The organism is Kitasatospora sp. NPDC086791 (genome assembly GCF_040685975.1).
Lineage (GTDB): Bacteria > Actinomycetota > Actinomycetes > Streptomycetales > Streptomycetaceae > Kitasatospora.
Window position 1 is genome coordinate 1 of record NZ_JBFBOC010000020.1, and the last position, 111,658, is coordinate 111,658.

At 74.1% G+C, this 111,658-nt stretch carries 105 protein-coding genes and 3 pseudogenes (1 of these 108 cut by a window edge); 60 read left to right on the plus strand and 48 right to left on the minus strand.

What is annotated here, in order from left to right; translation table 11 throughout:
• The 5 genes and pseudogenes from AB0Q99_RS23830 to AB0Q99_RS23850 form a co-directional block, all read right to left on the minus strand.
• Positions 1-113: pseudogene (locus AB0Q99_RS23830) on the minus strand (electron transfer flavoprotein subunit beta); the annotation flags it as partial.
• Between the two features lie 204 nt (positions 114-317).
• Entirely contained in the window at positions 318-1,163 is an 846-nt protein-coding gene (locus tag AB0Q99_RS23835) for a family 1 encapsulin nanocompartment shell protein (protein WP_363574936.1), read from the minus strand.
• Positions 1,164-1,189: 26 nt separating this feature from the next.
• Positions 1,190-2,227, minus strand: coding sequence for a Dyp-type peroxidase (locus AB0Q99_RS23840; RefSeq protein WP_363574938.1), 1,038 nt, complete (start codon positions 2,225-2,227; stop codon positions 1,190-1,192).
• Between the two features lie 205 nt (positions 2,228-2,432).
• Positions 2,433-3,056 (minus strand): FMN reductase, encoded by a 624-nt coding sequence (locus AB0Q99_RS23845; RefSeq protein WP_363574940.1) that lies wholly within the window; start codon positions 3,054-3,056, stop codon positions 2,433-2,435.
• Positions 3,053-4,174: an LLM class flavin-dependent oxidoreductase gene (locus tag AB0Q99_RS23850; RefSeq protein ID WP_363574941.1), complete on the minus strand. Its 1,122-nt coding sequence runs from the start codon at positions 4,172-4,174 to the stop codon at positions 3,053-3,055. Before AB0Q99_RS23850 ends, AB0Q99_RS23845 begins: the two co-directional genes overlap by 4 nt.
• Before the next feature lie 133 nt (positions 4,175-4,307).
• Between AB0Q99_RS23850 and AB0Q99_RS23855 the strand changes: the two genes are divergently transcribed.
• Positions 4,308-5,069: a protein phosphatase 2C domain-containing protein gene (locus AB0Q99_RS23855; RefSeq protein WP_363574942.1), complete on the plus strand. Its 762-nt coding sequence runs from the start codon at positions 4,308-4,310 to the stop codon at positions 5,067-5,069.
• A gap of 151 nt (positions 5,070-5,220) precedes the next feature.
• On the opposite strand, the gene AB0Q99_RS23860 is transcribed toward AB0Q99_RS23855, so the two are convergent.
• Positions 5,221-7,530: a M9 family metallopeptidase gene (locus tag AB0Q99_RS23860; protein WP_363574944.1), complete on the minus strand. Its 2,310-nt coding sequence runs from the start codon at positions 7,528-7,530 to the stop codon at positions 5,221-5,223.
• A 251-nt stretch (positions 7,531-7,781) separates the two neighbouring features.
• Positions 7,782-8,363: a DoxX family protein gene (locus tag AB0Q99_RS23865; protein WP_363574946.1), complete on the minus strand. Its 582-nt coding sequence runs from the start codon at positions 8,361-8,363 to the stop codon at positions 7,782-7,784.
• A gap of 229 nt (positions 8,364-8,592) precedes the next feature.
• Here AB0Q99_RS23865 and AB0Q99_RS23870 point away from each other — a divergent pair, with 229 nt between their 5' ends.
• Both AB0Q99_RS23870 and AB0Q99_RS23875 read left to right on the plus strand, forming a co-directional pair.
• Positions 8,593-9,189, plus strand: a complete 597-nt coding sequence (locus AB0Q99_RS23870; protein ID WP_363574948.1) for a TIGR03086 family metal-binding protein — start codon at positions 8,593-8,595, stop codon at positions 9,187-9,189.
• A gap of 175 nt (positions 9,190-9,364) precedes the next feature.
• Positions 9,365-9,823, plus strand: a complete 459-nt coding sequence (locus AB0Q99_RS23875; RefSeq protein WP_363574950.1) for a hemerythrin domain-containing protein — start codon at positions 9,365-9,367, stop codon at positions 9,821-9,823.
• A 104-nt stretch (positions 9,824-9,927) separates the two neighbouring features.
• Here the strand turns inward: AB0Q99_RS23875 and AB0Q99_RS23880 are convergent, their stop codons facing one another.
• Positions 9,928-10,713 (minus strand): VOC family protein, encoded by a 786-nt coding sequence (locus tag AB0Q99_RS23880; protein ID WP_363574952.1) that lies wholly within the window; start codon positions 10,711-10,713, stop codon positions 9,928-9,930.
• A gap of 121 nt (positions 10,714-10,834) precedes the next feature.
• Positions 10,835-11,416, minus strand: a complete 582-nt coding sequence (locus AB0Q99_RS23885) for a Uma2 family endonuclease (protein WP_363574954.1) — start codon at positions 11,414-11,416, stop codon at positions 10,835-10,837.
• A gap of 218 nt (positions 11,417-11,634) precedes the next feature.
• On the opposite strand from AB0Q99_RS23885, the gene AB0Q99_RS23890 reads away from it, so the two are divergent.
• The 3 genes from AB0Q99_RS23890 to AB0Q99_RS23900 all read left to right on the plus strand — a co-directional run bounded on the left by AB0Q99_RS23890 (position 11,635) and on the right by AB0Q99_RS23900 (position 14,763).
• Positions 11,635-12,315 (plus strand): TetR/AcrR family transcriptional regulator, encoded by a 681-nt coding sequence (locus AB0Q99_RS23890; protein ID WP_363574955.1) that lies wholly within the window; start codon positions 11,635-11,637, stop codon positions 12,313-12,315.
• Between the two features lie 213 nt (positions 12,316-12,528).
• Positions 12,529-14,064, plus strand: a complete 1,536-nt coding sequence (locus AB0Q99_RS23895; RefSeq protein ID WP_363574957.1) for an MFS transporter — start codon at positions 12,529-12,531, stop codon at positions 14,062-14,064.
• Positions 14,065-14,322: 258 nt separating this feature from the next.
• On the plus strand, positions 14,323-14,763 hold the full coding sequence (locus AB0Q99_RS23900) for a PPOX class F420-dependent oxidoreductase (protein WP_363574959.1): 441 nt from the start codon (positions 14,323-14,325) through the stop codon (positions 14,761-14,763).
• A 103-nt stretch (positions 14,764-14,866) separates the two neighbouring features.
• Here the strand turns inward: AB0Q99_RS23900 and AB0Q99_RS23905 are convergent, their stop codons facing one another.
• Positions 14,867-15,073 (minus strand): hypothetical protein, encoded by a 207-nt coding sequence (locus AB0Q99_RS23905; RefSeq protein ID WP_363574961.1) that lies wholly within the window; start codon positions 15,071-15,073, stop codon positions 14,867-14,869.
• The gene (locus tag AB0Q99_RS23910) at positions 15,070-15,345 is read right to left on the minus strand and encodes a DUF1876 domain-containing protein (RefSeq protein ID WP_363574962.1); all 276 of its coding nucleotides are present in this window, start codon (positions 15,343-15,345) and stop codon (positions 15,070-15,072) included. Before AB0Q99_RS23910 ends, AB0Q99_RS23905 begins: the two co-directional genes overlap by 4 nt.
• A 225-nt stretch (positions 15,346-15,570) precedes the next feature.
• On the opposite strand from AB0Q99_RS23910, the gene AB0Q99_RS23915 reads away from it, so the two are divergent.
• Positions 15,571-16,116 carry a hypothetical protein gene (locus tag AB0Q99_RS23915; RefSeq protein WP_363574964.1) on the plus strand — a complete coding sequence of 182 codons (546 nt, stop codon included), beginning with the start codon at positions 15,571-15,573 and terminating at the stop codon, positions 16,114-16,116.
• A gap of 73 nt (positions 16,117-16,189) precedes the next feature.
• On the opposite strand, the gene AB0Q99_RS23920 is transcribed toward AB0Q99_RS23915, so the two are convergent.
• Genes AB0Q99_RS23920 through AB0Q99_RS23930 form a run of 3 tightly spaced genes read right to left on the minus strand, consistent with a single transcriptional unit; the run spans position 16,190 to position 18,219 of the window.
• Complete coding sequence (locus AB0Q99_RS23920) at positions 16,190-16,993, minus strand: zf-HC2 domain-containing protein (protein ID WP_363574966.1); 804 nt, start codon at positions 16,991-16,993, stop codon at positions 16,190-16,192.
• Positions 16,990-17,544, minus strand: coding sequence for a sigma-70 family RNA polymerase sigma factor (locus AB0Q99_RS23925; protein ID WP_363575132.1), 555 nt, complete (start codon positions 17,542-17,544; stop codon positions 16,990-16,992). The genes AB0Q99_RS23920 and AB0Q99_RS23925 overlap by 4 nt, the downstream gene beginning before the upstream one ends.
• A gap of 51 nt (positions 17,545-17,595) precedes the next feature.
• Positions 17,596-18,219 carry a hypothetical protein gene (locus tag AB0Q99_RS23930; RefSeq protein ID WP_363574968.1) on the minus strand — a complete coding sequence of 208 codons (624 nt, stop codon included), beginning with the start codon at positions 18,217-18,219 and terminating at the stop codon, positions 17,596-17,598.
• A 160-nt stretch (positions 18,220-18,379) separates the two neighbouring features.
• On the opposite strand from AB0Q99_RS23930, the gene AB0Q99_RS23935 reads away from it, so the two are divergent.
• From AB0Q99_RS23935 to AB0Q99_RS23960, 6 genes are all read left to right on the plus strand, one after another.
• The gene (locus tag AB0Q99_RS23935) at positions 18,380-18,769 is read left to right on the plus strand and encodes a thioredoxin domain-containing protein (protein WP_363574970.1); all 390 of its coding nucleotides are present in this window, start codon (positions 18,380-18,382) and stop codon (positions 18,767-18,769) included.
• A 149-nt stretch (positions 18,770-18,918) separates the two neighbouring features.
• The gene (locus AB0Q99_RS23940) at positions 18,919-19,653 is read left to right on the plus strand and encodes an alpha/beta fold hydrolase (protein ID WP_363574972.1); all 735 of its coding nucleotides are present in this window, start codon (positions 18,919-18,921) and stop codon (positions 19,651-19,653) included.
• 156 nt (positions 19,654-19,809) lie between these two features.
• Positions 19,810-20,265, plus strand: coding sequence for an OsmC family protein (locus tag AB0Q99_RS23945; protein WP_363574974.1), 456 nt, complete (start codon positions 19,810-19,812; stop codon positions 20,263-20,265).
• Positions 20,262-21,704 (plus strand): NAD(P)/FAD-dependent oxidoreductase, encoded by a 1,443-nt coding sequence (locus AB0Q99_RS23950; RefSeq protein WP_363574976.1) that lies wholly within the window; start codon positions 20,262-20,264, stop codon positions 21,702-21,704. The genes AB0Q99_RS23945 and AB0Q99_RS23950 overlap by 4 nt, the downstream gene beginning before the upstream one ends.
• 167 nt (positions 21,705-21,871) lie before the next feature.
• On the plus strand, positions 21,872-22,966 hold the full coding sequence (locus AB0Q99_RS23955) for an exo-alpha-sialidase (RefSeq protein WP_363574978.1): 1,095 nt from the start codon (positions 21,872-21,874) through the stop codon (positions 22,964-22,966).
• Positions 22,967-23,079: 113 nt separating this feature from the next.
• A complete protein-coding gene (locus AB0Q99_RS23960) occupies positions 23,080-23,847 on the plus strand; it encodes a GNAT family N-acetyltransferase (protein ID WP_363574980.1) in 768 nt (255 codons plus the stop codon).
• Between the two features lie 67 nt (positions 23,848-23,914).
• Here the strand turns inward: AB0Q99_RS23960 and AB0Q99_RS23965 are convergent, their stop codons facing one another.
• A complete protein-coding gene (locus tag AB0Q99_RS23965) occupies positions 23,915-24,910 on the minus strand; it encodes a DUF4436 family protein (RefSeq protein WP_363574982.1) in 996 nt (331 codons plus the stop codon).
• A gap of 155 nt (positions 24,911-25,065) precedes the next feature.
• Here AB0Q99_RS23965 and AB0Q99_RS23970 point away from each other — a divergent pair, with 155 nt between their 5' ends.
• Entirely contained in the window at positions 25,066-26,100 is a 1,035-nt protein-coding gene (locus AB0Q99_RS23970; RefSeq protein ID WP_363574984.1) for a LacI family DNA-binding transcriptional regulator, read from the plus strand.
• Between the two features lie 88 nt (positions 26,101-26,188).
• On the opposite strand, the gene AB0Q99_RS23975 is transcribed toward AB0Q99_RS23970, so the two are convergent.
• Complete coding sequence (locus AB0Q99_RS23975; protein WP_363574986.1) at positions 26,189-27,226, minus strand: sphingomyelin phosphodiesterase; 1,038 nt, start codon at positions 27,224-27,226, stop codon at positions 26,189-26,191.
• A 246-nt stretch (positions 27,227-27,472) separates the two neighbouring features.
• On the minus strand, positions 27,473-27,991 hold the full coding sequence (locus AB0Q99_RS23980) for a GNAT family protein (protein WP_363574988.1): 519 nt from the start codon (positions 27,989-27,991) through the stop codon (positions 27,473-27,475).
• A 198-nt stretch (positions 27,992-28,189) separates the two neighbouring features.
• Between AB0Q99_RS23980 and AB0Q99_RS23985 the strand changes: the two genes are divergently transcribed.
• Both AB0Q99_RS23985 and AB0Q99_RS23990 read left to right on the plus strand, forming a co-directional pair.
• Positions 28,190-28,561: a YciI family protein gene (locus AB0Q99_RS23985; RefSeq protein WP_363574990.1), complete on the plus strand. Its 372-nt coding sequence runs from the start codon at positions 28,190-28,192 to the stop codon at positions 28,559-28,561.
• A 121-nt stretch (positions 28,562-28,682) separates the two neighbouring features.
• On the plus strand, positions 28,683-29,957 hold the full coding sequence (locus AB0Q99_RS23990) for a sigma-70 family RNA polymerase sigma factor (RefSeq protein ID WP_363574992.1): 1,275 nt from the start codon (positions 28,683-28,685) through the stop codon (positions 29,955-29,957).
• Between the two features lie 53 nt (positions 29,958-30,010).
• Here the strand turns inward: AB0Q99_RS23990 and AB0Q99_RS23995 are convergent, their stop codons facing one another.
• Complete coding sequence (locus tag AB0Q99_RS23995; RefSeq protein WP_363575134.1) at positions 30,011-30,478, minus strand: MarR family transcriptional regulator; 468 nt, start codon at positions 30,476-30,478, stop codon at positions 30,011-30,013.
• Between the two features lie 149 nt (positions 30,479-30,627).
• On the opposite strand from AB0Q99_RS23995, the gene AB0Q99_RS24000 reads away from it, so the two are divergent.
• The gene (locus tag AB0Q99_RS24000; RefSeq protein ID WP_363574994.1) at positions 30,628-31,410 is read left to right on the plus strand and encodes a class III extradiol ring-cleavage dioxygenase; all 783 of its coding nucleotides are present in this window, start codon (positions 30,628-30,630) and stop codon (positions 31,408-31,410) included.
• A 94-nt stretch (positions 31,411-31,504) separates the two neighbouring features.
• On the opposite strand, the gene AB0Q99_RS24005 is transcribed toward AB0Q99_RS24000, so the two are convergent.
• The 4 genes from AB0Q99_RS24005 to AB0Q99_RS24020 all read right to left on the minus strand — a co-directional run bounded on the left by AB0Q99_RS24005 (position 31,505) and on the right by AB0Q99_RS24020 (position 33,742).
• On the minus strand, positions 31,505-32,152 hold the full coding sequence (locus AB0Q99_RS24005) for an NAD(P)H-binding protein (protein ID WP_363574996.1): 648 nt from the start codon (positions 32,150-32,152) through the stop codon (positions 31,505-31,507).
• Positions 32,153-32,341: 189 nt separating this feature from the next.
• Positions 32,342-32,728, minus strand: a complete 387-nt coding sequence (locus AB0Q99_RS24010; RefSeq protein WP_363574998.1) for a VOC family protein — start codon at positions 32,726-32,728, stop codon at positions 32,342-32,344.
• A 19-nt stretch (positions 32,729-32,747) separates the two neighbouring features.
• A complete protein-coding gene (locus AB0Q99_RS24015; RefSeq protein WP_363575000.1) occupies positions 32,748-33,284 on the minus strand; it encodes a GNAT family N-acetyltransferase in 537 nt (178 codons plus the stop codon).
• Positions 33,281-33,742: a group II truncated hemoglobin gene (locus AB0Q99_RS24020; protein ID WP_363575002.1), complete on the minus strand. Its 462-nt coding sequence runs from the start codon at positions 33,740-33,742 to the stop codon at positions 33,281-33,283. Before AB0Q99_RS24020 ends, AB0Q99_RS24015 begins: the two co-directional genes overlap by 4 nt.
• Positions 33,743-34,046: 304 nt before the next feature.
• On the opposite strand from AB0Q99_RS24020, the gene AB0Q99_RS24025 reads away from it, so the two are divergent.
• Positions 34,047-35,582, plus strand: a complete 1,536-nt coding sequence (locus AB0Q99_RS24025) for an AMP-binding protein (RefSeq protein ID WP_363575004.1) — start codon at positions 34,047-34,049, stop codon at positions 35,580-35,582.
• 66 nt (positions 35,583-35,648) lie between these two features.
• On the opposite strand, the gene AB0Q99_RS24030 is transcribed toward AB0Q99_RS24025, so the two are convergent.
• Positions 35,649-36,446 carry a LuxR C-terminal-related transcriptional regulator gene (locus tag AB0Q99_RS24030; RefSeq protein WP_363575006.1) on the minus strand — a complete coding sequence of 266 codons (798 nt, stop codon included), beginning with the start codon at positions 36,444-36,446 and terminating at the stop codon, positions 35,649-35,651.
• 168 nt (positions 36,447-36,614) lie between these two features.
• Between AB0Q99_RS24030 and AB0Q99_RS24035 the strand changes: the two genes are divergently transcribed.
• Positions 36,615-37,445, plus strand: coding sequence for a TIGR03084 family metal-binding protein (locus AB0Q99_RS24035; protein WP_363575008.1), 831 nt, complete (start codon positions 36,615-36,617; stop codon positions 37,443-37,445).
• Between the two features lie 99 nt (positions 37,446-37,544).
• Here the strand turns inward: AB0Q99_RS24035 and AB0Q99_RS24040 are convergent, their stop codons facing one another.
• The 3 genes from AB0Q99_RS24040 to AB0Q99_RS24050 all read right to left on the minus strand — a co-directional run bounded on the left by AB0Q99_RS24040 (position 37,545) and on the right by AB0Q99_RS24050 (position 43,546).
• A complete protein-coding gene (locus tag AB0Q99_RS24040) occupies positions 37,545-40,847 on the minus strand; it encodes an error-prone DNA polymerase (RefSeq protein ID WP_363575010.1) in 3,303 nt (1,100 codons plus the stop codon).
• Between the two features lie 82 nt (positions 40,848-40,929).
• Positions 40,930-42,642, minus strand: a complete 1,713-nt coding sequence (locus AB0Q99_RS24045; RefSeq protein WP_363575012.1) for a DNA polymerase Y family protein — start codon at positions 42,640-42,642, stop codon at positions 40,930-40,932.
• Position 42,643: 1 nt separating this feature from the next.
• Complete coding sequence (locus AB0Q99_RS24050) at positions 42,644-43,546, minus strand: hypothetical protein (RefSeq protein ID WP_363575014.1); 903 nt, start codon at positions 43,544-43,546, stop codon at positions 42,644-42,646.
• A 713-nt stretch (positions 43,547-44,259) separates the two neighbouring features.
• On the opposite strand from AB0Q99_RS24050, the gene AB0Q99_RS24055 reads away from it, so the two are divergent.
• The 4 genes from AB0Q99_RS24055 to AB0Q99_RS24070 all read left to right on the plus strand — a co-directional run bounded on the left by AB0Q99_RS24055 (position 44,260) and on the right by AB0Q99_RS24070 (position 46,934).
• Positions 44,260-44,685, plus strand: coding sequence for a YjdF family protein (locus AB0Q99_RS24055; protein ID WP_363575016.1), 426 nt, complete (start codon positions 44,260-44,262; stop codon positions 44,683-44,685).
• Between the two features lie 141 nt (positions 44,686-44,826).
• Positions 44,827-45,531 (plus strand): helix-turn-helix domain-containing protein, encoded by a 705-nt coding sequence (locus AB0Q99_RS24060; RefSeq protein WP_363575018.1) that lies wholly within the window; start codon positions 44,827-44,829, stop codon positions 45,529-45,531.
• Positions 45,528-46,265 carry an SRPBCC domain-containing protein gene (locus tag AB0Q99_RS24065; RefSeq protein WP_363575020.1) on the plus strand — a complete coding sequence of 246 codons (738 nt, stop codon included), beginning with the start codon at positions 45,528-45,530 and terminating at the stop codon, positions 46,263-46,265. The genes AB0Q99_RS24060 and AB0Q99_RS24065 overlap by 4 nt, the downstream gene beginning before the upstream one ends.
• Before the next feature lie 96 nt (positions 46,266-46,361).
• Positions 46,362-46,934, plus strand: coding sequence for a dihydrofolate reductase family protein (locus AB0Q99_RS24070; RefSeq protein ID WP_363575022.1), 573 nt, complete (start codon positions 46,362-46,364; stop codon positions 46,932-46,934).
• Positions 46,935-46,976: 42 nt separating this feature from the next.
• Here the strand turns inward: AB0Q99_RS24070 and AB0Q99_RS24075 are convergent, their stop codons facing one another.
• On the minus strand, positions 46,977-47,828 hold the full coding sequence (locus AB0Q99_RS24075) for a methyltransferase domain-containing protein (RefSeq protein WP_363575024.1): 852 nt from the start codon (positions 47,826-47,828) through the stop codon (positions 46,977-46,979).
• 115 nt (positions 47,829-47,943) lie between these two features.
• On the opposite strand from AB0Q99_RS24075, the gene AB0Q99_RS24080 reads away from it, so the two are divergent.
• The 7 genes from AB0Q99_RS24080 to AB0Q99_RS24110 all read left to right on the plus strand — a co-directional run bounded on the left by AB0Q99_RS24080 (position 47,944) and on the right by AB0Q99_RS24110 (position 54,637).
• Positions 47,944-48,534 (plus strand): DinB family protein, encoded by a 591-nt coding sequence (locus AB0Q99_RS24080; RefSeq protein ID WP_363575026.1) that lies wholly within the window; start codon positions 47,944-47,946, stop codon positions 48,532-48,534.
• Between the two features lie 150 nt (positions 48,535-48,684).
• On the plus strand, positions 48,685-49,704 hold the full coding sequence (locus AB0Q99_RS24085; RefSeq protein ID WP_363575028.1) for a hypothetical protein: 1,020 nt from the start codon (positions 48,685-48,687) through the stop codon (positions 49,702-49,704).
• Between the two features lie 131 nt (positions 49,705-49,835).
• Entirely contained in the window at positions 49,836-50,972 is a 1,137-nt protein-coding gene (locus AB0Q99_RS24090; protein ID WP_363575029.1) for an SUKH-4 family immunity protein, read from the plus strand.
• Positions 50,973-51,019: 47 nt separating this feature from the next.
• A complete protein-coding gene (locus AB0Q99_RS24095) occupies positions 51,020-51,394 on the plus strand; it encodes a hypothetical protein (protein WP_363575031.1) in 375 nt (124 codons plus the stop codon).
• Positions 51,395-51,548: 154 nt separating this feature from the next.
• A complete protein-coding gene (locus tag AB0Q99_RS24100) occupies positions 51,549-52,307 on the plus strand; it encodes a MerR family transcriptional regulator (protein ID WP_363575033.1) in 759 nt (252 codons plus the stop codon).
• Positions 52,308-52,651: 344 nt separating this feature from the next.
• On the plus strand, positions 52,652-53,701 hold the full coding sequence (locus tag AB0Q99_RS24105) for a 2-oxoglutarate and iron-dependent oxygenase domain-containing protein (RefSeq protein ID WP_363575035.1): 1,050 nt from the start codon (positions 52,652-52,654) through the stop codon (positions 53,699-53,701).
• 132 nt (positions 53,702-53,833) lie between these two features.
• Positions 53,834-54,637 (plus strand): MerR family transcriptional regulator, encoded by an 804-nt coding sequence (locus AB0Q99_RS24110; protein WP_363575037.1) that lies wholly within the window; start codon positions 53,834-53,836, stop codon positions 54,635-54,637.
• Between the two features lie 83 nt (positions 54,638-54,720).
• Here the strand turns inward: AB0Q99_RS24110 and AB0Q99_RS24115 are convergent, their stop codons facing one another.
• The 4 genes from AB0Q99_RS24115 to AB0Q99_RS24130 all read right to left on the minus strand — a co-directional run bounded on the left by AB0Q99_RS24115 (position 54,721) and on the right by AB0Q99_RS24130 (position 60,680).
• Positions 54,721-56,901, minus strand: a complete 2,181-nt coding sequence (locus tag AB0Q99_RS24115; protein ID WP_363575039.1) for a 3-hydroxyacyl-CoA dehydrogenase NAD-binding domain-containing protein — start codon at positions 56,899-56,901, stop codon at positions 54,721-54,723.
• Between the two features lie 110 nt (positions 56,902-57,011).
• Entirely contained in the window at positions 57,012-58,226 is a 1,215-nt protein-coding gene (locus AB0Q99_RS24120; RefSeq protein ID WP_363575041.1) for an acetyl-CoA C-acetyltransferase, read from the minus strand.
• 112 nt (positions 58,227-58,338) lie between these two features.
• Positions 58,339-59,481: an acyl-CoA dehydrogenase family protein gene (locus tag AB0Q99_RS24125; RefSeq protein WP_363575042.1), complete on the minus strand. Its 1,143-nt coding sequence runs from the start codon at positions 59,479-59,481 to the stop codon at positions 58,339-58,341.
• 2 nt (positions 59,482-59,483) lie between these two features.
• Entirely contained in the window at positions 59,484-60,680 is a 1,197-nt protein-coding gene (locus AB0Q99_RS24130; protein ID WP_363575044.1) for a CaiB/BaiF CoA-transferase family protein, read from the minus strand.
• Between the two features lie 284 nt (positions 60,681-60,964).
• Between AB0Q99_RS24130 and AB0Q99_RS24135 the strand changes: the two genes are divergently transcribed.
• The 4 genes from AB0Q99_RS24135 (at position 60,965) to AB0Q99_RS24150 (ending at position 65,619) form a co-directional block, all read left to right on the plus strand.
• On the plus strand, positions 60,965-61,498 hold the full coding sequence (locus AB0Q99_RS24135; RefSeq protein ID WP_363575046.1) for a GNAT family N-acetyltransferase: 534 nt from the start codon (positions 60,965-60,967) through the stop codon (positions 61,496-61,498).
• A gap of 236 nt (positions 61,499-61,734) precedes the next feature.
• Positions 61,735-63,006: a histidine kinase gene (locus AB0Q99_RS24140; protein ID WP_363575048.1), complete on the plus strand. Its 1,272-nt coding sequence runs from the start codon at positions 61,735-61,737 to the stop codon at positions 63,004-63,006.
• A 50-nt stretch (positions 63,007-63,056) separates the two neighbouring features.
• Positions 63,057-63,770 (plus strand): response regulator transcription factor, encoded by a 714-nt coding sequence (locus AB0Q99_RS24145; RefSeq protein WP_363575136.1) that lies wholly within the window; start codon positions 63,057-63,059, stop codon positions 63,768-63,770.
• Positions 63,771-64,197: 427 nt separating this feature from the next.
• Complete coding sequence (locus AB0Q99_RS24150) at positions 64,198-65,619, plus strand: S41 family peptidase (protein ID WP_363575050.1); 1,422 nt, start codon at positions 64,198-64,200, stop codon at positions 65,617-65,619.
• A gap of 43 nt (positions 65,620-65,662) precedes the next feature.
• Here AB0Q99_RS24150 and AB0Q99_RS24155 read toward each other — a convergent pair whose 3' ends face one another.
• Positions 65,663-67,270: an ABC-F family ATP-binding cassette domain-containing protein gene (locus AB0Q99_RS24155; protein WP_363575052.1), complete on the minus strand. Its 1,608-nt coding sequence runs from the start codon at positions 67,268-67,270 to the stop codon at positions 65,663-65,665.
• A gap of 527 nt (positions 67,271-67,797) precedes the next feature.
• On the opposite strand from AB0Q99_RS24155, the gene AB0Q99_RS24160 reads away from it, so the two are divergent.
• The 4 genes from AB0Q99_RS24160 to AB0Q99_RS24175 all read left to right on the plus strand — a co-directional run bounded on the left by AB0Q99_RS24160 (position 67,798) and on the right by AB0Q99_RS24175 (position 72,471).
• Positions 67,798-69,015 (plus strand): hypothetical protein, encoded by a 1,218-nt coding sequence (locus AB0Q99_RS24160; protein WP_363575054.1) that lies wholly within the window; start codon positions 67,798-67,800, stop codon positions 69,013-69,015.
• Positions 69,016-69,211: 196 nt separating this feature from the next.
• Positions 69,212-70,849 carry an ABC-F family ATP-binding cassette domain-containing protein gene (locus tag AB0Q99_RS24165; RefSeq protein ID WP_363575056.1) on the plus strand — a complete coding sequence of 546 codons (1,638 nt, stop codon included), beginning with the start codon at positions 69,212-69,214 and terminating at the stop codon, positions 70,847-70,849.
• Between the two features lie 78 nt (positions 70,850-70,927).
• Positions 70,928-71,611 (plus strand): nitroreductase family protein, encoded by a 684-nt coding sequence (locus AB0Q99_RS24170; RefSeq protein WP_363575058.1) that lies wholly within the window; start codon positions 70,928-70,930, stop codon positions 71,609-71,611.
• Positions 71,612-71,703: 92 nt separating this feature from the next.
• Positions 71,704-72,471 carry a GNAT family N-acetyltransferase gene (locus AB0Q99_RS24175; protein ID WP_363575059.1) on the plus strand — a complete coding sequence of 256 codons (768 nt, stop codon included), beginning with the start codon at positions 71,704-71,706 and terminating at the stop codon, positions 72,469-72,471.
• Here the strand turns inward: AB0Q99_RS24175 and AB0Q99_RS24180 are convergent.
• A complete protein-coding gene (locus AB0Q99_RS24180) occupies positions 72,465-73,418 on the minus strand; it encodes an aldo/keto reductase (RefSeq protein WP_363575061.1) in 954 nt (317 codons plus the stop codon). The two genes, AB0Q99_RS24175 and AB0Q99_RS24180, sit on opposite strands and share 7 nt — an antisense overlap.
• Positions 73,419-73,708: 290 nt before the next feature.
• On the opposite strand from AB0Q99_RS24180, the gene AB0Q99_RS24185 reads away from it, so the two are divergent.
• The 3 genes from AB0Q99_RS24185 (at position 73,709) to AB0Q99_RS24195 (ending at position 77,282) form a co-directional block, all read left to right on the plus strand.
• The gene (locus tag AB0Q99_RS24185; RefSeq protein WP_363575063.1) at positions 73,709-74,032 is read left to right on the plus strand and encodes a hypothetical protein; all 324 of its coding nucleotides are present in this window, start codon (positions 73,709-73,711) and stop codon (positions 74,030-74,032) included.
• A 176-nt stretch (positions 74,033-74,208) separates the two neighbouring features.
• The gene (locus AB0Q99_RS24190) at positions 74,209-75,729 is read left to right on the plus strand and encodes a carbohydrate binding domain-containing protein (RefSeq protein WP_363575064.1); all 1,521 of its coding nucleotides are present in this window, start codon (positions 74,209-74,211) and stop codon (positions 75,727-75,729) included.
• Between the two features lie 122 nt (positions 75,730-75,851).
• Positions 75,852-77,282 (plus strand): SDR family NAD(P)-dependent oxidoreductase, encoded by a 1,431-nt coding sequence (locus AB0Q99_RS24195; protein ID WP_363575066.1) that lies wholly within the window; start codon positions 75,852-75,854, stop codon positions 77,280-77,282.
• 336 nt (positions 77,283-77,618) lie between these two features.
• Here AB0Q99_RS24195 and AB0Q99_RS24200 read toward each other — a convergent pair whose 3' ends face one another.
• From AB0Q99_RS24200 to AB0Q99_RS24215, 4 genes are all read right to left on the minus strand, one after another.
• The gene (locus AB0Q99_RS24200; RefSeq protein ID WP_363575068.1) at positions 77,619-78,155 is read right to left on the minus strand and encodes a hypothetical protein; all 537 of its coding nucleotides are present in this window, start codon (positions 78,153-78,155) and stop codon (positions 77,619-77,621) included.
• A gap of 171 nt (positions 78,156-78,326) precedes the next feature.
• On the minus strand, positions 78,327-79,262 hold the full coding sequence (hemC, locus tag AB0Q99_RS24205) for a hydroxymethylbilane synthase (RefSeq protein WP_363575069.1): 936 nt from the start codon (positions 79,260-79,262) through the stop codon (positions 78,327-78,329).
• A 127-nt stretch (positions 79,263-79,389) separates the two neighbouring features.
• Positions 79,390-81,699, minus strand: coding sequence for an ABC transporter permease (locus AB0Q99_RS24210; protein ID WP_363575071.1), 2,310 nt, complete (start codon positions 81,697-81,699; stop codon positions 79,390-79,392).
• Positions 81,696-82,421, minus strand: coding sequence for an ABC transporter ATP-binding protein (locus AB0Q99_RS24215; RefSeq protein ID WP_363575073.1), 726 nt, complete (start codon positions 82,419-82,421; stop codon positions 81,696-81,698). Before AB0Q99_RS24215 ends, AB0Q99_RS24210 begins: the two co-directional genes overlap by 4 nt.
• A 118-nt stretch (positions 82,422-82,539) precedes the next feature.
• Between AB0Q99_RS24215 and AB0Q99_RS24220 the strand changes: the two genes are divergently transcribed.
• The 6 genes from AB0Q99_RS24220 to AB0Q99_RS24245 all read left to right on the plus strand — a co-directional run bounded on the left by AB0Q99_RS24220 (position 82,540) and on the right by AB0Q99_RS24245 (position 87,943).
• Positions 82,540-83,409, plus strand: coding sequence for a histidine kinase (locus AB0Q99_RS24220; RefSeq protein WP_363575075.1), 870 nt, complete (start codon positions 82,540-82,542; stop codon positions 83,407-83,409).
• 26 nt (positions 83,410-83,435) lie between these two features.
• Positions 83,436-84,140, plus strand: coding sequence for a response regulator transcription factor (locus tag AB0Q99_RS24225; protein ID WP_363575138.1), 705 nt, complete (start codon positions 83,436-83,438; stop codon positions 84,138-84,140).
• A 185-nt stretch (positions 84,141-84,325) separates the two neighbouring features.
• On the plus strand, positions 84,326-85,531 hold the full coding sequence (locus AB0Q99_RS24230) for a cytochrome P450 (RefSeq protein WP_363575077.1): 1,206 nt from the start codon (positions 84,326-84,328) through the stop codon (positions 85,529-85,531).
• A gap of 121 nt (positions 85,532-85,652) precedes the next feature.
• Complete coding sequence (locus AB0Q99_RS24235; RefSeq protein WP_363575079.1) at positions 85,653-86,813, plus strand: type III polyketide synthase; 1,161 nt, start codon at positions 85,653-85,655, stop codon at positions 86,811-86,813.
• On the plus strand, positions 86,810-87,394 hold the full coding sequence (locus AB0Q99_RS24240) for an NUDIX domain-containing protein (protein ID WP_363575081.1): 585 nt from the start codon (positions 86,810-86,812) through the stop codon (positions 87,392-87,394). The genes AB0Q99_RS24235 and AB0Q99_RS24240 overlap by 4 nt, the downstream gene beginning before the upstream one ends.
• A gap of 108 nt (positions 87,395-87,502) precedes the next feature.
• A complete protein-coding gene (locus AB0Q99_RS24245) occupies positions 87,503-87,943 on the plus strand; it encodes an SHOCT domain-containing protein (RefSeq protein ID WP_363575083.1) in 441 nt (146 codons plus the stop codon).
• Positions 87,944-88,033: 90 nt separating this feature from the next.
• Here AB0Q99_RS24245 and AB0Q99_RS24250 read toward each other — a convergent pair whose 3' ends face one another.
• A complete protein-coding gene (locus AB0Q99_RS24250; protein WP_363575085.1) occupies positions 88,034-90,517 on the minus strand; it encodes a Tex family protein in 2,484 nt (827 codons plus the stop codon).
• 167 nt (positions 90,518-90,684) lie between these two features.
• Between AB0Q99_RS24250 and AB0Q99_RS24255 the strand changes: the two genes are divergently transcribed.
• On the plus strand, positions 90,685-91,077 hold the full coding sequence (locus AB0Q99_RS24255; protein WP_363575086.1) for a PPOX class F420-dependent oxidoreductase: 393 nt from the start codon (positions 90,685-90,687) through the stop codon (positions 91,075-91,077).
• Here AB0Q99_RS24255 and AB0Q99_RS24260 read toward each other — a convergent pair.
• The gene (locus tag AB0Q99_RS24260) at positions 91,064-91,642 is read right to left on the minus strand and encodes a hypothetical protein (RefSeq protein WP_363575088.1); all 579 of its coding nucleotides are present in this window, start codon (positions 91,640-91,642) and stop codon (positions 91,064-91,066) included. The two genes, AB0Q99_RS24255 and AB0Q99_RS24260, sit on opposite strands and share 14 nt — an antisense overlap.
• Positions 91,643-91,716: 74 nt before the next feature.
• Here AB0Q99_RS24260 and AB0Q99_RS24265 point away from each other — a divergent pair, with 74 nt between their 5' ends.
• From AB0Q99_RS24265 to AB0Q99_RS24280, 4 genes are all read left to right on the plus strand, one after another.
• Positions 91,717-92,634, plus strand: a complete 918-nt coding sequence (locus AB0Q99_RS24265; protein WP_363575090.1) for an aminoglycoside phosphotransferase family protein — start codon at positions 91,717-91,719, stop codon at positions 92,632-92,634.
• Positions 92,635-92,723: 89 nt separating this feature from the next.
• Positions 92,724-93,365: a TetR family transcriptional regulator gene (locus tag AB0Q99_RS24270; protein WP_363575092.1), complete on the plus strand. Its 642-nt coding sequence runs from the start codon at positions 92,724-92,726 to the stop codon at positions 93,363-93,365.
• Between the two features lie 10 nt (positions 93,366-93,375).
• Positions 93,376-94,110, plus strand: a complete 735-nt coding sequence (locus AB0Q99_RS24275) for a tyrosine-protein phosphatase (RefSeq protein WP_363575094.1) — start codon at positions 93,376-93,378, stop codon at positions 94,108-94,110.
• A gap of 156 nt (positions 94,111-94,266) precedes the next feature.
• Complete coding sequence (locus AB0Q99_RS24280) at positions 94,267-94,827, plus strand: DUF664 domain-containing protein (protein ID WP_363575096.1); 561 nt, start codon at positions 94,267-94,269, stop codon at positions 94,825-94,827.
• A 43-nt stretch (positions 94,828-94,870) separates the two neighbouring features.
• Here the strand turns inward: AB0Q99_RS24280 and AB0Q99_RS24285 are convergent, their stop codons facing one another.
• A complete protein-coding gene (locus tag AB0Q99_RS24285) occupies positions 94,871-95,803 on the minus strand; it encodes a pentapeptide repeat-containing protein (RefSeq protein WP_363575098.1) in 933 nt (310 codons plus the stop codon).
• A gap of 128 nt (positions 95,804-95,931) precedes the next feature.
• Between AB0Q99_RS24285 and AB0Q99_RS24290 the strand changes: the two genes are divergently transcribed.
• Positions 95,932-96,585 carry a GNAT family N-acetyltransferase gene (locus AB0Q99_RS24290; protein WP_363575100.1) on the plus strand — a complete coding sequence of 218 codons (654 nt, stop codon included), beginning with the start codon at positions 95,932-95,934 and terminating at the stop codon, positions 96,583-96,585.
• 39 nt (positions 96,586-96,624) lie between these two features.
• Here AB0Q99_RS24290 and AB0Q99_RS24295 read toward each other — a convergent pair whose 3' ends face one another.
• Together AB0Q99_RS24295 and AB0Q99_RS24300 are read right to left on the minus strand one after the other, a co-directional pair.
• The gene (locus AB0Q99_RS24295; protein WP_363575102.1) at positions 96,625-97,410 is read right to left on the minus strand and encodes an SGNH/GDSL hydrolase family protein; all 786 of its coding nucleotides are present in this window, start codon (positions 97,408-97,410) and stop codon (positions 96,625-96,627) included.
• 218 nt (positions 97,411-97,628) lie between these two features.
• A pseudogene (locus AB0Q99_RS24300) lies at positions 97,629-97,982 on the minus strand (helix-turn-helix domain-containing protein); the annotation flags it as partial.
• Positions 97,983-98,079: 97 nt separating this feature from the next.
• Here AB0Q99_RS24300 and AB0Q99_RS24305 point away from each other — a divergent pair.
• Both AB0Q99_RS24305 and AB0Q99_RS24310 read left to right on the plus strand, forming a co-directional pair.
• A complete protein-coding gene (locus tag AB0Q99_RS24305; protein WP_363575104.1) occupies positions 98,080-99,294 on the plus strand; it encodes a pyridoxal phosphate-dependent aminotransferase in 1,215 nt (404 codons plus the stop codon).
• Positions 99,295-99,311: 17 nt separating this feature from the next.
• Positions 99,312-99,644, plus strand: coding sequence for a YnfA family protein (locus tag AB0Q99_RS24310; protein ID WP_363575106.1), 333 nt, complete (start codon positions 99,312-99,314; stop codon positions 99,642-99,644).
• Between the two features lie 64 nt (positions 99,645-99,708).
• On the opposite strand, the gene AB0Q99_RS24315 is transcribed toward AB0Q99_RS24310, so the two are convergent.
• From AB0Q99_RS24315 to AB0Q99_RS24325, 3 genes are all read right to left on the minus strand, one after another.
• Complete coding sequence (locus AB0Q99_RS24315) at positions 99,709-101,376, minus strand: metallophosphoesterase family protein (protein WP_363575108.1); 1,668 nt, start codon at positions 101,374-101,376, stop codon at positions 99,709-99,711.
• Positions 101,377-101,586: 210 nt separating this feature from the next.
• On the minus strand, positions 101,587-101,838 hold the full coding sequence (locus tag AB0Q99_RS24320) for a hypothetical protein (protein ID WP_363575110.1): 252 nt from the start codon (positions 101,836-101,838) through the stop codon (positions 101,587-101,589).
• 148 nt (positions 101,839-101,986) lie between these two features.
• Positions 101,987-102,415 (minus strand): (2Fe-2S) ferredoxin domain-containing protein, encoded by a 429-nt coding sequence (locus tag AB0Q99_RS24325; RefSeq protein WP_363575112.1) that lies wholly within the window; start codon positions 102,413-102,415, stop codon positions 101,987-101,989.
• Between the two features lie 115 nt (positions 102,416-102,530).
• On the opposite strand from AB0Q99_RS24325, the gene lepB reads away from it, so the two are divergent.
• Positions 102,531-103,175 (plus strand): signal peptidase I, encoded by a 645-nt coding sequence (gene lepB / locus AB0Q99_RS24330; protein ID WP_363575114.1) that lies wholly within the window; start codon positions 102,531-102,533, stop codon positions 103,173-103,175.
• A gap of 61 nt (positions 103,176-103,236) precedes the next feature.
• On the opposite strand, the gene AB0Q99_RS24335 is transcribed toward lepB, so the two are convergent.
• A complete protein-coding gene (locus tag AB0Q99_RS24335) occupies positions 103,237-104,892 on the minus strand; it encodes an FAD-binding dehydrogenase (RefSeq protein ID WP_363575116.1) in 1,656 nt (551 codons plus the stop codon).
• Positions 104,893-105,228: 336 nt separating this feature from the next.
• On the opposite strand from AB0Q99_RS24335, the gene AB0Q99_RS24340 reads away from it, so the two are divergent.
• Positions 105,229-106,164 carry an SGNH/GDSL hydrolase family protein gene (locus AB0Q99_RS24340; RefSeq protein WP_363575118.1) on the plus strand — a complete coding sequence of 312 codons (936 nt, stop codon included), beginning with the start codon at positions 105,229-105,231 and terminating at the stop codon, positions 106,162-106,164.
• A 124-nt stretch (positions 106,165-106,288) separates the two neighbouring features.
• Here AB0Q99_RS24340 and AB0Q99_RS24345 read toward each other — a convergent pair whose 3' ends face one another.
• Entirely contained in the window at positions 106,289-107,479 is a 1,191-nt protein-coding gene (locus AB0Q99_RS24345; protein ID WP_363575120.1) for a HoxN/HupN/NixA family nickel/cobalt transporter, read from the minus strand.
• Positions 107,480-107,715: 236 nt separating this feature from the next.
• Between AB0Q99_RS24345 and AB0Q99_RS24350 the strand changes: the two are divergent.
• From AB0Q99_RS24350 to AB0Q99_RS24360, 3 genes and pseudogenes are all read left to right on the plus strand, one after another.
• Positions 107,716-108,702 (plus strand): annotated as a pseudogene (locus AB0Q99_RS24350) (hydrolase); the annotation flags it as partial.
• A gap of 166 nt (positions 108,703-108,868) precedes the next feature.
• Entirely contained in the window at positions 108,869-110,722 is a 1,854-nt protein-coding gene (locus AB0Q99_RS24355; protein WP_363575122.1) for a CocE/NonD family hydrolase, read from the plus strand.
• Between the two features lie 54 nt (positions 110,723-110,776).
• Positions 110,777-111,472 carry an aspartate/glutamate racemase family protein gene (locus tag AB0Q99_RS24360; protein WP_363575124.1) on the plus strand — a complete coding sequence of 232 codons (696 nt, stop codon included), beginning with the start codon at positions 110,777-110,779 and terminating at the stop codon, positions 111,470-111,472.
• A 63-nt stretch (positions 111,473-111,535) separates the two neighbouring features.
• Here the strand turns inward: AB0Q99_RS24360 and AB0Q99_RS24365 are convergent, their stop codons facing one another.
• Positions 111,536-111,658: the 3' end of a cupin domain-containing protein gene (locus AB0Q99_RS24365; RefSeq protein WP_363575126.1), read on the minus strand. It continues 186 nt past the right edge of the window; the window shows 123 of its 309 coding nt (coding positions 187-309); the start codon falls outside the window, past its right edge — the gene reads right to left on this strand; the stop codon is at positions 111,536-111,538.

Genomic DNA, 111,658 nt, shown 5'->3' on the forward strand with positions numbered 1-111,658 from the left:
TCCGACAGGAGGCCGTCCACACCCTCCCGGTCGGTGGTGTGGTCGTCCGCGAAACGACGGTCACCCGTCGCGTCCGGCACGTACTTCACACAGACGACGATCCTCAAGCTCATGAGCGGTTCTCCTGTCACGGGTGCACGGATGCACTGGATCCATGGCCTCAGGTCAGGCCGAGGGTACTGAGTGCCAAGCCTGGCTCGGTCGCGACCCGCGCGCCGCGAGCACCACCTGGACCGGCGTACCGTGTCGGCTCTCTTCGACTGGTGTCAGAGGCTCCATCGAAAGAATACGGCACTCAGTACCCCTGGTAAAGGCACTCAGTACCCTTCCCGGTGTCCCGGGGCGCGCGGGCCGTCCTCCTGCGCCGCGCCGCCCAGGGCGACGGCGGCCTCCCCGGTGTGGACGCGGAAGGTGAGGGACTCCTGCAGGTACAACCGGATCGTTTCGGCGTCGTGCGAGAGGTAGCCGACCGAGACGTCCTGGCCGAGGAGCAGTTCGAAGTCGCCGCCCCGGGTGGAGAGCAGGAAGGCGCCCTCGATGGCGGGGGCCCAGATGATGTCGCCGTCGAGGAGGCGGGCCAGGTGGTTGTGCACGGGGTAGCCGTGGTCGCTGGTCTCGTTGACGGCGGTGAAGGCGGCGGCTCCGAGCAGCAGGGAGTACGGCCCGCCGACGCCGGCCAGCCGCAGGGCGGTGAGGGCGCGGCTGACCGCCTCGGGGTACTCCCGGACGTCCTCGGGGAGCGGGACCGGCGGGTTGCCGGAGGCGGCCCGGATGCCCTCGATGGAGGCGGCGCCGTAGCCCTCGAACACGGCCCGGTCCTCGGCGAGGGCGAGGGTGCGGGCGGCGTCCTTGACCGGCTGCCAGTCGGAGTCCCGGGAGCCGCGTTCGACGTCGTCCACCGCCGCGCGGGCGACGGTGAAGGGGACCCGCAGTTCGACCACCGGGAGGCTGGCCCGGGCGTGCGCCCGGACGCCGGCGAGCGGCGGTTCGATGCCGGCCAGGTGGCCGGTGCCGACGGCGGCGAGGCCGGCACCCGCGGGGCCGGTCAGGTCGACCACCCGGCGGCCGGCGATGTGCAGCGTGAAGGTCTGGCGGGCCTCCTCCTCGATCTCCGCCCAGGCCGGGGCGGAGACCGGGGCGAGGTCCCGGTGGAGGTTGTTCATGCGCGGGGTCCTGTTCCGGGCGGCTGTCAGGGGGTCTGCTTGAGGCTGCCGATGCCCAGCGAGCCGTCTGCGGCGGGTGCGGGCGCGACGGCAACGGCGGGTGCGGCGGTGCCCGGCGCCGGCGGCGGGGAGTCGAGGAAGTCGGCGGTCGGGACGAAGAACAGCGAGCCGGTGACGGCCGTCGAGAAGTCGAGCAGCCGGTCGGTGGTGCCGGGCGGGTCGCCGACGAACATGTTGCGCAGCATCTGCTCGGTCACCCCGGGGTCGCGCGCGTAGCCGATGAAGTAGGTGCCGGACTCGCCGCCGTCCGTGAAGGAGCCGAAGGGCATGTTGCGGCGGACGATCTTCCGCTCCTCGCCGTCCGGTCCGGTGATCACGGTGAGCGCGACGTGCGAGTCGGCGGGTTTGACGGCGTCGGCCAGCTCGATGTCGGTGAGCTTGGTGCGGCCGACCGCGCCCTCCTGCTCCTCGACGCTGAGCGCGTTCCAGCGGTCCAGCCGGTGCAGGTACTTCTGCACGATGACGTAGCTGCCGCCGGCGAAGCCCGGGTCCTCCGCGCCGACCAGCGCGGCGCTCGCGGCGGCCGGGCCCTCGGGGTTCTCGGTGCCGTCCACGAAGCCGAGCAGGTCCCGGTCGTCGAAGTAGCGGAAGCCGTGGACGGAGTCGACCACGGCGGCCGCCCCGGCGAGCCGGTCGGTGAGCTGCCCGGCCAGCTCGAAGCAGAGGTCCGCCCGCTCGGCCCGCAGGTGCAGCAGCAGGTCACCGGGGGTGGCCGGGGCCCGGTGGCGGGGGCCGGCCACCTCCCGGAAGGGGTGCAGGGCGGCCGGCCGGGGGCCGGCGAAGAGGCGGTCCCACAGTGCCGAGCCGATGCCGGTGACGCAGGTGAGGCCGCCCTCGGGGGCCCGGAAACCGACCGCGCGGCGCAGTCCGGCGAGGTCGGGCAGCAGCGCGCGGACGGCGCCCTCGCCGCCGGGCCCGACGGTGAGCACCAGGAAGATCGCCGCGCCGGTCAGCGGCGAGAGCACGGCCTGCGGTTCGGGCCGGGACTGCGGTTCGGGCTGCATGTCGTGGTCCTCCTCGGGGCACCGGGTTCAGAACGCCGTGCCGACGATCGGATGGACCAACAGCAATCTGATCACGGGGATGATTACATCGCAGAGCGGACGATTCGGCGCGGCCTGTCACGCATCCGAACGACCCCGCCGGGCGCGCCCCGGAACACGCCGAAGGGGCGGATGCGCCGCACCCGCCCCTTCCGGTCGTGGTGGTTCAGACCCGCAGGGCCGCCAGCTGCTGTGCGAACGGCACCACCCGCTCGGGCACCGCCGGCGCCGCCGGGCCCCGGCCGGACAGCAGCGCCGCCAGCTCGCCCGCCGCGCGGTCGATCCGGCGCGGCAGCCCGTCGGTGAGCCCGTCCCCGGCCGCGCCCCAGTCGTCGGTGGCCGCGTAGACGGCCGTCGGCAGCACCACCGCGCGCAGGTAGCCGAACAGCGGGCGGACGGCGTGCTCCAGGGCGAGCGAGTGCCGGGGCGTGCCGCCGGTGGCGGCGATCAGCACCGGCTTGCCGGTCAGCGCGTCGTTGTCGACCACGTCGAAGAAGGACTTGAACAGGCCGCTGTAGGAGGCCGTGAAGATCGGCGTCACCGCGATCAGCCCGTCCGCCGCCGTGACCGCCTCGATCGCCTCGCGCAGCGCGGCGCCGGGGAAGCCGGTCACGAAGTTGTTCGCGATCTCCACGGCCAGGTCGCGCAGTTCGACCACGGTGACGTCCACCTCCCGCCCCTCCAGGGCGAGTCGGCGCACGGTCGCGTCGGCGAGCCGGTCCGCCAGCAGCCGCGTCGAGGACGGCTTGCTCAGCCCGGCGCTCACCACCACCAGCTTGTACGCGGTCACTTGGAGGCCTCCACCTTCTGCTCGTCGGCCGTCTCGCCGGCCTTCGCGTCGCGGGCCGCGACCAGCGCGGCGTGGGTCGGCCCGTCCGGTACCTGCGCCGGGCGGCCCTTGGCGAACTCCTCGCGCAGCACCGGCACGACCTCCTCGCCGAGCAGGTCCAGCTGCTCCAGCACGGTCTTCAGCGGCAGGCCGGCGTGGTCCATCAGGAACAGCTGGCGCTGGTAGTCGCCGAAGGTCTCGCGGAAGGTCAGCGTCTTCTCGATGACCTCCTGCGGGCTGCCGACGGTCAGCGGGGTCTGCTCGGTGAACTCCTCCAGCGAGGGCCCGTGCCCGTACACCGGCGCGTTGTCGAAGTACGGACGGAACTCGCGCACCGCGTCCTGGGAGTTCTTCCGCATGAACACCTGCCCGCCGAGGCCGACGACCGCCTGCTCGGGCGTGCCGTGGCCGTAGTGGGCGTAGCGCTCGCGGTAGAGGTTCACCAGCTTCCGGAAGTGCTCCTTGGGCCAGAAGATGTTGTTGGCGAAGAAGCCGTCCCCGTAGTAGGCGGCCTGCTCGGCGATCTCGGGGCTGCGGATCGAGCCGTGCCAGACGAACGGCGGGACGTCGTCCAGCGGGCGCGGGGTGGCGGTGAAGCCCTGCAGCGGGGTGCGGAAGCGGCCCTGCCAGTCGACGACCTCCTCGCGCCACAGCTGGTGCAGCAGCGCGTAGTTCTCGACCGCGAGCGGGATGCCCTGGCGGATGTCCTGGCCGAACCACGGGTAGACCGGGCCGGTGTTGCCCCGGCCCATCATGACGTCCACCCGGCCCTCGGCCAGGTGTTGCAGCATCGCGAAGTCCTCCGCGATCTTCACCGGGTCGTTGGTGGTGATCAGGGTCGTCGAGGTGGAGAGGATGATGCGGTCGGTCTGCGCGGCGATGTAGCCGAGCATGGTCGTCGGGGAGGACGGGACGAACGGCGGGTTGTGGTGCTCGCCGGTCGCGAAGACGTCCAGGCCGACCTCCTCGGCCTTGCGGGCGATCGCCACCATGGCCTTGATCCGCTCGTGCTCGCTCGGGGTGCGGCCGGTGGTGGGGTCGGTCGTCACGTCGCCGACGGAGAAGATTCCGAACTGCATGCTGATCACCACGTCCCAGGTAGTCCAACTTTCAACCACCTTAGCAGCCGAGTGGGGATGGTTATTCCCGCCCACAATGGAAGGGAGGCGGGGCGTCGGCGATCGGCGGGGACTCCGGAAAGGGCGGCGGACGATGGCGCCGTACATCGCGGTGAGCGCGCTGAGCCACCAGGGCCTGGTGCGGGAGCACAACGAGGACAGCCTCACGGCCGGCCCGTGGACGCTCTGCGCCACGGTGACCAGCAACCCGCAGACCCTGCTGTTCCCACTCGGCCCGCCCTGCGTGGTCGCGGTGGCCGACGGCCTGGGCGGCCACCCCGGCGGCGAGGTGGCCAGCGCCCTGGTCGCCCGTCGGCTCGCCGCCGCCGGGGACGCCCTGGACGACGAGGAGGCCGTCCGGGAGGAGCTGCAGGAGTGCAACCGGGCCGTCTACGCGGCCGCCGGCGGAGAGCCGGAGCTCGCCGCGATGGGCACCACCGTCGCCGGGCTGGTGCTGCTGCCCGAGCAGGTGGTGGTCTTCAACGTCGGCGACAGCCGGGTCTACCGGATCACCGGGGACGGGCTGCGCCGGGTGAGCGTGGACGACAGTCCGCCGCTGCCGCCCGGACGGCGCACCACCTCGATGGTCACCCAGACCCTGGGCGGCTCGCTCGGGCTCACCTTCGTCGAACCGCACGTCCGGGTCGCCCCGCTGGCGCCCGGCGACCGCTACCTGGTCTGCAGCGACGGCCTGACCGACCCGGTGCCCGAGGAGGAGCTGTCCGAGCTGCTGGCCCGCTCCTACGACGGGGCCGAACGGTCCGACGGCAAGGCCGCGTTCGAGCTGTGGAAGGCGGCGATCGAGGCCGGCGGGCCGGACAACATCACCCTGGCCCTGGTGCGCCTCGGCGCGTAACGGGTGCGCGCGGAAGCGGCGCGCAGCGGGTGCGCGCGGAACGGGGACTCGGGACGCGAGCCCGGGACGCGAGCGGGAACGGACCCGCCCCGGCGGGGCGCCGAAGCGCTCCGCCGGGGCGGTCACCTGTCGTCCGTTCGCCGTGTCCGGCTCACATGTCGCTCGTGACGGTCACCCCGCTGAAGCCCTGCTGGGCGTAGAGGCTGAAGTAGACGTAGCCGGCCGGCGGATCGGTCACGGTCAGCGTCTCGGAGTTGTCCGGGCCCGCCGAGCGCGTGGCGTAGCTGTCGGTGTACGCCCAGCTCGCCGGGTTGTAGTAGAGGTCGCCGTTGCCGGTGCCGCCGCTGGTGGTGATCTTCACCTGCTTGGTGCCGGCCGGCACCAGCAGGTAGAAGTGCGCGTAGTTGCCCGTGGTGGCGGCGACGTTGCTGCGGGCGCAGCCGGCGCCCAGCTGCCGGGTGTCGGCCGCGGTGCACTCCGGCGCCTGCGGGACGGTCGGGACGGTGGCGCAGGCGCCGTTCGCGCACGCGGTCAGCCAGCTGTCGAAGCCGGCGTCGTAGCGGGTGCCGATGGTGGTCTTCAGCAGGGTCCGGGCGCCGGCCCAGTCCCCCACCCGGTACTTGGCGAGGAGCGCGTCCATGTCGGGGCGGTGCTGCTCCAGCATGTAGCGCACGGCGAGGTATCCCCAGCGGTAGACCCGGTCCTGGTCGCCGTAGGCGGTGTCGAAGAGGTCGCTCAGCTTGTAGGTGTGCCGGGCGGCGGCCGCGATGGCGGCGTCGTTGCTCACCTTCCGGTACGAGTAGGAGACGTACTCGGCGAAGCCCTCGACCCACCAGACGGTCGGGGTGGTCATGCCGGCGTTGAAGTCGCCGTACATGTCGAACCGGCCGTCGAGGTAGTGGGTGTACTCGTGGTTGAGGTTCCAGATCTCGAAGGACGGGCGGGCCCACTCGGCCTCGTAGCAGAGGAAGCGCGGCTGGTTGCCGGCCTTCGCCGGGTCGCCCTCCAGGTACATCCCGCCGTTGTTGGTGTCGATGCCGTAGATGGCGGCGGCCAGCACCTGGTAGTCGAGCGAGGAGTGGAAGACCACGACCTCGATCGTGCTGTTGCCGTCGTCCTTGACCGGGCCGTTGTCCCTGACCACCGCGTGGAAGTACGCGTCCTGGCCGGTCAGGCTCGTGCAGGCGGTGCCCAGTTGGGTGGTGTCCAGCGCCTGCGCGATCAGCTTGATGCTCGGGCTGCAGGTGTAGTTCACCGTCAGCACACCGGACTTGAGCCGGTCGGCGGCGTTGCAGGTGCCGTAGTACGCGCAGTTGCCGGCGTCGTAGTAGCCGACCCCCTCGGCGACCGCGGCCCACTGGAAGACGGTGCGGCCGCCCGGCGCGGACCGCGCGACGAGGTCCCTGGCGAGCGGACGGACCTTGGCCTGGAGGGCGGTGTCCTTCAGGAAGCGGGTCAGCTCCTTGGTCGCGTTGTAGACCAGCACGCCGTAGTCGCCGCCGAGCAGGCCGTTGTTGCGGGTCGCGAACGCGGAGAGGGTGTCCAGGACGCTCGGGTCGGCCTCGACGGCCGCGTCGAAGCCGGGTACCTGGTGGCCGCGGAACAGCACGGTGAACACCGGGTTCACCGACCAGGCCAGGCCGGCCGGGTTCCAGGTGGCGCTGTCGTAGTCGGTCAACAGCCGCTTGACCACCGGGAGGTAGCGGATGTTCTCCTGCGCGCTGTCGATCAGGGTGACGGCCTCGCCGAGGATCGGGGCGTTGCCCGCGGCGACGTCGCGCGAGTGCGCGCTGCCGAAGAACGCGTCCAGACCGGAGCGGATCGCCGTCTGCAGGGCGGTGCCGTACGTGCCGACGTCGGCCGGGTGGTACCACTGCGCGAAGTAGCCGGCGCGCAGGAAGAGCACCAACTGCTCGACGGAGGTGGAGTTGTCGCCCGGGTAGCCGCCCGCCGCGTCGCGCAGCGCGTACGCCACCGTGGTCATCTGCTCCTCGCGGAAAGCGCCGCGCGCGTCGCCGCCGGTGAGCTGGAAGAGGCTGTTGATGCACTGGATGTCGGCGGCCTTGACGTGCTGGACCAGGTCGCTGCCGGTCCGGCCGGTGAAGTCGGCGGTGTTGCAGGCCTGTTCGGCCGCCGCGGACAGACTGCGGGCCTGCGCGGTCGGCCGGGCCGCGGCCGGCCGGGTGTCCAGCGGCAGCGGGGCGCGCTGGTCGGCGGAGGCCGACTGCCGTTCGCCGACGCCGCGTTCGGGGGCACCGCGCTCGGGGGTGCCGGTGCCGGTGGCGGGCTGCGGGGCCGCTCCGGCGGAGGTGGCGGCGGGCGCGCCACCGGGGGTGGCGGGGGCGGCGGCGGGCGCGGCCTGGCTCTGCGGCGCGAACAGGCCGACCGCCAGGAAGAGGGACAGGAACAGCGTCAACAATCGTGCCGGCTGCGCGAATCGCAGCAGACGTGAAGGACTCACGTGGGGGCCTCCGGGCCGTCGTCGGCCGCGGTTGGGGCGCGGCCGGTGGGGGGGGGCGAGGACCGTTGGTGGCGGCGCCGCGTGGGGCGGTTCCGCCAGGAACACGGTGGGGAGTGTGACATGTACCATGGCACACATCACATGGCCTTGGGAAGCCTGCGTACTGTGCGCAGTTCGCGGGGAAAACGCGTGGAGGCCGTGGTGACGGTTCGTCACCACGGCCTCCAGGAGGGCCGGTTGTCGTCTCGGCGCTACTTGCGCAGCAGCAGGATCACGCCCGCCGTCACGAGGCCGACCACGACGGCGGCCACGCCGTACGCCAGGCGGTGCGCCCGCACCACCGGCAGGAAACGGTCCACCGCGTAGCGGCCCGGACCGGTCAGCGCGAGCGCGGCGGCGCCGGCCGTCAGCAGCAGCTCGTACTCGCTGCCCTTCGGGGCGAAGAAGCCGCCGCCCCAGGTGACGGCGATCGCGTTGACCATGGTGCCGACGATCGCGGCGCCCGCCAGCGGGGTCAACAGGCCGACGGCGAGGGCGAGTCCGCCCAGCGTCTCGGTGAGACCGGCCACCACGGCCATGGTGTTGCCGGCCGGATAGCCGCTCATGGTGAAGAACTGACCGGTGCCGTCGATCCCGCCGCCGCCGAACCAGCCGAACAGCTTCTGGCTGCCGTGCGCGGCCATGGTCAGACCGAGGACGAGGCGCAGGAGCAGGAGTCCGGCGTCGTAGGCGTGCGGGGAGGCCGCTGCGGGGCCGGAGGTCTCCCGGGCCGGGCGGACGGTGGGGCTGGTGGGACTGGTGGCGGCGGTCGTGCTCGGGCTGCTGCTCGGCATGCGCGTCTCCATCGATCGGGGTCGGTCGGTCGCCGCCGGCCGGGGCCGGCGCGCGTGGGGTGTACTGAGGCGGCGGGCGGGGATCGCCCCGGACAGGGGTCGTCACCCCGGGCGCATTGTTCAAATTTGAACCTGCCGCTCTTCGACCGTACCTCGAAGTTCGAATTTGAACAACTGACGGTCCGTGAACGACTCGCGGCCCCTGCCCCGGCCGGGGCAGGGTGGAGGCATGTCCCCACGCAGGCAACACCAGCGGGCCGCCCGCACCGGCACCCCGTACCCCGAGGCCCTGACCGCCTTCGACGAACGCGTCCGACTGATCGCCCCCGGCCAGTGGGACTCCCCCACCCCGTGCACCGACTGGTCGGTCCGGGACCTGGTCAACCACCTCACCGGCGAGCAGCTCTGGGTGCCCGACCTGCTGATGGGGGCCACCATCGGCGAGGTCGGCAGCCGCTTCGACGGCGACGTGCTCGGCGCGGACCCGGTCGCCGCCTGGACGGACGCCGCCGAGGCCGCCCGACGGGCCTGGGCCGTCCCCGGTGCCGCCGACCTGACCGTCCACCTCTCCTTCGGCGACGTCTCCGGCCAGTACTACCTGGACCAGCTCACCACCGACCTGGTCATCCACACCTGGGACCTCGCCGAGGGCATCGGGCGGCGCACCCGGCTCCCGGCGGAACTCGTCGACTTCGCGCTCGGCGAGATCTCCGGCTACGGCGACCTCTCCGGCAGCGGGCTCTTCGACCCGCCGCTGCCGACGCCCGAGGACGCCGACCCGCAGACCCGGCTGCTCGCGCTCACCGGTCGGCGGGACGGAGGGTGAACCGGCCGCCCGCCCAGGAGGGTGACCGGGCGCCCACCGGACACCGGCGACCACGGCGGGGGTTCGCCGGGCCGGTCACGGCGGGGGTTCGCCGGGCCGGGCCCCCGGCCGAACGGGCGCGGCGCCGGATACTGGAAGGTACGGGGGCCATTTCCGTGCGAGAGGCGGGCGCGCCATGAGCCGCAGGCCGGACATCCTCGGCGAGTTCACCGCCGACCACCGGGCGGTCACCGAGCTGCTCGACGCGATCGAGGCCGCCTCGGCCGACGGCGCCGACCGCGGCGAGCTGGTCACCAGGCTCACCGACCTGCTGTTCGCCCACTGCGCCGCCGAGGAGGAGCACCTCTTCCCGGTCGTGCAGCACGACGTGCCCGACGGCGGGACGCTGGTGTTCAACTGCATCCACGACCACCTGGCGATCGGGCAGTACCTCGCCGACCTGCAGGCGCTCCGCCCGAGTGACCCGGCCTTCGACACCCTGCTGCGCGGCCTCGGCGACACCCTGCGGCGCCACCTGCGCGGCGAGGAGAAACAGCTCTTCCCCGCCGCCCGCAAGGCCCTGCCCGCCGCCGCCCGCGCCGCGCTCGGCGAGCGGCTGCGCGCGGAGCGCGCGGCGCTGGGGACGGCCGACTGATCAGGGGCCGGAGGCGGTCAGGCCCCGCGGCGATCAAGGGCTGCGCGGCGATCAAGGCTGCGCGGTGATCCGGGCCAGGCGGTGACCGGGGGCTCCGCGCTCGGTCAGGGCTTCGCGCCGATCACCGCGAACCGGGCCCCCTCGCGGTCCCGCAGCCGGGCCACCCGCCCGTACGGGGAGTCGAAGGCCGGGCCCAGCGTGGCGCCGCCCAGCTCGACCGCCCGGGCCAGCGCCCGGTCGGTGTCCGGGACGGCGAAGGACACCTCCCAGTGCGGCGGCATCCCGGCCGGGCCGCTCGCCTGCTCCCTGGCCAGCGCCGCGACGCTGTTCCCCTCGGCCCGCAGCACCACCCGGTCGTGCTCCCAGCGGACCTCGAAGCGCTCCGGGTCGCGGCCGTCCCAGCGGAACACCTCGCCATAGAACAGCGCCGCCGCGAACGGGTCGGGCGTCCGCAGCTCGATCCAGACCGGGGCCCCGGGCAGCTCCAGCTTCCGCGCCCGCCCGAGCGGGGCCTCCCAGATGCCGAACACCGCGCCCGCCGGGTCCGCCGCGAAGGCCACCCGCCCGGCGTCGAAGGCCAGCGGGCCGATCGCGAGCGTCGCGCCGCGCTCCCGCACCGCGTCGGCGGCCGCGTCGGCGCTCTCCGTCCCGAAGTAGCTGGTCCAGGCGAGCGGGATCGCCCCCTCGCCCGCGACACCGAGTCCGGCCACCGCCTCCCCGTCGACCACCGCGTGCGCGTACGGCCCGAAGCGGTCCGGGACGGCCTCGAACTCCCAGCCGAGCAGCGGCCCGTAGAACTCCTTGGCCCCCTCCAGATCCCGGGCCATCAGGCTCACCCAGCACGGAACGGCCGCCACACAACGCACCCTGGCGGTCTCACCGCTGCTCATCGCGGACCTCCTCGCCCACCCGGCCGCCGGGCCCCTCCCGACTCCCGCGGCCCACCGGCCGCCCGGGACGCCCACAGCCTAGGCCGCCACCCCTGACACCCCGGGGACGCCATGCCCGGGATCAGCGCACCCAGTTCTTCAGCGGCTCGGTGTCCAGGGAGATGCCGACCGGCTCGGGGAGCCGGACGGCCTTGCCGAACGGAACGATCCGGACGCTCTCGTAGCGGACGCCGTCGGGCTGGCTGTGGACGACGACCTCGGCGGAGTCCCGGTCGATGAGCAGATAGATGGGGATGCCGGTTTCCGCGTACGCACGAGGCTTCTCGACGCGGTCGCGACGGTCGGTGTCGGAGTCGTAGGACGTGACTTCCACGACCATCAACGCCCCATCGGCGTTCGCCCACTCACCTTGACTGCCGAAGGTTCCGCTGGGCGCGAGCGTGCCGTCGGGGCGTGCATGGCCGCCGCGGTAGGTCTGGATCTTCAGCCCCTGGTCGTACAGCCACAGCTCCGGACGGGACTGGATGCAGATCCGCATCAGCCACTCGATGATCAGGCCGTGGTCGCCGTCCGGCACGGGCTTGACCCCCAGCTTCCCGTTGATGAACTCCGGCCGGATGCCGTCGGCGGTCCGGGCCAGGAGATGAGCGAGATCCTCGAACTCCTCGGGCAGCATCTGCGGGCGGTCGGAGAGCGCGGTCATGGGCTTTGCTCCTTCGCCTGGACACCCCCGCTGTCAACGATCACAACGGCGGGTGGTTACGGGGCCATCTCGTTCGACCATAGCGAACCCGACCCCTACGATCGGAGATGTGACGCAGGTCACACCAGGGGAGGAAATTCCGGGGACAGATTCCCCGTTTTCGAGTACGTTGGCAGAAGCGGGGAGATTTTCCCCGGTATCCTGGAGGAGCAGTCGTCGTGACCACCGCCGCCGTTGAGTCGGTCCGTCCCGCGGGGAGCGCCCGTACGCCCAAGTTGCGTGCGGATGCGAGCCGGAACCGGGAGCGGATCGTGCTGGCGGCCCGGGACGCGTTCGTCGAGCACGGTGCGGATGCGCCGCTGGACGAGATCGCGAAGCGGGCGGGGGTCGGCAATGCCACTCTCTACCGGAACTTCCCGGACCGGATGGCGCTGATCCACGAGGTGGCGGTCTTCGTCAAGAACCGCGTCCTGGCTCTCGCGGAGACGGCGACCGTGGAGGTGGAAGCCGCTGACGGCGGCGGCCCGTTCGACGCTCTGCAGCGGTTCGTGCACGCGACCGTGGCGGAGAAGATCGGCGGCCTCTGCACGCTGTTCAGCAGCCATGTCGACCCGCACGAACCGGAGTTGGCCGAGATCCGGGAGCGCCTGCAGTCCGCCGTCGGCGGGTTGATGGCACGCGCCCGGGCCGCGGGCGAGCTCCGGCCGGACGTCGACCACGGTGACCTGTTCATCGCGATGAGCCAGCTGACCCGGCCGCTGCCGAACACCTCCTGCCGGCTGCTCGACGAGTTCGTGCACCGGCACCTGCAGATCTTCCTGGACGGCCTGCGCACGCCGGTCCGTTCGACCCTGCCCGGCCGGGCCGCGACCTTCGAGGACTTCCAGCCCCGGAACTGACCGACGCACCACACCTGATCCGAACCTGATCCACGCCTGATCCGACCCGCACACCCGATCCGACCGGCGGCACCGGGCGGCCCGCGCTCCTGAGCGGGACCGCCGCGGCCTGCCCCCGCGCGCTCCGAGCACCTCTCCCCGTACGGCGACCTGCCGTTCCCGTACGGCAGTCGACCGTTCACGCACACCACGCACCGTGAAGTGAGTACCCCCATGTCCCGAACCGACGCCCGCCCGGCGACACTGCCCGATCCCCGGCGCTGGAAGGCGCTGATATTCATCGGCCTCGCCCAGCTGATGGTCGTGCTGGACGCGACCATCGTGAACATCGCCCTCCCGTCCGCACAGCGGGACCTGGGCATCTCCGACGGCAACCGCCAGTGGGTGATCACCGCCTACGCGCTGGCCTTCGGCGGCCTGCTGCTGTTCGGCGGCCGGATCGCGGACCTGTGGGGCCGCAAGCGGACCTTCATCGTCGGCCTGACCGGCTTCGCCCTCGCCTCCGCGCTCGGCGGCGCCGCGGCCAACACCGCGATGCTGCTCGGCGCCCGCGCCCTGCAGGGCGTGTTCGGCGCGCTGCTCGCTCCGGCCGCACTGTCGCTGCTCGCGGTGACCTTCACCGAGGCCAAGGAACGCGCCAAGGCGTTCGGCATCTACGGTGCGATCGCCGGTGGCGGTGGCGCCATCGGTCTGATCCTCGGCGGTCTGCTGACCGAGTACATGAACTGGCGCTGGACCTTCTTCGTCAACATCCCGTTCGCCATCGTGGCCGCCGCGGGCGCCGTCATGGTGATCAGCGAGCCCGCCGAGGGCCGCAACCGCAACAAGCTGGACGTCCCCGGCGTGCTGCTGGTGACCACCGGCCTGGTCTCCCTGGTCTACGGCTTCACCCGGGCCGAGTCCGACGGCTGGGCGTCCGGCAGCACCCTGGGCCTGTTCGCCGCGGCCGCCGTGCTGCTGTTCGCCTTCGTGCTGGTGGAGCTCAAGGTCAAGGCCCCGCTGCTGCCGCTGCGCGTGGTGCTGGACCGCAACCGCGGCGGGGTGTACCTGTCGCTGGGCATGGCCGTGATCGGCATGTTCGGTCTGTTCCTCTTCCTGACCTACTACCTGCAGATCGTGCTCGGCTACAGCCCGGTGCTGACCGGTGTGGCCTTCCTGCCGATGGTGGCCGGCATGATCACCGGCTCGACCCAGATCGGCGCCCGGCTGATGACCCGGGTCCCGGCGCGCTACCTGATGGCGCCCGGCTTCCTGGTCGCCTCGGTCGGCATGTTCCTGCTGACCCACATCGGCCTGGACACCTCCTACCCGGCGCTGATCCTGCCCGGCCTGGTCCTGATGGGCCTCGGCATGGGTACCGCGTTCATGCCGGCCATGAGCCTCGCCACGTACGGCGTCCAGCCGCGCGACGCGGGCGTGGCCTCCGCGATGGTCAACACCTCGCAGCAGGTCGGCGGCGCCATCGGCACCGCGCTGCTGAACACCATCGCGGCCAGCGCCACCACCACGTGGCTGGCCTCGCACATGACCGCCGCGGCCGCCGCCTCCCCGGAGGCCGCCAAGGCGCTGCAGTTCCAGGGCATGGTGCACGGCTTCTCGACCGCGATCTGGGTGTCCTTCGGGATCCTGGTGGCCGCCGCCGCGGTCGCCTTCACCTTCATCAACGCCGGCCGTCCCGGCGCGGCCTCGGGTGCGGGCTCCGGCGCGGACGCCGCGGAGAACGACGCGGTGCCGGTGCTGGTGCACTGACGCCCAGGGGTTGCTCGGGTGCGTACGCGGCCCGTCCGGTGTCTCACGGCACCGGGCGGGCCGCTCGCCGTTCCCGGGCCCGGACCGCGTCGCCCGCCGGACCGCGCCGCCCGCCCGCCCGCCGGACTCGGCCGGCTCGCCGCACCCGGGCAGCCCCCGCCCCCTCGAACTGCCCGTCGCGGTGGACCAGAATGGAAGGGCCCGCTCGGTGGGGGCCACGGGCACCCGTTCCGCTCCCGACGCCAGCGGGAGGACATCGTGCACGACCGAACCGACCGGCTCGCCGACAGCAGGTACCTCCTGCTCACCACCTTCGACGAGGACGGCAGCCGGATCGAGTCCCAGCTCTGGGTGGTACCGGACGGCACGGCGCTCGGCGTCTGGACCCCCGCGCACTCGGGCGAGGCCGAGCGGATCCGCCGCCACCCCCGGGTGCTGATCGGCCCCTGCGACGCCCACGGGCGCCGGACCGGCCGCAGCGTCCCGGCCCGCGCGCGGTTGTGCGACGCCGACGCGACCGCGCGCTACCGCGCCTCGCTCATCGACAAGTACGGCCTGACGGCGCTGATCGCGCTCGCCCGCAGCCGGTTCCGGGTCGGGCTGGCCGGGACGGTCGGGATCCGGATCACCCCGAACGAGCTGGAGCAGCGGCTGGTCGGGCCGGAGTGGCGGCCGCCGGGTTCGTACTGCGTGAACTGAGGGCGGCGCGGGCAGCGGGGCGGGGCCGGCGGGCCGGTCGCCCGGCCGGTCCCCGCCCTCAGGCCACGTCGCCCTCACGTCACGCCGTGAGGCCACGTCGCCCTCAGGTCCCGTCGTCCGGCGCCTGCGCCAAGTCCCCGGGCTCGCAGGCCTCCCGGCCGGTCCCGACGTGAACGACCTTGACGGCCCGTTCCGGGCCGCCGGGCACGACCTGCTGCTCGTGCCCGCAGCGCGGGCAGATCAGCGGGATCCGCAGGCGGGCCGACGACTCGTGTCCGGTGCCGCTGCCGGCCGGGCGCGGGGCGGTCACGACAGCGGGTGGGTCGGGAGCGGGTTGGCCTCCTGGATCTCGCGGTGGGCCTTGGTGAGCAGCTGCGAGGCGAGGTCGTTGAGCGCCCGGGCCCCCGCGACCTCCTCGCCGACCCGCAGCTGCTCCGGGTCGGAGGGGTGACGGCTGCTGTGGCCGTGGGCGCGCAGTTCGGTCCCGTCACCGAGCCGGAGCATGGCGGCGGCGCTGGTGCGCGGGCCGTCCTCACGGAACTCCATCTCGATGTGCCAACCGACCAGAGTCTGCGTCTGCATGGCGGATCACCTCCATCGGTTACCCCTCCAGAGTGCGCCGCACCCAGCGTGAACACCAGGCCAGCCGGGCCGGGCCCACGACGGAGGCCCGGGGAGGCCGCCGGGGAGACTGCGGCGGAGGCCACGACGAAGGCCGCGACGGGGCAAGTTGAACGTGTTCAAGTCGGCGGCGTAGAGTCGGCGGCGAAGCTCATTTGAACGCGTTCAAAGGGGAGTGTGTCCGCCATGGGGAAGGGCACCACCGAACTGGTGGACCTCCTGGTCCTGCTCGGCATGGGAGCCGTCGTCCCGCTCGGCCTCGCCCTGATCGGCGAGCCCGGGCTGAAGCGGGCCGGTCGGCGCGAGCCGGCGGTGACGCCGTGGTGGGACACGCACCGGTACCGGTGGGGTTCGCCGGACACCGCCTGGCTCCACGACCCCTTCCTGCACCCGCCGTTGAGCCTGCCCGACTACGTGCGGCGGCAGAACGCGCTGCTGGACGGCGCCGAGCTGCCCGGCTGCCCGGCCTGCGGGGAGGAGGGCCCCGCGGTGCCGGTCCCGACCGGCCACGGCCACGCCGAGCTGTGCCGCTCCTGCGCACGGGTGCTGACGCCCTGCCCGTGCGGACAGTGGCACAGCTTCGAGCCGACGATCCGGATCGGCTGGAGGCGCACCTGGCGGCGGGAACACATGTCCGGCACCGGCGAGCCGGATCCGCACTGGCCCGGCGTCCGGGGAACGGCCCGGATCGAGCGGCTGGCCGCGTACCACTCCGCGCACGGGCCGTCCTGAGCCGAGGCCTCGGCAGGCCAGGACGCGCGCCCCGGGGTTCGGACGCTGATCGGCCACCGCCTCCAGGGGCCGATCAGGCCCGGTGGGCCGGGACGGCGACCAGGAGGGCGCCGGTGTCCTGCACGCGCACCTCGAAGTGGTCGATGTCGCCCGGCTGGAGGGCCGCGCCGCCGGTGGTGCGCAGCACGCCGTCGTTGCCGTAGCTGCCCGCCGGGACGGTCCAGGTGTTCACCGTCTGCTGGCCGCCGCTGTGCGAGACGGCGACCAGGCTGCAGGTCAACGGGCCCCGGACACCGGAGAGTTGCATGCTGACCCGGCTGCCCCAGGTGGTGCCGTCCACGCCGACGGCGGCGTGCGCGCCGGTGGCCGGGTCGGTGGCGCTGAACTGCTCGGCCACGGCGATCACGGCGGGGGCGTTGTCGGCGGTGAGCACCGCGGCCGTGATGGCGGGGCCCGCCGCCACCATCGCGGTCGCGGCCAGGGCCAGGACCAGCCGCCGCACCCGGCCGCGCCGCCGGACGCTGCCGACCTCGGCGACCAGCCGGTCCAACAGCTGCGGGTCCGGGTGCGGGGCGGGGCCGGCCGGATCCCGTCCGGCGGCCTTCGCGGAGCTCGCGTACTCGGCCAACAGCGGCTCCACGAAACCGAGTTCGGCCACCTGCTCGGCGCACTGCGGGCAGGTGGCGAGGTGCTGCTCGAAGGCGGCGTGCTCGGCGGGCTCCAGCAGGCCGAGGACGTAGGCGCCGGCGTCGACGTGCTCCGGGCCGTCGAAGACGCGGTCCGGGTCGCCGGGCGCACCGCCGGGACCGCCAGGCTTGCCGGGCACGCCGTGCGGCCCGTCGGACATGCCGGGCACCGGGTCGGGGCGCTTGGTCACGATGTCACTCCCCGTTCCTCCAGCGCGAGCCTGAGCGAGCGCAGTGCGTAGAACACCCGGGACCGCACGGTCCCGGCCGGGATGCCGAGTTCGGCGGCCGCCTCGTTGGCCGTACGGCCCTTCAGATAGGTCTCGACGATGATCTCGCGGTGCGCGGGCGAGAGGTCGCCGAGCGCGTCCGCGACGGTCATCATCCGCAGTGCCCGGTCGAGTTCGTCCTCGGCGGGCAGCACCTCCATGGCCGACGCGTCCACCTCGCGCGGCCTGGCCCGGGCGCTGCGGTGCTCGTCGATCACGATCCGCCGGGCGACGGTGACCAGCCAGGGGCGCAGCGAGCCCGCCGCCGGGTCCAGGCGGTGGATGTTGCGCCAGGCCCGGACCAGGGTCTCCTGGACGACGTCCTCGGCCCGCTGCCGGTCACCGGCGACCAGGTGGAGCACGAAGCCGAAGAGCGGACCGGCGTGCTCGTGGTACAGGGCGCGCATCAACTCCTCGTCCGACGCCCCCGTGCCGTGGCCGGCCGTGCCGCCGACGGGGTGCTCCTGGGTCACCGCTTCATCGTTGCGCACCCGGGCCTCCTGGTCGAGGGCGGTCGGCATCGGTCAGTAGCCCGGGCTGCTGGGCTTCGGGCTGGGGGTGGCGGGGCTCGGGCCGGAGTGGGTCGTGGCGCCCGCCTTGCCGCCGCTCGGGGTCACCGCGAACCAGGTCCCGCCGACGCCCTGGCCCTTGGTGTCGCCGGGCTTGGTGTCCGGCGAGTAGCGGTAGACCGGCCAGCCGTTGACGGTGATCTGCTTGGTGCCGTCGGAGCGGGTGACGGTGCCGACCAGCTTGCTGTCGATGCCCTTGACCGTGACGTCGCCGTTGGCGTGCTCGGGCGGCCAGATCACGGCGCAGCCACCGTTGCAGGAGGACTCCGGCGGGCTGCTCCGGTCCTGGTCGAACCGGTAGAGCGTGAAGCCGGAACTGTCGGTGACGATCTTGCCCAAGGTGGGGTCGTCGGCGGTCTGCAGGGTCGCGCCCGCCGGGGCGCTCGCGCCGCCCGACGTGCCCGGCGCACCGGGTGCGGTCGAGGCGTTCGGCGGGCTCGACGTGCTCGGCGCGCCCGACGTGCTCGGCGCGCTCGACGTGCCGCCTCCGGAGGACCCGCAGCCGGCGATCAGGGCGGCCGCCGCGATGCCGGAGGCGGCCAGCACGGCTGCCCGGCGGGTACGGGGTTCGCTGTGCATGAGGTGCCTCCCGAGGTCTGAACGGACTGGACACCCTTCTGTACGGGCGGTAACAGCCGACTGCTCAATGCGCGGGCTCGCCGGAATAGCGGGCCGGGCGGCGCCGTTGTCGCGGGCACATGGCCTGTACCGCCCCCTCCGGAAGGGAAGGAATCGCGAGATGAGCAGCACGGTCGAGCTGACCAAGGAGAACTTCGACGACATCGTCCCCGGCCCGGCGGGCAAGGACTTCGTCTTCATCGACTTCTGGGCCGGATGGTGCGGTCCCTGCCGCCAGTTCGCCCCGGTGTACGAGAAGGCGGCCGCGCGCCATTCGGACCTGGTCTTCGCCAAGGTGGACACCGAGGCGCAGCAGGAGTTGGCCGCCGCGTTCGGCATCCAGTCGATCCCGACGCTGGCGATCATCCGTGAGGGCGTGCTCGTCTTCTCCCAGGCCGGCGCGTTGCCGGAGGCGGTGTTCGAGGACCTGATCGGCCAGGCCCGTGGCCTGGACATGACCGAGGTGAAGCGGAAGGTCGCCGAGGAGCAGGCGGCCGACGGCCAGGTCTGACCCTTCCTCGCCGCACCCGCGCCGCGCCCTGCGGGACCGGGCGGCGGATATTCCGCTGCCCCCTTCCGCTTCCACTCCTAGAGTCGTCGGTGACAGCGGCCCCACCGGGGGCCTCCCCGGAGGCCCCACCGCCGAAGGAGTGATCCGCCATGGGCACGTTCGTACTGGTCCCCGGGTTCTGGCTCGGCGCCTGGGCCTGGGACGAGGTGGCCGCGCCGCTGCGCGGGGCCGGGCACCGGGTCTTCCCGGTGAGCCTGCCCGGGCTGGCCGAACGGGCAGGCGAGGCGGGCGAGTTCGGCCTGGAGGAGCACATCGCCGACCTGGCCGGCCTGCTGGTCCGCGAGGACCTGTGGGAGGTCGTGCTGGTCGCCCACAGCGGCGCCAGTGCCCCGGTGGGCGGGCTCGCGGACCGGATGCCGGAGCGGATCCGCCGGGTGGTGTACCTGGACAGCGGCCCGCTGGTCGACGGCGCCAGGATCTACGACCTCTGGTCGCCCGACTACCAGCGGACGGCCGACGCCTCGGTGGTCGACGGTCGGCTCCCGATGCCGTCCTGGGAGTTCCTGGGCGCCCACGGCGCCGGTACGGAGGGGCTGGACGAAGCCACCCTGGCCCGGGTCCGGTCCCTCGCCACCCCGCACCCCGTCGGGGCGTACCGCGACGAACTGCGGCTGACCGGCGCCGGGGCCGCGCTGCCGCACGCGCTGGTGTCCTGCTCCTTCCCGCTCTCCCAGGTCCGCGAGCTGATCGCGGTCGGCCACCCGTACTTCGCCGGGATGGCCGGGGCGAACTGGGAGCTGCGCGAGCTGCCCACCGGGCACTGGCCGATGTTCTCCCGCCCGGCCGACACGGCGGCGGTGCTCGCGGAGCTCGGCGCGCTCTGATCCGAGCCCGCCCGGGCCCGCCGGGCCGTCCCCGGTCTGTTCCCCGCGCGCACCGGTCCGTCCTCCGCGCGTCCTGCGCGTGTCCGTCCGTCGCGCCGGCGCGCCCGGCCCGGCAGGATGGGGCCCACGCCGTACCCGAGCGGAGAGCGAGACCCGATGAGCGAGCAGACCGGCCGCAGCGAACCACCGGCCGCCGGGCCCGAGTTCAGGCGGGTCACCACCGCCGTGGTCACCGGGAGCGCCGCCGACGCGCCGTTCCACGTGGACGTCAAGGCCGGCACCCACCCGCTGACCTCCGACGAACCGGTGCGGCGCGGCGGCTCGGACAGCGGACCGGAACCGTTCGCGCTGCTGCTCGCCTCGCTCGGCTCCTGCACCGCGATCACCCTGCGGATGTACGCCGACCGCAAGGCGTGGCCGCTGGAGGCGGTCCGGGTCAGGCTCGGGTACGAGACGGACGGCAGCCGGGGCCGGATCTCCCGCCGGGTCGCCCTCACCGGCGGCCTGGACGGGGACCAGCGCGCCCGGCTGCTCGACATCTGCCAACGCACGCCCGTCACCCTCGCCCTGCGGGCCGGGGTGGCCATCGACACGACGGAGGACCGGGCATGACCAGCACCGCCGAGGAGTACGACGTCATCGTCCTGGGGGCCGGCCCGACCGGCGAGAACGTGGCGGACCGGGCGGTCGCCGCCGGGCTGCGCACGGTGATCGTGGAGGCCGAGCTGGTCGGCGGCGAGTGCTCGTACTGGGCCTGCATGCCGAGCAAGGCGCTGCTGCGCCCGGTGGCCGCGCTGGCCGACGCCCGCGCGGTGGCCGGCTCCCGGGAGGCGGTCGGCGACGGGCGGCTGGACCCGGCCGCGGTGCTGGCCCGCCGGGACTCCTTCACCTCGCACTGGAGCGACGACGGCCAGGTGCGGTGGCTGCGGGAGACCGGCATCGAGCTGGTCCGCGGCCACGGCCGGCTGGCCGGGGAGCGGACGGTGACGGTGGAGGCCGAGGACGGCGCCGAGCGGGTGCTCACCGCCCGGCACGCCGTGGCGGTGTGCACCGGCAGCCGTCCGGTGCTGCCCGGGCACGTGCCGGGGCTGGCCGAGGCCCACCCGTGGACCAACCGGGAGGCCACCGGCGCACCGGCCGTCCCCGGGCGGCTGGCGGTGGTCGGCGGCGGCGTGGTCGGGGTGGAGATGGCCACCGCCTGGCGGGCGCTCGGCTCCCAGGTGGTGCTGCTGGTGCGCGGCGACCGGCTGCTGCCGCGGATGGAGCCGTTCGCGGGCGAGCTGGTCGCCGAGGGCCTGCGGAAGGCCGGGGTGGACGTCCGCTTCGACACCCGGGTCACCGCGGTGGGGCGGACGGACGGCTCCGGGCCGGTGACCCTGACGCTCGGGGACGGCGCCGACCTGACCGCCGACGAGGTGTTGTACGCGACCGGCCGGGCTCCGCGCACCGCGGACATCGGGCTGGAGCAGGTCGGGCTGAAGCCGGGCGACTGGCTGGAGGTGGACGACAGCTGCACGGTGCTCGGGGTGGACGGCGAGTGGCTGTACGCCGCCGGGGACGTCAACCACCGGGCGCTGCTCACCCACCAGGGCAAGTACCAGGCCCGGATCGCGGGAGCGGCGATCGCCGCCCGCGCCCAGGGGCGCCCGCTGGACACCGCGCGCTGGGGCGCGCACGCCGCGTCCGCCGACCTCGCGGGCGCGCCGCAGGTGGTGTTCACGCAACCGGAGGTCGCCGCCGTCGGCCTGACCCTCGCCGCCGCCGAGGAGGCCGGGCTGCGGGTCAAAGCCGTCGACCACGACCTCGGCGCCGTCGCCGGGGCCTCGCTGTACGGCGACGACTACCGCGGCCGGGCCCGGGTGGTCTTCGACCTGGACCGCGAGGTGCTGGTCGGCGCCTGCCTGGTCGGGCCCGGGGTGGCCGAACTGCTCCACTCGGCGACCGTCGCGGTGGTCGGCGAGGTGCCGATCGACCGGCTCTGGCACGCGGTGCCCGCGTACCCGACGATCAGCGAGGTCTGGCTGCGGCTGCTGGAGGGCTGCCGGGGGTAGCCCTCCCGGCCGGACGGCCTCCCGGGTGGACGGGACGGCCTCCCCGGGTGCACCGGACGGCCTCCCGGGTGAACGGCGCGGCGAGATGTGACCACCGGTGGACGGCGGGACACTGGCAGTCGGGGGCCGTCCCGGGGGGCCGTGCTCGTGATCAGGTGGTGTGAGGCATGACCGAGGTGCTGTTGGCCGTCGGAACCGAGAAGGGCCTCTTTCTCGGCCGCAGCCGCGACCGGCTGACCTGGGCGTTCAGCGGGCCGCACTTCCCGATGAACGCGATCTACTCCGTCTCCGTCGACCGCCGCGAGGACCGGACCAGGATCCTGGTCGGCGCCGACAGCAGCCACTGGGGCCCCTCGGTCTGGCGCTCCGACGACCTCGGCGCCAGCTGGCACGAACCGGCCCGGCCGGCCATCCGGTTCCCCGAGTCCACCGGCGCCTCGCTCACCCGGGTCTGGCAGCTGCAGCCCGCCGGGGCCGAGGCGCCCGGCGTCGTCTACGCGGGCACCGAGCCAGCCGCGCTGTTCCGCTCCACCGACGGCGGCGAGACCTTCGCGCTGGTCGAGTCGCTCTGGGAGCACCCGCAGCGGCCGCAGTGGGGTGCCGGCTACGGCGGCCAGGGCCTGCACACCATCCTCACCGACCCGCGCGACCCGCAGCGGCTGCTGGTCGCCGTCTCCAGCGGCGGCGTCTACCGCAGCAAGGACGGCGGCGACAGCTGGGAGCCCTCCAACACCGGGCTGCGCGCCGAGTTCTTCCCGGAGCAGAGCCAGTACCCCGAGTTCGGCCAGTGCGTGCACAAGATCGCCCCCGACCCCGTCCACCACGACCGGCTCTACCTGCAGAACCACGGCGGCGTCTACCGCAGCGACGACTGGGGCGGCAACTGGCGCTCGATCGCCGACGGGCTGCCCGCCGAGTTCGGCTTCGCCGTCGCCGCCCACCCGCGCCGGGGCGACACCGCCTACCTCTTCCCGCTCGGCGGCGCCGACGACCGCATCCCGCCCGGCCGCCGCTGCCGGGTCTTCCGCACCGGCGACGGCGGCACCAGCTGGCAGGAGCTGGCCGACGGCCTGCCCGGCGAGGACCACTACGGCATCGTGCTGCGCGACGCCCTGCGCACCGACGACGCGGACCCGGCCGGGATCTACTTCGGCAACCGGACCGGCGACGTGTACGGCAGCCGGGACGAGGGCGAGAGCTGGTCGCTGCTGCTCTCCCACCTGCCGGACGTGCTCTGCGTCCGCGCGGCGGTGGTGGCCTGAGCCCGGCCGACCGCCGACCGCCGACCCGAAAACCGGTTGCCCCGGCGCCCGGTTCTGGTGAGCATGAGCCGCCGACGAACGATCTCGTGCGGACTCGTGGAACGGGGTGGGCCATGGCGGAAGCAGACTGGGTGGTCAGGCACGACGGCGACGGCACTCCGGTGCTGCGCTACCAGCTGGGCGAGCGGGAGGGCCGGCCCTGGGCCGACCTGCTGGAGGTGCTGGACGCATCGGCGGACGCCGCCGGGTTCATCCGGGCCGAGCTGCCCGGCTGGGTGGTCTCCGGCAGCCCGGAGCTCGGGCGGCGGCTGCTGGCGGACGGCGCGACGGTGCTGCGGCACGCGCACACCTTCCGGCGGGACCTGCGCGCCGGTCCCCCGCCCGCCGACTGGGCCGGGGCACCGCTGCGCGAGGGCCTGCGACCGGTGCCCTGCGACCGCGCGCCCGAGGAACTGTTCGAGGCCTGGCGGGCCGCCTTCGGGCCCGGGCACGTCGACCACTTCCCGGGCGACGACGCCCAGGCCCTGGCGGACCGGCTCGGACTGCTGCTCGCCGGGAGGGCGATCGGCCCGGTCCTGCCCTCCAGCGTGCTCGCGGTGGACGCCGAGGACCGGGTGGTCGCGGGCGTGGTCCTGACCGACCGCGGCGGCCTGCCGTGGATCGCCGACGTCTTCCGCCACCCGCAGCGCGGCTACCGCGGCCTCGGCGCCGATCTGCTGCGCCGGACGGTCGCGGACGCCGCCGCGCGCGGCCTCGCCGACGTGCACCTGGTGGTGTCCGAGGGCAACCCGGCCCGCCGGCTGTACGAGTCGCTGGGCTTCCTGCTGCAGGAGACCTCGCTGACGGTGACCGTGCCCGGGAGCGTCCGGGGACACTCCTAGCCGATCCGGCTGCCCGGCGCCGGTGCGCACCGGCGCCGGGCAGCCGGCCGGTGCGGGCCGGCGCTAGCTAGGCGGTCGGCCGGTGCGCGCCCTCGACCCGGGCGCCGCGCACGACGACCGTGGTCAGGCCGACCGCCACCAGCAGCTCCGCCCAGAAGAACGCCGCGTAGTCCAGCAGCGAGCCGATCGGCGGGTTGCCGGGCGCGGCGTTGCGCATGCCGACCAGGGCGAACAGGGTGGCCGCCATCCAGCCGAGGGCGGGCCAGACGATCCCGCGCCGCTGCCGGACGATCAGCCAGGCCGCCAGCAGCACGGCCAGGGCCAGCGCCCACATCGCCAGCATCATGAACCAGGCGAGGATGAAGGTGCTGCGCGAGCGGCTGATCCGCTCGGTCACCGCGATGCCGCCGTCCTCGGTGTCCACCGAAGCCTGTCGGAACGCGAAGAACGGGTCGCCCTCCAGGATCCCGATCACCACCGGGACCGTCCTCCCCCCGGCGGTGGCCCGGAAGCCGATCGGCGCGTCGTAGCGGTCGAAGGGGTAGTCCGTGACCCGGCCGTCGACCAGGTTGAACGCCACCGCGGTGGAGGCGATCTGCCGGCCGGCCGGGTAGGTGAGCGTGGTCTGCTCCAGCGAGGTGGTCTCCAGCACCACGTCCTGGGCCGGGACGAGCAGCTCGCCGGGCACCTGCAGGGCGCCGTGCGGCTGGACCAGGACCTTCGCGGTGACCGTCTGGGCCGACGCGTCCACCCGCTGGAGGATCACGCCCACCTCCAGGAAGTCCGGGCCGGGCGCGGTGCCCACCACCTGGGCGTGGCCGCGGCTGGAGCGCTCGTCGAGGTAGAACAGCAGCCCGGCGGCCACCGACAGCACGATCGCCACCACCACCGCGTACGCGCGCCAGGGCCTGACCTTCGGCCGGGTCGCGCTCACCGCCCGCACCCGGGTGTGGATGCGGACCCGGGCCCGGGCCGTCGGGCGCGGCGCCCGGACGGCGGTGCGGCGCGGTGGCCGGGCGGCCGTACGGTGCGGCGTCGGCCGGCGCGGCGGCGGCGTGCTCATCGACCTGCTCCCACGGTCGGCGGCGGCACCGGAGGCCGCCCGTCCCGCCAGCGTCGGCACGGGGCCACCCGCCCCGCAAGCCGGGACGGCCGGTCGGGGCCCGCCGGGTCCTCGCGAAACCGGCTGGTCGGAGGCGGTGTGTAGGCTCAACGGTCATGGCGAGGGTGACACGGGACGATGTGGCGCGGGCGGCGGGCACGTCCACGGCCGTGGTGAGTTATGTGATCAACGACGGGCCGCGGCCGGTGGCGCCGGCGACCCGGGCGCGGGTGCTCGCGGCGGTCGAGGAGCTGGGCTACCGGCCGAACCGGGTCGCCCAGGCGATGGCGCGGCGGCGGACCGACCTGCTCGGGATGGTCGTGCCGGACGCCCGTCAGCCGTTCTTCGCCGGGCTCGCGCACGCCGTCGAGCAGGCCGCCGCCGAGCACGGCCGACTGCTGCTGATCGGCAACTCCGACTACGCCGACGAGCGGGAGGCGCACTACATCCGCGCCTTCCTCGGGATGCAGGTGGACGGCCTGATCCTGGTCACCCAGGACCCGGCCACCCCCGGGCTGACCGGCTTCGACGCGGCCGACGGCACCCCGGTCGTCCTGCTGCACCACCGCGCCGAGAGCGCCGACGGCGTCTCCGTGGTCGCGGACGACGAGGGCGGCGCCCGCGAGGTGGTCCGCCACCTGCTCGGGCACGGGCACGCCGAGGTGCACTGCTTCGGCGGCACCCGCGCGCTCAGCCCGCACGACCCGGTCACCGGGCGGACGGCCGGCTGGGTCGCCGCCCTGGAGGAGGCCGGGCTGTCGGCCGAGGGGCGGCTCACCCCCGCGCCGTTCGACCGCGTCCGGGCGCACGCCGAGGCGCACGTCCTGCTGGCCCGCCCCGACCGGCCGTCCGCCGTGTTCTGCGCGACGGACGACCAGGCGATAGGCCTGCTGCGGGCCGCCGACGACCTGGGGATCCGGGTGCCGGAGGACCTCGCGGTGGCCGGCTTCGACGACATCGCGGAGGCGGTGATCGCCGGACCGGCGCTGACCACCGTGACCACCGCGCAGGACGAGATGGCCCGGGCCGCGCTGGAGCTCGTGCTCGGCCGGGCCGAGCACCGCGCCACCGGCGCCCGGACCTTCCCGGCCCGGCTCGTGGTGCGGCGCTCCTGCGGCTGCCCGGCACCGGACCGGACGGCCCTGGGCTGACACCGGGCGGCCCGTGCCCGGGGTGCCCTCGCCCGGATTGCCCGCGCCCCGGCCGCACCCCGGCCGCTCAGGCCGCCCCGGCCGGGCGTCAGTTCAGCCGGAACGTCGCCTCGACCGGGTAGTGGTCGCTGGGCGCGAGGGTGTCGAGCTGCCCCGGCACCCAGCCCGCCTGCGGGTCGAAGTCGACCTTCACGGCCGACATCGCGGTCGGCACCGGGCGGCCCGGGGCGTTCAGGTAGCCGATGTAGTCGAGGTCGTCCCGGTAGTCCTTGGGGAAGGTCTCGACGCCCGCCATGTACTGGCACCAGGAGGAGACCGGGCAGTCCATGGTGGTCCGGTTCTGCCCCGGGTCGGTGGCCGGGGTGCCGAGCACGCCGTTCACCGCGTTCTGGGCGTTGGCGTAGTCGCCGCGGGCCTGGCCGTGGACGTACTCGACGTTGAGGTCGCCGCCGATCAGCACCGGGGCGCCGCTGCCGGCGATCCCGTCCACCCAGGCGCGGATCTCGGCGAGCTGGCCGAGCCGGGTGGACTGGGTGGTGTCGGTGGAGACGTCCGACTCGTCGGCCTGCAGGTGGGTGCCGACCACCCAGGCGGTGCTGCCGTTCTTGGTCACCTTCACCAGCGCCGCGCCCTTGTTGGCGTGGTAGTCCCAGGTGCCGTACGTCGAGTTGCCGAAGACGTGGGCGTACTGGGCGGTGATCGGGTACTTGGAGAGGATCATCGTGCCGCCGTTGATGACGAACCACGAGTTGGAGCAGTTGCCGCTGACGCCCGTCCAGCCGCCGCCGGAGCAGGTGCCGCCGACCACCGGGGTCCGGTACGGGTAGAGGTCGGCGAGCCTGGCGTTGATGTCGGCGGTCGAGCTGTTGTTGAACTGCTCGTCCAGGATGACGACGTCGGCGTCGTGCTGACGGACGATCTGCTCGATCACCGGGGTGCGGCGGGCGGCCTGCTCGTTCTGGGTGCTGTCGACGACGGCGGTGCCGAGGTCGACGTTGAAGGCGAAGACGGACAGCGTGGTGGGGCTCGCCGGGGTGCCGGCGGTGGCGGCCGGGGCGGTGCCGCCGAGCAGCAGTGCGGCGGCTGCCGCCGAGGTGAGCGCGGTGGCCGTGCGACGCGAGAGCATGGGCGTTCTCCTGGGGGATTCGTCTACCCTGCGGGGCCCGGGCGCCGGGGTGACCGGCGGCGGGACGTGGCGGGGGAACGCTAGCTACCGACCGGTACGTCGGGGAGAACGCCAGGAGAGCAGTTCCGGCCGATCATGTGGCCGTGAGATGTCTGTACAGCTCTGCGCGGGTGGGCGACAAGATGTCTGTACACCCTCGACCACCCGCGCCCGCGCGGACCGTCGGCGACCGTCAGCCGTCAGCCGTCAGCCGTCGAGCAGTTCGCCCGCGAGCAGATCCATCAGCAGGTTGTCGTGCCAGGTGCCGTCCGAACCACGCTCGTACTGGCGCATCGTGCCGACCTCGCGGAAACCGACCTTGGCGTAACAGCGGATCGCGGCGAGGTTGTCCGCGGCCGGGTCGATCACCAGCCGGTGGTAGTGGTGCTCGTGCACCAGGTACCGGGCCATGGTGCGCACCGCGTCAGTGCCCAGGCCCAGCCCGTGCACCGTCGGATCGAGGTAGAGGTCCATCCCGGCGTGCCGGTACTCGTCGTCGTTGTTGGCGTACCACTGGATGGCGCCGACCACCTGGCCGCCCAGGTCGATCGCGAAGGTCTCCGTGTCGGGCGATTCCAGGTCGTTGGCGACCTCGGCCGGCAGGTCGTCACCGCCGCGCCAGCGGGAGAACACCTCGGGCGTGCCGCGGATGGCCGCCAGGGCCGGGATGTCGTCGGTGGTGGCCGGTCGGAGCGTCACCAGCGCGCCGTGCAGAATCGTCCCCATACGGGGCATGTTGGCATGGAAACCCGGCTCCGGCGAGTGTTTCGCCGCAGGTGACGGGCACTGGGCGGCGGGGTGGACCGGCCCGCGTCCGGAACCCGGTGAAGAATCCCCCGTGGCCGGTGTCGATCCGGCGCCGGCCCGTTCGACGCAGGGGTGAGAGGCGGGGAGAGGCCCCGCCCGACCGACCGAGGAGTCACCATGCCGCGCTTCATGACGCTGGTCCGGATCGACGAGCAGGACCGCGCCGGCTGGGAGCCGGACCCGGGGTTCGAACAGCGGATGGGGGCCCTGTTCGAGGAGATCACCAAGGCCGGCGTGATGCTGGAGACCGGCGGGCTGACCCCGACCTCCCAGGGCACCCGGCTGACCTGGAACGACGGGAAGATCGGCCACACCGACGGGCCGTTCACCGAGACCAAGGAGGTCGTCGGCGGCTACGCCATCCTGCAGTGCAAGGACCGGGCCGAGGCCCTGGAGTGGACCCGGCGGTTCCTGCGGGCCCACCCGGTGCACTGGCCGGTCGAGGCCGAGCTCCGGCAGATCGAGGAGATGCCCGAACCGCCGAAGTAGCAGGAGTGGCAACCGTGGCCGTGTTTGCCTCCCGCTCCGCCGGCTGCTCTGATGGGTGGCCGTGACGGAGAGGGCTGGAACGAACGGCACGACGGCGGCGAGCGGCACGGCGGCGAGCAGCGTGGCGACGAACGAAGCGGTGGCGGCGGACCGGACCGCGGCGGCGGCCGTCGAGACGGTGTTCCGGATCGAGTCCGCCCGGATCATCGCCGGGGTGGCCCGGATCGTCCGGGACGTGGGCATCGCCGAGGAACTGGCGCAGGACGCGCTGGTGGCCGCGCTGGAGCGGTGGCCGCGGGAGGGCGTCCCGGACAATCCGGGCGCCTGGCTGACGGCCACCGCCAAGCACCGGGCGATCGACCTGGTCCGCCGCCGGGAGGTCTACGCCCGCAAGCTCGCCGAGGTGGGGCGGTCCGCGGAGGACGTGCCGCCCCCGGAGCCGTCCGAGCCGGACGACATCGACGACGACCTGCTGCGGCTGATCTTCACCGCCTGCCACCCGGTGCTGTCGGCGGAGGCGCGGATCGCGCTCACCCTCCGGCTGCTCGGCGGGCTGGCCACCCCGGAGATCGCCCGCGCCTTCCTGGTGCCCGAGTCGACGGTGGCGCAGCGGATCGTCCGGGCGAAGCGGACGCTGGCGAAGGCGGCGGTGCCGTTCGAGGTGCCGTACGGGGAGGACCGGGCGCGGCGGTTGTCGTCGGTGCTGGAGGTCATCTACCTGATCTTCAACGAGGGGTACTCGGCGACCGCCGGGGACGACCTGCTCCGCCCCCAGCTGTGCGAGGACGCGCTGCGGCTGGCCCGGGTGCTGGCGGCACTGGCGCCGGCCGAGCCGGAGGCGCACGGGCTGGCCGCGCTGCTGGAGTTCCAGGCCTCGCGCACGGCCGCCCGGACCGGGCCGGCCGGCCGGCCGGTGCTGCTGGCGGACCAGAACCGGGCCCGCTGGGACGGGCTGCTGATCCGGCGCGGCTTCGACGCCCTGCAGCGGGCGGGCACCGGGCCGTACTCGGTGCAGGCCGCGATCGCCGCGTGCCACGCGAAGGCGCGGCGCTACGCGGACACCGACTGGGCGACCATCGCCGCGCTGTACGAGCGGCTGCTGGTGCTGTCGCCGTCGCCGGTGGTGGCGCTGAACCGGGCGGTGGCCGTCTCGATGGCCCAGGGCCCGGCGGCCGCGCTGGAGTTGGTGGACGCGCTGGCGGCGGAGCCGGCGCTGCGCGGCTACCACCTGCTGCCGAGCGTGCGGGGCGACCTGCTGGCCCGGCTGGGGCGGACGGACGAGGCCCGGGCGGAGTTCGAGCGGGCGGCGGAGCTGACCCGCAACGAGCGGGAGCGGGAACTGCTGCGGGAGCGGGCGGCCGGCCTCGGGGCGGGCCGGGACCCCGAGGAGGGTTAGGACTCCGGGGAAGGGGTCAGGGCTCCGGGGAGGGCTCAGGGCTCCCCGGTGGGTCAGGGGGTCTCGTCCAGGCGCAGCCGGGCGCTGACCTCGCCGAGCCCCTCGGCGAGGACGGCCAGTTGCTCGCGGGTGAGCACGTCGATCAGCAGCTCGCGGACCAGGGCGACGTGCCCGGGCGCCGCCTGGCGCAGCATCTCCCGTCCCTGGTCGGTGAGTTCGGCGAAGACGCCGCGCACGTCGCTGGGGCAGGAACGGCGGGCGACCAGGCCCGCCCGTTCCAGTTGGGTGACCTGGTAGGTCAGGCCACTCTTGGAGGTGACCAGCTTGTCGGCCAGCTCGGTCATCCGCAGCGAGTCGCCGGGGGCCGCGGACAGGTGCACCAGGATCTCGTACTGCTGGTGCGAGAGGCCGCAGTCCTCCTTGAGCTGGCGCTCCAGCCGGCGGTTCAGCAGGTTGCTCGCGGTGACGAAGCCCCGCCAGGCGGCCATCTCGTCCGGGTCCAGCCAGCGGGGTTCGTTCAGTGAGGACATGGGGCGAAGCCTACTCCTGTTGTTCAAATTCGAACGAAGGTGTACCGTCGACCGGAGTAGACGTTCAAATTTGAACTACCATGGAAACCGGCCACACCAGCCACCGTGAACCTTCACGATCCGGTCCCGAGGAGGACGCCATGAGCGCCGCGGCCCCCGAGCGCATGCCCGCCCTGTACCTGTCGCACGGCGCTCCGCCGCTGGCCGACGACCCGATCTGGCCGGGCGAGCTGGCCGCCTGGGCGGCCGACCTGCCCCGACCCAAGGCCGTGCTGATGGTCTCCGCCCACTGGGAGGAGGCCCCGCTCGCCCTCGGCGCGGTCACCACCGTCCCGCTGGTCTACGACTTCTGGGGCTTCCCCGAGCACTACTACCGGGTTCGGTACGCCGCCCCCGGCGCGCCGGAGCTCGCCGAGCGCGTGCGCAAACTGCTGCGCGCCCCCGGTACGCCCGTCCAGGACATCCCCGACCGCGGGCTCGACCACGGCGCGTACGTCCCGCTGGTGGAGATGTACCCGGCGGCCGACCTCCCGGTGCTCCAGGTCTCGCTGCCCACCCTCGACCCGCAGCGGCTGCTGGAGATCGGCCGCAAGCTCGCCCCGCTGCGCGACGAGGGCGTGCTGATCGTCGGCAGCGGCTTCTTCACCCACAACCTGCGGGCGCTCAGCCGCGACGGCCGGATCAGCTCGGTGATGGCCGAGTTCGACGACTGGGGCCGGCGCGCCCTGGAGGCCCGCGACCTGGACGCGCTGCTCGACTTCGAGCACAAGGCCCCGGCCGGACGCCTCGCCCACCCGCGCACCGAGCACTTCGCCCCGCTGTTCGTCGCCCTCGGCGCGGGCGAGGCGGACCTGGACAGCCAGCACAGCGTCATCGACGGGTTCTGGATGGGGCTGGCCAAGCGCTCGATCCAGCTGGGCTGAGCCTCCCGGGCACCGGGTGGAGGGGCGCCCGTCGCCGGTCGCTCGGTGGCCGTCGCCCGTCACCCGTCGACCGTCGCCCGTCGACCGCCGTCCGTCACAGGGAGCAGCAGGTGAAACGCTCGCCGATGTGCTCGGGCTGCTCGATCTCGTCCACCAGGGCGACCGCGTAGTCCGGCACCGAGATCCGGCTGCGCCCCTCGGCGTCGGTGAGGAGTTGCTCCAGGCCGGTGCGGTAGCGGCCGGTCCGCTCCCCCGGGCCGATCTCGGCGGCCGGGCTGAGCACCGTCCAGCGGAGGTCGGAGACCGTCCGGTAGTAGTCCAGCGCCGCGCCGTGCGCGTGCATGATCTGCAGGACGGCCTCCGGCAGCCCCGGGGCGTCCCAGCCCCGGACGCCCGGCGCGGTCTCCAGGCTGCCCGCGCCGCCGACCGCGATCAGCCGGGGCGCCGCGCCGTCGAGCCTGCGCAGGCCCTCGACCAGGGAGCGGGCGGCGGGCTCGATCAGCGCCAGGTGGCCCGGACCGTCGCCGCCGCCGACGGCGCTCACCAGGACGTCCCGGCCGGCCGCGACCCGGGCGACGTCCGCCGGGTCCAGCACGTCCCCGCGCTCCACGGCGGCGGCCCGGCCCCGGTAGCGCTCCGGGTCACGGACCACGGCGGTGACCTCGTGGCCGCGCGCCGCCGCCTCCGTGACGACCGCGCCGCCGATGCTGCCGTTGGCGCCGATCACGGCGATCCTGGCCATGGGGTACCTGCCTGGTGGCTCGGTGGGGCCGCACCTGCCGGACGGCGTCGGACAGGTCGATTATCGGGCGGATTCCCGGCGGGGACCGGGGGGTTGGGCCTCCCGTGTGACGCCCGGCCGGGACCGCCCGGTGGCGGCGGGCCCGGTCGGGCGTACCGGGTCAGGCGTACCGGGGCCAGGCGTACCCGGTCAGGCCTGCTCGGTGGCGATGCGCTCGGCCTTGCTGCGCTCGACGCAGAACTCGTTGCCCGCCGGGTCGGCCAGGGTGATCCAGCCCGTGCCGTCCGGTCGGCGGTGGTCGGCCAGCACGGTGGCGCCCAGGGCGACCAGGCGCTCCGCCTCCTCGTCCCGGCCGCGGTCCTGCGGCTGCAGGTCGAGGTGGACCCGGTTCTTCACCGACTTGCCCTCGGGCACCCGGATGAACAGCAGCGAGGCGCCGGCGGACTCCACCACGACCTCCTCGTCACCCGGCTTGTCGTCCTCGCCCAGGGTGCCCTGCAGCACCTCGGCCCAGAACGTGGCCAGGGCGTACGGGTCGGCGCAATCGATCGTCACATGTCGTACCAGAGAAGCCATGGGCCTACTCTGACCTGTGTCATTCGGATCCGTCCAGCCTTTTCCGGGAGTGCCGGTGGCCGTCCAGCGGGTACGGCGGGAAGGCCGGGACGACCTCCGCGAAGGCGTAGCCGCTCTTCTCCGCGACCCGGCAGGAGGCGTGGTTGTCCCCCTCGTGCAGCAGGTCGATCCGGCACAGGCCGTCCTCCGCGAAGGCGGCGAACGCCCAGGTGGTGAGGGCCTCCACCGCGCGCGGGGCCACCCCCCGGCCACGGGCCGGGCCCGCCGTCCAGTACCCCACCTCTGCCGTCTCCCCGCCCGGAGTGCCGCGCTTGAGCACGACGTTGCCGACCAGCTCGCCGTCGTCCAGGACCGCGAAGGAGTACCGGGTGCCCGCCGCCCAACCTTCGTACTGCAGCCCGAGCCAGTGCGCGGCCTGCCCGACGTCGTCCACCGGGGTGCGGGTGTAGCGGCGCAGGGTCTCGTCCCGGTAGGCCTCGACCAGGGCCGGCGCGTCGACGTCCTCGAAGGGGCGCAGCACCAGGCCGTCGGCCACCGGGTGCGCGGCGACGGTCACTTCTCCAGCCCTTCCCAGCCCCAGCGCGGGATCGGACCGGGCTCACCGAGGTCGGTGCCGGCCGGGGAGGCGGAGACGTCCTCGGCGATCTTCGTGCCCCAGTCGAAGTACTCCAGCACCTGGCGGCGCAACAGCTCGTCCGCCGGCAGCTCCGCGCGGACGGCCTCGGCCATCAGCTCCATCCAGCGCAGCCGCTGCTCCTCGGTGATCGCGAGGCCCACGTGGGCGCGCAGCAGCGCCTGGTGGCCGCCGAGGCCGTCGGTGAAGGCGGTCGGGCCGCCGAAGACCTCGGCCAGCCAGACGGCGACGTGCTCGGTGTGGGTGGGGGTGAAGCCGGCGAAGACCGGCGCGAGCAGCGGGTCGGCGAGGACGGCCCGGTAGAAGGTGTGGCTGAGGCGGCGCAGCGCGTCGATGCCGCCGACGGCCTCGTACAGGCTCGTGGGCCGTTCGTCGCTCATGAGTGTGCTCCCCGTGGGTGTTGTGACCGCGCGGCCTGACCGTGCGATGCGGCCGTTCGATGCGGCTGTTCGGTGTGACCTTCCTAGCAGGCGGACGGCGCGGACGCCGGGGTCGCGGGCCCGCTGTTCGCGCCGGGCACAGCAAGTGGAATCCGGTGCTCCCCTCCCCCCGGGACGCTCGTCCGCTGGACCGACGAGCGTGTGCCGGCGGTCGGGCGGCGGCCGAGGAGCCCAGGGGGTCGAGGACGCGTGACACCCCCGATCGGGGGTGTGCAGGGGGCGGGCGGGAGAGGACAGTGGGCCCATGCAGATTCCACTCTCCGTGATGGACTTCCTCGACCGGGCCGAGCTGGTCTACGGCGACCGGGTCGGCATCGTCGACGAACCGGTGCAGCCGGCCGAATCCTGGGGCGAACTGAGCTACCGCCGCGTCGCCGAACTCGCCCGGGCCCAGGCCGCCGGGTTGGACCGGCTCGGCGTCGGGCCCGGCGAGCGGGTCGCGATGGTCTCGCACAACTCGGCGCGGCTGCTCACCTCCTTCTTCGGGGTGAGCGGCCACGGCCGGGTGCTGGTGCCGGTGAACTTCCGGCTGAAGGCCGAGGAGGTGTCGTACATCGTCGAACAGAGCGGCGCCTCCGTCCTGCTGGTCGACCCCGAACTCGCGGACCAGCTCCACGAGGTGGTGGCCAAGCACAAGTTCGTGCTCGGCGCCGACAGCGACGCCCTGCTGTACGACTTCGACAACTCCCCCAGACGGTACGCGGTCTCCGAGAACGACACCGCCACCATCAACTACACCAGCGGAACCACCGCCCGCCCCAAGGGCGTTCAGATCACCCACCGCAACGCCTGGCTGAACGCGACGCTGATGGGCCTGCACTACGGCGCGAACGACCGGGACGTCTACCTGCACACCCTGCCGATGTTCCACGCCAACGGCTGGGGCCTGCCGTTCTCCCTCACCGGGCTCGGCGCCCAGCACATCGTGCTGCGCAAGGTCGACGGCGCGGAGATCCTGCGCCGGGTCGAGCGGCACGGGGTGACCTTCCTGTCCGGCGCGCCCGCCGTGGTCCAGATGGTGCTGGACGCGGCCGCCGACTGGGAGGGCCCGGTGCCCGGCCGGGACCGGGTGCGGATGATCGTGGCCGGCGCCCCGCCGCCGACCTCGGTGGTGCAGCAGGTCGAGGGCCAGCTGGGCTGGGAGTTCATGCAGCTCTACGGCCTGACCGAGACCTCGCCGATCGTCACGGTCAACCGCTCGCGGGCCGAGTGGGACGCCCTGCCGGCCGCCGAGCGCGCCGAGAAGCTGGTGCAGGCCGGCGCCCCCGCGCTCGGCACCCGACTGCGGGTGGACGCCTCCGGCGAGGTGCTGGTGCGCTCCAACACCGTGCTGGACGGCTACTGGCAGCAGCCGGAGGCGACCGCCGACGCGCTGCGGGACGAGTGGTTCCACACCGGGGACGGCGGCATCCTGGTGGACGGCCAACTGACCATCTCGGACCGGAAGAAGGACGTCATCATCAGCGGCGGGGAGAACGTCTCCTCGATCGAGGTGGAGGACTGCCTGTACGACCACCCGGCGGTCGCCGAGGCGGCGGTGATCGGGGTGCCGGACGAGAAGTGGGGCGAGACGGTGAAGGCCCTGGTGGTCCTCCGGGAGGGCCACGGGCCGGTCACCGAGGCCGAGTTGATCGCGCACTGCAAGCAGCGGCTGGCCGGCTACAAGTCGCCCACCTCGGTGGAGTTCCGGGACGCGCTGCCGCGCACCGCCACCGGGAAGCTGCAGAAGTTCCGGCTGCGCGAGCCGTACTGGACCGGGCGGGACCGCCAGGTCAACTGAACCCGGCGGGAGCCCGGACCCGTCGACCGGACCGCCGGTTGAGTCGGTTCAGTCGGTTCATTCGGTTCAGTCGACGAGTCCGGACTCCCGTGCCGCCAGGGCGAGTTCGGTCCGGTTGCGAACGCCGAGCTTGTGCATCGCGGACTTGAGGTAACCGGTCACGGTGTTGCAGGTCAGGCCCAGTCGGGCGGCGATCTCCGGGTTGGTCCGGCCGGTCGCCGCCCAGCGCAGCACCTCGTGCTCGCGCGGGGTCAACGGCCGTGCGGGGGCGGCCGGCCGGGGCTTCTCACGGCTCCAGGCCGCCGCCCCGGCGAGCGCCCGGGCGGCGGCCCGGGCCAGCGTGTCGACGGCGGCTATCCGGACGTCCCCGAACGGTACGACGGCACGCACCGAGGCGTACACCACGCCGTGCACGGTGGCGCCGTCCATCAGGGGGACGGTGAGCATCGCGTACAGGTCGTCGGCGGCCACGGCCGGATCGTAGTGGTGCGAGATGTCCGTCGCCGCCCGGTAGTCGGGCACCCAGGTGGGCGCGCGCTCGGCGAGCGCGCGCCCACCGAGCCCGAGCCCGGCCGGGACGGCCACGTTGTGCAGCAGGCTCGCCCGGGTGCCGGCCCAGTGGCGCAGCACCATGCCCTCGTCGCCGTTCCGGTGCCCGGGCAGCGGCTCCGGCAGCCCGACCAGCCCGACGTCCACCCCGCACTCCGCCACCACCCGGCGCGCGAGGTCGCCGAGTACGGCGTCCCGCACCAGCTCGGCGGCCCGTGCGGCGACTTCGGCCTCGCCGGGGCGTGCGGCGGCGCCGGCGGGGTGCGCGGATCGGCCGTGGGATCGCGCAGCTTGGGGGGTGTCCGCGCTTTTCATCGCGCGATTCTCACACGCGCCGGGGCCGGTGGCGAGAGTCCTGACATGGGTCTTCGATAGGTCCTTGGTAGGTCTTTCACGAAGTGACGGGCGCCGGTGGCGGGGGCGGCATAGGGTGCGGCCGTGGCTACCGGCGGGTAGCAGCAGCCTTGACCGGAAGGGAAGCCGATGACCGACCCGAAGACACCGACTCCACCCCCGACGGACGTCCTGGGCGGGCTGCTGGCGGACCTACGGGCCGAGAGCGCCGTCCTGGACGGGCTGGTGACCGGCCTGCCGCCGGAGGGCTGGAGCCGGTCGACGCCCGCCGAGGGCTGGACGATCGCGCACCAGATCGCCCACCTCGCCTGGACCGACGACTGGACGTCGCTGGCCGCGCGCGACCCGGAGGGCTTCGGCGCGGCGCTCGGCGACCGCTTCGGCACGCCGCTGGAGGCCGGTGCCGACCCGGTCGAGGAGGGTGCGCGGGAGGGCGCGGCCGCCGAGCCGACGACGCTGCTCGCCCGCTGGCGGGCCGGGCGGGAGGACGTGCTGGCCGCGCTGGCCGCCGCGCCGTCCGACCTGCGGCTGCCCTGGTTCGGCCCGCCGATGAAGCCCGCCTCGATGGCGACCGCCCGGCTGATGGAGACCTGGGCGCACGGCCAGGACGTCGCGGACTCGCTCGGCATCACCCGTGAGCCCACCGCCCGGCTGCGGCACATCGCCCACCTGGGGCTGCGCACCCTGGGCTTCGCCTTCGGCGCGCACGGCCTGCCCGCGCCGGAGCGCCCGGTCCGGCTCGAACTGACCGCCCCCGACGGCGGGACGTGGGCCTTCGGCCCGGCCGACGCGGAGGACGTGGTGGCCGGCCCGGCCCTGGACTTCTGCCTCCTGGTGACCCAGCGCCGCCACCGGGACGACCTCGCACTCACCGCCACCGGTCCGGTCGCCACCGCCTGGCTCCCGATCGCCCAGGCCTTCGCCGGGGCACCGGGCAAGGGGCGGCAGCCGGGGGCGTAACGGGCCGGTGGGGGCCGGTGGGGCTGTCGCCCCGGCCGCCCGGCACCCCGCACGGCCACCGCACACGGCCACCCCGCCCGGCCACCCCGCCCGGAGGCCTCACAGGCCGATCCTGAGCGGGGTGAGCCGGGTGGCGATCAGGTTGGTGGCGCCCCGGTCCCGCTCGATGTGTCCGTGGACCAGCAGCCCGGCCCGGTCCAGGGCGGTGCGGCGCTGGGACTCCCAGACCGGGCGGCTGCAGATCACGTTGATCAGGCCGGTCTCGTCCTCCAGGCTGAGGAAGAGCACCCCGCCGGCCGTCGGCGGCCGCTGCCGGTGGGTGACCAGACCGCCGACCACCACCGCCGTTCCCGGTGGCACGTCCGGGAGTTGGGCGGCCGACAGGGCGCCACCGCGCTCCAGCTGGGTGCGCAGGTGCTGGAGCGGGTGGCTGTCGGCGGAGGTGCCGGTGGCCCACAAATCGGCGATGGTCTCCTCGACCGGGCTCATGCCGGGCAGGTCCGGCGCCTCGGTGCCGGGCGTGGTGCCGGGGATCAGGTCGGCCGACATCCCGGCGAACGCCCCTGCCATCCACAGCGCCTGACGTCTCGTCAGCCCGAAACGGTCGAAGGCGCCCGCGGTCGCCAGTGCCTCCAGGACGGGCGCGGGCAGGCCGGTGCGGCGGGCGAAGTCCTCCAGGTCGGTGTACGGCTGCCCGGCCACGATCGCCTCGGCCTGCGGGGCGCCGATGCCGCGGACGGTCTCCAGGCCGAGCCGGATGGCCGGCTGCGGGCGTCCGGCGGTCAGCGGCGGTTTCGGGGTCGGCCCCCGGTACGGCTCGAGGGCGGGGCGCGCCCCGCTGGCGTTGACGTCCACCCCGCGCACCCGTACGCCGTGCCGCCGGACGTCCGCGACCAGGCTGAGCGGCGAGTAGAAGCCCATCGGCTGGTTGGCCAGCAGGGCGCAGGTGAAGGCCGCCGGGAAGTGGTACTTGAGCCAGGCGCTGGCGTACACCAGGTAGGCGAAGCTGATCGCGTGGCTCTCCGGGAAGCCGTAGTTGGAGAAGGCCTCGATCTTGCCGTAGACGTCCTCGGCGACCTCCGGCGGGATGCCGCGCTCGGCCATCCCGCTCAGCAGCCGCTCGCGCAGCCGGGCGACCCGCTCGTGCGAACGCTTGGCGCCCATCGCCTGCCGCAGCCGGTCGGCCTCGGCGGGGCTGAACCCGGCGCAGTCGATGGCGAGTTGCATCATCTGCTCCTGGAACAGCGGCACCCCGAGGGTCTTGCCGAGCGCGTTCTCCATCAGCGGGTGCGGGCAGCCGGGCGGCTCCACCCCGGCGCGGCGGCGCAGGTACGGGTGGACGGAGCCGCCCTGGATCGGCCCGGGGCGGATCAGCGCGACCTCGACCACCAGGTCGTAGAAGTGGTCCGGCTTGAGCCGGGGCAGGGTGGCCATCTGCGCCCGGGACTCGACCTGGAACACGCCGACGGTGTCGGCCCGGCGCAGCATCGCGTACACGCCCTCGTCGTCGTCCGGGATGGTGGCCAGGTCGTAGCGCAGGCCGTGGTGTTCCGCGACCAGCGCGCAGGCGTCGTGCAGGGCGGCGAGCATGCCAAGGCCGAGCAGGTCGATCTTCACCAGCCCGGCGCCGGCGGTGGACTCCTTGTCCCACTGCAGGACGGAGCGCCCGGGCATCCGGGCCCACTCGGTCGGGCAGATCTCGCCGATCGGCTCCCGGGTGAGCACCATGCCGCCCGAGTGGATGCCCAAGTGGCGTGGCAGGCCGTGGAGTTGGCCGGCGAGTGAGAGCACGTCGGCGGGGATGACGGCGTCCGCGCCGGGGGCGGAGCGGAAGTCGGTCTGCCGGCTGAACGCGTCCACCTGCCCCTGCGGGTAACCGAGCACCCGGGCGGCGTCGCGGATCGCCAGCCGGGGCCGGTAGGTGATGACATTGGCGACCTGGGCGGCGTGCTCGCGCCCGTAGCGGCCGTAGACGTACTGGATGACCTCCTCGCGGCGGCGGTTCTCGATGTCCAGATCGATGTCGGGCGGCCCGTCCCGGGCGGTGGACAGGAAGCGCTCGAACAGCAGCCGGTAGTGGATCGGGTCGACGGCGGTGATTCCGAGGGCGTAGCAGACCGCGGAGTTGGCGGCCGAGCCGCGGCCCTGGCACCAGATGTCCCGGTCCCGGCAGAACTCCACGATGTCGTGCACGATCAGGAAGTAGCCGGCCAGGTCGAGGTCCTCGATCACGTCCAGTTCCTTGGCGAGCTGGCGGCGGGCGGCGGCGTTGCCGGGGCCGAAGCGGGCCGGGCCGCCGGCCGCGACCAGGGCGCGCAGGTGGCTGGTCTCGGTCTCGCCCTCGGGGACGGGGAAGCCGGGCAGCTCCGGGTCCAGCCGGGCGAAGTCGAAGGCGCAGGCCCGGCCGAGTTCGGCAGTGGCCCGCTGCACGCCCGGGAAGCGGGCCAGCCGGCCGGCCATCTCGCGGCCCGAGCGCAGGTGCGCGGTGCCGGCCGCCCTGGTCCAGCCGACCGCGTCCTGCAGGGTGCGGCGCTCGTGCAGCGCGGCGAGGCTCTGCGCGAGGCGTCCCTGGGCGGGGCCGGCGTGGTGGGCGTTGGTGGAGGCGACGGCGGTCAGCCCGTGTCCGGCGGCGAGCGCGGCGAGGGCGTCGTTGCGCCGGTCATCGCCGGGCAGCCACTGGTCGATCAGCTCGACGTACACGTTCTCGCGGCCGAACGCCTCGGTGAGGGTGCGCAGTTGGTGCTCGGGGTCGGGCCGGCCGGGGTCGTCCGGTCGGGGGGCGGGCGGGCCGGGGTCGTACGGTCGAGGGGCGGGCCCGCGCTTCCCGTCGACGGCGGAGAGGGCGGCGAGGGCGGCGGGGACGCGGCCGAGGCGGCAACCGGTGAGCACCGCCCAGTGCCCGCCGTGCGCCTCGGCCAGCGCCGCGAGGTCGTACACCGGGCGGCCCTTCGCGCCGCCGGCCAGCTGGGCGGCGGCGATCGCGGCGGAGAGACGGCGGTAGCCGGCCGGGTCACGGGCGAGGACCAGCAGGTGCTCGGTCTCCTCCGGGGATCGGCGCAGGGTCAGCTCGGCCCCGAACACGGTGGCCACCCCGGTGCCCCGGGCCGCCTCCGCGAGCCGGACGGCGCCGTACAGGCCGTCGTGGTCGGTGATCGCGAGGGTCTCCACGCCCAGCCGGGCTGCCTCGGCGACCAGGGCCTCCGGGTCGCTGGCGCCGTCCAGGAAGCTGAAGGCGGAGTGGACGTGCAGCTCGGCCCAGGGTTCGGCGGAGTTCTTCGGGGCGGCCGGCGGCTCCTCCGGCACGGGACGGCGCAGCGGGACGACCGTACGGTCCGGCGCCGCGCCGGTCAGCCGGCGGTGCAGCTCGCTCCAGGGGAGGGTGGGGTGGCTGGTGAAGCCCATCGGGGGTTGCCTTCGTCGTTCTCGTGCTCGTGCTCCCCCCTGTTCTCTTCGGGTTGTTCTCTTCGGGCCCGAGGACCGCCGGCTAGTCGTAACCGGCCTCCAGGTACCACGCACCCCCCTCCACGGTGAGCAGCAGCGCCCGGCCGCCGCCCACCACCACCTGGAACCGCGCCCGGCGGCGGGCGAGCGACTGGTCCCACCAGTACTCGACCGCCGGCCACGGCCCGGTCCAGCCGTCCACCGGCTCCTCCCTCCCCCGGACCACCACCAGGGCCGGCCGGGCCGACACCCCCGCCCGGCCGTCCACCGTGACCGGCTGCCCGGCCTCGTCCAGCACCCGCACCGGCGCGGGCTCCCGCAGCACCACGGCCGGCCACACCTCCGGCAGCCGCCCCGGCCACGGCGCGTCGGCCGGCACCGCCGCCTCGTACGGCTCGCCCCACGGCACCTTGACCGCCTGCTCCCCCGGGCCGCGCCCGCCGGCCGGCTCGATCCGACGCAGCCCGGCGTGCCCGAGCACCGCCTGCACCCGGGCGACCGCCCGCTCCACCCGGTCGTCGGCGACGGCCTGGCCCCACAGCGCCAGCTGGCGGCCCTGGTCCGGGGAGAGGCCGTCGGGCGCCAGCCGGAGCAGGGTGAAGCCGGTGTCGGGGCCGTCCCCGGCGGCCGCGAAGGTGCCCGCGCCCTGCCACGCCTGGAGCTGCCAGCGGACCCGCTCGGCCAGCGCCGCCGCCGACAGCCGGCCCTCGTGCCGCCACAGCCGGGAGGCCGCCCGGCCGTCCGCGCAGGCCACCTCGACCGCCACCCGGCGGCAGGTCAGCCCGGCTCCGGCCAGCCGCCGGTGCAGCGCCTCGGCCAGCGTGCGGGCGACGAACACCAGCGGCTCGGCCAGCGGCTCCGGCGGGTCGAAGCGCTGCTCGACGGCGAGGTCCGGCTCCTGGTCGCGCGGCACCAGCGGGCGTGGCTGCAGCCCGCGCGCCAGCCGGTGCGCGGCCGTCCCGGACGGGCCGAAGCGGTCCGCGACCGCCTCGGGCGGCAGCGCGGCGAACGCCCCGACGGTGGGCAGGCCGAGCCGCCCGAGCAGCTCGGCCGACGCCTCGTCGCCCAGCGCGCTCACCGGGTACGGGGCGAGGAACTCCGCCGTCCGGCCGGCGGGGACCAGCACCCCGGCGCGGGCGGCGAGCACCGCGGCGAACAGGCCGTCCGCGACGCCGACCTGGGCGTGGGGGGTGCCCGGCGGGGCGGCGCCGGGGGTGTCGGGGGTGTCATGGGTGTCGGGGGTGTCGGGGATCTCGGGGGCTACCGCGCCGGGGACGGCGTCCGGGACGGGCGGCCGTCCGAGGGCGTCCGCCACCGCCGTACGGACCTTGGCGGCCAACGCCTCCTCGCCGCCGAAGTAGCGGCCCGGGCCCTTCACCGGGATCGCGCACAGGCCCGGGCGGATCACCTCAACCCGGGGCGTGAACGCCTCCACCGCCGCGACCACCGGCTCGAAGCGACGGGTTTCCGCCTCCGGGTCGCGGTCGCGCAGCTCCAGCTCCGGGCAGAGCCGCTGGGCCAGCTTGAGCCGCTGCCCCTGCCGCACCCCGGCCGCCCGGGCGCCCGCCGAACAGGCGAGGATCCGGCCACCCTCGGTCACCGCCACCGGGCCGTCACCGGTGACGGCCACCACGGGCCAGTCCGGGCACCAGACCACCAGCACCCGGGGGGTCCGGCCCTCGGTGCTCCCGGCGCTCCCGGTACTCCCGGTACTCCCGGTACTCCCGGCGCTCCCGGGCAGCTCGTTCTCGGACATCTCAGACCACCGCCGCGACGCGTGGTGCGGCCGCTTCCGTCACGGGCTGCGGTTGCTCCCCGGACGGGCCCGCCTGGATCGGGCGCACCTGGTCCGGGTGGGCCCGGATCCGTTCCCGGAGCGGGCTTTCCTTGAACGGACGCTCCTGGAGCGGGCGTTCCTGGAGTGGACGTTCCTGGAGTGGACGTTCCTGGAGTGGACGTTCCTGGAGCGGGCGCACCGCGCCGTGCTCGTCCGGCAGCCAGAGCCGGGTGGTCCGGCCGCGCACCGCCGAGCCGCGGCCCTCGGCCACCACCTCGACCTGCCGCCCGGCGAGCTGCCCGTGGCCGTCGCCCAGCCCGAACCAGCGTCCGGACCGCACCCCCAGCCGCAGCGCCGCGCCCGGCCACGGCCCGGCCACCAGCAGCACGCAGCCGCTGCGCCGCAGCACCGCCGCCAGCCGGGCGGCCAGCTTCGGCGGCACCGGGCCGTCCGGGCGCAGCATGACCAGTTCGACCGCGCCGGCCAGCACGGACACCACCTCGGCCCAGTGCGGCCCCGGGTCGTCCGCGACCAGCAGTCGGCGCAGGTCCAGCCCGTACCCCTCGGCAGCGGCGAGTCCGAGGTCCGGCAGCCCGACCGCCGCCGCCCAGCCACCCTCGGTCTCCCGCACCCCGGCGGCGAGCGCCAGCAGCAGCCCGGTGTCCCCACCCGCCACCGACACCGCGGTCCCGCGCCGCAGCCCGCCCTCCGGCAGCACCTCCCGCAGCGCGGACGGCACCGGCAGCAGTCCCCGGACCCCCGCCCGCCCCTCGCCCGGCTCCCCCGCCTCCCCCGGCACGGCAGCCGGAAGCACCACCGGTCGGAGCGCGGGGCGTACGGGCTGCTCGACGGCGGATTCGAAAACAGATTCGAAAACGGGCACAACCCCAGGATCGAACATTCGTTCGCAAAGATTCAAGTCCGACTCGACAGCCCCACCGGTCACTCTCCGTGCTCCCCCACCCCGCCGAAGGCCGAACCTTCTCGCTGGATCCCGGCGACCGGCAGGTCCGCCTCACCGCAGGTCGAGCGGTCGGCTGCCGAAGGGCGGGGCGGCCTGCCGGTCGCGGCGACCTCATCGGCCGGGTACTCGAAGAGCGCCCCCGTGGACCGTTTTCACTCGACGTAGTCTCGTTCCGCGATCAACGGACACGGGACAACCGGCGTCTTCAAGAACCGATGCACGAATACGGCGCCGACGCTCGAATGCCGTATCAGCCACTTCCCCGTACACATCTCCTCGGCCGAATCCGGCGAGGACCGCGAGATCACCGGACCGGTCGAAGTCGACGCCGTGGCCGCGATCGTGACCGTCCACCAGACCCAGAACGACGATGCGGCCTCCGTGCTCCGGTGACAGCCCGAATCCGCTCGACGGCTCGGACGGCAGCCGGACATCGAAATATGTGAAGAAGCCGGCCCGGGAATCCCCGTACGATCGGCGTCGGAACGCGCGAAAACACAGTCCCGGTCGGTAGTCCGGGCACAGTCGGCCCCCAGCCGGCCGTCAGTAACCTCCCTCCCAGGGTGTCCGGCGCGTACCTCCCGGCGCGCGATCGCGCGCGGGACGTGGCAACAACCATGGGAGGACGCACCATGCCGAGCACGTTCAGCGTGTTCTTCGACGACCCGTTCTGGGTCGGGGTGCTGGAGATCGCGGGCCCCGACGGGGTCCGCGCGGCACGCCATGTCTTCGGGGCCGAGCCCGGCAACGCGGAGTTGCTGGAGTTCGTCCGTCGAGACTTCGGCCGGCTGTTGGGCGCCGCACTCGCCGCACCCGAGGTGACCGTCGAACGGCGGGCACGGCGGCAGCCGGTGAACCCCAAGCGGCTCGCCCGGCAGGCCGCGAAGGAGCTGGCGGCCCGGCCGCTGAGCACCGCCGCCGAGGAGGCGCTGACCCGGGCGCACGAGGAAGCCGGGCACCTCAACCGTGCGGCAGCCAAGCGCCGAGCCGCCGAGGACGCCCGCGAGCGGCGGGAGTCGGCCAGGCGGCAGGCCGGGAAGCGGCACCGGGGGCGGTAGTCCCGTGCCACGCCGCCCGTCCCGGCCATCCCGCCGGGACGGGCGGTCTCCTGCGCTCGGTAGCCCGGGCTACCGGGCTACCGGGCTACCGACAAGCATTCTTTCCTTGACAAATTTTTTTGTCGGATGGAGGCTGGAGGGGTGCTGGACGTCGCTGTGATCGAAGAACCCGCCGCGGCCGAGGCGTCCCTGGACCCGATCCGGGCCCGGATCCTCGCCGCCCTGGCCGAACCCGGTTCGGCCGCCATGCTGGCCACCCGCCTGGGCCTGCCCCGGCAGAAGGTCAACTACCACCTGAAGGAGCTGGAGCGGCACCGGCTGGTCGAACTCGCCGAGGAGCGGCGCAAGGGCAACGTCACCGAACGGGTGTACCGCGCCACCGCGGCCTCCTACGTGATCTCCCCCAGCGTCCTGGCCGCCGTCAGCCCGGACCCCGCCCGCTCCCCCAACCAGCTCTCCGCCAACTGGCTGCTGGCCCTGGGCTCCCGGCTGGTGCAGGAGGTCGGGACCCTGCTGACCGGCGCCGCCCGGGCCCGGCGGCGGGTCGCCACCTTCGGCGTCGACGCCCAGGTGCGGTTCGCCTCCGCGGCCGACCGGACGGCCTTCGCCGAGGAACTGGCCCAGGCCGTGGCGACCCTCGTCAGCCGGTACCACGACGAGTCCGCCCCCGGGGGGCGCAGCCACCGGGTGGTGGTCGGGCTCCACCAGATCCCCTCGACGGCACGACCCTGCGGCGAAGCTGAAGCCGGAACCGAAGCACCGCAGGCCGGAGGCGGGGGCGAAACCGGAACGCCGCAGGCCGGCACCGAAGCCGAGACCGAAGCGAACCAGGAGAACCCGCGATGACCCACCCGTTCGAGATCGAGCTGGAGACCTCCCTGCCCGCGAGCCCGGAGCAGGTCTGGGAGGCGATCGCCACCGGACCGGGCATCGACTCCTGGTTCATGGGCCGCAACGAGCTGGACCCGCGCGAGGGCGGCACCGCCGTCATGGAGACCGGAGGCCACCGCGCGGAGGCGGTGATCACCGCCTACGAGCCCGGCAAGCGCCTGGCCACCCGTACGGCCACCGCCGAGGACGGCCGCTTCATGGCCTTCGAGTACCTGATCGAGGGCCGGGACGGCGGCGCCACCGTGCTCCGCGTCGTCCACAGCGGCCTGCTCGGCGACGACTGGCAGGACGAGTACGACGCGCTGCGCCGCGGCTGGCCCTTCCACCTCCACACGCTCCGCGAGTACCTCACCCACTTCCCCGGACGCACCGCCGTCCCCGTCTTCGCCGCGGCACCGTCCGCCGGGCGGCCCGCCCCGGAGATCCGGACGGCCCTCGCCGGCGCCCTGTCGCTGCCTCTCCCGGTCACCGTGGGCGCGCGGGCCCAGGTCGAACCGGCCGGTCTGCCGCCGCTGGAGGGCGAGGTGGTCTGGGCGGACGACGAACGCTTCGAGGTCCGCAGCGCCGACGGGCTCTACGCCTTCCACCACGGCCCAGGCCTGGCGCTGATGTTCCACCACCTCTTCGGTCCCACGCCGGACGGGGCCGAAGCCTCCTGGCAGCGCTGGCTGACCGGGCTGCTCGCCTGATCGCGTGAGCGCCTGACGGACGAGGCCGCACGACCCGTACGACCGGACGCACCGACGACCGGACCCACACGAGAACGAGGAACAGAGGAACCACCGATGCGCACCCTGATCAGCACTGCCTTCATCTCGCTCGACGGCGTCGTCGACTCCCCCGGCGGAGAGCCCGGTTACCGGAACTCCGGCTGGACCTTCAAGGACGTCGAGTTCCTCCCCGAAGCGTTCGAGATCAAGGGACGGGAGCAGGAGGAGGCCACCGCGATGCTGCTGGGCCGGGTCAGCTACCAGGCGTTCAGCCCGGTCTGGCCGGACATGGCGGACTTCGCCCGCTACAACTCCCTGCCCAAGTACGTCGTCTCCACCACCCTCACCGACGACGACCTGGTACCGAACTGGGGCGAGACCACCATCCTGCGCTCGCTCGACGAGGTCGCGGCCCTGAAGGAGACCGAGGGCGGCCCGATCATCGTCCACGGCAGTGCCACCCTGAACCGGGCCCTCTCGGACGCCGGCCTGATCGACCGCTACCACCTGCTCGTCTACCCCCTGCTGCTCGGCGCGGGCAAGCGCCTGTTCAGCGGCACGGACAAGGACGCGCAGAAGCTGAAGCTGGTCGAGCACGAGGTGTACGGCAACGGCCTGCAGAAGCAGGTCTTCGACGTGGTCCGCTGACCGCACCACCCTCACCCGATAGCCGACACATCGTCAGTTCCTCTACGAGGTGCGCCAGATGAACACCTCGGTGCTCGGCTGCCGTTCCGAGAACAGGCCGGTCGGCGAGGCCCGCGCAAGCAGCTCGCGGAGGTCCGTCTCGAAGGCCGGGCGACGATCGGCGAAGAGGTGCGGGGCCGAGGAGGAGAGCGAGAAGACGCCCGCGACCGTGTCATCGGCGGTACGCTCCAGCGGCTGCCCGCCCGGGACGACGATCCGCTGCGGACCGGCGAAGCCCGCCCGGGCGAGGACCGCGGCCTCGTCGCCCGGCGTGCCGTGCGGCAGCAGTCCCTGACCGGCCCGGCGGACCGGTCCGAGGTAGCGCCGGACCAGCTCGCCGACGGCGGCGTACGGCACCGGCGGGTGCGGCCCCGGATCCCGTTTGACGTCCGGCTTCAGGCCCGGCTCCGGGCCTCCCGGCTTCAGGTCCGAGACGTGCACCAGCGCGCCGCCGGGGCGCAGCAGCCGCCGTACGGTCGCCGCCACCAGGTCGCGGTCCATCCAGTGGAAGGACTGGCCGAAGGTCGCCACCGTGAAGGTGTCGAGCCCCGGGGGCAGGTCCTCGGCCCGGGCCCGCACCCAGGTGACCCCGGACCGCCCGGCCCCCGCCCGCCGTGCCTCGGCGATCATCCCGGCGTCCGGGTCCACCCCCACCACCTCGCCGAACAGGTGCGCCAGCCCCAGCGCCAGCGTCCCCGGCCCGCACCCCACGTCGAGCAGCCGCCCGCGACCGTCCAGCCCCAGTGCGCCGACCAGTGCCTCCGCCAGGCCGGGGGCGTACGGGAGCCTGCCGCGCGTGTAGTGGGCGGCCGCTCCGGCGAACAGCGTCTCGTCCCAGGTCCAGCCGTCGGTCATGTCCACCCCTTCGCGGCGGTCACCGGGTCAACGGCCTTGATCATGGCACGGGTTGGCGATCGGGATCGAGCCGGACATCGATGGACAGGCCTCTTGCGATCAACAGACTGATCCCATGACTGCGACGGATGACAAGACCGACCTCCGGGTCTACCTCCAGGACGCCCGCGACGCGCAGCTCTGGCAGCTCGACGGCCTCTCCGAGTACGACCTGCGCCGCCCGCTCACCCCCACCGGCACCAACCTGCTGGGCCTGGTCAAGCACCTCACCGGGGCTGAGGCGCTGTACCTCGGCGACACCTTCGGGCGGCCCTTCCCGGAGCCGACCCCGCTGTGGTTCACCGGCGACACCGAGCCGAACGGCGACCTGTGGGCGCGGGCGGACGAGAGCACCGAGGAGATCGTCGGGCGCTACCGACGGGTCTGGGTGCACTCGGACGCCACCGTCGAGTCCCTGCCGCTGGACGCGACCGGCCGACTGCCGTTCGGCAGCCGCCCCGAACAGACCCTGCACCGGGTCCTCGTCCACCTGATCGCCGAGAGCCACCGCCACGTCGGCCACGCCGACCTGGTCCGCGAGCTCGTGGACGGCGCCGTCGGCCAGCGGCCCGACGGTGTCAACACCGCCGAGGGCGACGCGGACTGGTGGCGGGCCCACCACGACCGCGTGGAGCGGGCGGCCCGGAAGGCCTGCGGGCTCACCTGACCCGTAGGACCCGCCCGACCAGTCCGGCCCGCCGGGTACGGTCCCCGGATGGACTCGATGGAGTGGATCGGCCCCGGTCCGGGGGCGGGACGGGGGCGGGACGGGGGCGGGACGGGGGCGGCGGCGCGTGATCGCCGTAGGGTGTCCGGCGTGACCGGTACGGAGCAGGGTGCGCGGATGGCCGTCCGGTGCTGGGACTGCGGGGGCACCGCCGTCCGCAGCGTCGGGCAGTTCCTGATGCAGGGGCGGGAGTTGGGGTGGGACGCCGAGCGCTCCTGCCCGCACTGCGACGCCTATCTGTGCGAGCAGTGGGGCACGGGGGAGGTGCCGGACGACGTCCGCGAGGCTCTGCTGACCGCCCACGGACCGGCCCGGCTGCGACTCGCCGGGCCGCTCACCGACCCGGTCGCGGCGCTGCGGGCGCTCCGCGAGGGCTCGGCGACCTCACTCCGGCAGGCGCGTGAACTCCTCGACGAGCTGAGGGACTTCTGCCTGAGCGGGACGGCCGTCGAGATGGCGTACTGGCGGGCACGGCTGGCCGAGCGGGGCGTCGCGGCGGAGGTCACCGACGGCTTCGGACGGGCGTACCGGTACGTGGGACCGCCCGAGCTGCGCGAGGCCGGGGGTTCCGGCGGTCGACCGGTGCGGACGGCCGAGGAGTTCACTGCCTGGGTGGGCGCGCGGACGGCGGAGGAGCTGGCGGAGCCCTTCACCTTCGTGGTCGACCTGGGCGGCGCGCTGCGGCTCGCCCCGCGCCGTAGCGAGCATGTCGCCTGCGCGGGTGGGGACTTGGTGCTGAGCGCCGGGGAGATCGGGTTCCGCCGGTCGGGCCGGGGTCGTGAGGTCGAGGATCGTGAGACCGGGGACTGGGAGGTCGGGGACTGGGAGGTCGGGACGGTCAGCAACCACTCCACCGGCTACTGCCCCGACACCGCCTCCTGGCCCGCCGTGACCAGCGCCCTCACCCGCATCGGCCTGCCGCACCCGGGCGCCTTCACGTACGCGGCGGTCTTCCGCCGCTGCCCCCGGTGCGCCGAGTGCAACCTCGTCCGTGAGGAGCACTACGCCTGCGCCTTCTGCGACGCGGACCTGCCCGAGCGCTGGAACGTGGACCCGACGGGCCTCGGGGTGCAGGCGGGCCTCGGGGTGCAGGCGGACCTCGGGGCGTAGGCGGACCTCGGGGCGTAGGGGCCCCGGCGGGTGGGGGCCAGGGGCCGAAACCCGCGTGGCGATGTCGGACCGGGCCGCTAGGGTCTGGAGATCAGGGCCGGGGAGGGGTGGGGTACATGGGGTGTGAGCGGGTGGCAGGTGTGCCCGGCGGGGTGGTGCACGCGGGGAGCCGGGAGTTCCTGGCGCGGGAGGGGTTGCCGGCCGCCGGGGCGTTCCTGGACTTCGGCGTGCTCGCGACCGGGGTGCTGCAGCCGTTCCCCGGGGACGCGGAGCGGCTGTTCGTCCTCGGGGAGACGGACTACTGCACGCCCTTCGCCGCCGTCGGCAACCTGGTGCTGCTGGACGGGGCGACCGGCCAGGTGCTCCTGGACAACGGCGGCCCGCGACGCGACCTGCTGGCCTCCGACCTGACCGCGCTGGCCGGCCTGGTGCGGGAGGTGGAGGCGGTCGCCGAGGCCGCCCGGCGGCCGGAGGCCCTGGACGGACGGCGCGGACCGGCCGTCGTCGCCGAGGTGCTGGCGCGGGCCGAGCGGCTGATGCGGGAGGCCGATCCGGGCCTGTTCGCGAGCGGCGCCACGCCGCCCGCGCACTGGAGCACCGCGCTGCTGGTGCACGCACTGGGCTGGGGCGCGCTGCCGGGCGGCCCGGACGGGCCCGCGTACGAGGTGGGCGCGGAGCTCGTGGCGGAGCTCGCGACGCTGACGGACCAGGACGACGGCACCGGACAGGTGCACCGCTTCCGGCCCGAGCACCTGCCCACCGCCCTGGTGCACGAGCCGACCCGGCGGCTGCTGACCGAGGTCGGGCTGCCGCTGGGCGGCGCGATCTTCGGGGTGTGCGAGGAGCCGCTCGTCACCATGGGCGAGGCGTACCCCGAGTACTTCGACGGCGAGGAGGAGCGCCCGTACCAGCGGGACTTCATCGCCCTCGGGGACTGGCCGACCGACCTCACCGTCGCCCTGGACGGCGCCACCGGCCGGCTGGAACTGCCCGACTGGTACGACGACGGCCAGCCCGAGGCCTACCTGAACCGCGACCTGTCCGCCCTGCTCTACGCCCTCTGGACGTACGAGCGGCTGCGCGCCGAATGGGAGCGCTGGGACTACGGCCGGGGCCGCGGCACCTGGGCGGTGTTCGACCCGCAGTCGCTGCTGAGCACGGTGGTGGACCGGCTGGTGGAGGCCGTCGACCCGGAGGCCTTCGCCTCGCCCGGCCGCTCCTGGCGGCTGCTCGCCGAGGACGGGCACATGGGCGGCCTGCTGGGATGACGTCGCGTCCCACCGGGGCCGACGACCGCCGCCGGTACGCTGCCCCGGTGACGAACACCCGTACGGCGGGCGGTCGGCGACGGCGGGCGGTGGCCCTCGCCGGTGCCGCCGTCCTCTCCCTCGCCTCGGCGGGCGGGCTGTACGAGCTGCTGTACGTCCGGTCGCTGGACTACGCCGAGCGCTGCGAACACGGCCTGGTGTCGGGGGGCGGACGGCTGCTGGAGACGGGCGCGTCCTGGCTGCCGCCGGACGCCTGGTGCCGGTTCGAGCACCGGAGCCTGTCCACCACCCCGTTCTGGGCGTTGCTGCTGTTCTACGGCCTGCTGACGGTGGTGGCGTGGGCGGGGGCCGGCCTGGTCCGGCTGGCCCGGCCGCGTCCGTACCCGGGGCTGGACTGGCAACCGGGCCCCGGACCGGGCTGACCGGGATCCGGACCGGGCTGACGGGGCTCGTCCGGGGACTCGGACGTCAGGACTTGAAGCTGCCGCAGCGGCAGCTCCTACCGTCGTGACCAGGGCCGGAGGAACCGGCCCCGGTACGACGAACGTGGGGACCCGGAAACGAGGGGAGGCGGCCATGGCCTGGCCGATCGCGGAGGTGGCCCGGCTGTCCGGGGTGACCGCCCGGACGCTGCGGCACTACGACGAGATCGGGCTGCTGCCGCCGGCCCGGATCGGCTCCAACGGCCACCGCTACTACGAGGAACGGCAGTTGCTGCGACTGCAGCAGATCCTCGTGCTGCGGGCGCTGGGGGTGGGGCTGACCGAGATCGCCCGGATCCTGGGCGATCGGGTGGACGAGCTGGACGCCCTGCGGGGCCACCACCGACGGCTGGTCGCCGAGCGCGACCGGCTGGACGCCCTGGCCGCCACCGTCTCCCGCACGATCGCCGACCTGGAACGCTCCCGGAAGGACGGCACACCCATGACCATCAACCGCCCCGAGAACCTCTTCGAGGGCATCCGGCCCACCGACGTCGACGCGAGCCTGCGCGACTTCCCCGAGCACGCCGAGGCGGCCCGGCGCGCGACCGCCGCGATGAGCCCGGACGAGATCGAGGCCGGACAGCGCGAGCGGACCGCGCGCATGATCCGCCTGGCCGAGCTGATGGCGTCCGGCCACCCGGCCGACGCCGAACCCGTCCAGAGCATGATCGACGAGGAGTACCGGCTGCTCGGCACGGTCCGGCCGGTCCCGGCGGAGGAGTACCTCGCGATGGCGCGCTCCTGCACCGGGAACGAACGGTGGAGCGCCGCGTACGAGGCCATCGCCCCGGGCCTGGCCGGGTACCAGCGGACCGCCATGGAGGCGTACGCGGCGGCGCGGCTGTCCTGACCCCGGCCGCCCGGGTGCGGCCGGGGTTCGGCGGGCCGCTCCCGCCGGGGACGGGCCCTGCGGGAGCGGCCCTCCGCCGCAGGGGGTTGGCTCGCCGCCGAACCGGTCATTTAGGCTGGTGACGTGCTCATCCTTGTTCGCCGCCGCCACGTGGACCTGCTCCGCGTGACCACCATGTCCTGTCGACGCTCCGGCTGAACCTCGCTCCACCCACCCTCAACGGCGGCCCCGCCCGGCCGCCCCCCGCCTCCCGGCTCCCGGAGCACCCGCCGCACCAGGCACTGCTCAGGCGCCCCCGGTCGACCACCGGGCCCGGCCGGGACGAGACCCAGCGGATGTCACACATGACGCAGCAGCACACCCCCATATCCGAAACCGGCTCCGGTTCCGGCTCCACCCCCACGGACGCCCTCCCGGTGATCGACCTCTCGCTCGCCGACGGCAGCGCGGAGGACCGCCGCCGCCTGCACGACGAGCTCCGCGCCGCGGCGACCGGTGTCGGCTTCTTCCAGCTCGTCGGCCACGGCGTCACGGCGGAGGAGACGGCCGCGCTCACCCGGGCCATGCGCGCCTTCTTCGCCCTCCCCGAAGCCGACCGGCTCGCCGTGAGCAACCTCAACTCCCCCCACTACCGGGGCTACACCCGCACCGGCGACGAACGGACCGGCGGCAGCCAGGACTGGCGCGACCAGCTGGACATCGGTGCCGAGCTGCCCCCGCACGTCCCCGGCGCCGACGAGCCCCCGTACTGGTGGCTGGAGGGCCCCAACCAGTGGCCCGCGGCGCTGCCCGAGCTGCGCACCGCCGCGCTCGGCTGGATCGACCACCTCGGCGCCGTCGCCCGCCGGCTGCTGCACGAACTCCTCACCGCGATCGGCGCCCGCCCCGACTTCTACGACGAGGCCTTCGCGGGCCACCCCCACCTGCGCCTCAAGCTGGTCCGGTACCCCGGCACCGCCCCGGACGGCGCCGGCCAGGGCGTCGGCGCCCACAAGGACTACGGCTTCATCACCCTGCTGCTCCAGGACACCGTGGGCGGACTCCAGGTCGAGCGCCAGGACGGCGGCTTCCTGGACGTCCCGCCGCTCGAAGGCGCCTTCGTCGTCAACCTCGGCGAGCTGCTGGAGGTCGCCACGGACGGCTACCTCAAGGCCACCAGCCACCGGGTGGTCAGCCCGGCCGGGGCCCGCGAGCGCTTCTCCGTCCCGTTCTTCTACAACCCGCGCCTCGACGCCCACATCGCGCCGCTGGACTTCCCGCTCGCCCACCACGCCCCCGGCGCCACCGAGGACCCCGACAACCCCCTCTTCGCCGACTTCGGCCTCAACGAGTGGAAGGGCTACACCCGGGCCCACCCCGAAGTCACCCGCCGCCACCACTCCGCCCTCGCCTGACCGACCCCGTGCCCGGCACGCCCGCGGCCGTGCCGGGCACGGCACCACCGCGGTCCACCAGTGGACCGGCACCGCCCGCACTGTCACACTGCTGGTGTCACAGCAGGAGTGTGCCAGTGCGGGAGGCAGCGGATGGGGGAGCACGGCGCCGTGGCGGGCGAGGTGCGGCTGACGGTGGACGAGCTGGCGGCGCGGGCCGGGGTGACGGTGCGGACGGTGCGGTTCTACGGGACGAAGGGGCTGCTGCCGCCGCCGGAGCTGGGGCCTCGGCGGGTGGGGCTGTACGGCGCGGCGCACCTGGACCGGCTGGGGCTGATCGAGGAGCTGCAGCGCCAGGGGCTCACGCTGGCGGCGATCGAGCGGTACCTGGCGAGCCTGCCGGAGGACAGCACGCCGCTGGACCTGGCGATCCACCGGGCGCTGGTGGCCTCGTGGACGCCGGAGGCCGTCGAGCGGCTGGGCCGGGCCCAGCTGGAGCGGCGCGCCGGGCGGGAGCTGTCGCAGGAGCAGGTCGGGCGGCTGGCGGCGATGGGGGCGCTGGAGCGGACCGACGACCCGGAGGTGTTCCGGGTGGATCCGGGCCTGCTGCCGCTGGGCGTGCGGATCCTGGACGTGCCGATCCCGCTGGAGACCCTGCTGGCCGCCCGGGCGGTGCTGCTGGAGCACAGCCGGGCGACGGCACGGGAGTTGCAGCGGCTGTTCCGGGAGACGGTGTGGAAGCCGTACCGGGAGAGCGAACCGGCGCCGGAGGAGCTGGCCCGGATGAAGGCGCTGACGGACCACATCCAGCCGATGGTGGCGCAGGCCCTGGTCACGGCGTTCCAGCGCTCGCTCCGGGAGGAGCTCGGCGAGGAACTGGCGGGGGAACCGCCAGCGGAACCGGCGGCAGAACCGGCCGAGGAACATCGGCGAGGAGTGGAGCCCGCCGCCGGGTGAGGCCGTGCGGGGCACGGCCTCACCCGGCGGCGGGGCAGGATCCGGAGCAGGACCCCGGCCAGGACCCGGAGCCGCCCCCGGGATCAGTCCGTGAACGTCCGCCCCTCCGCCGCGATCCGCTCCAGCAGCGCCGGCGGCGCGAACCGCTCGCCGTACGCGGCGGCGAGTTCACGGGCGCGGGCCGCGAAGCCCGCCGGGCCGCCCTCGTACCCGTTGATGTACTGGAACACGCCCCCGGTCCAGGCCGGGAAGCCGATGCCGAGGATCGAGCCGACGTTGGCGTCGGCGACCGAGGTCAGCACGCCCTCCTCCAGGCAGCGCACCGAGTCCAGCGCCTCGCTGAACAGCATCCGCTCCTTGAGGTCCTCGAAGGGCACCGCGGCGGCGTCCGCGCCGGAGCCGGCGAAGTGCTCCAGCAGCCCCGGCCAGAGCCGCCCGCGCCGGCCGTCCTCGCCGTACTCGTAGAAGCCCGCGCCGCCGCTGCGCCCCGGGCGGCCGAACTCGTCGACCATCCGGTCGACCACCGCGTCGGCCGGGTGCGGCGTCCAGGTGCCGCCGTCCTCCTCGACCGAGCGCCGGTACTCGTCGCGGATCTTGCGCGGGAGGGTGAGGGTGAGCTCGTCCATCAGCGAGAGCACCTTGGCCGGGTAGCCGGCCTGGGCGGCGGCCTGCTCGATGCTGGACGGGTGGATGCCCTCACCGACCATGGCGACGCCCTCGTTGAGGAACTGGCCGATCACCCGCGAGGTGAAGAAGCCACGCGAGTCGTTGACCACGATCGGGGTCCTGTCGATCTGCCGGACCAGGTCGAAGGCGCGGGCGAGGGCCTCGTCGCCGGTCTGCGGGCCGCGGATGATCTCCACCAGCCGCATCTTGTCGACCGGCGAGAAGAAGTGCAGCCCGATGAAGTCGCCGGTGCGCCGGACGCCTTCGGCGAGCAGGCCGATCGGCAGGGTGGAGGTGTTGGAGCAGAGCAGCGCGTCGGGGGCGACGACGCCCTCGACCTCCTGGAACACCTTGTGCTTGAGCTCGGTGTTCTCGAACACCGCCTCGATCACCGTGTCGCAGCCGGCCAGGTCGGCGGCGTCGCCGGTGGGGGTGATCCGGGCGAGCAGTTCGTCGCGCTTGGCCTCGGTGGAGCGGCCGCGCGCGATGGCCTTGTTCAACAGCCCTTCGGAGTAGGCCTTTCCGCGCTCGGCGGCCTCGGCGCTGACGTCCTTGAGGACGACCTCGATACCGGCCTTGGCGCAGGCGTAGGCGATGCCCGCGCCCATCATCCCGGCGCCGAGCACGGCGACCTTGCGGGCCGGCCGGCGCTCGACGTCCTTGGGGCGTCCGGCACCGGAGTTGACCGCCTGCATGTCGAAGAACAGCGCCTGGATCATGTTCTTGCTGGTCTGGCCGCAGGCGAGCTCGGTGAAGTAGCGGGCCTCGATCACCATCGCGGTGTCGACGTCCACCTGGGCGCTCTCCACCGCGGCGGCCAGGATGTTGCGCGGGGCCGGGTAGGGCGCGCCGTTCAGCTGCTTGCGCAGGTTGGCCGGGAAGGCGGGCAGGTCGGCGGCGAAGGCCGGGGTCGCCGGGGTGCCGCCGGGGATCTTGTACCCCTTGACGTCCCAGGGCTGGACGGCGCTCGGGTTGGCCTCGATCCAGGCGCGCGCCCGGGCGGTCAACTCCTCGGAACTGTCGACCAGTTCGTGCACCAGCCCGTGCTCCAGGGCCTGCGCCGGGCGGTACTGGCGGCCCTGCAGCAGGTACGTCAGCAGGGCGTCGGTGATGCCGAACAGCCGCACCGTACGGACCACTCCGCCGCCGCCCGGCAGCAGGCCGAGGGTGACCTCGGGCAGGCCGATCCGGCTCGCCGGGGTGTTCAGCGCGATCCGGTGGTGGCAGGCGAGGGCGAGCTCCAGGCCGCCGCCGAGCGCGCTGCCGTTGACGGCGGCGACGACCGGCTTGCCGAGGGTCTCCAGGGTGCGCAGCGAGCGCTTGATCCGCATCGACTTCTCGAAGACGGCCTCGGCGTCCTCGGGGCGGGCGGCGGAGAGCATCCGCAGGTCCCCGCCGGCGAAGAAGGTCTTCTTGGCGGAGGTGATCACCACGCCGCGCAGCGCGTCCCCGAGCCCGGCCAGCCGGCCGACGACGGTCTCGAAGTCGGCGGTGAAGGCCTCGTTCATGGTGTTGACGGACTGGGTGGGGTCGTCGAGGACGAGGGTGACCACGCCGTCCTGGTCCTGCTCCCAGCGGATGGTGGTGGTGTCGCTCATGGGTTCACGGTCTCCAGGTCTGCAAAGCGAGGTGCCACGCGACGGGGGTCCTGCCGGACGCCGTCCGGGGAGGCGCCCCCGAGATGGGTGGTGGCGGGCGACGGGTGGGCTCACACGCGCTCGACGATGGTGGCGATGCCCATGCCGCCGCCCACGCAGAGGGTGATCAGGCCGTAGCGCAGGTCGCGCCGCTCCAACTCGTCGACGACGGTGCCGAGCAGCATCGCGCCGGTGGCGCCGAGCGGGTGGCCGAGGGCGATCGCACCGCCGTTGACGTTCACCTGGTCGGGGCGGAAGCCGAGTTCGCGCATGAAGCGGAGCGCGACGGCCGCGAAGGCCTCGTTGATCTCGACCAGGTCGATGTCGGCGGCGGTGAGCCCGGCCTTGGCGAGCGCCTTGCGGGTGGCCGGGGCGGGACCGGTGAGCATGATGGTCGGCTCGGAGCCGGAGACGGCGGCGGAGACGATCCGGGCGCGCGGGCGCAGGCCGTACCGCTCGCCGACCTCGCGGTTGCCGATGGCGACGAGCGCGGCGCCGTCCACGATGCCGGAGGAGTTGCCCGCGTGGTGGACGTGGTCGATCGCCTCCACCCAGTGGTACTTCTGCAGGGCGACGGCGTCGAAGCCGCCGGCCTCGCCGATGGCGGCGAAGGAGGGCTTGAGGCCGGCCAGGGTGTCGACGGTGGTGCCGGGGCGGATGAACTCGTCGCGCTCCAGCACGACCAGGCCGTTGCGGTCGCGCACCGGGACCACCGAGCGGTCGAACAGGCCGTCCGCCTGGGCCTTGGCGGCGCGGGCCTGGGACTCGGCGGCGAAGGCGTCCACGTCGGTGCGGGAGAGACCCTCGATGGTGGCGATCAGGTCGGCGCCGATGCCCTGCGGGACGAAGTTCGTCTCGTACGCGGTCATCGGGTCGGCGAACCAGGCGCCGCCGTCGGAGGCCATCCTGACCCGGGACATCGATTCCACCCCGCCGGCCAGGATCAGCTCCTCCCAGCCCGAACGGACCTTGGCCGCGGCCAGGTTGACGGCTTCCAGGCCGGAGGCGCAGAAGCGGTTCTCCTGGACGCCGGCGACGGTGTCGGGCAGGCCGGCCGCGACGGCGGCGATCCGGGCGATGTCGGAGCCCTGGTCGCCGACCGGGCTGACCACGCCCAGCACGATGTCGTCGATCGCGGCCGGGTCCAACTCGGGGAACCGGCGGCGCAGTTCGTGGATCAGGCCGACGACCAGGTCGATCGGCTTGGTGCCGTGCAGCGAGCCGGTGGCCTTGCCCCGGCCGCGCGGGGTGCGGATCGCGTCGTAGACGTACGCTTCGGTGGTCACGATGGGAATGCCTTTCGGGGCTTCGGAAGCTTCGGAGGGGTTCGGGGGCCGCGAGGCTTCGGGGGCTTCGGGGGCTTCGGGGGCTTCGGGCCGAGGAGGCACCGGGCGGGGCTCAGCCGAGGACGGAGCGGCCCACGATCTCCTTCATGATCTCGGTGGTGCCTCCGTAGATGGTCTGTATGCGGCCGTCGGTGAACGCCCGGGCGACCGGGAACTCGGTCATGTACCCGTATCCGCCGTGCAGTTGGAGGCACCGGTCGGCGGTGCGCTTCTGCAGCTCGGTGGCCCACCACTTGGCCATCGAGGCGTCGGCCGGAGTGAGCGCGTAGCGGTTGTGCTCGGTGATGCAGCGGTCGACGAAGGCCCGGGTGACGGCGCACTCGGTGGCCAGTTCGGCGATCTCGAAGCGGACGTGCTGCAGCTTGGCGAGCGGCCGGCCGAACGCCTCGCGCTGCTTGACGTAGTCGGTGGTGATCTCGACCAGGTACTCGGCACCGGCGATCGCCGCGGCCGCGATGGTGAGCCGCTCCTGGGCGAGGTTCTGCATCAGGTGGACGAAGCCGCCGTTGAGCTCGCCGATCAGGTTCTCCTTCGGCACCCGGACGTCCTCGAAGAACAACTCGGCGGTGTCCTGGGCCTTCTGGCCGATCTTGTCGAGGTTGCGGCCGCGCTCGAAGCCGGGCGTGCCGCGCTCGACGGCCAGCAGGCTCAGGCCGTGCGCGCCGCCCTCGGGGGTGGTGCGGGCGACCACGACGACCAGGTCGGCGAGGATGCCGTTGGAGATGAAGGTCTTCGCGCCGTTGAGCAGGAAGTGGTCACCCCGGTCGACCGCCTGGGTGCGGATGCCCTGCAGGTCGGAGCCGGTGCCGGGCTCGGTCATCGCGATCGCGGTGATCAGCTCGCCGGAACAGAAGCCGGGCAGCCAGCGGCGCTTCTGCTCCTCGGTGGCGAGCGAGGTCAGGTAGGGGCCGATGATGTCGTTGTGCAGGCCGATCGCCAGCCCGGAGGCGCCCGCCCGGGCGAACTCCTCGGCCAGCACCGCGGCGTAGCGGAAGTCCGGGGTGCCGCCACCGCCGTACTCCTCGGGGACGGCGATGCCGAGCAGGCCCTGGCGCCCGGCCGCGAGCCAGACGGAGCGGTCGACGATGCCGGCCTTCTCCCAGCGGTCGTAGTGCGGCAGCACCTCCTTGGTGAGGAAGGCCCGCACGGTGGCCCGGAAGTCGTCGTGCTGCTCGGTGAAGATCTCGCGCTGCAACGCTACTCTCCTTGCTCTGCTGCGGAGTCGACCGCATCGAGGCCGGTCGCGTCGAGGTCGGTCACGTCGAGGCCGGTCGCGTCGGACGTGTCTGCCGTGGAGCCGAGGCCTGGTACGCCCCAGTCCCGGGCCACCTCGGCGGTGTCCGCCCCCGGCCGGGCCGGCGGGCGGCGCAGCGCGCCGGGGGTGGCGGAGAAACGCGGGGCGGGGGCGGGCTGGGTGACGCCGTCCGCCTCGACGTACGTCCCGCGCGCCGACAGGTGGTCGTCCACCGAAGCCTGACGCATCGTCAGCACCGGTTCCACGCAGGCATCGGAGCCCGCGAAGACGGTCTCCCACTCGGCCCTGGTCCGGGTGGCGAAGCGGTCCGCGATCCGGGCGCGCAGTTCGGGCCAGCGGGCGAGGTCGTACTGGCCGGGCGCGTCCGGGCCGAGCTCCAGCAGCCGGGCGAACTCGGCGTAGAAGCGCGGCTCCAGCGCGCCGACGGCCAGGTGCCCGCCGTCGGCGGCCCGGTAGACCGCGTAGAACGGCGCACCGCCGTCCAGCAGGTTGACGCCCCGGCGGTCCTGCCAGTGGCCGGCCGCGAGCAGCCCCCACAGCATGCTGCCGAGGTGCGCCGCACCGTCCACGATCGCGGCGTCCACCACCTGGCCGGCACCGGTGGCCCGGGCGTGGTGCAGTCCGGCGAGCAGGCCGACGACCAGGTAGAGCGAGCCGCCCGCGTAGTCGCCCAGCAGGTTGGCCGGGATCCCGGGCGCCGCGTCGGCGCCGCCCGGCGCCGCCACCATCCCGAGCACCCCGGCCACCGCCGCGTACCCGAGGTCGTGCCCGGCGGTCGCGGCCCGGGGCCCGTCCTGCCCCCACCCGGTCATCCGCCCGTACACCAGCGCCGGATTGCGCGCCAGGCAGGCCTCCGGGCCGACACCGAGCCGCTCCGCGACACCGGGCCGGTAGCCCTCGATCAGCAGGTCGGCGCGCTCCACCAGGTCCAGCACCAGTCCGGGCCCCGCGGGCGACTTCAGGTCGACCAGCACCGAGCGCTTGTTGCGGTTGCTGAGGTCGTACGCCGGGTCCGTCCCGAGCGGCGACGGCTCGGGCCGGTCCACCCGCACCACGTCCGCCCCGAGGTCCCCCAGCAGCATCGCGGCGAAGGGCCCGGGCCCGATCCCCGCGAGCTCCACCACCCGCACACCCGCCAACGGCCCGCCCGCCGAGGGCCCGCCCGCCGACGGAGCCGGGCCGCCCGTACCCGCTGGACTGCTTGTGTCACGCACCGGCCGCAGAACCCTTCAGGGTTTGACAGTAAAGCTGTAACACTCGGGATGATAGGCAAGCGACCCGCCGGTAACAAGACCTCCGCGCCGGTCCGCTCCCCCTCGGCCGCCCCGGCACCGGAAGCAGCTCCCCGCAGCCGGGGCACGGCGATCGATGTAATGGTCTATGCTGCGAAGCATCCATTACGAGTGACAACGGGGGAATCGTCATGACCACTGCCCGGCAGGCCACCCGCACGGTCGTCGCCGCCTCCGAGCGGCTGGTGCTCACGCAGCCGCAGCAGGGCGACGTCGAGGCCGTGTTCGCCGTGCACGGGGATCCGGAGACCAACCGGTACAACCCGAACGGGCCGCAGCGGGACCTGGCGGCGGCACAGGAGGCGCTGGACGGGTTCGTGGCCGACTGGGTGCGGGACGGGGTGGGGTACTGCGCGGTGTCGACGCGGGCGGAGCCGGAGGTGATCATCGGGTTCGCCGGGCTGTACCTGCACACGCTGGACGGGGAGCGGGTGTTCAACCTCTACTACCGGTTCCGGCCGTCCGCCTGGGGCCAGGGGTACGCGGCCGAGGCGTCCCGGGCGGCGATGGCCGAGGCGCGGCCGCGGTTCCCCGGGATCCCGGTGGTCGCCCTGATCCGGGCCGACAACCTGCCCTCCCGCCGGCTCGCCGAGCGGCTCGGGCTGGTGGCGGACCCGGACGGGCGGGTCGACGCGGAGGACCGGCTGATCCACCGCATGGCCTGACCCGACCGACCCGAGCCGACCCGACTCGGCCGACTCGACTCGACTCGACTCGACCCGGAGATCCCCCGCCGGGGGAGGGGGATCACGCTCGGGGCGGAGGACCGGGCGCGGGGCCCGGTGCGACCGTGGGCGCATGGCACGCGAGGGGACCCGCCGGGCAGCGGGCGGGACGACGGGGCGATCACGCCGACCGCACGGGCAGCCCGCCACCGCACAGCTGACGTAGAGTCACCCGGGTGATCACGGGGGCGGGCACGCGGCTGCGGCGTGCGGTGGTGGCGCTGGTCGGGCGGCGGGCCCGGCTGCGCTGGGTGCACCTGGTGCTGGGCGGCGCGCTGCTGATGCCGTACTGGCTGCTGTCGGTGGTGATGCTCGGGGCGCTCAACCCCGCACAGGCGCCCGCCCGGCAGGCGCTGCTGCAGTTCCTCTCGCTGTTCACCTCGCTGCCGATGGCCGCCGTCACCGCGCTGGTGCCGACGGTCCGGGGCCTGGAGGGCACGGTCGCACGGACGCTGTGCACGGTCCCACGGGCGGAGGAGCTGGCCACCGGGCCCGCCCGCTCGTGGCAGGCCCGGTGGCGCACCGCGCTCTGGTTCGTGCTGCACCTGTTCTTCGGCGGGGTGGTCGCCGGGTTGACGCTGGCCGGGGCGCCGTTCGCGGTGGTGCTGATGTTCTCCTTCGGCGGCATCGAGCACTTCGCCGCGTTCTGGGAGAACCGCTTCCCCGGCTGGATGATCACCGGACCGCTGCTGGGCCTCGCCGTCCTGCTGCTGATCGTGCTCGCCAACGCCGGCTGCGGCGCGCTGCTCGCCCGCTGGGCACCCGCCCTGCTCGGCCCGACCCCGGAGGAGCGGCTGGCCGCCGCCGAGCGCCGGGCCACCGTGCTCGCCCAGCGCAACCGGCTGGCCCGGGAGCTGCACGACTCGGTCGGGCACGCGCTCAGCGCGGTCGGCATCCAGGCTTCGGCGGCCGCCCGGGTGCTGCGCGCCGACCCCGGCTTCGCCGCCGAGGCGCTGCAGGCGATCGAGGAAACCGCGCGGGCCGCCGTCGCCGAACTCGACGCCGTGCTCGGCCTGCTGCGCGAGGAGGACCCGGAGGCCGCCGGGCCGGCCGGGCCCACCCTCGCCGGACTGGACGACCTGCTGCGCCAACTCGCCCGCACCGGAGTGACGGTGGACGCCGAGCTGGCCCCAGGCCTGTCCGGCCTGGACGCCCGGGTCTCCCGCGAGGCGTACCGGATCGTGCAGGAGGGCCTGACCAATGTGCTGCGGCACGCCGGTCCGGCGCCGGCCGGGCTGCGGGTCGGGCTGACCGGGGGCCGGCTGGAGATCGAACTGACCAACCCGCTGGGCCCCGCCCGCCCGAGCCGCCCCGGCGGCGGGCGCGGGCTGCGCGGGATCGGGGAGCGTGCGACGGCCCTGCGCGGCGGCAGCACGGCGGGGCCGAGCGCGGACGGAACGACGTGGCGGCTGGCCGTCTGGCTGCCGGTGGGAGGGACTGCACGGTGAACGGTGGGGACGCGGTGAGCGAAGGAGACGGTGGGGACGGTGGGGACGCGGTGAACGGCCATGACGCGGTGAACGACGGGCACGGCCCGGACGGCCGCCCGGACGACATCCGCGTGGTGATCGCGGACGACGAACGGCTGGTCCGGATGGGCCTGCGGGTGGTGATCGACGCCGAGCCGGACCTCACCGTGGTCGGCGAGGCCGCCGACGGCGCCGAGGTCATCCCGCTGGTGCGCGGACTGCGGCCGGACGTGGTGCTGATGGACGTCCGGATGCCCGGCGTCAACGGGATCCGGGCCACCGAGCAGTTGGTCGGCGGAATGGCCGAGCCGCCGCGGATCCTGGTGGTCACCACCTTCGAGCACGACGACCACGTGTACGACGCGCTGCGCGCGGGCGCGGCCGGGTTCCTGCTGAAGCGGGCCCGGGCGGAGGAGATGGTGCAGGCGGTGCGGCTGGTCGCGCGCGGGGACTCGCTGCTCTTCCCGGCGGCCGTCCGCGAACTCGCGCTGCGCCACGGCACGGACCGCCGCCGGGAGGCCGCGGTCGACCGGGGCCCGATCGGGCGGCTGACCGAGCGGGAAGGGCAGGTGCTGCGGCTGATGGCCACCGGGCTCAACAACGGCGAGATCGCGGCGCGCCTGGTGGTGAGCCAGGAGACGGTGAAGACGCACGTCGGCAGCGTGCTCGCCAAGCTCGGCGCGCGGGACCGCACCCAGGCGGTCATCGCGGCGTACGAGTCGGGGTTCGTGTTGCCCGGCTGAGCGCCCACGGGCAGCCGCAGGGGCCCGGCGCGGCCCCGGGGCCACCGGGAGTCGCACACCGCCGGCCGGCGGCGGGCGTGCCGCAACGACACTGCGGCGCAAGGGAGTCGGTGCACTCGGCGTCGTCTTTCACCCGCCGTCAAAACGGTTTGCTGTCGATACTCCCAGGGACCGTTCCGCCGCCGCCCCGGGTACCTCCGAAGGAGGAATCGGCTGCGGCACGTCGGATGACGCCCGCTCGGCGGGGCGGGCCGTAGCGTCGGGAGCGGCGGCGGAGGGGTTCCGCGGGGGAGGCCGGGATTCGGCGGAGGCCGAGATGACACACGGGCCGGAAATCACGCACGGGCCGGAGATCACGCACGGGCCGGGATTGACGCGCGGACGGGGAACGACCCGCAGGAGGGTCGTCCGGGCGGCGGCCGCGGTGGTGGCACTCACGACGGCGGCGGGGCTGGCCGCCCCGGGGGTGGCCATGGCGCAGGGACGGCCCGGGAACGCGCTGGAGGGGTTCTGGCGCACGGACGGCTACGGCCTGGTGGTCGCGGTCTCCGGGAGCCGGCTGACCACCTACGACGTGACCGCGCACAGCTGCGTGCCCGGGTGGACGACCGGGACGCAGGCCGGGCCGGCCGGCCCGGACGGCACCGTCCGCTACACCGTGGGCACCGACGCGATGTCGCTCACCCCGAAGGGACGGAACCGGGCGGTCGACCACGAGGACAGCGGGGTCGGCACCAAGACGCTCCGACGCCTCGACGCCCTGCCGCCGCTGTGCACCCGCCCGGCGCCGAACGACCCGCTCGCGGTGTTCGACCGGTTCTGGGAGACCTTCGAGGAGAACTACCCCTTCTTCGCGGCCAAGGGCATCGACTGGCACGCCGTCCGGGACGAGCAGCGGCGCAGGATCACCCCGGCCACGACCGTCGATCAACTGCAGGACGTCCTCGTCGACATGCTCCGGCCGCTGGGCGACGCGCACACCGCGCTGGCCAGGGTGGTCGACGGACGGCCGAAACCGGTGTTCGACGGACAGCGTCCCGGTACCACGGAGCACACCCCGGAGCTGACCGAGCGGGCCCGGCAGGCCGTGGCCGCCCAGCTCACCGGCCCGGAGCAGCTGTTCGCCGGCGACCGGATCGGCGTCGGCCGCCTCCCCGACGGCATCGGCTACCTCCGGGTGAGCAGCTTCGGCAGGTACGCCGACGGCGGCTTCCAGGAGCAGGTGGCCGAGCTGGACCGGGCGCTGGACGCCCTGTCGGCCGCCCCGGGCCGGCTCTCCGGCCTGGTCATCGACGTGCGGCTGAACGGGGGCGGCTCGGACGCGCTCGGACTGCACATCGCGGCCCGGCTCACCGACCGCCCGTACCTCGCCTACCGGAAGGTGGCACGCGACGACCCGGCCGACCCGACGGCGTTCACCCGGCCCGATCCGGTCGTCGTGCGGCCCTCGGCGGGCCGGCACTTCACCGGGCCGGTGGCGGTGCTCACCTCCTCCATCTCGACCAGCGCGGCGGAGACCTTCACCCAGGCCCTGATGGGCCGCTCCCCGCACGTGCTCCGGATCGGCGAGAACACCCAGGGCGTCTTCTCCGACGTGCTGCTCAAGACGCTCTCGCCGGATCTGATGGTCGTCCTGCCGAACGAGAAGTACCTCACCCGGACCGGCGGCACCTTCGACGGACCGGGCATCCCGCCGGACATCCGGACGCCGGTGTTCACCCCCGACGAGCTGGCCGCGCTCAGGGACTCGGCCCTGAGCACGGCCCGCCGGGCGCTCACCGAGGACCCCGAGGACACCGCGAACACCGCGAACACCGCGGGCGACCAGGAACCGCAGCGGCAGCAGTAGCAGTAGCGGGAAAACGCCGGCCACCACGGCGAAGCGGTGCCCGCTACATCGGCCCCACCGCCCGCAGGTCCCCGTCCAGCTCCAGCCACCTGGTCACGCCCAGGCCGCGCAGGAACGGCAGGTCGTGGCTGGCCACGATCAGCGCGCCCTGGTAGGCGGCCAGCGCCTGGGTGAGCTGGCGGACGCTGGCGAGGTCCAGGTTGTTGGTCGGTTCGTCCAGCAGCAGCAGCTGCGGCGGCGGGTCGGCCAGCAGCAGGGCGGCCAGCGTCGCGCGGAACCGCTCGCCGCCGGAGAGCGTGGCGGCCGGCTGGTCGGCCCGGGCGCCGCGGATCAGGAAGCGGGCGAGCCGGGCGCGGATCGCGTTGTCCCCGGCGGCGGGGGCGAACCGCTTGACGTTCTCCGCGACGCTGAGCCCGTCGTCCAGCAGGTCGAGCCGCTGCGGGAGGTGCCGCAGCGGCACCGGGGTGGTGATCTCCCCGCCCAGCGGGGCGAGTTCGCCCGCGATGGTGCGCAGCAGGGTGGACTTCCCGGCCCCGTTGCGGCCGACCAGGGCGATCCGCTCGGGGCCGCGCAGGTCGAGGTCGGCGGTGCCGCCGTGCGGCAGCCGGACCTTCTGCAGGGTGAGTACGGTGCGCCCGGCCGGAACGGCGGTGCGCGGCAGGTCGATCCGGATCTCGGCGTCGTCGCGCACCGCCTCCTCGGCCGCGCCGAGCCGCGCCCTGGCCTCCTCCAGCCGCTCGGTGTGCATGCCCTGGATCCGCCCGGCGGTCTCCTGGCCCTTGCGCTTGAGCATTCCGGCGACGATGTGCGGGTCGTTGCGGGTGACCGAGCGCTTCTTGCCGTACGCGGCACTGCGGTCCAGCCGGCTCCGGGCCTCGACCAAGTCCCTTCTCTGGCGCTGGACATCGGCCTCGGCGTTGCGCAGCAGCCGCTCGGCGGTCTCCTGCTGGGCCGCGAGGGTGCGCTCGTAGTCCGCGAAGTTTCCGCCGTACCAGGTGACTTCGCCGTCCCGCAGGTCGGCGATCTGGTCGACGTGCCGCAGCAGCTCGCGGTCGTGGCTGACGATCAGCATCACGCCGTGCCAGCCGGCCACCGTCTCGTAGAGCCGCTCGCGGGCGGCCCGGTCGAGGTTGTTGGTGGGCTCGTCCAGCAGCAGGACGTCGGGGCGGGCCATCAGCAGGGCGGCCAGGCGCAGCAGCACCGCCTCGCCGCCGGAGAGTTCGCCGGTGGTGCGGTCGAGGCCGAGGCGGTGCAGGCCGAGCCGGTCGAGCGTGGCGCGGGCGCGCTCCTCGACGTCCCAGGCGTCGCCGACGGCGTCGAAGTGGCGCTGGTCGGTGTCGCCGGACTCGATCGCGTGCAGGGCCTCGCGGGCGGCCCGGACGCCGAGCGCCTCGTCCACCCGCAGGGCGGTGTCGAGCGTCAGGCCCTGTGGCAGGTAGCCGAGTTCGCCGGCGACCCGGACGGTGCCGCCGGTCGGGGTGAGGTCGCCGGCGATCAGCCGGAGCAGGGTGGACTTGCCCGCGCCGTTGAGCCCGATCAGGCCGGTGCGGCCGGGGCCGACGGCGAGGTGGAAGCCGTCCAGGACGGGCTTGCCGTCGGGCCACTCGAACGTGAGGTCGGTGCAGAGGACGGCGGTGGTGGGTGGTGCCACGGGGGCCTCCCGGGATGGTTGCCGAAGGGGTGGTGAGCAACGTGGGAGACACCGCTTGGTGCGGAACCGGTACGGCCGGAGGAGGACGAAGGGGTGGCGTCACACGGGGGATCGCCACGGGGCCGTGACTGAGGTCGCACACACACGCACCACGCGGCAACTGGGCCTGCACGGCGGGGCGGTGTCCCGGGACCTCAGTAGAGCAACGGCCTTCTCCTTGTCTGGCTGATGACGCGGACCACGCTAGGCACCCCGGGAGACGTGTGCAACCGGATTTCCGCGCGCCCCGGCGCCCTGGTCGCCCCCGAGGACTCCGGATCAGCCCCCGAGGGCCCCGGATCAGCCCCCGACGAAGGCCCCGTGCCGATCCCGTGCCGATCCCGTGACGGCTCCACCCGGGCCGGGGGCGGGTGTACGGAGATCCTCCGTCCGCATGGCAGACTCCTCACCTGCCATGCCTGCGGCCCTGCGGGGCCGTACCCGAGCGACGGGCCGCATGGCGGTAGTCAACAGGGGGAATTGAACAGATGTCACCGATATCCCGGTCGAGCCGTGCCGTCCTGGGCGCCTCCGTCGCCGCGCTGACCATGGTGGCCGCCACCGCGTGCGGACCGGACAACACCGACCCGGCCGGAGCCCAGACCACGGCGCCCACGGTCGCGGCCAGTGCCTCCGGCAAGCCGGGCGCGGCCCCGATCAAGCTCCCGACGGTCGAGGAGCTGAAGGCCTGGAAGCTCGACGACTGGGACAAGTGGGCCCAGGCGAACGTCATCACCCCGGCGGTCAAGGGCTACTGGACCCTGCAGAAGCTGCTGGACGCCAAGCCGAAGCCGCTGCCGCAGGCGCCCGCCCAGGACCCGACGCAGGCGCCCGCCCAGCCGACCGCGCAGCCCACCGGTGCCGCCCCGGCCCAGCCCACCGCCGCCCAGCCGCCGGCCGGCCCGGACCAGCTGCCCGCCGTGGTCCCGGCGAAGCCCGTGGCGCACCCGTTCCCGAAGAACACGCACGTCAACGGCAAGATCTTCTTCAAGGACGGCAACGAGGACTACGTGTGCTCCGGCACCGTCGTCTCCGACCCGGCCAACCCGGGCAAGAGCAACCTGGTGTGGACCGCGAGCCACTGCCTGCACGGCGGCAAGGGCAACAAGTACTACACCGACATCACCTTCGCCCCGGCGTTCAACAGCAACGGCGTGCTGAGCAACGGCAACAAGCAGAAGTCCAAGCTGGAGGACGCCGAGCCGTACGGCGAGTGGGGCGCGACCGCCGGCATGGTCTCGCCGCAGTGGACCGCCGAGGCCGACCCGGAGCACGGCGGCCCGTGGAGCCAGTACGACTTCGGCATCATCAAGGTCGCCAACCCCGACCCGAACGGCAAGTCGCTGGAGGAGACCGTCGGCGGCTCGGTGCCGCTGTGGTTCAACGCCCCGCGCGACCAGCTCGCCTCGGTCGCCAACTACGGCTTCCCGGAGGGCAAGCCCTTCGACGGCGTCGAGCTGGAGCACTGCGACGGCGGCAAGCCGTCCAAGAAGACCGGCGACCCGAGCCGCCCGGCGATGCTGCTGATCGGCTGCAACATGACCGGCGGCAGCAGCGGCGGCGGCTGGTACGCCACCAAGGACGGCAAGCCGGCCCTGGTCAGCGACACCTCGATCGGCAACGGCGCGAACACCTACGAGGCCGGTCCGTACCTGGAGGACGTGGCCCAGCACATGTTCGAGTACTTCTCGAAGAAGGCCAAGTGATCCACGGGGGATGATCCCCCACCGGTCCCGGGGGCCGCGGCCGTGACGGTCGCGGCCCCCGGGCCTTCCCCGTTCCGCGGTCCGGCGCCGGTCCCCCCGTACGGTCGTCGCCGGTCCCCACCCGCGGCCCCCCGCCGGTCCCCGACCGCTCGGCTTTTCCGGTGGCGGCCCCGCTCCTCCTACAATCGGCCCCATCATGAGCGCGACACTCGTAGTCAAGGACCTCAGCGCCGGCCACGGCGAACGCACCCTCTTCTCCGGCCTGGACCTGGTCATCGCCCCCGGCGACGTGATCGGCCTGGTCGGCGTGAACGGCGCCGGCAAGTCGACCCTGCTGCGGCTGCTGGCGGGCCTGGACACCCCCGAGGGCGGTTCGCTGCGGCTCAGCCCGGCCAGTGCCAACATCGGCCACCTCCCGCAGGAGCCGGAGCGCCGCGAGGGCGAGTCGGTGCGCGCCTTCCTGGCCCGCCGCACCGGCGTGGCCGCCGCCCAGGCCGAACTGGACGAGGCCACCGAGGGCCTGGTCGAGGGCCGGGCGGGCGCCGACGACGCGTACGCGACGAGCCTGGACCGCTGGCTGGACCTCGGCGGCGCCGACCTGGAGGAGCGCGCCGAGGAGGTCGCCGACTCGCTCGGGCTGAAGGTCTCGCTCGACCTGCCGATGACCGCGCTCTCCGGCGGCCAGGCCGCCCGGGCCGGCCTCGCCTCGCTGCTGCTCTCCCGCTACGACGTCTTCCTGCTGGACGAGCCCACCAACGACCTCGACCTGGACGGCCTGGAGCGGCTGGAGGCCTTCGTCAAGGGCCTGCGCGCCGGCACCGTGCTGATCAGCCACGACCGCGAGTTCCTGGCCCGCACCGTGACCAAGGTGCTGGAGCTGGACCTGCACCAGCAGCAGGTCAACCTGTACGGCGGCGGCTACGAGGCGTACCTGGAGGAGCGGGCGGTGGCCCGTCGGCACGCCCGCGAGGACTACGAGGAGTACGCCGACACCAGGTCCGGGCTGGAGGCCCGCGCCCGGATGCAGCGCGGCTGGATGGAGCACGGCGTGCGCAACGCCCGCCGCAAGTCCTCCGACAACGACAAGATGGGCCGCGCGATGCGCGCCGAGTCCACCGAGAAGCAGGCCTCCAAGGCCCGCCAGACCCAGCGGATGATCGAGCGGCTGGAGGTGGTCGAGGAGCCGCGCAAGGAGTGGGAGCTGCGGATGGAGATCGCCACCGCGCCGCGCTCCGGCTCGGTGGTCGCCACCCTGCGCGGGGCCGTCGCCCGGCGCGGCGACTTCGCCTTCGGCCCGGTGGACCTGCAGATCGACTGGGCCGACCGGGTCGCCATCACCGGCGCCAACGGCGCGGGCAAGTCCACGCTGCTGGCCGCCCTGCTCGGCCGGCTCGAACTCGACGGCGGCAACGCCTCGTTGGGCTCGGGCGTGGTGGTCGGCGAGGTGGACCAGGCACGCGGGCTGTTCCTCGGCGGGGAGCCGCTGGCGGAGGCCTTCGCCGCCGCCGTCCCGGAGCTCTCGCCGGAGGACGTGCGCACCCTGCTGGCCAAGTTCGGCCTCAAGGCGGTGCACGTGCTGCGCCCGGCCGGCACCCTCTCCCCCGGCGAGCGCACCCGGGCCGCGCTGGCGCTGCTGCAGGCCCGCGGGGTCAACCTGCTGGTGCTGGACGAGCCCACCAACCACCTGGACCTGCCCGCGATCGAGCAGCTGGAGTCCGCGCTCGGCTCGTACACCGGCACCCTGCTGCTGGTCACCCACGACCGGCGGATGCTGGACACCGTCGCGGTGAACCGGCGGATCGAGGTCCGGGACGGGCGGGTGCACGAGCTGTAGCCGTCGGCGCGGTCGGCCCCTCCCGGGATTGGTCTCTACCTCTTCCGGGAGGGGCCGTCATGTGCTGTGCTGTCCGCCATGGTTGACAGTGCAGAGAGCGCCGTGACGGGGACGTCCCACCCGACCGTCCCCCTCACCCCCATGACGGTCCCGGCCCACGAGGCCGAGGACCGCGGCAGGTCCTTCCACGCGGTGATGGCCCAGCGCCGCACCGTCCGCGACTACTCCACCCGCCCGATCCCGGACGGGGTGATCGAATGGGCGGTGCGGACCGCGGGCACCGCGCCCAGCGGCGCGCACGTCCAGCCCTGGCGGTTCGTGGTGATCACCGACCCGGAGCGCAAGCGGCGGCTGCGCGAGGCGGCGGAGGCCGAGGAGCGCGAGTTCTACGGCCACCGGGCGTCGGAGGAGTGGCTGGCCGCGCTCGCGCCGATCGGCACCGACTGGCGCAAGCCGTTCCTGGAGGACGCGCCGGCCGTGATCGTGGTGTTCGAGGTGCACAAGGGCCCCGACTCGCCTCGCCCGTACTACACCAAGGAGTCGGTGGGGATCGCGGTCGGGCTGCTGCTGGCCTCGCTGCACCAGGCCGGGCTGGCCACGCTGACCCACACGCCGAGCCCGATGAGGTTCCTCAACGAGGTGTGCGACCGCCCGGCCGAGGAGCGGGCGGCGTACGTGATCCCGGTCGGGTACCCGGCCGAGGGGGCGCGCGTGCCGGACCTGCGGCGCAAGGAGCTCGACGAGGTGCTGGTCCGGCTCTGACCCGCCTGCGGGAGGAGTTCGGGAAGGGTCCGGACCGGCTCCGGAGGGGGCCCGGATGGTGACAGGTCCGGGCCAAGGACATAATCGCCGCCATGAGCCATGCACAGCCACGGTCCTGTGACCCGGACCCGGCCGGCCGGGCGCGCGCCGCGGACCGGGCGCGGACAGCGGAACGAGCGCGGACAGCGGAACGAGCGGCGGGACCGACGGCGGCACCGGCACCGGCACGGACCGCCGGACGGACCGGGCCGGCCGGCCGGGCGCCGTCGGAGACGGAGGTCACCACCGGGCGGCCGCCCGAGCTGCTGCGGCTGCCCGGCGGCCTCTGGCTGCGCCGCCGCCGCAGCACCCACGCGGTGGCGCTGAACCTGGCCGTCCGCGCCAACCTGGAGCACCTGCGCCCCTGGCTGGAGTGGGCCGCCGAGGCCCCCACCCGGGCGCGGAGCGCCGAGCTGGCCCGGGCCGGCTCCGCCGCCTGGGAGGCCGGCACCGACTTCATGTACCTGGCCGGCCTGGACACCGAACCCGGCGACGTGATCGGCGCGTTCGGCCTGCACGGGCGGATCGGCCCGGGCGCGCTGGAGATCGGCTACTGGGTCGCCGCCGGGCACGTCGGCCGCGGCATCGCCACCACCGCGGCCGGGGCGCTGACCGAGGCCGCGCTGGCCCTGCCCGGGATCACCCGGGTCGAGATCCACTGCGACCGCGCGAACGCCGCCAGCGCAGCCGTCCCGCGCAAGCTCGGGTACCGGCTGGACCGGATCGCCGAGGTCGCCGTCCGGGCCCCGGGCGAGACCGGACGGCACCTGGTGTGGGTCCGGGAACGGTCCGGGGCGGACGACCGGGAACCGGCTCAGTAGCGCCCGCCGGTCGGCGCCGGCAGCCCGTCCAGCTCCGCCAGGTCGGCCGCCGAGAGCACGACCCCGGCCGCGCCCACGTTGTCCACCAGGTAGCGCGGCGTCCTGGTGCCCGGGATCGGGAAGACGTACCGGCCCTGCGCCAGCACCCAGGCCAGCGCCACCTGCGCGGGCGTGGCCCCGATCCGCTCGGCGACGTCCCGGACCGTCGCGACCAGCGCCAGGTTCGCCTTGAGCGCGTCCTGCTGGAAGCGCGGCAGCCGGCGGCGGAAGTCGTCGGCGGGCAGCTCGTCGAAGGAGGAGATGGCGCCGGTCAGGAAGCCCCGGCCGAGCGGCGAGAACGGCAACAGCGCGATGCCCTGCTCCTCGGTGTACGGCAGCACCTCGGCCAGTGCGTCCCGGGTCCACAGCGACAGCTCGTTCTGCACGGAGGCCACCGGGTGCACCGACTGCGCCCGCCGGATCTCCTCGACGGTCACCTCGGAGAGGCCGATGCTCCGGGCCTTGCCCGCCGCGACGACCTCGGCGAACGCGCCCCAGGTCTCCTCGATCGGGACCTCCGGGTCGACCCGGTGCAGCTGGTAGAGGTCGACGTGGTCGGTGCCCAGCCGGCGCAGGCTCTCGTCGATCGAGCGGCGCACGTGCTCCGGCCGGCCGTCGCGCTCCTGCTGACCGCCGCCGCCCGGGACGATGCCCACCTTGGTGGCCAGGAAGGCGCGCTCCCGGTACGGGCCGGCCAGCGCGGCGCCGACGACCTCCTCGTTGGTGTACGGGCCGTACATGTCGGCGGTGTCGATCAGGCCGACGCCGAGGTCCAGCGCCTGCCGGATCACCCGGACGGAATTCTCGTCGTCCCGGTTCCGCACGTCGTAGGCCCAGGTCATGCCCATGCAGCCGAGGCCGATGACACCGAGCTCCGGGCCGTTGGTACCGAACGGGGCGTTGCGCATGACGGTGCTCCCATCGTGGTGCCCGCGCGGTCCGCGCGGGGTCTCCGTGGTGGATCCCGGTGGTGGAATCCGTGGTGGTCGGTGATCAACGCCGCCAGCTTCCACCTTGGAGTGCACTCGAGGTCAAGTCCGTTCGACCTGACCGCCGGTCAGACCATCGGCCCGCGGCGGATCACCGCCGGCAGCGTCGCCCTGATCGGCGCCGGCTTCTGGCAGAACGCCGAGGGCGACCGGTCGGTGGACCTCAACGGCCGGAAACAGGCGGCACCATCGCGCGGACTTCCACCACCGTGCCCGGCACCACCTACTCGGTGACGTACGCGCCGGCGGGCAACCCCGAGGGCGGACCCGCCCTGCGGACCGGCCGGACGCTGATCGACGGCCGGCCCGTCCAGGACGTCACCTTCGACCTCACCGGCCGGACCAAGGCCGCGATGGGCTACGTGGGGCGGCAGTTCACCTTCGTCGCACAGAACTCCGCCACCACGCTGGGCTCCCAGCACGGTCGCGGGGGCGTACGGGCCGGTGATCGACGACGTGCGGGTCAAGGAGTGCGAGCCGTGCTGCGGCTGACCGTCCGCAGCCGCGCGCGGCCCCGCCTTAACCGTCCCTAAAACCTGCCCTCGGTGAGGCGCCAGGTGCCGGGAAGTGCTTGACGTGCACAGCTGGTCTAGTCCAGTTTGATGCTCAGCACCGCGCTCCCCCACACCGGACCACCCCAGGCCGCCGCCCGCCCCGCGTCTCCCCCCTCGCGGCGCGGGCGGCTCACCACGTCCCGAGAGGCACCCCCATGCCCAGCGCGCCCCAGCCCACCCCCACGCACCGCCGCCCCGCCCGCCGGACCACCCTGCTGAGCCTCGCCGCCGCCACCGCGCTGGCCGCCGGCGGCCTGGCCGTCCTCGCCGGGAACGCCGGCGCCGCCGACGGCAACCTGCTCGCCAACAGCGGCCTGGAGAGCGGCGCGCTCAGCCCCTGGAGCTGTTCCGCGGGCACCGGGAGCGTCGTCAACTCCGGCGCGCACAGCGGGACGTACGCCCTGAAGGGGGCGGTCAGCGCGAGCGACACCGCGCAGTGCGGCCAGACCGTCAGCGTCCAGCCCAACACCACCTACAGCCTCAGCGCCTGGGTGCAGGGCCAGTACGTCTACCTCGGCGCCACCGGCAGCGGCGTCACCGACCCGGCCACCTGGACCCCCGGCGGCGCCAACTGGCAGCAGCTGTCCACCAGTTTCACCACCGGACCGGCCACCACCAGCGTCACCGTGTACCTGCACGGCTGGTACGGGCAGGGCGGCTACCTCGCCGACGACATCACCCTGACCGGCCCCGGCGGGGGCCCCACCACCCCGCCGCCCACCTCGGCGACGCCGACCCCGACCGGCACCCCCACGGGCACTCCCACCGGCGGGCCGACCACCCCGCCGCCGAACGTCGCGCTCCCGGTCGCCCCCTACATCGACATGGGCGCCTGGCCCACGCCGTCCATGCCCGACCTGGCCAAGGCCGGCAACCTCAAGGGCTACACCATGGGCTTCGTCACCGGCGTCGGCTGCAAGGCCAGCTGGTTCAACGCCTACGACCCGCGCACCGGTTGGGCCAAGGACCAGATCGACGCGCTGCGCGCGGCCGGCGGCGACGTCAAGGTCTCCTTCGGCGGCGCCAGCGGCACCGAACTCGCCGCCGCCTGCACCTCGGTGGACTCGCTGTTCGCCGAGTACGACGCCGTGGTGAAGGCCTACGGGCTGCGCTACGTCGACTTCGACATCGAGGGCGCGGCGATCGCCGACACCGCCGCCAACGACCGCCGCTCCGCCGCGCTCGCCAAGCTGCAGCAGGCCCACCCCGGCCTCAAGGTCTCCTTCACCCTGCCGGTCCTGCCCGAGGGCCTGACCGCCGAGGGCGTCGCCATCGTCAAGTCCGCCCGCGACGCCGGAGTGACCACCGACCTGGTCAACATCATGGCGATGGACTACTACCGCAGCGGAACGGACTACGGCAACGCCGCCGTCCAGGCCGCCCAGTCGCTGTTCGGGCAGCTCAAGGCGCTCTACCCGGCGAAGACCGACGCCCAGCTGTGGGCCATGGTCGGCGTCACCCCGATGATCGGCGAGAACGACGACCACCAGGTCTACAACCAGGCCGCCGCCCAGCAGCTGGTGACCTTCGCCCAGCAGAACCACCTCGGCCTGCTCGCCTTCTGGGACGCCACCCGGGACGCCAACGCGTGCACCGGCGGCTCGCTCTCCAAGTGCACCAACATCCCCCAGCAGCCGTACGAGTTCGCGAAGCTCTTCGCCCAGTACACCGGCTGAGCCGGGGAACGCCCCGCGGGCCGCGGCCGGCGCGGCCCGCGGGGTGCCGGAGAAATTGGCATCTCATCGGCCCGGGCCGTCGGCTACTGTCCCACCCACCTGTACGGCACGAGGGGGCGGACATGACGGTCCGGGACGACCACGACCAGCTCAACACGATCCATCCGACCGGCGACGCCGCCGGTGCGGCGGGCATCACCACCGAGGAACTCGCCGCGTTCAGCCGCACCCTCGGCCGCCTGCGGGCACTCCCCTGGACCGACCGCACCCGGCTGCACGCCGAGCGGCAGATCGGCTCCTTCGTCATGGCGAGCCGCAAGCGCCGCCGCCAGGAGGCCCGGGCCGCCGTCCGGCAGGCCGACGCCGAACTGCTCGCCGCCACCGCGACCGGCGGCCGCGACCGCCGCGAGGACGCTCCGCTCCCGCCCGGGGGCGGGCCCGTCGGCGAGCTGCTGGTACCGCGCAAGTGCTACGTCTGCAAACAGGCCTACCGCCGGGTCGACGGCTTCTACCACATGCTCTGCCCGGACTGCTCGGCCGACAACACCGCGCGCCGGGCCCTGCGGACCGACCTGCGCGGGCGCCGCGCGCTGCTCACCGGCGGCCGCGTGAAGATCGGCTTCCAGCTCGCCCTGATGATGCTGCGCGACGGCGCCGAGCTGATCGTCACCAGCCGCTTCCCGCAGGACACCGTCCGGCGCTTCCGCGCCGCCGAGGGCAGCGAGCACTGGTGGGAGCGCCTCACCGTGATCGGCATCGACCTCCGCGACCCGCGCCAGGTCCTCGGCCTGACCGAGCGGTTGCGCGCGGACGGGCGCCCGCTCGACATCCTCGTCAACAACGCCGCCCAGACGCTGCGCCGCCCGCCCGAGTCGTACGCGCTGCTGGTCGCCGGCGAGCAGGACCCCCTGCCCGCCGCCGACCGCCGGGCGATCGGCCACGCCCCCGGCTTCCGGCCCCTCTCCGGCGATGCCCGACCGACGTCCGGCGCCGCGGCGTTGATCGGGCTGGGCAGCCCGGGCGAGCCGGTCCGCGGCACCGACGAGGCCGGGCTGCTGCCCGACCTCGCTCCCGTCAACTCCTGGTCCGCCACGCTCGGTTCGCTCGACCCGGCCGAAGTCCTGGAGACCCAGCTGGTCAACGCCCTGGCCCCGGCCCTGCTCTGCGACCGGCTGCTGCCCCTGCTGCTGGCCTCCCCGCGTCCCGCCCGCTACATCGTCAACGTCACGGCGGTGGAGGGCCGGTTCGCGGTCCGCAACAAGACCGCCCGGCACCCGCACACCAACATGGCGAAGGCCGCGCTCAACATGCTCACTCGCACCAGCGCCGCCGAACTCGCCACCCGGGGCGTGCACATGTGCGCCGTCGACACCGGCTGGATCACCGACGAGAACCCGGCGCCCAAGAAGGCCCACCTGGCCGAGCAGGGCTTCCGCACGCCGCTCGACATCGTGGACGGCGCGGCCCGGGTCTACGACCCGATCGTCCGGGGCGAGGCCGGGGACCCGGTGTCGGGGGTGTTCCTCAAGGACTACCGGGTGGCGCAGTGGTGACGGCCCGGGTGTCGTAGCAGCCGCACGGACGTTCACGCGGCGGAACGCCTCGCGGGCTCCCTGGTCGCGAGCACCTGGGGCGGCTGACCGCCCCCGCGCGAGAAGTCGGACCAGCCGACTTCTCGCGCGCGCCCCGGGTACGCGGCCGCCGGGGGGCGACGGCGGCGGCCGGAGGAGCGGGCGAGAGCCGGGAGGACCGGACCCCGGAGCCCGGCGGGCGAGGGGCCGATGAACGGCAGCCGCCACGGGCAGTGCGGCAGCAGGACGGACGGGAGGGCCCCGGCGAGCAGCGGAGCCCGGCGGGGAGGAAAGCCCAGGCCCGGCGGGAAGGAACGCTCAGGCCCGGCGCCAGGACTGGCGGGCCAGGGCCCGTGCCACCGGACCGACCGGCAGCCCGGCCACCGCGCCCAGCACGACCCCCTGCACGCCGTCCCAGACGTCCTGCACATCGCAGGTCCGCCCGATCACCGGCAGCGCGTAGTGCAGCACCGACACCGCGAACGGCAGGGCCGCCGCGGCGAGCAGCGCCACCGCCGCCCGCCGCCGGGTGCCCGCCAGGGCGGCCGCGAAGCCGACCGGGGCGTAGGTCGCCAGCTTGAGCTCGATGTGCCGGACGTGCAGCAGCTCGTACGGCGAGCGCGGCCGCCCGCCGGCCACGGTGCAGTGCCGGACGGCGTCCTCCGAGAGCCGGAACGCCTCCGGCAGCAGGGTCGCCACGACCACCCCGCCGAGCCCGAGCAGCAGCACGAAGCCCACCGCCCAGTGGGCCCGCAGCAGCCGTCCCACCTGCCGGTTCAGCAAGGCCGCGGGCGCCAGCGAGAGCAGCAGCCCGGGCCAGAACATCGGCATCCCGCCGAGCACCGCACTGATCACGCCTCAACGGACGCCGAGGACCCCCGCCCGGTTCTCGCCGGAGCGGGGGAATCGCCGCGGGGCGCCCCGGGCCGCCGGATCGCCGACCGAAGCACCGGCCGAAGCACCGGCCGGATCGCCGCACGGGCCGTTGGACGGCCCGTTGAACGACCCGGCCCTCCCAGCCCCCGGTCAGTGCGGGATCGAGGAGATCAGCTCCTGCGCACCCTGCCGCTTGAGCGCCAGGGCGACCGAGGTCCCCAGGTCCTCCGGGTCGAGCGCGCCCGCCCACTCGTGGGCGTCCAGCACGCGCTTGCCGTCCGGGGTGAAGACCCGGCCGCGCAGCGAGAGGCGGCCGTCCGGCTCGGCCTTGGCGTAGCCGGCGATCGGGCTGTTGCAGTGGCCCTGCAGCACGTGCAGGAACATCCGCTCGGCCGCCGCCTCGCGCCAGGTGTCCTGGTGGCCGAGCGTGGTGACCGCCTCGATGGTCGCGGTGTCGTCCTCGCGGCACTGCAGGACGAGGATCCCGGCGCCGATCGGCGGGCACATCGCCTCGACGCCGAGGACCTCGGTGATCCGCGCCTGCTCGCCGATCCGCTCCAGGCCGGAGACGGCGAGCAGCAGGGCGTCCACCGTCCCGGCTTCGAGCTTGGCGAGCCGGCTGTTGGCGTTGCCCCGGATCGGCACGCACTCCAGGTGCGGGTGGGAGGCGGCGAGTTGGGCGACGCGGCGGACGGAGGAGGTGCCGATCCGGGTGCCGGGCGGGAGTTCGGCGAGGGTCAGGCCGCCGGGGTGGACCAGGGCGTCGCGGATGTCGTCCCGGCGCAGGTAGGCGGCGAAGACGGTACCGGCGGGCAGCGGGCGGTCGGCGGGCACGTCCTTGAGGCAGTGCACGGCGACGTCGGCCTCTCCGGCGAGCAGCGCGGCGTCGACCTCCTTGGTGAACGCGCCCTTCCCGCCCAGGTGGGCGAGGTCTCCGGTCCAGCGGTCGCCCGAGGTGGTGACCGGCACCACCTCGGTGCGCAGAGCGGGGTGCAGGACGGCGAGTTCGGCGCGGACCCGCTCGACCTGGGCGAGCGCCATGGGCGAGGAGCGAGAGACGATGCGGATCAGCTCAGCGGTGGACATGGCGCGATGATAGGCCTTCACACAGCCTCGCTTGACGGTACGTCAGTCATGTGGCGCATAATGCCGCCTCACCTGTCCCCACCGCCGCCCCGTCTCCCCCTCCCCCTCCCCTTCCCCCGGACCCGCCTCACTCGTTGTGCAGCACCTCCGCGATCGGCAGCCGCGCCGCCGACCGCGCCGGGCCGAGCGCCCCGAGGACGGCGATCGCGACGCCCGCGAAGGCCAGCCCGGTGAGCGGCGGGGCGTCCCAGACGTCGATCAGCGACTCCGGGAAGACGATGCTCCCGACGTTCTCGACCAGCAGCCGGTGCACCAGGATGCCGGCCGGGACGCCGATGACCGCGCTGACCGCGCCCTGCCAGGCCACCGAGGTGATCGTCATCACCACCACCTGCCGGGGCGTCATCCCGATCGACTTGAGCATGCCGAGGTCCCGGCGGCGCTCCCGGATGGTGAGCAGCAGGGTGTTGAAGACGCCCAGCGCGGCGACCACCGACAGCAGCACCGTGAAGACCGTGGCGAAGCTGATGACCGCGACGATCGGACCGGCCGGGTCGGGTGCGAACACCGAGGGCGAGAGGCTCGGGTCGGCGGCCGAGACCGCCCGCTGGTAGGCCTCGGCGTCGGCGCCCTCGGCGAGCCTCACGTCGTACTCGACCGCGTGCGGGTCGTCGGTGAGCGCGGCCCTGGTGGCGTCGTTGGACGTGAACGCCCGGGCGTTGCCCTGGGCCTCCTCGCCGACGAGGGTGACGGTCAGGTGCCGGCCGTCCAGGTCCAGGGTGAGCCGGTCGCCGAGCTTGAGCCCGTGCTGCTTGAGGAAGGACGGCCCGGCCTCGATCTCGTTCGGCCCGGTCGCCGCGCGGCCCCTCACCGCCTGGAGCCGCTTGGAGTCGACGATGTCGTCGCCGCCGTAGAAGTCGGCGAAGGCCGGCTGGGGGTAGCCGACCAGCCCGACCTGGACCAGCTCGCGGACGGCGACCCGTTCGGCGCCCGGGGTGGCGCGCAGCATCGCCTCGGTCTGGGCCGGGGTGAGCCTGGGCTCGGTCTTGTCGCCCGTCATGTGGGCGGTCTGCACGTTGACGTGGGTGTGGCCGTCGGCGTGGTCCACCAGCCTGGTCAGGGTGGTGCTCAGGCCGGTCGTCACGGTCACGGTGAGCACGCCGAGCACGATCGCCGACATGGTCAGCGCGGTACGGGCGGGGCGGGCGAAGGGCTGCCCGAGGCCGAGGCTGACGGCGCGCGGCAGCCTGGTCCCGCTCAGCCGGCGCTGGATCTTCAGCCCGCGGCCGTTGCGCGGGGCGCTGCCGGCCGAGATGGCCTGGGCGGCGGAGAGCCGGTGGGCGCGCGAGGCCGGGATCAGCGCGGCGAGGAGGACCAGCAGCGGGACGCCGACCAGGGTGGCGGCGGGCAGCCAGCCGGCCGGCTCGATCACGGCGGTGCCGGTCGTGATCCCCGAGAAGGCGGACTGGAGGATCGGCTGCGACAGCACCCAGCCGGTCACCGTGCCGAGGACGGTGCCGACGACCGCGGGCACCGAGAGCATCGTCAGGTAGACGGTGACCACCTGGCGCGGGGTGAAGCCGATCGACTTCAGCACGCCGATGTGCCGGTATCCGGAGATCACCGCGCCGCTCACCACGTTCCCGACGATCAGTCCGGCGACCACCAGGCCGAGCACGCCGAAGACCGTCATCAGCGGCAGGTAGGCGTCGGCGCCCGCCGAGAAGGCCTGCTTCAGCACCAGGTACGACTGCACGTTGGCGAGCGCGCCCTCCGGCAGGCCCTCGGTGACCGTGTCCATGGCGGAGGTGAGCCGCTGCTCGCCGGAGGCGTCGGAGAACCGGTAGAGCATCTGCCGGCCGACGGGCCGCAGGGCTGCGGCCTGCTCGGGGGTGACCCAGCCGCCGGCGCTCTGGCTCATGCTGGTGGCGTAGCCGACGATGGTGAGCTGCCGGCCGCCGCCGATGGGGAGAGGAGCGTTCAGGAACCTCTCCGGGAAGCCCCCGAACGGCTCGTTGACGACCACCTCGCCGGGCTGCGTGGCCCAGCGGCCCCCCAGCAGTTGCACCCGGTCCACCGGCCCGGCCGGGTCGGACCGGCCCACCAGGGTCAGCGCTCCGGGCGGGCGGCCGACCCAGTCGGTCGGGATCTCCACCACGGCCTGGTCGAACGGCCCGGCGGCGGCCTCGACGCCCGGCCGGTGGGCGGTGGCGGCCAGCTGCTCGGCGGAGGCCCTGGCCGGGTCGAAGGCGGCGACGACGTGGGCGCCGCGCTGCTGGGCGAAGGCGTCGTCGAACGGTGCCCGAGCGGCGCTGATCACCGCGAGGGCGAGCAGCACGGTCGTGGTGGAGCAGAAGACGACCAGACCGATCACGACGGTCTGGACCCGGCGGCGCTTCACGGCCGCCCGCGAGGCCCGCCACACGGCGCCGGTCACGACGACGCCTCCAGCATCCGCTCGCGCGCCACCCGGCCGTCCGCGACCTCGACCAGCCGGCTGGCGCAGCGGGTGGCCAGGTTGTCGTCGTGGGTGACGATCAGCAGGGTCTGCCCGATCTGGTTGAGGTCGATCAGCAGGTCCATCACCTGCTCGCCGGAGCGGCTGTCCAGCGCGCCGGTGGGCTCGTCGGCGAGCAGCAGGGCCGGGCGGTTCATCAGGGCCCGGGCCACCGCGACCCGCTGGCGCTCGCCGCCGCTGAGCGCGGCCGGGTAGACGTCCTTGCGGTGCGCGACGCCGAGTTCGTCCAGCAGTTCCAGTGCGCGGCGGCGGGCCTGGCGGGCGGTGGTGCCGGTCAGTTGGGCGGCCAGGGCGACGTTGTCGAGGGCCGGGAGGTCGTCGATCAGGTTGAAGAACTGGAAGATCATGCCGATGTGCCGGCGGCGGAACAGTGCCAGCCCGGTCTCGTTCAGCCGCCCGAGGTCCTGCCCCTGCACCCGGACGGTGCCCGCGGTGGGCCGGTCCAGTCCGGCCACCATGTTCAGCAGGGTGGACTTGCCGCACCCGGAGGGGCCCATCACGGCGACCGCCTCGCCGGCCCGGATCCGCAGGTCGAGGCCGTCGAGGGCCTTGGTGTCGCCGAACTCCTTGTGGACCCCGGACAGCTCGACGACGACCTGCGCGTCGTCCGGCCGGGAGGTCCCGTCGTGGTCGTTGCTCATGGTGGACGACGGTAGGCGCGGGCGCCGGGCCGGCACGTCCCACCCGGGGTGTAACCGCGGACCACCGTAGTACCGGGGATGTAGCGGCCCGGCACCCCCGGATGATGTGGATCACGGTGTGACCTGCGAAGCTGACGCCGTGTGGGGAACGGGGATGGAGTGGGCCGCCGTCGCGGTGGCCGGGGCGGCGGTGGGTGCCGGCTGGCCGGCCGTGGCGCTGGCCCGGGCGCGGCGGCTGCACCGGGCGGCGATCGGCGAGCGCGGCTGGCTGCTGGAGCGGGAGCGGGAGAGCGCCGCCCGGACCGCCGTGGACGCCGAACGGGCCCGGATCGCCGCCGAGTTGCACGACATCGTCAGCCACAACGTGAGCCTGATGGTGGTCCAGGCGGGGGCGGCGCGCGAGGTGCTGGCGACCATGCCGGCGGAGGCCGCGGCGGCGATGGCCGCGGTCGAGGCCGCCGGGCGGGACGCGATGACCGAGCTGCGGCACCTGCTCGGCCTGCTCGCCCCCGCCGCGGACGGCGGCGAGGAGCCGGCCGGGGACGGGTTCGCGCCGCAGCCGAGCCTGGGCCGGCTGAGCCCGCTGATCGACCGGTTCGCCTTCGCCGGGCTGCCGGTCGAGGTCCGGATCTCCGGCGAGCCGAGGCCGCTGCCGGCCGGGATCGACGTGACGGCGTACCGGATCGTCCAGGAGGCGCTCACCAACGCGCTCAAGCACGGGACGGGGGTGACGGCGCAGGTGACGGTGCGGTACGCGGACCACTACCTGCGGGTCGAGGTGCTCAACAGCGGGCCCAGCGTGCTCTCCGGCGGACCTGCCCCCGCCCCCAGCGGCCCCGTCCCGGCGCCGCGCCCGCCCGACGGCGCCGGACGCGGGCTGATCGGCCTGCGCGAGCGCGTCGCCGTGTACGGCGGGGACCTGGACGCCCGGCGCCGGCTCGGCGGCGGCTACCGGGTCCGCGCCCGCATCCCGCTGGACCGGCCGTGACGGACGTCGTGGAGGAGCGCCCCGTGGTGGAAGAGGAGCAGGACCGGGAGCGCCGCCCCCGGGTGGTGATCGCCGACGACCAGGAACTGGTCCGCACCGGCTTCCGGATGATCCTGACCGCGCGCGGCATCGACGTCGTCGCCGAGGCCGGGGACGGCGCCGAGGCGGTGGCCGCCGCCGTCCTGCACCGGCCGGACGTCGCCCTGCTCGACATCCGGATGCCCGGCACGGACGGGCTGGAGGCGGCCCGCCGCATCCTCGCCCAGGTGCCCGGCTGCCGGGTGATCATGCTGACCACCTTCGACCTGGACCACTACGTCTACGCCGCCCTGTCCGCCGGGGCCAGCGGCTTCCTGCTGAAGGACGTCACCTCCGCCCACCTCGCCGCCGCCGTGCGGCTGGTGGCCACCGGGGACGCCCTGCTCGCGCCCTCGATCACCCGGCGCCTGGTCGAGCGCTTCGCGGCAGGCGCCCCGCGCCCGGCCCCCGGCGCCGACGGCCCGCCGCTGCACCGCGACCTGGCCCCGCTCACCCCGCGCGAGGCGGAGGTGCTCGCCCTGCTCGGACGCGGGCTGTCCAACACCGAGTTGGCGCGCGAACTCACCCTCAGCGAGTCGACGGTGAAGACGCACGTGGCGCGGATCTTCGCCAAGCTGAACCTGCGCGACCGGGCGCAGGCGGTGGTCCTCGCCTACGAGACCGGGCTGGTCGCTCCCGGCGGCGGGGTCTGATCTCCAACTCACTTCATAGAACCGATAGTTCGCATGACAATCAGCCATCTCACTCATTAGAGCTAACTCCCTGTCGAATCCGCCTTTTTGCCAGTTCATGGGGGAACATCTGCATGTCCGCGCCCGAACGGAAGAAGCACCTCGGGCCGCATCACCCGGCATGACGAAGACCATTGGACGGGCCCGTGACGACCACTCCCCCCGTGTGGGACTGCCCCTTCCACCACACCGACGGCCTGGAGTTCGATCCCCTCCTCAAGCGGCTGCTCACCGAGGCCCCGGTCGCCCGGATCCGGCTGCCGCACGGCGAGGGCGAGGCCTGGCTGGCCACCCGTTACGAGGACGTCCGGGTGGTCACCACCGATCGCCGGTTCAGCCGCGCCGCGGGCATCGGCCGCGACCTGCCGCGGATGACGCCCGCCCCGATCGCCCAGTCCGAGGCGATCAACCTGATGGACCCGCCCGCCCACAACCGGCTGCGCCGCCTGGTCGCCCAGGGCTTCACCAACCGCCAGGTCGAGCGGATGCGTCCGGCCACCCAGCGGACCGTCGACGGCTACTACGACGAGATGGCGGAACACGGCTCCCCCGCCGACCTGATGCACTTCCTGGCCGGCCGGCTCCCGCTCACCACCATCTGCGAGCTGCTGGACATCCCCGAGCAGGACCGTGCCGAACTGCGCGGCCACGCCGTCGCGATGATGCGGATGGGCCCGGGCAGCCGGGACGGCCAGGAGGCCGCCAAGACCGCCCTGCGCGCCTACTTCGGCGAGCTGACCGCGGCCCGCCGCGCCGCGCCCGGCGAGGACCTGATCAGCGCCCTCGCCACCGCCCGCGACGGCGACGAACTGCTGGACGCCGACGAACTGACGGTCATGGCGATGGTCCTGCTGGTCACCGGCCACGACACCAGCACCTACCAGCTCGGCAACATCACCTACACCCTGCTCACCCACCCCGAGCAGCTCGCCAAGCTCCGCGCCCAGCCGGGCCTGCTGCCGAACGCGCTGGAGGAGCTGCTGCGCTTCATCCCGTTCCGCCAGGGCGTCGGCATCGCCCGGGTCGCCACCGAGGACGTCGAGCTGGGCGGGGTGCAGATCCGGGCCGGCGACGCGGTGCACGTCTCCTACCTGACCGCCAACCGCGACCCGGCGGTGTACGAGCGCCCCGACGAGCTGGACCTCGACCGCGGCGCGCCCACCCACATGGCCTTCGGGTACGGCCAGCACCACTGCCTCGGCTCGCACCTGGCCCGGATGGAGCTGCAGGTCGCCATCGGCACCCTGCTGCGGCGCTTCCCCGGCCTGCGGCTGGCCGTCGCCCCGGCCGAACTCGACTGGGACTCCGGCTCGATCTGGCGCTTCCCGCGCACCCTGCCGGTGGCCTGGTAACCGCCGCTCCGCCGCGCGCCGCCGGCCACCCGGCCACCGGCCGCCCGTGGCCGCGCGCCGCCCGTACCGTTCCACGCATCCGCCGGCCTGCCCCCAGGCCCCCCAGGGGAGACCCACGCCCATGGCAACACTCTGCCGCCCCGCCATCGCCGTACCCGAGCACGTCATCACCCTCGACGAGACCCTCGGCCTGGCCCGCACCCTGCACGCCGGCCACCCCCAGCTCGGCCTGGCCCTGCGGCTGATCGAGAACACCGGGGTGCGGACCCGGCACCTGGTCCAGCCGATCGAGCGCACCCTCACCCACCCGGGCTTCGCCCGCCGCAACGAGGTGTACGAGCGCGAGGCCAAGCGCCGCGTCCCCGAGGTGGTCGAACGCGCCTTGGCCCACGCAGAGTTGACCGCCCGGGACATCGACCTGATGGTCTACGTGTCCTGCACCGGCTTCATGATGCCGTCGATGACCGCCTGGCTGATCAACACCATGGGCTTCCGCTCCGACACCCGCCAGGTGCCGATCGCCCAGCTCGGCTGCGCGGCCGGCGGCGCCGCCGTCAACCGCGCGCACGACTTCTGCCGCGCCTACCCCGGCGCCAACGTGCTCATCGTCGCCTGCGAGTTCTGCTCGCTCTGCTACCAGCCGACCGACCTCGGCGTCGGTTCCCTGCTCTCCAACGGCCTGTTCGGGGACGCGGTGGCCGCCGTGGTGATGCGCGGGCACGGCGGCCACGGCGTGCGGATCGAGCGCAACGGCTCGCACCTCGTCCCGGACACCGAGGACTGGATCTCGTACGGGGTGAAGGAGACCGGCTTCCACTTCCAGCTGGACAAGCGGGTGCCCGGCACGATGGAGCTGCTCGCGCCCGCGCTGCGCGGCCTGGCCGACCGGCACGGCTGGGACGTCTCCGGGCTCGGCTTCTACATCGTGCACGCCGGCGGCCCGCGCATCCTGGACGACCTGTGCCGCCTCCTCGGCCTGGAGCCGGCCACCTTCCGCTACAGCCGCGCGACGCTCACCGAGCGCGGCAACATCGCCAGCGCCGTCGTCTTCGACGCGCTCTCCCGACTGTTCGACGACGGCGGCGTCCCCGAGGGCACCACCGGACTGATCGCCGGTTTCGGACCGGGCATCACCGCCGAGATCTCACTCGGGAGTTGGGTCGGCGCGCCGGCCGGTGCGCCGCGCACCGGCCGCCCGGGCGCCGTCTCCACCTCCGGCATCGCCCTCGTCCATCCGGCCGTCCCCCACCGTTTCCCGGCCGGCACTACGATCACCGAATGACCGATACCACGGATCGCACCGACGCCTCCGCCAGAGCCGCCGAACTCGCCTCCCGTTTCCCGGCGTTGCACGCGCCGCAGTACTGGAGCTGGGGGCGGTACGACGCGCAGTTCTCCACCGAGCTGCCACCGGACGCACTGGTCACCAACATCCACCTGGTCGGCTTCGCGGACGGCGAGGTCGTGCTCTGCCGGGACGACCGGGACCACTGGTTCCTGCCCGGCGGCACCCGGGAGCAGGACGAGAGCGTCGACCTCTGCCTGCGGCGCGAGCTGCGCGAGGAGGCGGGCGCCCGGCTGCTCGGCGAGCCGGGCTGGCTGGGCGCGCACCGCTGCCGCACCGACGACCCGGTGCCGTACCGGCCGTGGCAGCCGCACCCGGAGAAGGCCTGGCTGTGGGGCTGGGGCGAGGTCGTGGTGGACTCCTCGCCGACCAACCCGGCGGACGGCGAGCAGGTGGTCGAGGTGCGGGCGGTCCCGGCCGCCGAGGCGCAGCGGCTGCTGCTGACCGGGCACGAGGCCTGGTGGGGCGAGCTGGTCGGGCTGGCGGTGGAGCTGCGGCGCCGGGCCGGTCTGGACTGAGGCCCGGCACGGCACGGCACGACGGAGGTATTCCCGCCCCCCGGAAGGATCACCGAAATGGCGGAACACCAGGGGCATGTGTCCGTTTTGTGGTGATATGACTCATTCATGGACACCACTCCGTTGACCGCGTCACCGCTGGCCGCGACCGATTACCCGCTGCTCAACATCTTCTGGACGATGCTGGAGCTGTTCGTCTGGATCCTCTGGTTCTTCCTGCTGTTCAAGATCATCACGGACATCTTCCGCAGCCACGACCTCAGCGGCTGGGGCAAGGCCGGCTGGCTGATCCTGGTGATCCTGCTACCCCTGATCGGCGTCCTCGTGTACCTGATCGCCCGCGGGCAGTCGATGGGCAAGCGCGACCTCGAACAGGCCCGGCAGAACGACGCCGCGTTCAAGGCCTACATCCGGGACGCCGCGGCGTCCGACACGGCCCAGGGCGGCGCCGGCCACGTCGACGACCTGGCGAAACTGGCGGACCTCAAGGAGAAGGGCGCCATCTCCGAGGAGGAGTACCAGAAGGCCAAGGCCAAGATCCTGGCCTGACCGGAGCGGTGCCCCGGCACGGTGACCGGTACACGGCGGGGCCGGTGGACACCACGTCCACCGGCCCCGCCGTCCTACGCCCGGATCAGGTCAGCGCCGCCCGGAGCGCCGGTCGCCCGCGCCGCCGTCGCGGCCACCGGTCAGACCGGCCCGGCGCAGCGCGTCCGCCATGGCGCTGTTGGCCGGCGCCGCGGCGCCGCCGGAGCCGCCCCGGTCACCGCGGTCACCCCGGTCGCGCCCGCCCTGAGCGCCACCACCGCCGCCACTGCCGCCGCGCCGCTCCTGGCGCGGCGGACGGGCCTGCCGCTCGCCCCGCTCCCCACGGTCGCCGCCCCGGTCTCCCCGGTCCCCGCGCTCGCGCCCGACCTCGTCGTCCAGCCGCAGGGTGAGCCCGATCCGCTTGCGCGGCACGTCCACCGAGAGCACCCGGACCTTCACGATGTCGCCGGGCTTGACCACCTCGCGCGGGTCCTTGACGAAGGTCCTGGACAGCGCCGAGACGTGCACCAGCCCGTCCTGGTGGACGCCCACGTCCACGAAGGCCCCGAAGGCGGCGACGTTGGTGACCACACCCTCCAGCACCATGCCGACCTCCAGGTCGCCGATCTTGTCGACGCCCTCCTTGAAGGTCGCGGTGCGGAAGGCCGGGCGCGGGTCGCGGCCGGGCTTGTCCAGCTCGCCCAGGATGTCGGTGACGGTCGGGACGCCGAAGGTGTCGTCGGCGAAGTCGGCCGGGCGCAGCGCGCGCAGCCGCGCCCCGTTGCCGATCAGCTCGCGCAGTTCCCCTCCGGTCGCGGCGAGGATCCGGCGCACCACCGGGTAGGCCTCGGGGTGCACGCTGGAGGCGTCCAGCGGGTCCTCGCCGCCGGGGATGCGCAGGAAGCCCGCGCACTGCTCGAAGGCCTTCGGGCCGAGCCGGGAGACGTCCTTCAGCTGCCTGCGGGTGCGGAACGGGCCGTTGGCGTCACGGTGGGCCACGATGTTGTCGGCCAGCGTGCCGGTGATGCCGGAGACCCGGGTGAGCAGCGGCGCCGAGGCGGTGTTGACGTCGACGCCGACGGCGTTGACGCAGTCCTCGACCACGGCGTCCAGCGAGCGGGAGAGCTTCACCTCGCTCAGGTCGTGCTGGTACTGGCCGACGCCGATCGACTTGGGATCGATCTTGACCAGCTCGGCCAGCGGGTCCTGCAGGCGGCGGGCGATCGAGACCGCGCCGCGGATCGACACGTCCAGCTCCGGCAGCTCCTGCGAGGCGAACGCGGAGGCCGAGTAGACCGAGGCGCCGGCCTCGCTGACCATCGCCTTGGTGAGCTTCAGCTCCGGGTGGCGCTTGATCAGGTCCTCGGCGAGCTTGTCGGTCTCCCGGGAGGCCGTGCCGTTGCCGATCGCCACCAGGTCCACGTCGTGCTTCTTCGCCAGCGCGGCGAGGGTGTGCAGGGCCGCGTCCCACTTGTTGGCGGGCTGGTGCGGGTAGATCGTGTCGTACGCGACGACCTTGCCGGTGGCGTCCACCACGGCGACCTTCACGCCGGTGCGGAAGCCCGGGTCCAGGCCCATGGTGGCGCGGGTGCCGGCCGGGGCGGCGAGCAGCAGGTCGCGCAGGTTCGCGGCGAAGACACGCACCGCCTCCTCCTCCGCCTCGGCGCGCAGCCGGGCCCGCTGGTCGATGCCGAGGCGGACCAGGATCCGGGTGCGCCAGGCCCAGCGGACGGTGTCGCCGAGCCACTTGTCGGCCGGGCGGCCGCGGTCGGCGATGCCGAAGCGGGCGGCGATCCGCTGCTCGTAGTCGTTCCCGCCGGGCAGGTCACCCTCGGACTCGCCGTCGTAGGGCGAGAGTTCGAGGTCGAGCACCTCCTCCTTCTCGCCGCGCAGCATCGCCAGGATGCGGTGCGAGGGGAGCTTGGTGTAGGGCTCGGCGAAGTCGAAGTAGTCGGCGAACTTGGCGCCTTCCTGCTCCTTGCCGGCGCGGACCGTGGCGACCAGCCGGCCGCGGGTCCACATCCGCTCGCGCAACGAGCCGACCAGGTCGGCGTCCTCGCCGAAGCGCTCGACCAGGATCGCCCGGGCGCCCTCCAGGGCCGCCGGGGCGTCCGCCACCGACTCGTTGAGGAAGCCGGCGGCGAGCGCGGCCGGGTCCTGCGAGGGATCGGCGAGCAGGGTGTCCGCCAGCGGCTCCAGCCCGGCCTCGCGGGCGATCTGCGCCTTGGTCCGCCGCTTCGGCTTGAACGGCAGGTAGATGTCCTCCAGCCGGGCCTTGGAGTCGGCGGCCAGCACGCGGGCGCGCAGCGCGTCGTCCAGCTTGCCCTGGGACTCGATCGATTCCAGGACGGCCGCCCGGCGGTCCTCCAGTTCGCGCAGGTAGCGCAGCCGCTCCTCCAGGGCGCGCAGCTGGGCGTCGTCGAGGGATCCGGTGACCTCCTTGCGGTAGCGGGCCACGAAGGGGACGGTCGCGCCGCCGTCGAGCAGATCGACGGCCGCCTTCACCTGCCCCTCGCGGACGCCCAGTTCCTCGGCGATCTTGCGCTCGATCGCCTGCTGGGCCTGCCGGGCCACCTGTTCGACTGGCGTGGTCACGAAGCCGGTCACCTTCTCCTTCAGTGCTTTCGCCGTACGCCCTGCATTCTGGCAGGTACCGACGACGGCGCCCGGCCGCCCCCGGGGCGGCCGGGCGTGGCGTGTCCGGACGGCGGCCCCAAGGAGGCTCAAGCGATGCCCAGTTGCCGCTGCCTAGGCTGGCGGGCATGGACACTCTGGACGCTGCCGCCGAGTTGGAGCGGCTCGCCGCCGCCAAGTACCTGCTGTTCACCACCTACCGGAGGAACGGCACTCCGGTGCCCACCCCGGTCTGGGTCGCGCGGGACGGCGACGCGCTGGTCTTCACCACCGTGACGAAGACCGGCAAGGTCAAGCGCCTGCGCAACCGCTCGGACGTGCTGGTCGGCCCCAGCGACATCCGGGGCAACCTGCTCGGTGGGCAGGTCCGGGCCACCGCCGTGCTCGACCCGGTCCGGGCGCCCGCCTACCGCAAGCTGCTGCGGCGCAAGTACGGGCTGCTGTGCGCGATCGCGCTGACCGCGAACGTGCTGCGGTTCGGCAAGGGCGGCACGATCGGGGTGCGGGTCACACCAGTGTGAGCGAGCCGCTGGGCCGGCCGTCGGCGGCCAGGTCGATCACCGTGGCCCGGCCGCCGGAGGTCAGCCTGATCCGGTCCGGGCCGTCCCAGGCGGCCTCGACCGTGTCGCGGTACGAGAAGTCCGCGTAGGCGATCTGCCAGCGGCGGGTGGTCAGGCCGGTGCCCTGGTCGACGAAGAGCCGCTGGGCGGTGCTGAGCATCCCGAGCTCCTCCTGCCGGACGATCCGCCGGTCCGGCCGGTCCGGCGCCCGCTGGGTCCCGGTGACCAGCGGGGCGTCCAGGAAGACCCACAGCGGCACCGTCGCGGCGGCCGCCAACAGCACGCCGACGCCCAGGACCACCCGGATCCAGGCCCGCCAGGTGACGCAGTAGAGCACCACCAGCAGCAGGGGCAGCGCCGCGGTGCACAGCGGCAGCGGCCGGTCGAGCCAGTCGCGCAGCACCAGCAGGCCGCCCGGGCGCCGGCTGAACCGTCCGACCGCGCCCAGCAGGGCGAGCAGCGCCAGCCCGGCCAGGGCCGCGCGCAGGGCCCGGCGTTCCCCCGCCGTCCGTTGACTGATCACCATGTCGTCAGCCTACGGGGCCGCGCAGTTGGGGAATACGGCTGAACGGGAACGATCGGCGCTGTACGCTGCCGGGCATGTGCGCTGCCACCCGGATGCACCCTGACGAGCCGGTGGTCGACGCGGCCCTGGTACGGCGGTTGATCTCCGCCCAGTTCCCGCAGTGGGAGCGCCTTCCGATCACGCCGGTCGGCGCGGCCGTCGCGGCCGGCTCCGCCGGGACGGACAACGCGATGTTCCGGCTCGGGCCCGAACTCGCCGTCCGGCTGCCCCGGGTGGGGTGGGCCGCCGGGGACGTCCGCCGGGAGCACCAGTGGCTGCCCACCCTGGCCCCCCGGCTGCCGCTGGCCGTCCCCGCCCCGCTCGCGGTCGGCCGGCCCGCCGCGGGCTACCCGTGGGAGTGGTCGGTGCTGCGCTGGATCGACGGCGTCAACCCGGCGGTCGGCGCCCTCGCCGCACCCGACGCGCTGGCCCGTGACCTGGCCGGCTTCGTCAACGCCCTGCGCGCCGTCAATCCGACCAACGGCCCGGCCGGCCACCGCAGCGTCCCGCTCGCCTCCCGGGACGGCGCGACCCGCGCGGCCATCGCCCAGCTCGCCGGCTCGATCGACACCGCGGCCGCCACCGCCCTGTGGGACAAGGCGCTCCGGGTGCCCGACTACGCCGGACCGCCGGTCTGGATGCACGGCGACCTCACCCCCGGCAACCTGCTGCTCTCCCGGAGCGGCCGGCTCGCCGCCGTCATCGACTTCGCCCTGATGGGCGTCGGCGATCCGACCGCCGACCTGATCGCGGCCTGGAACCTGCTGCCCGCCGCCGTCCGCCCCACCTTCCGCGCCGCCCTGCGCGCCGACGACGCGATGTGGGCCCGCGGCCGCGCCTGGGCCTTCTCGATCGCCCTGGTGACGATCCCCTACTACCGCCACACCGACCCGGCCCTGGCCGCCAACGCCCGCCACGTCGTGCGCGAAGTGCTCGCCGACCGCAGCGTCTAGCCCCCGCCGGGGCCTGGCCGTGGTTCTCGCGCCACCACGACCGGGTAAAGAACCTTCCCGGGTCAAGGCCCCCTGTTAGCCTGCATCCCATGAGCGGACTGCGCGAGCGCAAGAAGGAGCAGACCCGGCGGGCCATCTCGGAGGCCGCCATCGCGCTCTTCCTGGAGCGCGGCTTCGACCAGGTGCCGGTGGCGGAGGTCGCGGCGGCCGCCGAGGTCTCCAAGCCGACCCTGTTCTCCTACTTCCCCAGCAAGGAGGACCTGGTCGTCCACCGCTTCGCCGACCACCAGGAGCAGGCGGCGCAGGTCGTCCGCGCCCGGCTCGCCGGGGAGCCGGTGATCGAGGCCCTGCTCCGCGACTTCCTGACCGGCCTCACCCGGCGCGACCCCGTCACCGGCCTCAACGACCACCCCGCCGTGCTCGCCTTCACCGCCCTCGTCCACGGCACCCCGAGCCTGGCCGCCCGGGTCGGCGAGTACGTGGCCCGCGCCGAACGCTCCCTGGCCGACGCCCTGGCGGAGGTCCCCGACCTCCCCGAGCCGCGCGAGCTCTCCGCCGCACTGCTCGCCGCCCAGGTCACCGCCACCCAGCGCGTCCTCGCCCTGCACAACTGGCGCCGTATCCGGGACGACGGCCGCACCGCCGACGACCTGCACGCCGAGGCCGCCGGCGACGCCACTCGCGCCTTCGACCACCTCGCCCACGGCTACGGCCCGCCCGTCGCTGGCTAGAGTGCCGCACATGACGACCCGTCACCACGCGTTCGACGCCCTGCACAACTTCCGCGACCTGGGCGGCTATCCGGCCGCCGGAGGGCGGTCCGTCCGGTGGGGCCTGCTCCACCGCTCCGACTCGCTCGGCAAGCTCGCCTCGCCCGCCGACCTCGACCGGCTCCGGGCACTCGGCGTCCGGACCGTGATCGACCTCCGCTACCCCTGGGAGATCGCCGCCAAGGGCCGGGTGCCCGAGCTCGACGGGGTCGAGTACCACAACCTCTCCATCGAGCACCGCCCGTACGACCAGGCCGAGATCGACCCGGCGCTCGACCCCTGGCGCTACCTCGCCGACCGCTTCGCCGAGGTCGCCGAGGACGGGGTGAAGGAGATCCGGCAGGTCCTGGACGTGATCGCCGCCGCCGACGCCCCGGTGGTCTTCCACTGCGCCTCCGGCAAGGACCGCACCGGGCTGATCGCCGCCCTGCTGCTCACCCTGCTCGGCGTCGCCGAGGACGACATCGCCGCCGACTTCGCCCTCACCGAACTCGCCACCCCGCACTTCGTCGCCGAGTGGCACGCCGCCCACCCCGGCCGCACCCTGCGCTGGCCGGGCTACGGCCGCGCCCCGGAGGTCGTCATCCGCCTCGCCCTCGCCGACCTCGCCGCCCGGTACGGCTCCGTCGAGGGCTACCTCACCGGCACCCTCGGCATCGACCGCGACCGGATCGACGCCCTGCGGGCCCGGCTGCTGACCGCCTGAGGGCAACAGCCGGGAAGCGGCCGGGAACCGCCACAGCCAGTGGCGGACCACGACGGAACACGACGGCGCACGGCGCGGGAAGTCGGCCGGCCCGACTTCCCACGCAGGCGATAACCCGGTGGCGGGCGGGGGCAGTCACGAACGACCATGCACGGTATGACCGAACAACCCGCACGATGGACCGAGGCGACCGTCCACCCCGACATGTGGGCCGACCCGGACGACGACCCCCGCAACAGCGACGGACCCAGCCCCGACGGCGAACTCGGTTCACTGGACGACTGCCTGACGAACTACCGGCTGACCCTGCGGATGAAGTGCCAGGGCCTGGACGCCGAACAGCTGGCCCGCCGTTCGGTCCCGCCCTCGACGATGTCGCTGCTCGGACTGGTCCGCCACCTCGCCGAGGTCGAACGGGACTGGCGCAACTGGCTCACCGAGGACGAGCCGCTGCCGAAGCTGTACGGCCGACGGGACGCCGACTTCGACGGGGCGGTGGCCGAACCGGCCCTGGTGGAGGCCTCGTTCCGGGACCTCGAACGCGAACAGGCCGCGACCGACGCCGCGCTGGCCGGGTACGCCGACCTGGGCGAGCGGGTCGGCAAGGACGGCATCGCGATCCGGGAGCTGCTGGTGCACCGGGTCGAGGAGTACGCCCGGCACTGCGGGCACGCCGACCTGCTGCGCGAGTGCGTCGACGGCCGGGTGGGCCAGTGACCGGCGCGCCCTGAGGACGGGCCCCACGCCCTGAGGACGGGCCCTAGCGTCGACGCCCCCGGGCCGGCCGGCCGCCCTTGCCGGGGCCGGAGCGGGGCTTCGCCGTCGGGCCCGCCGGTGCGGCCACCGGCACCGCGGTGGCGGGCCAGTGGGCCGGGCGGGTGAGGCCGGCCGGGAGGCGGGTGGCGGCGTCGCCGCGGGCGGCGTGCAGCTGGGCCTGGGTGAGGTAGAGGGCCGTGCCGAGGTCGGCGCCGGACAGGTCGGTGTCGCGCAGGTCGGCGCCGATCAGGTCGGCCAGCCGCAGGTCGGCGCCGGAGAGGTCGGCGGCCACCAGCAGCGCCCCGCGCAGGTTGGCGCCCCGCAGGTCGGCGCCGCGCAGCCGGGCGCCGAAGAGGTCGCCGCCACGGTGCTCGCGGCGGCGCGGGACGGCGGCCCGGACGAGTTCGCTCGCGCGCAGCAGGAGTTCGCTGACCCGCTGCCGGTGAGCGGGCACGTCGATGGCGAGGATCTCCTCGGGGGTGCCGCCGGCCAGCCGGTCGGTCTCCGCCAGGGCCTGCCGCAGCTCGGCGTGGACGGCGCGGGCGGGCTCGAAGGTGAGCGCCTCGGTGAGGTACCGGAGGAGTTCGTGCAGTTGCCGCACGATCGGGAACACCTCGAACATCGGCCCGGCGCTGTCCGGCTCCTCCCGCCAGCTGCGGCCGCCGAAGGTCACCTGGGAGACCCGCTGCCCGGCGCCGAAGCAGTCGTAGACGGTGCAGCCCTGGAAGCCGCTGTCGCGCAGCCGCGCGTGGATGCCGCAGCCGAAGTCGGTCCGCAGGTTGCGGCAGGGGGTGCCCGCCGCCTTGTTCACCGCGAAGTCGCTGCCGGCCGCGAACGGCAGGGCGACGCAGCAGAGCCCGAAGCAGCTGCCGCAGTCGGCCCGGAGCGGGGTCGGCGCGGCCGCCGAGGGGTCCTGCGGCGGCTCGGTCTCGCGCACGTTCCGGGGTCCTTCCAGCCGGGCGCCGGGCGACGCCGTGAACCCGGAAATCCTACTGGGCAGACCCCCCGACCCGCCGGTAAGGTACTCAATGCATCAGAGACCATTACACGTGGGGAGTGGGCGTCATGCCGGAGCCGGACACCAGGGAACTGGTCCGACGGTGGATCTCGGGCTGGGTCGTCTCGCGCGGAGCCGCCGAACCGGTGGACCAGCCCTGGGGCTGGACCATCGACGTCGGCGCGCCGGCCGGGGAGGTGGGCCGGCACGTGCTGCCCGAGCCGACCGAGGCCGAGGTCCGCAAGATCGCCGAGGACACCACCGCGCCGGCCACCTGGCTGAAGCTGTTCGCCGAGGACGCCACCGTGCGCCCCTGGCTGGGCCCGCGGTGGCGGCCGGACGTACCGGGCTTCCTGATGAGCGTCCCGCTCGCCCCCGATCGGCCCGTGGCCCCGGCCGGCTTCACCGTGACCACCTGGGAGCGCGGCGGCGTGCTCCGGGTGCTGGTGCGCGACGGGGCCGGGCAGCTCGCGGCGCGCGGCCAGGCCGGCCTGGCCGGGCCGGTGGCGGTCCCGGACCAGATCACCACCGCGCCCGCGTTCCGCCGCCGGGGCCTGGGCGCCCTGGTGATGCGGACGCTGCAGTCCGCCGCGTACGAGCGGGGCGCGCGCACCGGCGTGCTGGTCGGCACCCCGGAGGGACGGGCGCTCTACACGGCGCTCGGCTGGACCACGCACGCCCCGATGGCGAGCCTGGTCCTGGAGCCGCGGCCCACCGAGTAACGGCCCGCCGGAGCCCACCGCGCAACGGCCCGCCGGAGCTCAGCGGTACGGCAGCAGCTCGGCCCGCTTCGGGGGACGGCCGTCCCCGGAGGAGCGGCCGGTCAGCCGACGACCGATCCACGGCCCGAGGTGGGTGCCCAGCCAGCGGGCGTCGGCGCGCAGGCGTTCGGCGCGGCCGGGCGGGGCGCCCACCGGCAGCGGGGCGCGCCAGTCGAAGGAGGCGGGGCGGCCGAGCGCCTCCAACACGCCTTCGGCGACCCGCCGGTGCCCCTCCGGGGAGAGGTGCAGCCGGTCCTCGGCCCACAGTCGGCGGTCGTCGAAGCAGGGCGCGGAGAAGAGGTCGACCACGGCGAAGCCGTCCTGGGCGCCCAGCTCCTGCACGAAGGCCTTCATCCGCAGGATGGTGGGCAGCAGCCGGGCGCTGCCGGCGAGCCGGCGGGTGGGGTCGGTGCTGGTGAACAGGACGACGGTGGCGCCGGTGGCCCGCAGTTCGCGGGCGCAGTCCCCGAGCAGCCGCTCGACCCGGTCGATGTCGCAGCCGGGGCGCAGCACGTCGTTGAGGCCGCCGGCCAGGGTGACCAGGTCGGCGCCCATGGCGGCGGCGGGGGCGAGCTGTTCGTCGTGGATCTGGCCGATGAGCTTGCCGCGGACGGCGAGGTTGGCGTACCGGAAGTCCCCGTCCGCACGTTCCGCCGCCAGCGCCGAGGCGACCCGGTCGGCCCAGCCCCGGTAGTGGCCGTCGGGCAGCAGGTCGTCGCACATGCCTTCGGTGAAGGAGTCACCGAGGGCGACGTAGTCGGCGTAGCCGCGGTGGGTGGTGGGCACGGAACGGGCCTCCGCTCTCCTGGGACGGTGTCGCGGTCCGACGATCGTACGTGTGCGCCTGCGCGGCCCGGTGGGGAGGGCCCCCGCCACCGCGCTCGTCGCCGGCCCGAAGCGTCGAACCGCCCGGACCGCCCGGACCGCCGGACCGCCGGTTGCGCCTCGCCGGTGGAGCGTCAGCCCGCGGCGACCGCCGGTTCGTCCCCCGCCTTGCGGGGCGTGAACCAGTGCTCGCGCACGGCGTCGGTGGGCCGCTGCTCGCCGAGGGCGGCCAGGCCCCACTCCCCCAGCGCCTCGACGACCGGCCGCAGTTCGCGGCCGCGCTCGGTCAGTTCGTAGACCGTGGCGTTGGCCGGGCGCTCCAGCCGCCGCCGGGTGACCAGCCCCTCGCCCTCCAGCTGCTTGAGCCGGGCGGCCAGGATGTCGGTGGAGACCCCGGGCAGGTCGGCGTGCAGGTCGGTGTAGCGGCGCGGACCGCCGAGGAGTTCACGGGCGATCAGGAGGCTCCAGCGCTCCCCCACCGCGTCCAGGGCGCGGGCGACGGCGCAGTACTGGTCGTAGCTTCGGCGTGACATGTGGATCAGCATAGCCAAGAGGTTGGACTTTCCAAGTGCCAACTTGGTAGAACAAAGCGGAAGCAGCGGAGCGGTGGTGACGGTCGGGAGGCCGCAGATGGAGTTTCGACAGTCCAGCAAGCTCAATGACGTGTGCTACGAGATCCGCGGCCCGGTGGTCGACCAGGCCAACGCCCTGGAGGAGGCCGGGCACACCGTGCTGCGGCTGAACACCGGCAACCCCGCCCCGTTCGGCTTCGAGGCGCCCGAGGAGATCATCCAGGACATCATCCGCAACCTGCCCAAGGCGCACGGCTACAGCGACTCGCGCGGCATCCTGCCGGCCCGCCGCGCGGTGGTGCAGTACTACCAGCAGCGCGGGGTCCAGGGCGTCACCGTCAACGACGTCTACCTCGGCAACGGCGTCTCCGAGCTGATCCAGATGGCCGTCACCGCGCTGGTGGACGACGGCGACGAGGTGCTCGTGCCGATGCCCGACTACCCGCTCTGGACGGCCGTGGTCCGGCTGGCCGGCGGCAAGGCCGTGCACTACCTGTGCGACGAAGAGGCCGAGTGGTACCCGGACCTGGACGACATCGCCGCCAAGATCACCGCCCGCACCAAGGCGATCGTCGTCATCAACCCCAACAACCCCACCGGCGCGGTCTACCCGAAGGAACTGCTGGAGGGCATCCTCGACCTGGCCCGCCGCCACCAGCTGATGGTCCTGGCCGACGAGATCTACGACAAGATCCTCTACGACGGCACCGAGCACCACTGCCTGGCCGCGCTCGCCGACGACGTGCTCACCCTCACCTTCAACGGCCTCTCCAAGGCCTACCGGGTGGCCGGCTTCCGCAGCGGCTGGCTGGTCGTCTCCGGCCCCAAGCAGCACGCCACCGACTACCTGGAGGGCCTCACCATGCTCTCCGGCATGCGGCTGTGCCCCAACGTGCCCGCCCAGTACGCCGTCCAGGCCGCGCTCGGCGGGCACCAGTCCATCAACGACCTGGTGCTGCCCGGCGGCCGGCTCACCGAGCAACGGGACATCGCGGTCCGGGCGCTCAACGAGATCCCCGGCGTCAGCTGCGTCAAGCCCAAGGGCGCCCTGTACGCCTTCGCCAAGCTGGACCCGGCGGTGCACCGGATCGTCGACGACGAGCAGTTCGTGCTGGACCTGCTGCTGCGCGAGAAGATCCACGTCGTCCAGGGCACCGGCTTCAACTGGCCCCGCCCGGACCACTTCCGCTTCGTCACCCTGCCCCGGGCCGACGACCTGGAGACGGCGATCAACCGGATCGGCCGCTTCCTGGCGACGTACCGGCAGAGCTGACGCATAGGGTCGCGGGCATGACCGTCCTGCGCTCGATCACCCTGTTCGTCCTCGCCGCGTTCGCCGAGATCGGCGGCTGCTGGCTGGTCTGGCAGAGCGTGCGCGAGCAACGGCCCTGGTGGCTGGCCGGGTTGGGCGTGGCGGCGCTCGGCGCGTACGGCTTCGTCGCGGCGCTGCAGCCGGACAGCCACTTCGGCCGGGTGCTGGCCGCGTACGGCGGGGTGTTCGTGGCCGGCTCGCTGCTCTGGGGCGTGCTGGTGGACGGCTTCCGGCCGACCCGCTACGACGTCACGGGCGCGCTGGTCTGCCTGGCCGGGGTCGCCGTCATCATGTACGGCCCCAGGCGCTGAACGCACCGGTGCCCCGGTGTCGGAGGAGGATCCGACACCGGGGCACCGTCACGACCGCCGGGGACTACCAGCCCCAGCCGCCGCCCTCGCCGTCGTCGTCACTGTTCGAGTCCCAGCCCTCGCCGACCTTGCGCAGGATCGAGTAGTTGTCGATCTGCGTGCCGTCCTCGGCCAGCGCGGTGACCTTCATGACCGACTTCTGGCCCAGGTGGGCCGGGGTCACGTCGACCTTGATGAAGGAGTAGCCGGTGTAGCGCACCCGCGACCACTGGATGGTCTCGGGGGTCTTCACCCGGCCCTTGCTCCAGTAGTAGGTCTTGACCTCGTCCTGGTGGTTCTCGTGCCCCTCGTAGGTGTCCGGCACGTCGAACTTGTACAGGCTGCGGCCGGCCGCGCCCGCGGTCACGTAGACCACGCCGTCCTTCGCGGGCTCGATGGTGGCGCCGCTCGGCACCTGCTTCGAGACCTTGTTGCCCAGGATGGCGTCGGTGCGCTCGTAGATGTGGTTGTGGCCGTTGATGACCAGGTCCACCCGGTACTTCTCGAACAGCGGCACCCAGGCCTCGCGGACGCCGCCCTCGGAGGCGTGCGCGACGGTGGTGGAGAAGGCGCAGTGGTGGAAGAAGACCACGACGAAGTCGACGGTCTCGTCGTTGCGCAGGTCCTTGAGGGTGCGCTCCAGCCACGTGGTCTGCTTGCCCGCCGAGAGGCCGAGGTTCGCCGGGATCTCGTAGGAGACGTCGTTGGCGTCCAGGGAGATGACGCCGACGTTCTTGTAGCGGAAGGTGTAGACGCCGGGGACGTTGCGCGGGTCCGGGCCGTTGTTCGGCAGGAAGAAGCGGGTGTTCTCGCCGCCGTAGCCGTTGGGCGAGTACCAGGCCTCGACGTCGTGGTTGCCGTACGCGACCATCCACGGGATCTCGGCGGCGACCGTCTCGGTCTGGACCAGGAAGTCGTCCCAGGTCTTCGCGTTGTAGACGGACTTGTCCGGGTCGGTGCCGGAGCCCGCCGGGTCGGCGTAGCAGATGTCGCCGGCGTGCAGGTGGAAGGCCGGCTTCTGGGCCTTGATGATGTGGTCGTTGCCCGCCGCGTGCGCGCTGACGCCCTGGTCGCCGAAGGCGGTGAAGGTGAACGGCTCGTAGACCTTGCCCCAGCGGTGGTCGCGGGCGGGCGCGGTGCGGAAGGTGTGCAGGGTGGAGATCTGCTGCTGCGAGGCCGGGTCGAAGCCCTCGTGGCCGACACCGTAGTAGTAGGTGGTGTCCGGGGTCAGGTCCTCCAGCGCCACGTGCAGGTAGTACTGGTCCACCGGCTGGCTGGTGGGGGTGAGCGCCGGGGTGTGCAGGGCGCGGACCTCGGCCTGGACCTTGTGGCTGAGCTCCCACGGGTGCTTGCCGAAGCGCAGGAACGGCTTCTTGACCGGCGCCGGGACCTGCCAGGAGACGCGGAACTGGGTGTCCGGCTCGGGGCCGAACTGGAGGTGGCGGCCGATCGGCGCGACCAGCGCGCCGTCGATGCCGTCCGTCGTGCCACCCGTCAGCAGCTGCGGGCCGGCCGGCGCCGCGAAGGCGGTGCCGCTGCCCAGGGCGCCGCCGACGGCGACGGCGCCGACGGTCACGGCACCGGCGCGCAGCATCCGGCGGCGGGAGAAACGGGCCCGCAGGTACTCGTGCTGCTCGGCCATGCTCATGCGGTCGGCAAGCTTGGCCGGCACGCCCATGTTGGGGATATCCATGCGCGGGACTCTGTCAGCGGATCGTGGATCGCACACGGACGCGCGGTGAACGGGCCGCAGCGCATCCCCCATTCGAACGCCAATGTTCGACCATGGCTTGGCAAAGGGCGTGTCCACGCCCGCCGGACACCGGATCATGGCCCCCACCGGCCCGGTCGCCTGAGGGGGCATCGGCGGCGCTCCCGCCGGGACGGGCGGGACTCCGGAGGGTCAGGAGGGCTCGTCCCACTGCGTGGTGGCCCGGTTGCCGGTGCCGTCGCAGGTGCGGCAGATCTCGTCCCGGTAGCCGTGCTTGGCGCCGCCCGCGTCCACCCGGTAGCGCACGTACACCCCGGTGCCGTCGCACAGGAAGCAGTTGCCTCCCCCGCCGCCCACCTCGGTGGTGCCGGTGCCCTGGCAGGTCCGGCAGCTGAGGCCGGCGGTCCGGCCGGTGCCCGCGCAGATGCGGCAGACCGTCGTCATCGTCTTCCTCCCTCGCACGGAACGGCTCGACGCCACCGGTCATGGTAGTGGTTCGGGGCCCCGGGCCACCCCGAGACGGTGATCTGACGATCGGTCGGGGCTCCCGCCGGGCCGGAACCGTCAGGCCGGAACCGTCGGGCCGCGACGGCTACTCCGGCAGGCCCTCGCGCACCCGGCGGGAGACCGAGATCAGCTGGAGGTCGAGCAGGCCGGGCGGCTCGGCGAGGCCGGGGCCGCCCGCGCGCACCCAGGCGGCTATGTCGTCGATCATCTCGTCCATCAGCACGAAGCCGAGCCAGACCGGCCGGCCGCCCGCGGCCCGGCCCTCGCTGGAGGGGCCGACCACCACCACGTTGGACTGGGTGCACACGTCCAGGCACGTGACGGCGCGGACCCGGCCAGCCGGGCCCACCGCCGTCCGCAGCCGCTCGTACTGCCCCGCGTGGTCCACCCCGGGGTGCTTCGCCTCGGTGCCGCAGCAGCAGCCGCGGCAGACGGTGACGGTCACCGGGGAGGCGGCGCCCCGCTTCCGGTCGCGGTCCCGGGCGCCGTCGCGGTCGCGGTCTCGGCGGCTCATCGGTTCTGGTACCCCTCGTGGTCGGCGGCGCGCTCTGCACCGGCACTGTACCCGCCGGTCAGGGGGCGCCAGGCAGGCCCTTAGGATGCGTACGCACGGCGGGAGGGGCGGACGGATGCCGAAGCGGAGGGGCCGGGCCCTGGGGGTGTCGGTGGCCACGGGGGTCGTGGGGCTCCTGTGCGCGGCAGCCGGGTTCGCCGTGATCGGCTCCGGCGGGTACTCGGCCCACCCGATGGGGGGCGACACGATGAATCCGGTCCTGCGGCAGGGCGACCTGATCCTGACCGACCGCGTCGCGGCCGCGGACGTCAGGCGCGGCGACATCTACCTCGCCGACTCCCCCTGGATGCTCGACCACCTCGTCGCCTCCCGCGTGACCGCCCTCGGCGGGGACCGCATCGCCTGCGCCGGCGGCCGGCTCACCCTGAACGGCGAGCCGCCGGACGAACCGGCCGCCCGCCAGGTCCACACCTGCTACCTGGACTTCGACGTCACCGTCCCGCCGGGTCGGGCCTTCCTGATGAGCGACCGGCGGGCGGACGCCGTCGACTCCCGGCTCAGCACCGGGGACGGGCAGCAGGGCACCGTCGAGCTGGCCCGGCTGACCGGGCACCGGGTGGTCTGGCACTCCGGCTCCGACGCGCCGGACCTGCCCGGCAAGCTGGTCGGCGCCGCCGCGCTGGTCGCGCTCGGCGCGCTGCTCGGCCTGGGCGGCCTGATCGCCTCGGTCGTCACCGCCACCCGCCGCCGCACGGCCTGACGGCCCGGCGGTCACCCGCCGCCCAGCCGCCGGTGCCGGACCGGCACCCGGACGCGGGCCGCTACCCGACCGCGCGCGCCGCGGCCCGCCCCGCCGTACGGCCCGAGAACAGGCAGCCGCCCAGGAACGTCCCCTCCAGCGAGCGGTAGCCGTGCACGCCCCCGCCGCCGAAGCCCGCGGCCTCGCCCGCCGCGTACAGCCCCGGCAGCACCTCGCCGTCCGGCCGCAGCACCCGCGCGGACAGGTCCGTCTCCAGCCCGCCCAGCGACTTGCGGGTCAGGATGCTGAGCCGGACGGCGATCAGCGGGGCGGCGTCCGGGTCGAGGATCCGGTGCGGGGCGGCGGTGCGGACGAGCTTGTCGCCGAGGTAGCGGCGGGCGCCGTGGATGGCGGTGACCTGGAGGTCCTTGGCGAAGGGGTTGGCCAGCTGCCGGTCGCGCTCCTCGACCGTGCGGCGCAGCCCGTCCGGGTCGATCAGCGGTTCGCGGGTCTTGGCGTTCATGCCCCGGGCGAGGTCGGCCAGGTTGCCCGCGACCACGAAGTCCCGCCCGTGCCGCAGGTGGCCCCGGACCGGGCCGGGGGCGCCGGGCAGCGCCCGGCCGAGCACGCCGCGCACGGACTTCCCGGTCAGGTCGGGGTTCTGTTCGGAGCCGGAGAGGGTGAACTCCTTCTCGATGATGCGCTGGTTGAGCACGAACCAGGTGTACGCGTACCCGGTGGACATGATGTGTTCGAGCGTGCCGAGGGTGTCGAAGCCGGGGAAGAGCGGGACGGGCAGCCGTCGGCCGCGCGCGTCCAGCCAGAGCGAGGACGGGCCGGGCAAGATCCGGATGCCGTGCCGGGCCCAGATCGGGTCCCGGTTCTCGATGCCCTCGGTGTAGTGCCACATCCGGTCGCCGTTGATCAGGCTGGCCCCGGCCGCGCCGGCGATCCCCAGCATCAGGCCGTCCACGTGCGCGGGCACGCCGGAGAGCAGCTTGGCGGGCGGGGTGCCGAGCCGGGCGGGCCAGGCCGCCCGGACCAGGTCGTGGTTGCCGCCGATGCCGCCGGAGGCGACCACCACGGCCTGGGCGCGCAGCTCGAAGTGCCCGGCGACCTCCCGGGAGCCGGCCTCGCCCCGGGCGGCCGGGCTCGGCTCCAGCACCTCGCCGATGACGGTGTCGACGGCGCCCGCGGTGGCGGCCAGCCCGGTGACGCGGTGCCGGAAGCGCAGGTCGACCAGTCCGCGCGCGGCGGCGGCGCGGACCCGGCGGACGAAGGGCGCCAGCAGCCCGGGGCCGGTGCCCCAGGTGATGTGGAAGCGCGGCACCGAATTGCCGGGCCCGTCGGCGAGGAAACCGCCGCGCTCGGCCCAGCCGACCACCGGGAAGAACCGCACGCCCATCCCACGCAGCCAGGCCCGCTTCTCGCCCGCCGCGAAGTCCACGTAGGCCTCGGCCCAGCGGCGCGGCCAGGCGTCCTCGGGGCGGTCGAAGCCGGCCGTGCCGAGCCAGTCCTGCCAGGCCAGGGCGTGCGAGTCGCGGATCCGCAGCCGGCGCTGCTCGGGCGAGTCGACCAGGAAGAGGCCGCCGAAGGACCAGTGCGCCTGTCCGCCGAGCGAGGCCGCCGGTTCCTGGTCGAGCAGGATCACCTTCCGCCCGGCGTCGGCGAGTTCGGCGGTGGCGGCGAGGCCGGCGAGTCCCGCTCCGATGACGATGACGTCGGCGTCCAGGGCCATGCGCAGTCCTCCGTCGCGGCTCGCGGTGGCGACGGGCCGGCGGGCGCGTCGTCGCGGTGCGCCCGATACTGCGGCCCGCGGTGACGTCCGGTCAACCACCGGTCGGCCCTCCGGTGACGAATGCGTGCGCGCATTCCGCTCCACGGCGTTTCGGAAATACCTCCGATACGCGGTGGAGCGGAATGCGAAATGCCGCCGGAGGTCATCTGACGGAATTTCGGCAAATTGCGCGCAAACCATGGACGGCCGCGAAACCTGGCAGTAACTTACCTGCGAGTAGCTGTGGCCCGGCTCGGCACGACCCCCACCCGTCGTTTCTCTCCCCCAGGAGGAACCGTGCTCCGCCCTGCCCGGAAATCCCGGCACCTCCGCAATTCCACCGCGCTCGCCGCGGTCGCCCTCGGTGCCGCCCTGGCGCTCACCTCCACCACCGCGCAGGCCGCCACACCGGCCCCGAAGCACTACGTGGCGCTCGGCGACTCCTACGCCGCGGGCGCCGGCGTGCCCGGCCAGTCCGCCGGGCTCTGCCTGCGCTCCGACCGCAACTACGGCCACCTGGTGGCCGCCGCCCTCAAGGCCGGCGCCTACACCGACGTGACCTGTTCAGCCGCCAAGATCAAGGCGATGACGCAGCCCCAGTACGACCTGTTCCTCAAGGTCAACGACCCCCAGCTGGACGCGCTGACCCCCGACACCGACCTGGTCACCCTCGGGATCGGCGGCAACGACCTCGGCACCAGCGACCTCGGGATCGGCGACGTGATCGCCACCTGCGTCGCGGGCGCGGTGGTCAACCCGCTCGGCACGCCCTGCCAGGACGTCTACAACCACGGCCACTGGGACTGGAGCAGCTGGTCCTGGCAGTACGGCGAGGACGACCTCGCCGACCGGATCGACGCCGCGCGCCCGCAGCTCGCCGACGCGCTGCGGCGCATCCACGCCAAGGCCCCCCGGGCCAAGGTGCTGTTGGTCGGGTACCCGTCCGTGCTGCCCGCCGACGGCTCCTCCTGCGTACTGCGCCAGCCCCTGGCGCCGCGCGACGTCCCGTACCTGTACCGCACGCTGGGCGCGCTCAACGCGATGCTCGAGTCCACCGCCGCGGCGAACGGCGCGGTCTACGTGGACACCCGGACGCCGACCGCCGGGCACGACGCCTGCTCGGACGACCGCTGGATCGAGGGCGCGCTGCCCGGCTCGCCGGCCGTGCCGTTCCACCCGAACGCGACCGGCGAGAAGGCGATGGCGGACGCGGTGCTCGCCGCACTGCGTTAGCGGCACGCCCCCGGGAAGCCCCGAGGGGCCGGCGACCAGGCCCCGGTCGCCGGCCCCTCGGTCCGTCCCCGGTCCGTCCCCGGACCGTCCCCGGACCGTCCCCGGAGCGTCCCGGCCTCGGGCGCTACTCGGACTTGGCCGCGGCCGGGGCGGCGGCCGCGGAGGCGGCCGCGGAGGCGGCCGCGGAGGCGGAGGCGGCGGCGGACGCGGAGGCGGACGCGGAGGCGGAGGCGGCGGCGGCCAGCCCGGCCGACCACTTCTCCTCGACGTTGCCGAACTTCCAGTAGGCGATCGCCGCCGCCCAGGTGAGCACGAACAGCCCGACGATCGCGTAGCCGACGAAGTTGAGGTCCAGCCCGCCGACCCAGGCGATCGGCCCGCTGGTGATGTCCAGCTTCTCGCCGAGCAGGCCGATCAGCTCGATCGAGCCGATGACCAGCGCGACCAGCACCGACAGCCCGGTGACGGTCAGGTTGTAGTAGATCTTGCGGACCGGCTTGGAGAAGGCCCACTCGTAGGCGAAGTTCATGAACGAGCCGTCGATGGTGTCCAGCAGGCTCATCCCGGCCGCGAACAGCACCGGCAGCGTGAGCAGCGCGTACCAGGGCAGCGAGAAGGCCGCCGCGCCGCCCGCCAGCACCAGCAGGGACACCTCGGTGGCGGTGTCGAAGCCCAGGCCGAACAGCAGGCCCACCGGGTACATGTGCCAGGGCTTGGTGACGGCCCTGGTCACCCGGCCGAGGATGCGGTTCATCAGCCCGCGGCGCTCCAACTGGCGCTCCAGCTCGGCCTCGTCGTACTCGCCCTCGCGCATCTTGCGGAAGACCTTGAGGATGCCGTTGAAGGCGCCCAGGTTGATCAGGCCGAGCAGCAGCAGGAAGGTGCCGGAGACGGTGACGCCGATCAGGCCCGTCATCTCGTGCAGCGTCGAGTCGTCGGACTCCACCTGGCCGGCCAGCGAGCGGATGCCGAGGGCCAGCAGCGCGCAGAGGCCGAAGACGATCGAGGAGTGCCCGAGCGAGAACCAGAAGCCGACCGACAGCGGCCGCTTGCCCTGGCCCATCAGCTTGCGGGTGGTGTTGTCGATGGCGGCGATGTGGTCGGCGTCGAAGGCGTGCCGCATGCCCAGGGTGTAGGCGGTCAGGCCCATGCCCGCGCCGAACACCTGGCCGCCGACGGTGTAGTGCTCGGGCTCGACGAGTGCGAGCAGGGTGAACCAGCCGATGACGTGCAGCGCGAGGATGAACCCGCCCATTCCGGCCAGGCGGATCCACTCCTCACGGGTGAGCCGGTCGCGCCAGCGAGGGGCGGTCATCGTGGTGTCCTTTCGGTGGAGCGGGGAGAGCCGGGCCATCTTTCCGCCTGGACGCGCGCAGTTGCAAGTCATGCGCAATTACAGCTTGGCCTTCCCCCACCCCGAGATCATCACGCTCCGTACAGCAGACCGTCACCTCCCGGGACTACCTCCGGCCGCTCTACGCGCGGATACTCCCGTTCCACGCGCGAAAAATCGGGCGCCGAACACCTCGACTCCCCACGGAGGAACGGCACATGATGATCCGCATCCGCATCCGCACCGTCGCGGCCCGCTCCGGCGCGGCCTTGCTCGCGGCCGGGCTCACCACCCTCGCCCCCGCCGCCACCGCCTCGACCACCGCCACCGCCACCCCGGCCTCGGCCGCCCGGTCGTCGGCCACCACGCCGCGCCCGGCCGACACCGCCCCGCACCGAGTGCTGTTCGACAACAGCAAGGCCGAGACCGCCGGCAACGCCGACTGGATCATCAGCACCAGCCAGCCCGACCCGCTGGCCCAGAACGCCAACCCCACCACCGAGAAGAGCTGGACCGGCGCGCTGTCCGCCTGGGGCGTCGCCCTGCAGCGGACCGGCCAGTACAGCCTCAAGACCCTGCCGGCCGGCTCCACCATCGGCTACGGCACCGGCGGCGCGCTCGACCTCGCCAACTTCGACACCTTCGTCGTCCCGGAACCCAACATCCGGTTCAGCGCGGCCGAGAAGACCGCGATCATGAAGTTCGTCCAGAACGGCGGCGGGCTCTTCCTGATCTCCGACCACAACAACAGCGACCGCAACAACGACGGCTGGGACTCGCCGAAGATCATCAACGACCTGCTGACCAACAACGGGGTCGACAACAGCGACCCGTTCGGCTTCTCGGTCGACCTGCTCAACATCACCACCGACAACCCGCGCGCCGTCAACGACGCCACCGACCCCGTCCTGCACGGGTCCTTCGGCACCGTCACCGGCTCGATCCTGCGCAACGGCACCACCTTCACCCTCAAGCCCGCCGACAACCCGTCGGTCAAGGGCCTGGTCTACCGGACCGGCTACAGCGGCACCACCGGCGCCTTCTTCGTCACCAGCACCTTCGGCTCCGGCCGGGTCGCCGTCTGGGGCGACAGCTCCCCGGTCGACGACGGCACCGGCCAGTCCGGCAACACCCTTTACGACGGCTGGGACGACCCGGCCGGCACCGACGCCGCCCTCGCCCTGAACGCCACCGCCTGGCTGAGCAAGGCGTAACCGCCGGGGCGCACTCATCAGGAAAACGGGCGGTTCCTCCCCTAGGGTCGGAATGCCGACGCCCGCGGCGCGCACGCCGTACGGAGCGACACCCGTACCGCCTGCGCGCCGCGGGCCCGCCGGCCCCCACCCCGCCCGGGACCCGATGGGAGCGGCCATGCCGTCCTACCCCTTCCACACCACCCGCGAGGACGTCCGCATCCCGCTGCCCGACGGCACCCACCTGGCCGCCCGCCTGTGGCGCCCCGTCGCCGACGAGCCCGTCCCCGCGCTGCTGGAGTACTCCGGCGACCGCCTCACCGACCGGACCGCCGCCGAGGACGCCCGGCGCCACCCCTGGTACGCCGGCCACGGCTACGCCACCCTGCGGGTCGACACCCGCGGGCACGGCAACTCCGGCGGGGTCCCCGGCGAACCCGGCGGCGAACAGGAGCTGGCCGACGGCGCCACCGTGGTCGACTGGCTCGCCCGCCGCCCCTGGTCCAGCGGCCGGGTCGGCCTGCTCGGCGTCGGCGCCGCCGGCACCACCGCGCTGCGCCTCGCCGCCCGGACCCCGGACACCGTCGGCGCCGCGGTCATCGCCTGCCCCGAGGGCGGCCACCGGCTCGGCGGCGCCGTGCTCGCCGCCGACCTGCACACCCGGCTCACCGCCCTGGTCGCCGACGCCGCCCTGCCGCCGGACCCGCGCCACGTCGGCGACGCCTGGCGCGGCCGCTGGCTGACCCGCCTGGAGTCCCTGGAACCGCCCGTCGACACCTGGCTCGCCGCCGGGGAGACCACCGTGCCGGTGCCCGTCCCCACCTTCGCGATCGCCGGCTGGGGCGACCCGTCCTGCTCCTTCGTGCTGCGGCTGCTCGCCGAGTCCCCCACCGCGCGCGCCCTGATCGGCCCCTGGCCGCACGGCCTGCCCGAGGACGCGCTGCCCGAGACGCTGCGCTGGTGGGACCACTGGCTGCGCGGCGCCGACACCGGCGCCACCAGGGAACCCGCCCTGCGCAGCTGGATCAGCACCCGCTGGACCGGCGACGACTCCTGGCCCTCCCCCGACGTCCGCGAGATCCACTACGGCCTCGACGGGCCGCTGCGCACCGCCGGCACCGCCTCCGACGACCGCTACGTCCGCGTCCGCTCCCCGCAGCACACCGGCCTCAACGCCGGCGCCTACGTCCCGCGCGGCCGCCCCGCCGACCAGCCGCCGGACCAGCGCGAGGAGGACGGCCGCTCGGTCTGCTTCGACTCCCAGCCGCTGCCCGAGCCGGTCGAGCTGCTCGGCGCGCCGACCGTACGGCTGCGGCTGCGGGAGGGCGGGCCCGCTCCCCTGGTGGCGGTCCGGCTCTGCGCGGTCGGCCCGGACGGCACCTCGACGCTGATCACCCGGGGCGTGCTGGTCGCCGACGGGCCGGACGTCGAGGTGGAGCTCGCGGCCTGCGCCCGGACCGTCCCGGCCGGGCACCGACTGCGGCTCGCCTTCTCCTCCGTCTACTGGCCGTGGGTGTGGCCCCCGGCGGAGGCCACCGGGTACGCCCTCGACCCGTCTCGCTCCACCCTGAGCCTGCCCGTCCGCCACCTCGCCGCCGACGTCGGCGCCGCCCCCGTCGTGCTGGAGACCCCCGCGCTGCCCGACCCGCTCGACGTCCACCTCACCGAACCGCTCACCGCCCGGCCCGAGCACCTCACCGTCCACGACATCGGCCGGCACGAGTGGCGCACCGAGCTCTCCCCCGCCGACGACGGGACCCGCACCCACCCCGACGGCCTGGTCCGCGACGAACACACCGTCACCGCCTACCGGGTCCTCTCCGACGCCCCGCTCAGCGCCCAGGCCCGCACCGACCGCACCGTCCGGCTGGAGCGCCCCGACATCGGCTGGGACGTCACCGTCCAGACCCGCGCCCAACTGCGCTGCGACGCCGGGCACTTCCTCAGCATCGTGCAGCTACGGGCGCTGGAGGCCGGGTCGGTGGTGTTCACCCGCGAGTGGCAGCACCGGGTGCCCAGAAAGAGCCCATGAAAGATATACTTATAGATTTGCCGTAATTATCCGACCGGGCTTATAAATGACCGCATGAAGACCCTGGGCCTGATCGGCGGCATGAGCTGGGAATCCACCGCCGAGTACTACCGGCTGATCAACGAGCTCACCCGCGACCGCCTCGGCGGACTGCACTCCGCCCGACTCGTGCTGTACTCGGTCGACTTCGCCGAGATCGAGGAACTGCAGGCGGCCGGGCACTGGGAGGAGGCCGGGGAGGTGCTGGCCGGGGCCGCCCGGTCGTTGCAGGCGGCGGGCGCGGAGCTGCTGCTGATCTGCACCAACACCATGCACAAGGTCGCCGACGCGGTGGCGGCGGCGGTCTCCGTCCCCCTGCTGCACCTGGCCGACGCCACCGCGGCCACCGTACGGGCCGCGGGGCTGCGCCGGGTCGGGCTGCTCGGGACGGCGTTCACCATGGAACAGGACTTCTACCGCGGCCGGTTGGCCTCCGGCGGCCTCGACGTCCTGGTCCCGGACGCCGAGGCGCGCGCGCTGGTCCACCGGGTGATCTACCGGGAGCTGTGCGTCGGGGTGGTCCGGGAGGAGTCCCGGGCGGCGTACCGGCGGGTGATCGCGGACCTGGTGGCGGCGGGCGCGGAGGGGATCGTCCTCGGCTGCACCGAGATCGAACTGCTGGTCCGGCAGGCGGACAGCCCGGTCCCCGTGTTCCCCACCGCCCGGCTGCACGCGGAGGCCGCGGTGGCCGCCGCCCTCGCCGACCGGTGACGGGAAAGGGGGTCTCCCGCGGGGCACGTGCCGGACCTCCCCGGTTCACGGGCGAGGCCGACGTCAGGCCGCCTCCGGGACCTCCACGATCAGCAGCGTCCCCCGGCTGCCCGCCCGCACCGCGTGCCGCACACCCGCCGGCACCACCCGCAACTCCCCCGAGCGGACGGTCGACTCCTCGCCGTC

Coding starts and splice junctions, on each gene's coding strand:
- AB0Q99_RS23835 (WP_363574936.1), bottom strand. CDS start 1,163: ATGAACAACCTCCACCGGGACCTCGCCCCGGTCTCCGCCCCGGCCTGG.
- AB0Q99_RS23840 (WP_363574938.1), bottom strand. CDS start 2,227: ATGCAGCCCGAACCGCAGTCCCGGCCCGAACCGCAGGCCGTGCTCTCG.
- AB0Q99_RS23850 (WP_363574941.1), bottom strand. CDS start 4,174: ATGCAGTTCGGAATCTTCTCCGTCGGCGACGTGACGACCGACCCCACC.
- AB0Q99_RS23855 (WP_363574942.1), top strand. CDS start 4,308: ATGGCGCCGTACATCGCGGTGAGCGCGCTGAGCCACCAGGGCCTGGTG.
- AB0Q99_RS23865 (WP_363574946.1), bottom strand. CDS start 8,363: ATGCCGAGCAGCAGCCCGAGCACGACCGCCGCCACCAGTCCCACCAGC.
- AB0Q99_RS23870 (WP_363574948.1), top strand. CDS start 8,593: ATGTCCCCACGCAGGCAACACCAGCGGGCCGCCCGCACCGGCACCCCG.
- AB0Q99_RS23875 (WP_363574950.1), top strand. CDS start 9,365: ATGAGCCGCAGGCCGGACATCCTCGGCGAGTTCACCGCCGACCACCGG.
- AB0Q99_RS23880 (WP_363574952.1), bottom strand. CDS start 10,713: ATGAGCAGCGGTGAGACCGCCAGGGTGCGTTGTGTGGCGGCCGTTCCG.
- AB0Q99_RS23885 (WP_363574954.1), bottom strand. CDS start 11,416: ATGACCGCGCTCTCCGACCGCCCGCAGATGCTGCCCGAGGAGTTCGAG.
- AB0Q99_RS23895 (WP_363574957.1), top strand. CDS start 12,529: ATGTCCCGAACCGACGCCCGCCCGGCGACACTGCCCGATCCCCGGCGC.
- AB0Q99_RS23910 (WP_363574962.1), bottom strand. CDS start 15,345: ATGCAGACGCAGACTCTGGTCGGTTGGCACATCGAGATGGAGTTCCGT.
- AB0Q99_RS23915 (WP_363574964.1), top strand. CDS start 15,571: ATGGGGAAGGGCACCACCGAACTGGTGGACCTCCTGGTCCTGCTCGGC.
- AB0Q99_RS23930 (WP_363574968.1), bottom strand. CDS start 18,219: ATGCACAGCGAACCCCGTACCCGCCGGGCAGCCGTGCTGGCCGCCTCC.
- AB0Q99_RS23935 (WP_363574970.1), top strand. CDS start 18,380: ATGAGCAGCACGGTCGAGCTGACCAAGGAGAACTTCGACGACATCGTC.
- AB0Q99_RS23940 (WP_363574972.1), top strand. CDS start 18,919: ATGGGCACGTTCGTACTGGTCCCCGGGTTCTGGCTCGGCGCCTGGGCC.
- AB0Q99_RS23945 (WP_363574974.1), top strand. CDS start 19,810: ATGAGCGAGCAGACCGGCCGCAGCGAACCACCGGCCGCCGGGCCCGAG.
- AB0Q99_RS23950 (WP_363574976.1), top strand. CDS start 20,262: ATGACCAGCACCGCCGAGGAGTACGACGTCATCGTCCTGGGGGCCGGC.
- AB0Q99_RS23955 (WP_363574978.1), top strand. CDS start 21,872: ATGACCGAGGTGCTGTTGGCCGTCGGAACCGAGAAGGGCCTCTTTCTC.
- AB0Q99_RS23960 (WP_363574980.1), top strand. CDS start 23,080: ATGGCGGAAGCAGACTGGGTGGTCAGGCACGACGGCGACGGCACTCCG.
- AB0Q99_RS23965 (WP_363574982.1), bottom strand. CDS start 24,910: ATGAGCACGCCGCCGCCGCGCCGGCCGACGCCGCACCGTACGGCCGCC.
- AB0Q99_RS23970 (WP_363574984.1), top strand. CDS start 25,066: ATGGCGAGGGTGACACGGGACGATGTGGCGCGGGCGGCGGGCACGTCC.
- AB0Q99_RS23975 (WP_363574986.1), bottom strand. CDS start 27,226: ATGCTCTCGCGTCGCACGGCCACCGCGCTCACCTCGGCGGCAGCCGCC.
- AB0Q99_RS23980 (WP_363574988.1), bottom strand. CDS start 27,991: ATGGGGACGATTCTGCACGGCGCGCTGGTGACGCTCCGACCGGCCACC.
- AB0Q99_RS23985 (WP_363574990.1), top strand. CDS start 28,190: ATGCCGCGCTTCATGACGCTGGTCCGGATCGACGAGCAGGACCGCGCC.
- AB0Q99_RS24000 (WP_363574994.1), top strand. CDS start 30,628: ATGAGCGCCGCGGCCCCCGAGCGCATGCCCGCCCTGTACCTGTCGCAC.
- AB0Q99_RS24005 (WP_363574996.1), bottom strand. CDS start 32,152: ATGGCCAGGATCGCCGTGATCGGCGCCAACGGCAGCATCGGCGGCGCG.
- AB0Q99_RS24010 (WP_363574998.1), bottom strand. CDS start 32,728: ATGGCTTCTCTGGTACGACATGTGACGATCGATTGCGCCGACCCGTAC.
- AB0Q99_RS24020 (WP_363575002.1), bottom strand. CDS start 33,742: ATGAGCGACGAACGGCCCACGAGCCTGTACGAGGCCGTCGGCGGCATC.
- AB0Q99_RS24025 (WP_363575004.1), top strand. CDS start 34,047: ATGCAGATTCCACTCTCCGTGATGGACTTCCTCGACCGGGCCGAGCTG.
- AB0Q99_RS24030 (WP_363575006.1), bottom strand. CDS start 36,446: ATGAAAAGCGCGGACACCCCCCAAGCTGCGCGATCCCACGGCCGATCC.
- AB0Q99_RS24035 (WP_363575008.1), top strand. CDS start 36,615: ATGACCGACCCGAAGACACCGACTCCACCCCCGACGGACGTCCTGGGC.
- AB0Q99_RS24040 (WP_363575010.1), bottom strand. CDS start 40,847: ATGGGCTTCACCAGCCACCCCACCCTCCCCTGGAGCGAGCTGCACCGC.
- AB0Q99_RS24045 (WP_363575012.1), bottom strand. CDS start 42,642: ATGTCCGAGAACGAGCTGCCCGGGAGCGCCGGGAGTACCGGGAGTACC.
- AB0Q99_RS24055 (WP_363575016.1), top strand. CDS start 44,260: ATGCCGAGCACGTTCAGCGTGTTCTTCGACGACCCGTTCTGGGTCGGG.
- AB0Q99_RS24065 (WP_363575020.1), top strand. CDS start 45,528: ATGACCCACCCGTTCGAGATCGAGCTGGAGACCTCCCTGCCCGCGAGC.
- AB0Q99_RS24070 (WP_363575022.1), top strand. CDS start 46,362: ATGCGCACCCTGATCAGCACTGCCTTCATCTCGCTCGACGGCGTCGTC.
- AB0Q99_RS24075 (WP_363575024.1), bottom strand. CDS start 47,828: ATGACCGACGGCTGGACCTGGGACGAGACGCTGTTCGCCGGAGCGGCC.
- AB0Q99_RS24080 (WP_363575026.1), top strand. CDS start 47,944: ATGACTGCGACGGATGACAAGACCGACCTCCGGGTCTACCTCCAGGAC.
- AB0Q99_RS24100 (WP_363575033.1), top strand. CDS start 51,549: ATGGCCTGGCCGATCGCGGAGGTGGCCCGGCTGTCCGGGGTGACCGCC.
- AB0Q99_RS24105 (WP_363575035.1), top strand. CDS start 52,652: ATGACGCAGCAGCACACCCCCATATCCGAAACCGGCTCCGGTTCCGGC.
- AB0Q99_RS24110 (WP_363575037.1), top strand. CDS start 53,834: ATGGGGGAGCACGGCGCCGTGGCGGGCGAGGTGCGGCTGACGGTGGAC.
- AB0Q99_RS24115 (WP_363575039.1), bottom strand. CDS start 56,901: ATGAGCGACACCACCACCATCCGCTGGGAGCAGGACCAGGACGGCGTG.
- AB0Q99_RS24135 (WP_363575046.1), top strand. CDS start 60,965: ATGACCACTGCCCGGCAGGCCACCCGCACGGTCGTCGCCGCCTCCGAG.
- AB0Q99_RS24160 (WP_363575054.1), top strand. CDS start 67,798: ATGTCACCGATATCCCGGTCGAGCCGTGCCGTCCTGGGCGCCTCCGTC.
- AB0Q99_RS24165 (WP_363575056.1), top strand. CDS start 69,212: ATGAGCGCGACACTCGTAGTCAAGGACCTCAGCGCCGGCCACGGCGAA.
- AB0Q99_RS24170 (WP_363575058.1), top strand. CDS start 70,928: ATGGTTGACAGTGCAGAGAGCGCCGTGACGGGGACGTCCCACCCGACC.
- AB0Q99_RS24175 (WP_363575059.1), top strand. CDS start 71,704: ATGAGCCATGCACAGCCACGGTCCTGTGACCCGGACCCGGCCGGCCGG.
- AB0Q99_RS24180 (WP_363575061.1), bottom strand. CDS start 73,418: ATGCGCAACGCCCCGTTCGGTACCAACGGCCCGGAGCTCGGTGTCATC.
- AB0Q99_RS24190 (WP_363575064.1), top strand. CDS start 74,209: ATGCCCAGCGCGCCCCAGCCCACCCCCACGCACCGCCGCCCCGCCCGC.
- AB0Q99_RS24195 (WP_363575066.1), top strand. CDS start 75,852: ATGACGGTCCGGGACGACCACGACCAGCTCAACACGATCCATCCGACC.
- hemC (WP_363575069.1), bottom strand. CDS start 79,262: ATGTCCACCGCTGAGCTGATCCGCATCGTCTCTCGCTCCTCGCCCATG.
- AB0Q99_RS24215 (WP_363575073.1), bottom strand. CDS start 82,421: ATGAGCAACGACCACGACGGGACCTCCCGGCCGGACGACGCGCAGGTC.
- AB0Q99_RS24235 (WP_363575079.1), top strand. CDS start 85,653: ATGGCAACACTCTGCCGCCCCGCCATCGCCGTACCCGAGCACGTCATC.
- AB0Q99_RS24240 (WP_363575081.1), top strand. CDS start 86,810: ATGACCGATACCACGGATCGCACCGACGCCTCCGCCAGAGCCGCCGAA.
- AB0Q99_RS24245 (WP_363575083.1), top strand. CDS start 87,503: ATGGACACCACTCCGTTGACCGCGTCACCGCTGGCCGCGACCGATTAC.
- AB0Q99_RS24255 (WP_363575086.1), top strand. CDS start 90,685: ATGGACACTCTGGACGCTGCCGCCGAGTTGGAGCGGCTCGCCGCCGCC.
- AB0Q99_RS24260 (WP_363575088.1), bottom strand. CDS start 91,642: ATGGTGATCAGTCAACGGACGGCGGGGGAACGCCGGGCCCTGCGCGCG.
- AB0Q99_RS24265 (WP_363575090.1), top strand. CDS start 91,717: ATGTGCGCTGCCACCCGGATGCACCCTGACGAGCCGGTGGTCGACGCG.
- AB0Q99_RS24270 (WP_363575092.1), top strand. CDS start 92,724: ATGAGCGGACTGCGCGAGCGCAAGAAGGAGCAGACCCGGCGGGCCATC.
- AB0Q99_RS24275 (WP_363575094.1), top strand. CDS start 93,376: ATGACGACCCGTCACCACGCGTTCGACGCCCTGCACAACTTCCGCGAC.
- AB0Q99_RS24280 (WP_363575096.1), top strand. CDS start 94,267: ATGACCGAACAACCCGCACGATGGACCGAGGCGACCGTCCACCCCGAC.
- AB0Q99_RS24290 (WP_363575100.1), top strand. CDS start 95,932: ATGCCGGAGCCGGACACCAGGGAACTGGTCCGACGGTGGATCTCGGGC.
- AB0Q99_RS24305 (WP_363575104.1), top strand. CDS start 98,080: ATGGAGTTTCGACAGTCCAGCAAGCTCAATGACGTGTGCTACGAGATC.
- AB0Q99_RS24310 (WP_363575106.1), top strand. CDS start 99,312: ATGACCGTCCTGCGCTCGATCACCCTGTTCGTCCTCGCCGCGTTCGCC.
- AB0Q99_RS24315 (WP_363575108.1), bottom strand. CDS start 101,376: ATGGATATCCCCAACATGGGCGTGCCGGCCAAGCTTGCCGACCGCATG.
- AB0Q99_RS24320 (WP_363575110.1), bottom strand. CDS start 101,838: ATGACGACGGTCTGCCGCATCTGCGCGGGCACCGGCCGGACCGCCGGC.
- AB0Q99_RS24325 (WP_363575112.1), bottom strand. CDS start 102,415: ATGAGCCGCCGAGACCGCGACCGCGACGGCGCCCGGGACCGCGACCGG.
- lepB (WP_363575114.1), top strand. CDS start 102,531: ATGCCGAAGCGGAGGGGCCGGGCCCTGGGGGTGTCGGTGGCCACGGGG.
- AB0Q99_RS24335 (WP_363575116.1), bottom strand. CDS start 104,892: ATGGCCCTGGACGCCGACGTCATCGTCATCGGAGCGGGACTCGCCGGC.
- AB0Q99_RS24345 (WP_363575120.1), bottom strand. CDS start 107,479: ATGACCGCCCCTCGCTGGCGCGACCGGCTCACCCGTGAGGAGTGGATC.
- AB0Q99_RS24355 (WP_363575122.1), top strand. CDS start 108,869: ATGCCGTCCTACCCCTTCCACACCACCCGCGAGGACGTCCGCATCCCG.
- AB0Q99_RS24360 (WP_363575124.1), top strand. CDS start 110,777: ATGAAGACCCTGGGCCTGATCGGCGGCATGAGCTGGGAATCCACCGCC.